Source organism: Streptomyces toyocaensis (assembly GCF_000725125.1).
Taxonomy (GTDB): domain Bacteria; phylum Actinomycetota; class Actinomycetes; order Streptomycetales; family Streptomycetaceae; genus Streptomyces; species Streptomyces toyocaensis.
The window spans coordinates 115,344-209,743 of the sequence record NZ_JFCB01000009.1; the positions used below are offsets into that span (position 1 = coordinate 115,344).

Here is a 94,400-nt window from a genome sequence, read left to right on the forward strand (position 1 = left end):
TCCGTGTCTCGTGTGTCACTGCCCTGTGACAGCCGACTCCGCGACCTGTGCTGATGCTCCATGGGAACGATTATGGCGATTCCGTGCATTGGACGGATGAGCGGGCCCCTTCCTACCTTCTAGGCATGACTCCCGCCAGTACCGGGGCGTCCACCAGCGTGGGCGCCGTCGCAACCGTTCCCTCCGCCCAGCCGCCCGCCGACGGGTCCCGGATGTCTCCGGGCGGTCCCGGTTACCGCCGGATGAGTCTCGCCCTGTTCCTCGCGGGTGTCGCGACGTTCGCGCTGCTGTACTCCACCCAGGCCCTGCTGCCGCTGATCTCCGGTGACTTCGCGGTGGGCGCGAGCGACGCGAGCTGGACGGTGTCGGCGGCGACCGGTGGCCTCGCGCTGTTCGTGCTGCCGATGAGCGCGCTGTCGGAGCGCTACGGACGGCGCACGGTCATGACGGTCTCCCTGGCCGTCGCCGTGACGCTGGGGCTGCTGGTGCCGTTCGCCCCGTCGCTGGGCGTGCTGGTGGCACTGCGGGCACTGCAGGGCGCGGCGCTGGCCGGGCTGCCGGCCTCGGCGACGGCCTATCTCGCGGAGGAGGTCACGCCCAAGGCGCTGGTGACGGCGATCGGGCTGTTCGTGGCCGGGAACAGCGTCGGCGGGATGAGCGGCCGGGTGATCACCGGGTGGGTGGCGCAGGAGTGGGGCTGGCGGGTCGCCGTCGGGGCGATCGGGGTCATCGCGGTCGCGTGCGCGGTGGCCTTCCGGCTGCTGCTGCCGGCGCCGAAGCACTTCCGGCCGGGCTCGCTGCGGCCGCGCGTGCTGGCCGGTGCGGTCCGCGGCCATCTGGCGAACCCGTTGCTGCGGCGGCTGTTCGCGATCGGCGCGCTGTTCATGACGGTGTTCGGCGGTGTGTACACGGTCATCGGGTACCGGCTGACCGACGCGCCGTTCTCGCTGCCGCAGGGCATCGCCGGCTCGGTCTTCCTGGTGTATCTGGTGGGCACGGTCTCGGCTTCGGCGGCCGGGCGGCTGGTGGGCCGGCTGGGGCGCCGGGGAGCGCTGTACGCCGGCGGGGGGACCACGGCGGCGGGCCTGCTGCTGTCGCTGGCGGAGTCGCTGCCGCTGGTGCTGCTGGGGCTGGTGCTGATCACCGCGGGGTTCTTCGCGGGGCACGCGGTGGCGTCGTCGGCGGTGGGGAAGACCGCGGAGGTGGGGCGTGCGCAGGCGGCCGCGCTCTACCAGTCCGCCTACTACGTCGGCTCCAGCGCGGGGAGCACGGTGGGTGCGCTGGCCTTCCACGCCGGTGGGTGGGCCGGCACGGTGGGGGTCGGGCTGGTGGCCGTGGCCGGGGTCGCGGCGATCACCCTGGCCGGTACGCGCGCGGCGGCCCGGGCGGCCGTGGTCCGGCCGGCCTGATTCTCCCCGCCCGCGCCGCCCCGCCCCCGGGGGTGCTGCCCCCGGACCACCGCTCCTCGAACGCCGGAGGGGCCGACACACCAGCCCGGCCCTGGGGTACCCCCTCTGGGGGATTGGGGGACGAGGCCCGTCCAGGGTCAAAAAAGGGGGGCCTGGGCCACTGCGCCGTCGCGCCGACCTGGGCGTCCGCCCGCTCGAAGGGCCGTTGTCAGTGGGCTGCGGTAGCTTCCGGAGTGGTGGGTGCGATGGTGCGCCACGAAGACGCCACATGGGGTGGGTGGACGATGACGAACGGCACGGCGACGACGACCGACCTGGACGCCAGGCTGGAGGAGTACCGGGTCGAACTGACCGGGTACTGCTACCGGATGCTCGGCTCGTCCTTCGAGGCGGAGGACGCGGTGCAGGACACCATGATCCGCGCCTGGCGCAGCTACGACAGATTCGAAGGCCGCTCCAGCCTGCGTTCCTGGCTGTACCGCATCGCGACCAACGTGTGCCTGGACATGCTCACGGCGGGCAACAAGCGGGCCAGGCCGATGGACCTGACGGAGTCCACCCCGCTGGCGCGGGCCGCGCTGTCCCCCCGCCCGGACAGCACCTGGCTGGAGCCGATGCCCGACTCCCGGGTGCTGCCCACGCCCGCCGACCCGGCCGAGGCCGCGGTCGCCAAGGAGTCGGTGCGGCTCGCCTTCATGGCCGCGCTCCAGCAGCTGCCGGCCAAGCAGCGCGCGGTGCTGATCCTGCGCGAGGTGCTGGCCTGGAAGGCGAGCGAGGTCGCCGAGCTGCTGGGCACGTCGGTCGCGTCGGTCAACAGCGCACTCCAGCGGGCCCGGGCGACGCTCGCCGAGCGGCAGCAGTCCGGTGCCGAGGCGTCGGTGTCCGACCCGCTGGACGAGGAGCAGCAGAAACTGCTCGAGCGCTACGTGGCCGCGTTCGAGGGGTACGACATGTCGGCGCTGACCGCGCTGCTGCACGAGGACGCCATCATGACGATGCCGCCGTTCGACCTGTGGCTGACCGGTGCCGACGACATCACGGGGTTCATGACGACGCTGGGCGCCGCCTGCGCGAACTCCCGGCTGGTACCGGTGGAGGTCAACGGGCTGCCGGGGTTCGCGCAGTACAAGCCCGACCCGGAGGCCGGCGGTCACACGCCGTGGGCGGTGCAGGTGCTGGAGATCTCAGACGGCCGGATCACCGGGTTCCACTGCTTCCTGGACACCAAGCGGTGGTTCCCGCTGTTCGGGCTGCCCCTCCATCTCGAAGCGGAGACCGACGAGGTCGAGCAGGGCGCATAGCGCCGCGGAGGGGTCGCGCAGCCGTATCCGGCCCCCGGCCCGGCGGGCCGTGAGCTGGAGCCGCGCGAGCAAATTCACGGCCGCGAGACCGGGTGGCCCCAGTCCCGCGACGTCGCAGACGACCAGCCCGCCCGCCCCACCGCCTCCGCCGTCCAGGAGTGCCCGCAGCGCGTCGCACGGCCCGCTCACCTCGTCCCGGGTGAGAGGGCCGCTGATCACGAGTACGGGCGGTGTCATGGCGTCCACAACCGGTAGACCGGCCGGGGTCGGGTAACTCATCGCGCGGGGCGCCGCGAGGATCACATTGACCCGGGCGCGACCCGCCCCGGAGGGTGGCCGCATGTGCCACAGATCCTCGCCGCGCCCGGTGTCCGGTACCCCCCACCGCCGCGAGGAGCCGTCGTGCGGGGGGTGCTGAGCGGGTTCCTGGTGATCGCCGTCGTCATCGGCGTCGGCTACGTCATCGGCCGCCGGGGGCACCTCGGCGCCCAGGGCCGCGACGTCCTGACGAAGCTGGCGTTCCACGTGGCGTCGCCGGCCCTGCTGTTCACCACCCTGGCCGGGGCCGACCTGTCGGTGGTCTTCTCGGACCGGCTGCTGGTCACCGCGCTGAGCACGGCGGCGGTGGCGGGCGTCTTCGTCTCGGTGGGTGCCGTACGCGGCTGGGGGGTCGGCCGCACCACCATCGGCGCCCTGTGCTCCAGCTACGTCAACTCCGGCAACCTCGGCATTCCGATCGCCGTGTACGTGCTCGGCGACGCCTCCCTCGTGGCGCCGGTACTGCTGTTCCAGCTGGTCGGGATCACGCCGGTCGCGCTGACCGTCCTGGACCTGTCGACGGCGGGCGGGAAGCAGCCGTTGTGGCGGCGGCTGCTGACACCGCTGCGGAACCCGATCGCGCTGGGGTCGCTGGCGGGGGTGGCGGTGTCGGCGGCAGGGGTGGAGATACCGGGACCGGTCCTGGACCCGGTGGTCCTGATCGGCAACATGGCGGTCCCGGCCGTGCTGCTGGCGTTCGGCATCTCGCTGCGCGGCAGCACGCTGCCGCTGCGGGGCGGGGACCGGGGCGCCGTCCTCCTCGCCGTGGCGCTGAAGGCGGTGGGTCAGCCGCTGGCCGCCTGGGTACTGGCGGTGGGCGTCTTCGGGCTGCGCGGCGCGCACCTGCTGGACGTGGTGGTGACCTCGGCCCTCCCGGCCGCGCAGAACCTGTTCACCTACGCGAGCAGCTACCGCGTGGGCGAGACCCTGGCCAGGGAGGCGATCCTGGTGTCCACGGTGCTGTCGGTGCCGGTTCTGGTGGTGGTGGCGGCGCTGCTGGGGTGACTCAGGAGCGGGGAGCTTGAGCGGCTCACCGGACGTCGCCGTGGCCGAGGGACGGTGGACGTCGCCCTTCGGTTCACCGCAGAGCGTCGCGGTCGGACCGTCGGAAGCGGACGAGGTCGTCCCAGCGTCACCGAGTACAGCATGCCGAACGGGACCGGTGGGGGTCCACCGGTCCCGTTCACCCGATCAAGGGAAACCACTGGTCAGGCGATACGTTCCCGCACGACCGGGGTGGCCGTGAAGTCCGTGCCCTGCGGGACGACGTCGTACGAGCCCTCCACCGACCGGAGCGCGTACTCGAAGCGTTCCGGGGTGTCCGTGTGCAGGGTGAGGAGGGGCTGGCCCTCGGTCACCCGGTCGCCGGGCTTGGCGTGGAGTTCGACGCCCGCACCCGCCTGCACCGGGTCCTCCTTGCGGGCGCGGCCCGCGCCGAGGCGCCAGGCGGCGACGCCGATGCCGTAGGCGTCCAGGCGGGTCAGCACGCCCGAGGCCGGAGCGTGCACCACGTGCTGCTCGCGGGCCACCGGCAGCTCCGCGTCCGGGTCACCGCCCTGGGCCGCGATCATGCGGCGCCAGACGTCCATCGCGGAGCCGTCGGCGAGGGCCTTCGCCGGGTCGGCGTCCTTCAGGCCGGCCGCGTCGAGCATCTCGCGGGCGAGGGCGAGGGTCAGCTCGACGACGTCCGCCGGGCCGCCGCCCGCCAGGACCTCGACGGACTCGCGGACCTCGAGCGCGTTGCCCGCGGTCAGGCCGAGCGGGGTGGACATGTCGGTCAGGAGGGCGACCGTCCGCACTCCGGAGTCGGTGCCCAGACCGACCATGGTGCGGGCCAGTTCGCGGGCGTCGTCGAGGGTCTTCATGAAGGCGCCCGTGCCGACCTTCACGTCCAGGACCAGGGACCCGGTGCCCTCCGCGATCTTCTTCGACATGATCGAGGAGGCGATCAGCGGGATCGCCTCGACCGTGCCGGTCACGTCGCGGAGCGCGTAGAGCTTCTTGTCGGCGGGGGCCAGCCCGTCACCGGCCGCGCAGATCACCGCGCCGGTGTTGTCCAGCACGGACAGCATCTCCTCGTTGGAGAGCAGGGCGCGCCAGCCGGGGATGGACTCCAGCTTGTCGAGCGTGCCGCCGGTGTGGCCGAGGCCGCGGCCGGAGAGCTGCGGGACGGCCGCGCCGCAGGCCGCGACGAGGGGGGCCAGCGGGAGGGTGATCTTGTCGCCGACGCCTCCGGTGGAGTGCTTGTCGGCGGTGGGGCGGGACAGGGACGAGAAGTCCATGCGTTCGCCGGATGCGATCATCGCGGCCGTCCAGCGGGCGATCTCGCTCCGGTTCATGCCGTTGAGCAGGATCGCCATGGCGAGGGCCGACATCTGCTCGTCGGCCACCTCCCCGCGGGTGTACGCGTCGATCACCCAGTCGATCTGCTCGTCGCTGAGTTCGCCGCGGTCCCGCTTGGTGCGGATGACGGAGATGGCGTCCATGGCCATGGCCGGGGTTCCTTCCGGGGTGCGAAGGGCGCGGCCCCTCCGGTCGACGGTGGCGGCGGTGCCGTCGGTCGTCCGGAGGGGCCGCACGGGAGTTACTTGGTGAGGTGCTGCGGGCCGAAGGCCTGGGGCAGCATCTCCGACAGCGGCAGGATTCCCGCCGGGGTCTCCAGCAGCAGTCCGGACCCGCCGAACTCGTACAGCAGCTGGCGGCAACGGCCGCACGGGACGAGGATCTCGCCCCGGCCGTCCACACAGGTGAAGTGGGTGAGCCGGCCACCGCCGGTGCGGTGCAGCTCCGAGACCATGCCGCACTCGGCGCACAGGCCGAGACCGTACGACGCGTTCTCGACGTTGCAGCCGGAGACCGTGCGCCCGTCGTCGACCAGGGCCGCGACGCCCACCGGGTACCCCGAGTAGGGGACGTAGGCGTGGGTCATGGCCTCCCGGGCGACGGCGCGCAGCGCCTCCCAGTCGACGTCGGCCGTGGTCACTTGCCCTGCCCCTTCCGGTAGGGCATGCCGTTGGCCCTGGGCATGCGCAGCCGCTGGGCGGAGAGGGCGAGGACGACGAGGGTGATGACGTACGGCGTGGCGGCGACGACCTGGTTGGGGACCTCGTTGGTGCCGGCGTACCAGGCGAAGACGAGGGCGCCGACGACCAGGGTGATCACCGCGTGGACGTACTTCTTGCGGATGACGAGGTAGATCGCGCCGATGAGCAGCAGCAGGGCGCCGAGCAGCAGCAGGGCGTGCACGTTGGCGGAGCCGCCGCGCAGGTTGAGGCTGTCGGTGTAGCCGAAGAGGCCGGCGCCGATGGCGAGACCGCCCGGCATCCAGTTGCCGAAGATCATCGCGGCGAGGCCGATGAAGCCGCGTCCGCTGACCTGCCCCTCCAGGTAGAACGGGTTGGCCACGATGGAGAGGAACACACCGCCGAGGCCGGCCAGGGCGCCGGAGATGATCACCGCGAGGTACTTGTACTTGTAGACGTTGACGCCGAGGGACTCGGCGGCGATCGGGTTCTCACCGCAGGAGCGCAGCCGCAGGCCGAACGGGGTGCGCCACAGGATCCACCAGGTGGCGGGGACGAGCGCGACGGCGATCAGGGTCAGCCAGGAGACGTTGGTGACCAGTCCGCCCAGCAGGCCCGCGATGTCGGAGACGAAGAACCAGCCCTTGTCGTTGAGTTCCCTCAGGGCGTCGGACAGTCCGGGCACGGTGAAGTGACCGAGGGACTCGACCGGCGGGGACTGCTTGGCGGAGCCGCCCTGGTGGCCCACGAAGGCCAGCGGGGCGAGGTAGCGGGTGGCGCCGAGGGCGAGGATGTTGATCGCCACACCGGAGACGATGTGGTTGACGTTGAAGGTGACGGTGACGATCGCGTGCAGCAGGCCGCCGATCGCGCCGCCGATGAGGCCGACCAGGACGCCGGTCCACGGACCCCACTGGAATCCGGCCCAGGCGCCGAACCAGGTGCCCAGGATCATCATGCCTTCGAGGCCGATGTTGACGACGCCCGCGCGCTCGGCCCACAGGCCGCCGAGGCCGGCGAGGCCGATCGGGACGGCGAGCTGGAGTGCGGTCGACATCTGGCTGACGTTGGTGATGCCGTCGGCACCCGTGATCAGGCGCACGATCGAGGTCAGGGCCAGGGCTCCGGCGATGACCAGGAGCAGGACGGGCCAGGACAGACGGCGGCCGGCCTTCGGTGCGTGCTCCAGCGACGGCTGGTTGACGTCGGTCGCTGTGGTCGGTGCGGTCATCGGCCGGCCACCTCCTTCGTGGTGTTGTTGTCGGCGTCCGGGCCTCCGAGAACGTGGCCCGCGGCGAGCTCGGCGCCGACCCGGCGCTGCTGGCGGCGCAGACCCCATTCGCGGACGGCCTCGTAGGAGACCACGACGGAGAGGACGATCAGGCCCTGCATGATGACCGCGATCTCCTTGTCGTAGCCGTGGAAGTCCAGCTCGGGCGAGGCCTTGTCGAGCCAGGCCCACAGGAGGGCGGCGAAGGCGATGCCGACCGGGCTGTTGCGGCCGAGCAGGGCGATGCCGATGCCGAGGAAGCCGATGCCGGTGGGGAAGCTGAGGTTGTAGGTGTGGGCGTCGCCGAGCAGGATCGGCAGGCCCGCGAGACCGGCGACGGCGCCGGAGAGCAGCATGGCGGTGAGCACCATGCGCTTGGGGTCGACGCCGCTGGCCGCTGCGGCGGACTCCGAGGCGCCGGAGGCGCGCAGGTCGAAGCCGAAGCGGGTGCGGTTCAGGACGATCCAGTAGCCGATGCCGAGGAGGACGGCGAGGATCACCAGGCCGTAGATCTCGCCGGCCGCGCCCATGTCGATGCCGGGGATCCAGCCGGACTCGTACATCTCGCCGGTGGTGTTGTTGTTGCCGACCTTCACGCCGAAGACCGTGGGCAGCCACATGTAGCCGATGACGGACGTCGCGATCGCGTTGAGCATGATCGTCGCGACGACCTCGCTGACGCCCCGGGTGACCTTGAGGACGCCGGCGACGCCGGCCCAGAAGGCGCCGGTGAACACGGCGGTGAGGAGCAGCAGCGGGATCTGCAGGACGGCCGGCAGGTTCATGTGGGCGCCGACGATGGCGGCCATCATGGCGCCGAGCTGGTACTGGCCGTCGACGCCGATGTTGAACAGGTTCATCCGGAAGCCGATGGCCACCGCGAGGGCCGCGATGTAGTACATCGAGGCCTGGTTGATGATCAGCACCTGGATGTCGGAGAAACCGGCCTGCTCGAACATCAGGGCGAACGGCTCGACCGGGTTCTTGCCGGAGGCGAGCAGCACGACGGCGCTCAGCACGAAGGCCACGGCGAGCGCGATGACCGGTCCGGCCACCGCGAGGAGCACACGCTCCTTGTCGAACTTCTTCATCAGCGGGCCTCGTCTTCCTCGGACTCGGGGGACTGGGACCCGTCGGCCGAGGTCTCGGGGTTGTCTTCCTGTTCGAGGTGTCCCGAGGCGGCGCCGGTCATGGCGGTGCCCAGGGCCTCGGGGGTGATGGTGGCCGGGTCGGCGTCCGCGACCAGCTTGCCGTCGTAGATCACCCGGAGGGTGTCGGACAGGCCGATCAGCTCGTCCAGGTCGGCGGAGATCAGCAGCACGGCCAGGCCCTCGCGGCGGGCCTCGCGGATGTGGTCCCAGATGGCGGCCTGGGCGCCGACGTCCACACCGCGGGTGGGGTGGGCGGCGATCAGGAAGCGCGGCTTGTGGGTCATCTCGCGCCCGACGATCAGCTTCTGCTGGTTGCCGCCGGAGAGGGAGGCCGCGGTGACGTCGATGCCGGGGGTGCGGACGTCGTACTCCTCGACGATCCGGCGGGTGTCCTCCTGGGCGGCCTTCGGGTCCAGCCAGACGCCCTTGGCGTTGGGCCGTTCGGTGACGTGGCCCAGGATGCGGTTCTCCCAGAGGGGGGCCTCCAGGAGCAGGCCGTGGCGGTGCCGGTCCTCGGGGATGTAGCCGATGCCCTGCTCGCGGCGCCTGCGGGTGGGCCAGGCGGTGATCTCCCGGTCCGCCAGCCGGATGACACCGGAATCGGCGGACTTCAGTCCGATGAGGGCGTCGACCAGTTCGGTCTGGCCGTTGCCCTCGACGCCCGCGATGCCGAGGACCTCGCCCTCGTGGATGGTGAAGGTGATGTCGTCGAGCAGGACCTTGCCGCCGGCGGCCGTCAGCCGCAGCTTGTCGACGGTGATGACGGGACGGTCGGTGACCGTGGACTCGGCGGTCTCGGGGGTGGGCAGTTCGCTGCCAACCATCATCTCGGCGAGCTGGCGCGCGGTGGTTTCGGCGGGGACGGCGGTGCCGACGGTCGTACCGCGGCGGATGACGGTGATGTCGTCGGCCACGGAGAGGACCTCGCCCAGCTTGTGGGAGATGAAGATGACCGACAGGCCCTCGGCCTTCAGCTCGCGCAGGTTGTCGAAGAGCGCGTCGACCTCCTGCGGCACGAGGACCGCGGTGGGCTCGTCGAGGATCAGCGTGGTGGCGCCGCGGTAGAGGACCTTGAGGATCTCCACGCGCTGGCGTGCGGCGACGCCGAGTTCCTCGACCAGGACGTCGGGGCGGACGCCGAGGCCGTAGCGCTCGGAGAGCTCCTTGATCCTTCGGCGGGCCTTGGCGCCGATGCCGTGGAGCTTCTCGCTGCCGAGGACGACGTTCTCGAGGACGGTGAGGTTGTCGGCGAGCATGAAGTGCTGGTGCACCATGCCGATGCCGAGCGCGATGGCGTCGGCGGGCGACGAGAAGCTCACCGTCTCGCCGCCGACCGCGATGGTGCCCTCGTCCGGCTTCTGCATGCCGTAGAGGATCTTCATCAGGGTCGACTTGCCGGCGCCGTTCTCACCGACGAGGGCGTGGACGGTGCCCTTGCGGACGGTGAGGTGGATGTCGTGGTTGGCGACGACGCCGGGGAAGCGCTTGGTGATCCCGGCGAGTTCGACGGCGGTCACCGAACTGTTGACCGCCGCTCCGGCCGGAGGGCTGCTGGACGCGTTGATGACGCACTCTCCTGGGGACGGGGGCCGTCTACGCGCGTAGCGCCCCTACGGCATACAAAGGGGTGGCGCCCTTGACCGACGGGGTACGGAGAGCCCGGCTCTCCGTACCCCGTCCAGCGGCCGCGACCCCGCGGTGCCTCGGGAGGTGCCTCATGGATCCCGCCGGGGCCGCGCGCACAACGCCCCGCCTCCCCGAGCCGGCCTGAACCATGAGGCACCCCTCAGAGGGTTGTTCAGCTGGACTTGACCTTGATCTCGCCGCTGATGATCTTCTCCTTGGCCGTCTTGATGGCTTCCTGGAGCTCGGCGTCGTCCGCGAACTTCGGGTTGGAGTTCGACAGGCTCACCTCACCCGTCTTCAGATCGCCCTTGACGATACCGGTCGCGGGCTTGCCGTCCTCCACCGACTTCGCCAGGTTGTACACCGCCTTGGCGACGTCCTTCATCGCCGAGGTGAGGATCGAGTCCTTGTACTTGGCGAGCGCTTCCTGCTGGTACTGGTCGGAGTCGACGCCGATCGCCCACACCTTGTTGGCGGCGGCGGCCTCGATGACGCCCTGGCCGGACAGGCCGGCGGCCGCGTACACGACGTCGGCCTTCTTCTCGATCTGGCCCTCGGCGGCGGACTTGCCCTTGTCCGGGCTGGAGAAGCCGCCCTCCTCCGCGGTCTGCGTCAGGAACTGCGAGATGACCTTGACCTTCGGGTCGGTGTCCTTGACGCCCTGCTCGAAGCCCGCGCGGAACTTGTGGATCAGCGGGATGTCCACGCCGCCCACGAAGCCGACGACATCGGTCTTGGTGCTCTCGGCGGCGGCGACACCGGCCAGGTAGGAGGCCTGCTCCTCGGAGAAGACCAGGTCGGCCACGTTGCCGGCCTCGACCGTGGCGTCGTCGACGATGCCGAAGGTGGTGTCCGGGAACTTCTCCGCGGCGCCCTTCACGGCGGAGGCGTACGCGTAGCCGACACCGACGACCGGGTTGTAGCCCTGCTTCGCCAGCGAGACCAGGCGCTGCTCCTTGTCGGCGTCCGTCTCGCCGTCGGTGGGCTCGACGTCGGCGGTCTCGTAGCCGAACTCCTTCTTCGCCTGCTCCAGGCCCGCGTACGCGGCGTCGTTGAAGGACTGGTCGCCCTTGCCGCCGACGTCGTAGGCGATGGCCAGACCCTTGTCGCCCTTCGAGTCGGAGGAGTCGGAGGAGGTCGAGGTGCCGCCGCAGGCGGAGAGGGCGAGGGCCAGGGAGGCGGTCGCTGCGCCTGCGACCGTGATCCGGGAAATCCGGCGCATGTGTGGTGCTCCTAGTCGTACAAAGCGCCGGGACGGTACAGCTACGGCGCTGGCTTCGCCGCAGATTAACGCGCGTAGACCTGCCTGAAAACCCCTTCTGTCCACCTTGTTATCCGGCCGTGCCCAACACGCTTCCGAGCCGTGGTCAGGGCCTTGCCGATCGCGAACGGAGGGTGGCGGTGGGTGAGCGGAGGCCGGAACGCCGAAGCGGGCGGGCGCCGGAGGGCGCCCGCCCGCTTCGTACGGATGCTCCGTACCGCGACTACTCCGTCTCGACCGTGATGGAGCCGTCGATGATGCCTTCCTTGGCCTTGGCCACGGCGTCCGTCAGGCCCGGGACCTCGGCCATCTTCGGGTTGCTCTCCGAGAGGCCGACGCCGTTGACCTTGAGGTCGAAGACCTGGGTGCCGGTCAGCGGCTTCTCGTCCTCCACCGACTTGGCCAGGGCGTACACCGCGCCACCGACGTCCTTCAGGGCGGAGGTGAGGATGTAGTCCTTGTACGCGGCGAGGGCTTCCTGCTGGTACTGGTCGGAGTCGACGCCGATCGCCCAGACCTTGGCCTTCGCGGCGGCCTCGATGACGCCCTGACCGGACAGGCCGGCCGCCTGGTAGACGACGTCGGCCTTCTTCTCGATCTGGCCCTCGGCGGCGGCCTTGCCCTTGTCCGGGCTGGAGAAGCCGCCCTCCTCCGCGGTCTGCGTCAGGTACTGCGAGACCACCTTCACCTTGGCGTCGGTGTCCCGCACGCCCTGCTTGTAGCCGGCCTCGAACTTGTTGATCAGCGGGATGTCCACGCCGCCCACGAAGCCGACGACATCGGTCTTGGTGGCCTTGGCGGCGGCGACACCGGCGAGGTAGGAGGCCTGCTCCTCGGCGAAGACGAGGGAGGCGACGTTCTCGCCCTCGACCACGGAGTCGACGATGCCGAAGGTGGTCTTCGGGTACTTGGCGGCCACGGCCTTCATGGCGGGGCCGTAGGCGAAGCCGACACCGATGACCGGGTTGTAGCCCTGGCGGGCCAGCGAGGCCAGGCGCTGCTCCTTGTCCGCGTCGGTCTCGCCCTCGGTGGGCTCGACGTCGGCGGTCTTGTAGCCGAACTCGTCCTTGGCCTTGGTCAGGCCGGCGAAGGCGGCGTCGTTGAAGGACTGGTCGCCCTTGCCGCCGATGTCGTAGGCGATGGCCAGGCCGAGGTCTTCCTTGGAGCCGCCGCTGTCGCCGTTGTCACTGCTGGTGCCGCCGCAGGCGGTGGCGGCGAGTGCGAGCGAGGCGACCCCCACCGCTACGCGGGTCAGTTTGGATATCCGACGCATCTCAAGCTCCCCATTCTCCAAAGCCCCGCAGCGGGTGCTCGGTTCGGCGCACATTAACGCGCGTAGACACTCCTGGGAACGGGGTTCCGCGGGGCCGTTATCCATTCGTGCCGATGGCCGGTTACGTCCTGGTGAACCAGAGGGTCGCGGGGGACCGGAACGGGCGGTCGGCATGACGCGCGTGCCTGCACGCGCCCCACGCTGCCCCGCCCCCACCCGGCACGCAAGCGGAGCGGGGGCAGGAGGAGGTCTCAGCGGAGCGCGTCCAGGAGGGCGGCGGCGGTGAAGAGCTCCACGCCCACGGTGATCGCGTGCTCGTCCACGTCGAAGTCGCCCTGGTGCAGGTCGCGCACGGTGCGCTCGCCGGGCGGGCGGACGCCGAGGCGGGCCATGGCGCCGGGGACCCGCTCGAGGTACCAGGAGAAGTCCTCGCCGCCGAGGCTCTGCTGGGTGTCCTCGACGGACTCCACTCCGCGCCGGGCGATCATGGCGTCGCGCAGCAGTTCGGTGGCCCCCGCCTCGTTGACCACCGGCGGGACGCCGCGCACGTAGTTGATCTCCGACTTGGCGCGGTGCAGGTTGGCCACCTCGTCGATGGCCGCGACCACGATGTCGGGGGCCTGCCGCCAGGCCTCCAGGTCCAGGCAGCGCACGGTTCCGGACAGCTCGGCGTGCTGCGGGATGACGTTGGGCGCGTGGCCCGATTCGACCCTGCCCCAGGTGACGGCGAGTCCGCTGCGGCTGTCGATCCGCCGGCCGACCAGGGCGGGCACGTCCGTGACGACGCGGGCGGCGGCGGTGACCAGGTCGGTGGTCAGGTGCGGCCGGGCGGTGTGGCCGCCGGGGCCGTCGAGGGCGATCTCCAGCCGGTCGCAGGCGGAGGTGATGGGGCCCTGGCGCAGCCCGATCCGGCCGGCGTCGACGCGGGGGTCGCAGTGCACGGCGATGATCCGGCCGATGCCGTCGAGCGCACCGTCCGCGATGGCGTCGGCGGCGCCGCCGGGCAGCACCTCCTCGGCGGGCTGGAAGATCAGCCGGACGGGGCGGGGCAGCAGGCCCTGGCGGTGCAGTTCGGCGAGGACGAGGCCGGTGCCCAGCACCACGGTGGTGTGCACGTCGTGACCGCAGGCGTGGGCGCGGTCGGGCACGGTGGAGCGGTAGGGGCACTCGGTCTTCATGTCGGGGATGGGCAGGCCGTCGATGTCGGCGCGCATGGCCAGCATCGCCGAGTCGGTGCCCGCCTCGCCGTCGGTCCCGATGTCACAGATCACGCCGGTCCCGCTGGAGAGGACGCGCGGCCGGAGGCCGGCCCGCTCCAGACGTTCCTTGATCGCGGCGGTGGTGCGGAACTCCTGGTTGCCGAGCTCCGGGTGCATGTGCAGGTCGCGCCGGAAGGCGACCAGCTCGGCACGCAGGGCCTCGGGCAACGCTCCGGGGAGCACCGCTCCGCCGGGGAGGTCGACCTCGGACTCCAGTGACATCAGTGGTTTCACCCTTTGAAGAGTAGGGCGCCGACGCCCGTTACTGACCCCCGATCAAGAAAAATCAGCCCGTCAGGCGAAGAAAAGTCGGTTGCCCTACGCATAGCTGTCAATCCGGATGGGTAAACTCGCCGCCCTTTCGCGGGAGGAAGGCCCCCTGACCTGCCGGACCATGACATGCGTCACTGCCGTGTCATGGCTCCGGCACCCATCCGCCTCCTTCACGGATACCACGCTCGGCCCAGCCCACGCGGACCGGTTCATCTGGCGGACAGCCGGGGGCGGCGCAGGGCCGGACGGGGGCGGCCGGCTCAGCACCCGAGGCCGCAGGGCCGGGCCGGCGCCGCCACCGCCGGGAGCCGGTGGACGCCCCGTGCCGAGTCCGTCACCCCCGACAGGAAGCCCCGCGCGCGGGGCGAGGCCGTGTCGGTCAGCCAGGCGGGGTCTATGTCGCAGACCGTGACGCGGACGCCCGTGCCGGTCAGGGCGAGGGGGAGGGTGTGGACGACCGTGGACGGAAAGCTGAGCACGGTGCGGCCGATGGGGCCGCGGCGGGCGATCAGTTCCAGGGGCAGTTCGGGGCGCACGATCTCCAGGCCCGTCTCGACCGCCAGCCGGTGGAGCTTCTCCGTGCTCTCGCGGCGGTGCGCGAAGTAGCGCCGGGTTCCGTGGGTCCTCGCCAGGGAGCGGACGGCTTCCAGGTAGGCGTCGCCGTCCACGACGCCGGTCTCCACCAGCGACGTGCCCACCAGGTCGGCTCCCCGGGTGACGCGGGGCGGGCCGAAGCGGTCCCGGGTCCAGGCGAAGGTGTGGGCGCTGACGGTCACTCCGGGCGGCGTGTCCTCCATGGGCATCGAGGTGAAGACCTCCACCGTGCGTCTCCCGCCCGGGGTGAGCCGGCGCTGGGCGGCGGTGGACACGGGGGCGAGGAGCAGGTCGCGGGGGCCGGGACGGCCGCCCTTGCGGTGCCAGCGCACCAGCCGCTCACCGCGGGCGAGCTGCCCGACGAACTCCATGGTCGCCGTGCCGTCGTCGACCACGACGACCTCCCGCGCCCGGGTGATCGTCAGCAGCAGCTGGACGTAGCGCGAGAAGGGGTCGCCGAGGACGACACGAGCGGCCCGGCGGAGCGGCCCTGACAGTCCGCCGACCGTCCGCAGCGGGGCCCCCGCTCCCCCGCGTGCCTCCTCCCAGCGGACCTCGTGCCCCTCCTCGCGGGCCAGCTCCGCCATCCGGCGCAGCTGGCCGCGGGTCATCGGGTCCACCGGGGACAGCACCACCAGGGAGAGCCCCCCGCCGGGCGCGTGCGCGTGCGCCCACTCCAGCACGTTGAGCAGCTGTACCGGGCTCTCGACGAAGGCGAGAGTGTGGGGGCCGGACCGGCCGGCGCGGGGGCTCATCGACGTACGACCGTTCCCGTCGTCGTGGTGGGGATGGGGTGGGGTGGACCGGGTCGGGTCCGGGTCAGACGGACAGCGGTTCGCCCGCGGCGGTGGCGATCTCCGCCTCGGCGACCACGCCGGTGACGCGGCGCAGCTTCTTCATCGGGCCCAGCTCGGACTCGTAGACCTTCTTCACGCCGTCGCCGAGGGACGCCTCGATGGTGCGGATGTCGCGCACCAGGCGGGTCAAGCCCTGCGGCTCCACGGAGGCGGCCTGGTCGGAGCCCCACATGGCGCGGTCGAGCGTGATGTGGCGCTCGACGAACGCGGCACCGAGGGCGACGGCGGCGAGGGTGGTCTGCAGGCCCGTCTCGTGGCCGGAGTAGCCGATCGGGACGTTCGGGTACTCCTGCTGGAGGGTGTTGATCACACGGAGGTTGAGCTCCTCGGCCTTCGCCGGGTAGGTCGAGGTGGCGTGGCAGAGCAGGATGTTGTCGCTGCCCAGGACCTCGACCGCGTGGCGGATCTGCTTCGGGGTGGACATGCCCGTGGAGAGGATGATCGTGCGGCCGGTGGCGCGCAGGGCGCGCAGCAGCTCGTCGTCGGTGAGGGAGGCGGAGGCCACCTTGTGGGCGGGCACGTCGAACTTCTCCAGGAAGGCGACGGCCTCGGTGTCCCACGGGGAGGCGAACCAGTCGATGCCCTTCTTCCTGCAGTACGCGTCGATCTGCCGGTACTCGTCCTCGCCGAACTCCACGCGGTGGCGGTAGTCGATGTACGTCATGCGGCCCCAGGGGGTGTCGCGCTCGATGTCCCACTGGTCGCGCGGGGTGCAGATCTCCGGCGTGCGCTTCTGGAACTTCACGGCGTCGCAGCCGGCCTCGGCGGCGGCGTCGATCAGCTTGAAGGCGTTCTCGATGTCGCCGTTGTGGTTGATGCCGATCTCGCCGGTGACGTAGACGGGGCGGCCGGGGCCGGCCTCGCGGGTACCGAGGGTGCGGATGCGGGAGTTGGTGCTCATGACCGGGGTTTCCTTACCTGGGGAGGGAATCGAGGGAGGGGCCGAGGATCCAGCCGGCGATCTCCCGGATCGCGCCGTCACCGCCACGCAGGGTGGTGACGGCGCGTGCGGCGCCGCGTACGGCGTCGTGGGCGCTCGCGACCGCCACGGGCCAGCCGACGAGGGCGAAGCACGGGAGGTCGTTGACGTCGTTGCCGACGTAGAGCACGCGCTCCGGCGCGATGCCCTGCTCCTCGCACCACTGCTTCAGTGCGAGGTCCTTGCGGTCGACGCCGTGCAGCACGGGGATGCGGAGCTTGCGTGCGCGGGCGGCGACGACCGGGTTCTGCTCGGTGGACAGGACGAGCAGCCGCAGACCGCTCCTGCGCAGGGCGGCGATGCCGAGACCGTCGCCGCGGTGCACGGCGACGAACTCCTGTCCGGTGGAGTCGATCAGCACCCGGTCGTCGGTCTGGGTGCCGTCGAAGTCGAGGACGACCGCGTCGACGTCGTGCGCGGTCGGGAGGGCTCCGGGGAGGGCCGCGTCGAAGAGCGGCGCGAGGGCCCGGGCCCGGTCGAGGTCGTGCGGGTCGTCGATCTCCAGCACGCGGGCCGGGTCGGTGCGCACCAGTTCGGTGCGGCCGAAGAAGCGGTGCCGCTGCTCGCGGAAGCCCGCGGCGTCCATGGCGTAGGCGGCGCCGGTCTCCAGGAAGTCCTGGGGGCGGTCCTGGCGGCGGGGGCGGAAGGACTTGTCGTGGTTGACGCCGTGGCCGCCCCCGGTCCCCCCGTCGTCGTCGGCGCGCCAGACGAAGCCGTGGAACGGGGCGACGGTGACGGCCGTGTCGGCGTCCCCGTGGGCCACCGCGGCGGCCACGGCGTCGACGTCCTCGCGGACCAGGAAGGGACTGGTGCACTGGACGAGCAGCACCACGTCCACCGGGGCGCCGTGCAGGGCCTCGTGGGCGTCCAGGGCGTGCAGGACGGCGGCCTCGGAGGTGGCGGTGTCACCGGCGATGGTGGCGGGCCGCAGGACGACCTCGGCGCCGGCCTGCCGCGCGGCGGCCGCGATGGCCTGGTCGTCGGTGGAGACGACCACGTCCGTGACGTTGCGCGCGGCCCGGCACTCGCGCACGGCGCGCACCACCAGGGGGACGCCGCCGACGGGGGCGAGGTTCTTGGCGGGCACGCCCTTGGAGCCGCCGCGCGCGGGGATCACGGCGAGCACCCGGCGTACCACCGGCGGGTTGGACATGGGATCAGCTCCTCGAGCGGTGTTCGGGGCGGCGGTCCGGGCGGTCACAGGTCGCCCATCCGGCGGATCACCGGGGCCACGCGCTGCACGCCGTGCCGGTAGGCCCCGCGCGCCGCCCGGCGCACGATCTGCCGGACCGGTCCGGGCTCCTTGTCGGCGGCGGGTGCGCCGGGCAACGGCGCGCCGTCCGGGCCGAGGTGGTGGCGGGCGAGGATGCCGGGCAGGTAGCCGGGCGCGGTGACCGGCGTGTAGTACGGGGTCAGGGGCGGGAGTCCGCCGGGGCGGCCGAGCAGGCCGGTGATGCGTGCCCGCGCGGTGTCGAAGGCCGTCTCGTACGCCCCGTCCGTGGCGACGCCCTGCCGTGCCACCCACCGGGCGTCGGGCTCCGGCCGGTGCCCCGCGTCGAGCTGGTCCCAGGAGGCGAGGCAGCCGGAGCCGACGAAGTGGTGGTTGCCGAGCGCCTCCCGGATGCCGAGGTCGGTGAGGACCGCGGTGGGGATGCGGCGGTGCAGCGACTCCAGGGCGGCCGTGGAGCTGACCGTGACGAGCAGGTCGGTCCGGTCCAGGACCTCGCCCATGTGCCCGTAGACCAGCCGGAGGTTGGCGGGGAGGTCGAGCCGCTGGGACAGCTTCTGGTAGGGCAGTTCCTCGATGTGCGTGGTGTGTTCACCGGGCTTGGAGCGCAGCTTCAGCAGCACCTCGCGCTCCGGGTGGAGGCGGGCGTGCCGTACCAGCCGCTCCAGCAGGTAGGCGCGGTCCCCGCGGTTGTCCGGCACGGAGGGCTGGGCGGCGAACACGACCGTGCAGGGCCTGCGCCCTTGCTTCGCGGACGGCTCGTGTCCGCCGGTGTGGGCGGCGCCGCCGAGGAACGGCAGCGCGACCTCGGTCACCGAGCCGGCGTCGGCGCCCACTCCCTCGTACACGGCGCGAAAACGGTCCGCGTCGTGGCGGGAGTTGGCGAGCACGAGGTCGGCGCCGTGGCGCAGCAGCAGGCCGTCGGTGAGCTTCTCGTAGACGACACCGACGTATCCGGTGACGACGACGGGCCGCCCGGGCCGGTCCTCCCAGGCCCGCTTCAGCCCGTGCAGCATCGCCTGGACGCCCCCGCCGACCAGGGCGAGCACGAGGACGTCGTACGGCTCCTCCCGCATCGCGCGCAGGAACTCGGCCGCGGTGACCTCCCGGAGGGAGTCCGCGCGGACCCCCACCTCGCCGAGCTGGCGGGGCGTGGGCGTGGCGCGGCCCCGCAGGAGATATCCGTCCATGCGGAACTCCCGCGGCGTGACGCGGTTCGCGGTGAGGGCGCCCCATTTCCACCGGGTGTCGGAATCCGCGAGGACCGCCACCCTGAGGGGCTTCATTGCACTTGCTGGCACGCCCAAGACGCTAGGAAGCGAATTCTAGGTATGGCCCAACCGTGCATCAACGAAGAGTTAACAACATCCCACCGCGAGCCGAACCGGCCCGCGGAAACGCGGTACGTAGGTGCGATACACCGTACTGACACACGGAGTTCACCCCTCGTACGGTCATCGGAAAGTTGCCGAACCGGGCGACCCTCCTAGAGTTTCGCGAGTGCCGAAGCTTTCGCTGATCGTCCCGTTCCACAATGTCCGGCAATACGCACCGGACACCCTCAGGAGTTTGCGCGCGAACGCCCGGAAGGACTTCGAATTCATTCTGGTCGACGACCATTCCCAGGACGGGACCCGAGCGATTCTCGAGCGCGCGGCCGAGGACCTCTCACGGGTCGCCCAGGTCCGCCTCATCCGCCACGACCGCAACGGCGGGGTCGCCACCGCGCGCAACACCGGGCTGGACGCGGCGGGCGGCGAGTACCTGGCCTTCCTGGACGCCGGCGACTGGCTGGCGCCGCGTCATCTGTCCGGCCTGGTGGCGGCCGCCGAGGAACTGGGCTGCGACTTCGTCCGCACGGACATGGTGCAGGTCACCGACCGCGCCCGCACCGTGCGCCGGGTGCCGGTGGGCCTGCGCGGCGAGGTGCTGGACCCGCGGGACGCGATCCTGCCCGCCGACCGGACGACCTCGGTGGACTACGTGTACGTCTGGGCCGGCATCCATCACCGGCGGCTGCTGGAGCGGGGCCTGCTGCACTTCACCGAGGGGCTGCACACGGCGGAGGACCGGCCGTGGGCCTGGAGGCTGCACCGGGAGGCGGAGTCGTTCGCCGTGGTCGACCTGCTGGGCGTGTTCTACCGGCGCGGGGTGGCCACCTCCCTGACCCGGACCGGCGATGCCCGCCAGCTCGACTTCATCCGCGCCTTCGACCAGGTCGTCGAGGAGACGTCGGCGGACCGGGACGCGAGCCGGCTGCTGCCCAAGGCGGTGCGGACGTACTGCGCGGTCATCGCCCACCACCTGGCCGAGGAGGACAAGTTCGAGCCCGCCGTGGCCAGGCGGCTGCGGTCGATGAGCGCGGCCGCGCTCCGGCGGATGCCGCAGGACGTGCTCGACGGCGTACTGGACACCATGGACCCGCACCGCTCCGCCCGGCTGCGGCGGCTTCGGCGCCGGCCCGGCACGAGGAAGGGAACCGCCTGATGTCCCGCACCACCCAGATCTTCTGCGCGTCGACGCCGTACGGCGTGGCCACGCTGGCGGCCGCGGCCGGGTCCGGCTGCCTCCCGCGGGCGGAGCGGCGGGTGCTGCTGTACTGCGACGCCTCCGCCGTCCCGGAGGCCGCGCCGGCGCCCGGGGAGATACCGGGCTTCGCGCCGCTGCGCTCCCACTTCGACGAGGTGCTGTCCTGGAACGAGGCGGTCCGGCCGTTCCACCCGGCGGCCTGGACGCCCCGCGCCGGTGACGTCCCGCTCCTGGAGCGGCATCTGCGGCTGCTGTGGGGGCTCGGCGACGACCGCGTGGAGCTGGTGCTGGAGTCCGCGGACGTTCCTCCGGCCCTGGCGGTGGCCCAGGTGTTCACCGGGGCCCCGGTGCACGTCCACGCCGGGGGGACGGCGGGTTACGGTCCCACGCGGGGCAAGCTCGACCCGCTGATCGGCACCCGGGTGCGGCAGGTGCTCCACCTGGACCTGGTGCCGGGTCTGACGCCGATGCTGCTGGCCGAGTTCGGCGTGCCGGCGCGGGCGGTGCCGACGGACGCCTTCCTGAAGGTGGTCGGGGACATGTCCGCGGCCGTCGACGGGTTGCCCCCGGTGCCGGACGGCGCGGCGCTGCTGGTCGGCCAGTGCCTGTCCGCGCTCGGCATCCCCTCGCCCGCGGAGGAGGACGACCTGCACGTGCGGATGCTGCGGGGCGCGGCCGGACGCGGGCACCGCGCGGCGGTGTTCGCGCCGCACCCCGCCTCCGCGGCCCGGCACGTCCGCGCACTGCGGGCCGAGGCGGAGCGGCTCGGGGTGGACCTCACCGTGCTCGACGTTCCCGTGCTCGCCGAGGTGCTGTTCGAGAGGTTCCGTCCTGCGCTGGTCGTCGGCTGCTCCTCGACCGCGCTGTTCACGGCGTCCGCGTTCTACGGTCTGCCGGTCGCCCGCGTGGGTACCGGGTGGCTCCTCGATCGGCTGACGCCGTACCAGAACGGCCACCGGGTCGCGGCCGTCCTCGCGGACGCGCTGCTGCCGGGTCCGGAGCCCGGGAGCGCGGAGGCGCTCGCGGCCGGTGAGCCGGCCGACCTGGTCACCGCGCTCGGCTTCACCATGCGGCCGCGGCTCCGCCCGTCCCTGCGCCCGGTCGCGGAACGGTACCTCGCACGGCACGCGGGCCACCCGCGCACCCGGCGCTGGTTCCGGCGCAAGCGGCTCACCTCGCTCGGGCTGCCCGGCGGCATCCCTGAGCCGCTGGCGTTCCTGCCGCGCAACGCCACCGCGCGCCGGGTGGTGCGGCGGGCGCGGGCGCTGAAGAAGGCCGTGCGGGGGTAGCCGTGCGGTCCCGTCGGAAGGCACCGCCGGCCCCCGGCGCGCTCCGGAGTCACCCGCCCCGGCCCGGCGCCGAGGTCCGTCGGAGGCCCGCCCGAGGGAGCCTCCGACGCCGGTACGGCAGGAAGGCGCGGGGCCGTCTGCCGGGGCACCGGTCGACGGAGACCGGTCCCGGACCGCTCCCGCCGGCCCGGGACGCGCGGTGCGTCCGTCCGGGCGGCGCGGAACGCCGGACACCACCCACGCACCGTGGCCCCACGCACGGCAGCCCCGGCAACCGGGGCGCCGGCCGTCAAGGCCCGGTCCCGGCCCGCTCCCGCCGGCCCGGGACGCGCCGCGGGTCCGGCCGGGCGGCGCGGCGCGTCCCGGGTCGGCCCGGTCCGCCGGGGCGCACCCGGGCGGACCGTTCACCGCGGCCGGCCTGCGGGCACAGGGCCGCGCGAACGCCCGGCGCGCGGCCGACTGTTCGAGGGGGACTGTTCACCCGTCGTCCATGCGGATGCCACCGGCCGAACGCCGCGCTGGGGCACATTCGGCCTCCGACAGGAGGACGGTGGAAGGTATGACGTACCCCCTGGCGCACCTGTTCACGGCTCGGCAGAAGGAGACCGCCAGGCGGGAGCCGTACGCCCGGGGTCTGCGCCTGTGCGGTGGGCATCTCGCGGCACGGAACGACCGGTCCGCTCCCCTCGGCGCCCGCCCCACCCGCGCGATCGGTGTCCTCGCCGCCGCCCTCGACGCCCCGTCGGCCGACGGGTGACGACGGGCTGGAGCTCGCCCTGGGCGGACCACCCGGTGCGACCTCGGCGAACTCGGGGAGACCTTCGGCCGGACCTGACGCACCGCACCCCCCGCCGCATCGAGCCCCGAAAGAGAGAACCACGTGCCGAAACTGTCCGTCGTCGTCCCGATGCACAACGTGGAGGCGTTCGCGGAGAGCACCCTGCGCAGTCTCGCCGCCAACGCGCACCCGGACTTCGAGTTCCTGCTCGTCGACGACTGCTCCACGGACGCCACACCCTGGGTGATCGACCGCTGGGCGGAGAAGCTCCCGGGCGCGCGGGTGATCCGGCACGAGACGAACAGGGGCATAGCCCAGGCCCGCAACACCGGAATCGACGCGGCCGGCGGCGAGTTCCTCACGTTCCTCGACGGCGACGACTGGTACGGCCCCCGCCACCTCGCCGGGATGGTGCGGGCGATGGAGGAGCTGGGCTGCGACTTCGCCCGCACCGACCACGTCCGGGTCACCGGCACCGAGCGGGTGATCAAGCGGCCCCCGGCCAGGTTGCGCAACGCGGTGATGGATCCGCGCGACGGGATCACACCCGTCGACACGGAGACGATGGTCGACTACCCGTTCGTCTGGGCGGGCATCTACCGCCGGCACCTCTTCGCCGACGGAGGGATGCGTTTCGTCACCGAACTGCGCACCGCCGAGGACCGGCTGTGGATCTGGCGGCTGCACCTGAAGGCCCGGACGTACGCGTCCCTGGGACTGCACGGGGTGTTCTACCGGCGCGGCGTGGCGACCTCCCTCACCCAGATCAAGGACTCCCGCCAGCTGGACTTCATCCCGGCGTACGACCTGCTGCTGCGGGACCTGCGCGACGACCCGGAGACCGACCGCTTCCTCCTCAAGGCCGTACGCACCTACTGCGCCATGATCGCCTTCCACGTCGGCAAGGCGGACGAGTACGAGCCCGCGGCGGCCCAGCGGCTGCGCCGCGAGGCGCGGGACGCGCTGCACCGGATGCCCCAGCAGGCGCTGGAGGAGACCCTCGCCACCATCGACAGCACCCGGAGCAGGCTGCTCAGCCGCCTGCGTGACGGGCGGAAGGCTGCCTGACCCATGCACCGCACGACTCAGATCTTCCAGGTCTCGACCCTCTACGGAGCGGCCACCCTGGCCGCGGCGCTGGACGCGGGACTGTTCGGCCCGCGCGACGAGGCCCGGCGCGTCCTGCTGGTCTCCAACAACGCCGCCGTACCGGAGACCGCGCTGCGCCTGGACGAGATGCACGGCTACGACCCGCTGGCGGGCCGCTTCGACACGGTGGTGAGCTGGAACGAGGCGATCAGCCCGTACCACCCGAGCACCTGGGGTCCGCGCGGCAACGACACGGTGCTGTGGCAACGCGCGTTCCGGCTGCTGTGGGGCATCGACGACCACGCGACGGTGGAACTCGCCGTCGAGTCGATCCAGGTCAACCCCGCCCGCGCCCTGGCGGCGATCTTCTCCGAGTCCGCCGTCGACGTGTACGCCGACGGTCTGATGAGCTACGGCCCGACCCGGGAGAAGCTGCCGCTGACCGTCGCGCGCCGCATCCGGCGGCTGCTCCACCTCGATCTGATCCCGGGCCTGCGGCCGCTGCTGCTGTCCGAGTACGGGGTCGAACCGGTCATCGTGCCGGACGGGGCGTTCCGGGGCGTGCTGGACGGGATCTCCCGGGACGCGGCGGACGACACGCGGCTCGCGCCCGTGCTCGACGAGGCGCCGACGGCGGTGCTCCTCGGCCAGTACCTGGCGGCGATCAACATCCTGAGCGCGCGGGAGGAGGAGGACCTCCACGTCCGCATGCTCACCGGGGCCGTGCGCGCCGGGCACCGGTCCGTGGTGTTCAAGCCCCATCCGACCGCCCCCGCCGGCTACTCGGCGGCGCTGAGCAAGGCCGCGGCGGACGCGGGCGTGCGGCTCACCGTGCTGGACGCGCCGCTGCTGGCCGAGACGCTGTACCACCACTGCCGTCCCGAGCTCGTCGTGGGCTGCTTCTCGACGGCCATGGTCACCGCGTCCGCCTACTACGGCGTGCCGGTCGCCCGGGTCGGGACCGAGCTGGTGATGGGCCGCCTCCAGCCCTACCCGAACAGCAACCGGGTGCCACTGGCCGTGATCGACCACCTGGTGCCGGACCTGGAGCGGGGGGACACCCCGGCCGTCGTGGGCCCGGCCCCGGACACCCTGTCCCCGCTGGTCCGGTCGATCGGCTTCTGCATGCAGCCCAAGACGTACGCGAGCCTGCGGGAGCCGACGGCGGACTGGCTCCGCGCCCACCTGGCGGACACACCCGGCCACTACTTCCCCGAGCTGCGCCTGGCCGAGCTGTCCCTGCCCGGCAGCACCCCCCGCACCCGCGCCAGGATCCGGGCCGCCCGCGCGAAGCGCGTGGTGGGCAGAGCGGTGCGCCGGGGCACCCGCAAGGGGTGACGCGCGTGCCGCCAACCGAGACGCACCGGCCACGGAGGTGCCATCCACTCGTCAACTCCCGTACACCGCGCCGCCTCAGAGTGACGCGGTGCTCAACGACATCGCCGTACGCCTGCCCCAGCAGAAGGGCGGTGCCGGCTCCCTCCCGGGAGAGACCACCGCCGCCCCGCGGGAACACCGCTTCGACATCGACCTGATGCGGCTGATCTGCTCGGCCACCATCATGGTGGGCCACGTGGGTGCCCAGTTCATCCACTCCACCGGCAACGACCCGGCAGGCGGCTCCGGGACCTACTGGGCGGGACACGTCGCCGAGGCGGTCAACCCCTTCGCCGTCCCCCTGTACTTCGCCATCGCGGGCTGGGCGGTCCTCGTCGGCGCGCCGCCGCGCGACAGCGCGCGCATGTGGCAGCGGATCGTCCGCAACACCGTCCCGCTGTTCGTGTGGACGGCCATCTACCTGCTCTGGGCCTGGCTGCGCGACCGCAACGACCGCCCCATGACGGAGCTGGCGACGAACTCCCTGTTCGGCTCCGTCCAGCCCGCCTACCACCTGTGGTTCATGTACACCTACATCCCGGTCATCGCGCTGCTGGCCTTCGCGATGCTGATCAAGGCGGGGAAGCGGCCCTGGGGGCTGGGCGCGGCACTGCTGGGCATCGCGGTCCTGCCCAGTGTGCTCACCACGGTCACCGAGGTGACGGGCCGCGGCATGCCCGCGTCGGCCTGGGGGTTCAACACCTACGCCCTGGTGTACGCGGTGGGCGGCGCCCTGCTGCTCGCTCTGCCGGCCGGAGCCGTGCGGTGGCGGTGGCCCCTGTTCGTGCTGCTGCCGCTCACGATGGCCGGGGCGCTCTGGTACAACACGCGGGTCCACTACGTGATGCCCAACGCGCACCTGTTCGTCGCCGCCATGAGCGTCTGCGTCCTGCTCCTGATCAGCCGGATCCGGGTGCCGGAGACGTGGCGGCCCCCGCTGAAGAGGCTGGCCGGCGCCGCACTGGGCGCGTACATGGTGCACGTGCTGTTCATCGAGGAGATCGCCGCTCCCCTGGTGTCGCCGGATCTGAGCGGGCCGGCGGCGGGACTGCTCCTGACCGGCCTGCTGGTCGCGGTCATGGTGCTGTCGTTCGCCGCCAGCCTGCTGTGGGGGAAGCTGAACCTGCGCCGCCTGCTCGGCTGACCGGGCGCCCCCGTACGCTCAGGCGCTCGCCAGGGACAGCTTCGCCGCGAAGCCCAGGAACAGGGCACCGGCCGCCGAGGTGGCACCGGCCGCCAGCCGCCGCCTGCGGCGGAAGGCGTCGGCCAGCCGGGTGCCGCCGAAGATCAGCAGCGACAGGTAAAGGAAGCTGGCCGTCTGGAGCAGCGCGCCCAGGACGACGAAGGAGAGCGCGGGGTAGGCGTAGCCGGGGTCGACGAACTGCACGAAGAAGGAGATCAGGAAGAGGATCGCCTTCGGGTTGAGCAGCGACGCCACCAGGGCGCGGCGGTAGGGACGTTCCTCCGCGGGCGCGACCGCGGGCACCTCGGCCGGTGCCGGCCCGCCCGGCGTCTTCCACATGTGCCACGCCGAGCGCAGCATGCCATACGCCATCCACGCCAGGTATCCGGCGCCGGCGTACTTGACCACCAGGAACAGCAGCGGCGTGGTACTGAGCACCGAGGCCGCGCCGAGCGCCGTCAGCGTCATCAGGACGGCGTCCCCGGTGAAGACGCCGGCCACCGCCGCATAACCGGTACGGACGCCCTTGCGGGCGGCGACGGAGAGGACGTAGAGCGAGTTGGGCCCCGGCAGCAGGACGATGAGGACGAGCCCCGCCAAGTAGGTGGGAAGGTCGATGACGCCGAACATGGGGGGAGTGTCGCACAAGGGTGCGACACTCCCGCCAGGGGTGTCCCAGTCTGCGAGAAGGCGCCTCAGAACGCGTCGGTCGGCACGTACGTGCCCCAGATCTCCCGCAGCGCGTTGCAGACCTCGCCGACCGTCGCCCGGGCCTTCAGGGCATCCTTCATCGGGTACAGGACGTTGTCCTCGCCCTCCGCCGCCTTCTTCAGGGCGGCGAGGGCGGAGTCGACCGCCTGCTGGTCGCGCTCCGCGCGGAGTTTCGCCAGGCGGTCGGCCTGCTGGGCCTCGATGGCGGGGTCGACGCGCAGGGGCTCGTAGGGCTCCTCCTCGTCGAGCTGGAAGCGGTTGACGCCGACCACGACGCGCTCGCCGGAGTCGGTCTCCTGGGCGATGCGGTAGGCGGAGCGCTCGATCTCGTTCTTCTGGAAGCCGTGCTCGATGGCGTTGACCGCGCCGCCGAGGTCCTCGACCTTCTGCATCAGCTCGACGGCCGCCGCCTCGACGTCGTCGGTCATCTTCTCGATGACGTAGGAACCCGCGAACGGGTCGACGGTCGCCGTCACGTCCGTCTCGTAGGCGAGGACCTGCTGGGTGCGCAGGGCGAGGCGGGCGGACTTGTCGGTCGGGAGGGCGATCGCCTCGTCGAAGGAGTTGGTGTGCAGCGACTGGGTGCCGCCGAGCACCGCCCCCAGGCCCTGGACGGCGACGCGCACCAGGTTGACCTCAGGCTGCTGGGCCGTCAGCTGGACCCCGGCCGTCTGCGTGTGGAAGCGCAGCATCAGCGACTTGGGGTTCTTCGCGCCGAACTCCTCCCTCATCACCCGGGCCCAGATCCTGCGGGCCGCGCGGAACTTGGCGACCTCCTCCAGGATCGTCGTGCGGGCCACGAAGAAGAAGGACAGGCGCGGGGCGAAGTCGTCCACGTCCATGCCGGCCGCGACCGCGGTGCGGACGTACTCGATGCCGTCGGCGAGGGTGAACGCGATCTCCTGCGCGGGGGAGGCCCCGGCCTCGGCCATGTGGTAGCCGGAGATCGAGATCGTGTTCCACTTCGGGATCTCGGCCCTGCAGTACTTGAAGATGTCGGCGATCAGCCGGAGGGAGGGCTTCGGCGGGAAGATGTACGTGCCCCGCGCGATGTACTCCTTCAGCACGTCGTTCTGGATCGTGCCGGTGAGCTTGTCGGCGCTGACGCCCTGCTCCTCGGCGACGAGTTGGTACAGGAGCAGCAGGAGGGCGGCGGGGGCGTTGATCGTCATCGACGTGGAGACCTTGTCCAGCGGGATCCCGCCGAACAGCACCCGCATGTCGTCGATCGAGTCGATGGCGACGCCCACCTTGCCGACCTCGCCGGAGGCGATCGGGGCGTCGGAGTCGTGGCCCATCTGGGTGGGCAGGTCGAAGGCGACCGACAGGCCCATCGTGCCGTTGGCGATCAGCTGCTGGTAGCGGGCGTTGGACTCGGTCGCCGTGCCGAAACCGGCGTACTGGCGCATGGTCCAGGGCCGGCCCGTGTACATCGTCGGGTACACGCCCCGGGTGAAGGGGTACGTCCCCGGCTCGCCCAGCTTCTCGGCCGGGTCCCAGCCCTCGAGAGCGTCCGGTCCGTAGACCGGTTCGATGGGCAGTCCACTCTCGGTGGATCGGGCACTGCCCGACTCGCGCGCCATGGTGTGATGCCTCCCGCTGAGCGGCGTTGCTCGCCCAATACCCGTCGGTTGTCGTGGTGCCGGTACAGGCCGACCTGCGACGGACTGTAGCGGTGCGCGTGCGGCCCGGTGCAGGGGGGCACGCTGGGACCTTCCTCACAGCCGTGATGGGGCCTCGCTCACAGCGTCCGCCCCGGTGGTCGTCCTGCCGGTCACTCACCACCATGCCTCTTTGTTCGGCGGCGGTCATCTCCGGGGAAAATCTCTGGTGAAATCCGGGCGCGGACCGCTGAGACGACGGGGGGCTTGGGTGCGTAGTACGGGCATGAGGAGGAAGGGGACCGGCACTCTCGCGGCGTTCACCGCCCTCGCGGCGTGTGCCGTCGGCTGCACCGTGCAGCCCTCCGACGGGGAGGGGCGGTCACCGGTGCGGATCGAGGTGCCTGGCCGGACGCCGTCCCCGCCGGCGTCCCGGGCTCCGGACGGGGGTCCGTCCCCTTCCGGAGCCCCGTCGGCAGGGCGGGCGCCGCGCGTGCTGTGGTCCCCCGGCGACTCCGGGCCGGACGTGCGCGAACTGCAGGCCCGGCTGCGGCAGGTCGCCTGGATCTTCCATGGGCCCACGGGGACGTACGACGAGCTGACGGTGAAGGCGGTCCGGGGCTTCCAGGGCAAGCGCGGACTGCCGGGGACCGGGGTGACCGACACCGTCACCTGGCAGCGGCTGCTCGCCATGACGCGCGAGCCGGGCAGGTGGGAGCTGTACCTGATGGGCGGCCAGCCGGCCGACGCGCCCGACCCGCGCTGCCGTTCCGGCCGGGTGCTGTGCATCAGCAAGTCGACCCGCACGCTGCGCTGGATGATCGACGGCCGCACGGTGTCGACGATGCCGGTGCGCTTCGGCTCCGAGTACACACCGACCCGTGAGGGTGTCTTCCGCATCTACTGGAAGTCCCGGCACCACGTGTCCACGCTCTACGACTCCCCCATGCCGTACGCCATGTTCTTCAGCGGCGGCCAGGCCGTGCACTTCTCGGCCGACTTCGCCGCGCGGGGGTACGCCGGCGCCTCGCACGGCTGCGTCAACGTACGGGACGAGGAGGGGATCGCCCGGCTGTACGGGCAGGTGCGGGGCGGCGACAAGGTCGTCGTGCACTGGTGAGATGGGGCGCGGGCGGGACCGGGGGAACGTGTCCCGCCCGCGCCAGGTGCACGAGCCGTGGGTACGGGGGGAACCCCGGCTCCGTGCGACGGCCGATGACCAGTCGGCTCACTCAGTACTGCGTCACGGCGGCCAGAAGTGTCACACCCGTTGGCGAAGGAATTCCGGCGGCCGACAAAAAAGCAGGTCAGGGCTGGTTTCCGGGCGCTTTGCCGTGGTCCTGCTGCCCGCTCGCGCCCTTGCCGGCGCCGTTGCCCTTGTCCGCGCCCCGGCCGGTGCCGTCGCCCTTGCCGTTGCCCTTGCCGCCGTTCTCTTCCTTGCCGGTGCCCTCGCCGGTGCCGTTCCCGGCCCCGGAACCGGGGTCGTCCGCGCCCTTGGTCCGTCCCGTGCCCTCGGTACCCGGCGCGCCGTTCGCCTTCTCCGTGTTCTCGGTGTTCTCCGTCGTGTTCTCCGTGTCCTCCGTGGACAGCGCCTGCGCGCAGTACCCGCCGACTCGGGAGGGGCCGCCCGCCGCGTCCTCGAGGAGGCGCTTGCGCTCGCCGTTCAGCTGCTTGCCGTCGCGCCAGGCGCGACAGGCCGACGCGATCAGCTTCCCGCCACGTCCCGGACGGGCCGTGGGGTCGACGGCGTCCGGGCGGCGCTTACCCGGCGCGTCGGTGTCCCCGCCCCGGGTATCCGCCCCGTCCTGGCCCCGCCCCTCGGCGCTCTCCGAGTGCGCTCCCTTGGGCGTGGCTCCGCCGTCCTCCGGCGGGGACGACGGCACCGGGCGCCCGGGGTGGGTGGCGGCGGCGGAGGCCGCGGGGCCGGACCGGGTCTCGTCGGACGGCACGGGCAGGACTCCGGCACCGGCCAGGACCGCGGCGCCACCGACCAGGCCGGCGGCCAGCGCGGCCGCCAGTCCGAGGCGCAGGGGCCGCCGCCTTCGGGGCCCGTCCGCGGTTCCGGAACGATCGTCGCGGGAGGCGCCGATACGGACCGGACCGAGGTCGGGGGCCTTCGCGCCGGCCTGGTGAGCGGTGTCCCGGTCCGCGCCGGTCCGCGCCCGGCGTTCCTCCCGCCACGCGCGGAAGGCGGCCAGTGCGGCAGCCTCACCGGGGAGTTCACCGTCGGCCGGGGGAGGGGGGCCGGAGAGCGCGCGCAGGGTTCCGGTGAGCCGTTCGGCCTGGTCACGGACGGCGGGGTCGGCAGCTTCGGGTGGCTCTCCGTTCAGCAAGCGCTCCGCGGTCGCGCGGTCCAGCCACCTGTCCTGCTCGTCGGCCATCACATGTCCTTCTGCGTCCGCGTTCGCATCTGCGTCACACTCGCGGACGTCACCGTACGACGGCGTGGTTCTCTCTGGGACGGAAGGGCGTCCAGCACCCCGGCCGATTCCGGATCGTCACCGAGCAGCTCCGCCAGCCGCTTCAGCCCCCGGTGGGCGGCCGTCCGCACGGCGCCGGGACGCTTGCCCAGCGTCTCGGCGGCGGACTTGGCGTCGAGGCCCACCACCACGCGCAGGACGACGGCCTCGGCCTGGTCCTGCGGCAGCCGGGATATCAGGGAGAACGCGCCGTCGGTGGCGAGCGCCTCGATCGCCTCGCCCGCGGTGTCGGACTCGGCGGCCCGGCCGGTGAGCTCGGTCTCGTCGCCCCCGATCGCGGGGCGGCGCCCGCGCATGCGTATGTGGTCCAGTGCGCGATTGCGGGCTATGCGCGCGGCCCACCCGCGGAACCGGTCCGCGTCGCCGGTGAACCGCTCCAGGTCACGGGCGATCTGCAGCCACGCCTCGGACGTCACGTCCTCGGCGTCGGGCTCCCCGACCAGTGTCCTGACGTATCCCAGCAGCCGCGGGTGCACAGCGCGGTACACCGTGCGGAACGCGGTCTCGTCCCCGTCCTGTGCCGCACGCACCGCGGCGGTCATCTCCGCGTCGTCCCCCAGCACCGCGCACCCTCTTTGCGCCTCAACCGGCGCCGCTCTCGCGGACCGGGTTCTCGCCGTCGTGGTCACTCAATCGATGGTTGCGGTCTCCGGCCGCGGCGGTCGTGGTCATGTGTCCGCGTCGCAGCCTGGCGCGAAAGGCACGTTACGGCGTGAATCCCCGCCCCGTCCATGTCCGTCCACAATGCAACTGACCCGTGACACGGGAGGGTGTGACAGATCACGCCCCCCTGGCGCTGTAGAGAGTACGGGTCGCCGCGCGGCCCGTGCCGCGCGACGGCCGGGGCCTCTCCTGTGGGGGGTGGCGGCCTCGGCCGTTGCCTCGGCGGCAGCGACACGGGCGGGTGCTCGTCCGTTCATCCCCTCAACAGCCCCGCGGTGCGCGCGTCACGGGTTCTGGGCGCCCTGATCTGCGGGCTTGCCCGCGCCCGAACCGCCGACGCCACCGGAGCCGGCGTCCGGGTTCTCCCCGTTGTCCGCGTTGTCCGCGCCCGCCGCGTCGTCCGCGGGGCCGGCTCCGCTGCCCGCGTTGCCGTCCGCGGCGTCACCCGGGGTGCCCGGGGCGCCCTCACCCGTGTTGCCCGGGGCGCCGTTCCCGGCCCTGTCCGTCCCGTCGGTGTTCCCGTTCCCAGGCGTCCCGGTGCTGCTGGGCCGCGCCGTGTCCGGTTCGAGCCGGTCGGCACAGTAGGCGTCGACGCGCGCCGCGCCGCCCGCGGCCTCCGTGAGCCGCTTCCAGGCCGTCGCGTCCAGCGCCTCGCCGCGCCCCCCGACCTGCTCGTAGGCACGGCAGTGGGCCTCGGTGTCCCGGGCCGTGCCCGGGTGGTCCGGGTCCGGCCGGCCGGAGCCGGCGCCGGGGCCGGCGGACTTCGGGGTGGCCGGGGCGGTGACGTCGGACGGCACGCGGGTGCTCCTGCCGTCCTCGGCCGGTCCGTCCGTCGAGGAGCCCGTCACGCCGATCCCGGCGACCGCGACCCCGCTCAGGGTGAGGCCGGCGACCAGCGCGGAGAGCGTGGCCTTGAGCGAGTGGCTGCCGAACCGCCACCGGCGGGCCCGCCAGTCGTCCCGGCGCCGGGTGCGCGCGCCATGCGCCCCCGACTCCCGGGCGGCAACGAACGCGGCGACGGCCCGCTCCTCGGCCCCGGCGTCCACGCCGCCGCGGATCAGCGCGGCGGCCAGCAGCGCCTCCAGTTCGGCCGCGTCGACGGCACGCCGGCCGCCGAGGACGGGAGCCGGACGGCCCTGCGCGGCCGCCGTGCCCTCAGGGTGCGCACGCCGACGGCCGGCCCGCCCGCCGTCGCTCCGCCGTTCACCCATGTGCGATCCCGTCCCTGCTCGATCCACTCGACTCGCGCGGCACGCCGCGCCCGTGCGGCGTGCCCACGTGGGCGGCGCCGCCCGGACCGACGGATACGTTCCGCGTGTCCGGCCTGTTCAGCGCCCGGCCCCCGGGGGCCGTCGTGGGCCGCCGGGACCGGGCGGTCCGGACCGGGCGTCGCCACGCCGCCCGCCGTCCCGGCCCACGTTCATGTCGAATCACCCAGCGTCCGCGACGCCTTATCCGTCACACTTTCGACGCCGAGCTGTTTGGCCAGGCGTTTCAGACCCCGGTACGCGGCCGTCCGTACCGCGCCCGGCCGCTTGCCGAGGACACGGGCGGCGGCGGGGCCGTCGAGACCGACGACCACCCGCAGCAGCACGGCCTCGGCCTGGTCCCGCGGCAGCCCGCCGACCAGTTCGAGGGCGTACTCGGTGGACATGGACTCCATGGCCTGGTCGTAGGTGCTCTGCGGCCCGGGCAGGTCCAGTACGTCCTGTTCCAGCGTCGACGCACGGGGCCGTACGCGCTGCCGGCGCAGGTGGTCCAGTGCCCGGTGCCGCGCTATGGTCGCCGTCCAGCCCCGGAAGCCGGCCCCGTCGCCCTGGAACCTCCCCAGGTCGCGGGCTATCTCCAGCCACGCGTCCGACATCACGTCCTCGGCGTCGTCCCCGACCAGCCCGCGCACATACCCGAGCAGTCCGGGCTGCACGAGGCGGTAGGCCACCGTGAAGGCGGCCTCGTCCCCCTTCTGGGCCCGCGCGACGGCCGCGCCCAGCTCCCCGTCGTACGCCTGTGTGCGGCGGGATTCCCCTCCGTGGCCCAAGAACCGTCCTCGTCCGTACCGAGCGGGTAGCGCATCGCTATCGCTTGGCGTGAGCACGTCCGACGTCGCCCACACCCCCACGGTCATCAGCGTTCGGGGCGACGAAAGTGTCACAGCCCGTCGGACGGCGCGTGCGCCGCGTCCGGGCCGGCCGGCGCCGCCGACCTGCGGTCAGGGGACGGCGGGGCCGCCGAGATAGGAGCCGTCCCGCTCGTAGGGCCAGGCGTTGGCGACACAACCCTGCAACCCCTTGATCTGCTGCATCATCGCCGGGGCCGGGCGTCCCGGTCCGGGGCAGCCCTCGTGGCCGTGTCCGATGCGGTGGCCGACCTCGTGGTTGACGATCAGCGCGCGGTACTCGCCGATCGGGCCGTCGAACTGCGGCGAACCCAGCACCCACCGCTTGAGGTTGACCACCACGTCCTTGCCCACGCTGCAGTTCACCTCACCGCGGGTCAGCAGGCCGGCGGCGCCGCAGATACGGTCCGTCGTGCCGGGCGTGGCGATCTTCACAACGAAGTCGTAGGGAGCGGAGCCGACGAGCCGGAAGGCGTTCACACCGTCCCGGGTCCAGCCCCGGCGGTCGGCCAGGACCGCGGAGACCTCGGCGGCGGCCTCGCTCGCCGGGACGTCGATGCCGTCCTCGACCAGCACCATGTAACGCCGGACGTGACCGCCGGTGCCGACGACCGTTCCGTCGGCCCGGGCGGTGGTGAAGGTGCCGGGGCCGGTGGCGGGGATGCCGGCCGGCGCGGACGACGCCGGGGCGGAGGCGGACGGGGACGCGGAGGGCGCGGAGGGCGAGGGGGACGGCTCGGGGCTGTCCGAGGGGCGCGGCGCGGGGGCGGCGCCGGTCGCGCGGATGTTGCCCTCCAGCATGTCCCCGGTCACCGCGGCCGTGCCGTCGGTGGCGGCTCCCCGCTGGTCCTGGTAGTACGCGACGGCGGCTCCCGAGGCGACCATCACGGCCGCGAAGACCAGCCCGGCCGGTACGGTCCGTGTCCAGCGCCGCCCTCCGGCCCGTGACCGTCCCCGCGCGGAGCCGCGTCCGGGTCCGCTCCCGCGCCGGTCTCCACGCCCCCGCCGGTCTCCGCCTCCGCGCCCCTCCCCGCTCCCTCGTCGTTCCCCACGTCCGTCACGCTTCCCCACGACGGGAATCCCCCCATGTCACTGTGTTCGTCCGTCAGGCGGCGGTCCGCCCGGCCCGCCCGTGCAGCACCAGGTAGAAGGTCTGCAGGGACTCCTGACGGCCCGCCTCGAACCGGTTGTGCACCTTGCCGACCGGGTTCCAGACGCGGCCGTCCGGCATCCGCACCCCGACCGACTGGCCGAAGTACGCGCGCTGGTCCTCGTCGAAGTCCACCCACACGCCGCCCGCGCGGCGCACCAGCACCTCACCGACGTACGCGCCGAGCCCGAACAGCGTCCCACGCACCCGTTCACGGTCGGCCCCGCCCTTGCGCAGCCCGTCGACCAGGGCGTCCACGACGCGCAGGCTGGCGACGGAGTAGTCCAGCGGGAGCCGGCTGCGGGCGGTCGTCCGGGTGACGAAGTCCGCCGCGTACGGACGCATCTGTCGCGCGCCCGGCGCTCGCTCGTCCGCCCCTTCCATGGGACACCGCCCCTCCGCTCGGCTGCCGGGGCCCCGGGCGGGTCCCCGGCAGACCAAGCGGGCGCCGCGCCACGATCGTCACGGGTCACGGACGTGGCGATCCCCACACGGTCAACTCGCAGTCCCTGTACAACTTTTCGACCTCTCGTACGTCCGTGAAGGCCCGTCGGGGGGATGCACGGGTCCCGTGACCACGACTGTGACGTTTGGCCAGCACTTGGCGCTGTGTGAGTGCCACCTGTGGAACAGGTGGTGTCCATGTTCCTTGTCTAGGGGTGGGGTAGTTGAGTCCTCGCAGGACCCATGCGTACAAGCCGCTCAGCCTGAAACGGCGTGCGTGGCTGACCGTCGGAGCCGTCGTGCTCAGTGGCGCGGGCGTCGCGACGTACGCGGTGGCCGGACAGTCGTCCGCTCCGGCCGAGACCGCGGAGAAGCCGCGCGAGCCGAGCGTCCACACGCTGAAGCTTCAGGACCGGGGTGCGGGCCGCCGCGGTCTCGACCGGCGGACCACCGACCGCTTCAGCGCGGTGCTCGTGACCTGGGACAACCCCGAGGCGGAGGCCAAGGGCACCCCCGAGGTGCGCACCCGGGACCTGGAGACGGGCAAGTGGTCCGGCTGGCAGGAACTGGAGAACGAGGAGAACCAGGCCGACGGCGCGGAGGGCGAGCGGGCGGCCACCCGCGGCGGTACGGCCTCGGTGTGGACCGGTGACGCCGACGGTGTCGAGGTCCGGATCGTGAAGGACGACGGCACCCAGGCGGGCGGCCAGCCGGCCGGCATGGACGTCAAGCTGCTCGACCCGGGCACGGACCCCGAGGGCGCCCCGGCGGTGGCCGACATGGACCCGGTCGCGTTCGCGGCGGAGACCACGGCCCCGGTGACCCCGGCGCCGACCGAGACGCAGACCACCGAGCCGCCGTCGTCGCCCACGGTGACGGAGACGGCCACGGACACCGCGTCCCCGACGGCGAGCGGAACCCCGTCGGAGACCGCCACTGCCACCGCGTCGCCCTCCCCGACGCCCACGGTCCCCGAGCCCCGCCCCTCGACGGTCGTGAAGCCGCCCGTCATCACGCAGGCCGAGTGGGGCGCCTCCACCGACTACGACGGCACACCGAGCTACGGCACCGAGATCAAGGCCGCCGTCGTCCACCACACCGGCGTCGACAGCGACAACGCCGTGTCCTGCGCCGACTCGCGCGCCCGGATGCGCTCCATCCAGCAGGAGCACTTCGCACGCGGCTACTACGACATCGGCTACAACTTCGTCGTCGACCGCTGCGGCCAGATCTTCGAGGGCCGCAGCGGCGGCATGGACCTGCCGGTGGTCGGCGCCCACGACGTGGGCTTCAACACCGACACGCTCGGCATCTCGTACATCGGCAACTTCGAGAGCGCGCACCCGAGCCGGGCCGCGATGGACTCCATCGCGCGTGTCGTGGCCTGGAAGTTCGGGATGTACGGCATCGACCCGACCGGCACGGTCACGCTGACCTCCGGCACGGACGCCGGGGTGAGCGGCAACAAGATCGACAAGGGTGAGTCGGTCACCCTGCCGCGGGTCTTCGGCCACCGGGACACCAACTACACGGCCTGCCCGGGCCTCAACCTGTACCCGAAGCTGTCGCGGATCGCCGCGCTCGCGAAGACGCCGGGCATCTCGCACGCCCTGGCCACCTCGGACCACAACCGGGACGGCCTCGCCGACCTGGTCGCGGGCACCCCGAAGGCCCTCAGCGGCGCCGGCAGCGTCACCGTCGTCCCCGGCGGGGTCGACGGTCCGGTCTCCGGTGCCGCCAGCACCCTCTCGCAGAACAGCACCGGCGTGTCCGGCAACAACGAGAACGGTGACGCCTTCGGCACCTCCACGGCCTGGGGCGACGTCAACGGCGACGGTCACGCCGACCTCGCGATCGGCGCCCCCGGCGAGGACCACACCTACGCCGACCGCGGCTCGGTCGTGGTGATGTACGGCCCGGCGCTGAACACCGGTTTCGGGTACACCACCTCGGGCGTCACCGGCTCCGGCGCGAAGCTCGGCTCCGCGGTCGCCGTCGGCGACTTCAACGGCGACGGCAAGGCCGACGTGTTCGCGGCCGGTTCCGGCAACGGCGGCAACTGGAACGCCCGTCACACCGACGGCGCCACCAAGTACGGCACGCTCACCGGCTCCACGGGGTCCCTGTCCTACCTGGACGCCGCGAGCGGCGACTTCAACCGGGACGGCTACGGGGACGTCGCCCTCAACTACCGCGACACCGGCGGCATCGGCCGCGTCGTCCGCTTCGCGGGCTCCGCGTCCGGCCTGGCGAAGGTGGGCGTCATCTCGGTCAAGGGCGGGCGCTCCATCGCCGCGGGCGACTTCAACGGCAACGGCTACGACGACATCGTCATCGGCCAGCCGTACACCGCCGAGTCCGGCAGCGCGTCCGGCGGTCAGATCACCATGCTGCTGGGCACGTCCAGCGGGTTCACCACCACCGGCATGAGGACGATCCACCAGGACACCTCGGGCGTCCCCGGCGGCGGTGAGGCCGGCGACGCGCTGGGCATCTCCGTCTCGGCCGGCGACTTCAACGGCGACGGCTACGCGGACGTGCTGGCCGGCGCCCTCGGTGAGGACCTCACCCGCGACGGCGTCAACCGAAAGGACGCGGGCAGCGCGATCCTGTTCCGGGGCAGTTCCTCCGGCATCAGCGGGTCCGGTTCGCTGTTCGTCTCCCAGGACACCTCCGGCATCCCCGGTGCCACGGAGTCCGGTGACCGGTTCGGATCGGCGGTCTCCCTGACGGACCTGTCCGGCTACGGCCGCGCGGACCTGACGTTCGGCGCCGAGGGCGAGGACACGTGGGACGGAGCGGTCCTGTACCTCCCGAGCAACAGCTCCGGACTCGGCTACAACTCCACCGTCTTCTACGGCAGGAGTGCGTTCGGGCTGGCGACGGACGTGCGGCTGGGCCAGACGCTGACACCGTGACGCGCTGACGGCGACGGCCGGGGTCCCGCGCGACGCGCGCGGGACCCCGGCCGCTCCGTGTCCGTCCCGGCCGCGGCGGGCCACCGGCCGGGACGGGCACGGGAAGACGTCACACCGCGCGCGGCCGGGGCGCGCCGCGTCACCGGCGCGGTTCGCCGCCGGTCGCGTCCCGGCACAGCAGCCGCAGGGACCCGTCGTGGGTGTAGCAGCGCCGGGCCTCCTCGATCGGGTCCCACAGGCGCCCGTCGGGGGTGCGCACCCAGTGGTCGCCGCCGGAGGACCACCACTCCCCTCCGGCCTGGCGCACGATCACCTCACCGGCGTACGCGCCGAATCCGCGCAGCACCAGCTCCACGGCGGCGAACGGGGCCGCCTCCCGGCGTATGTCCTCGATCACCCGGTCGACGCTCCACAGACTGCGCGCCGAGTAGTCGAGGCGCAGCCGTGCCCCTTCGCGCATCGCCGCCACCGCGTCCGCCGCCCAGCGGGCCGGCTTCGTCGCGGCCGAGGGCCTGGTCTCCTGCTGTGTCGTCACAGTCGTCGCAGTCGTCACATCCTCAAGAGCGCTGCGGCGAAGCGTTTCGTCACCCGGATTCCGGGGGTTCCCGCAACAGGCGCAGGACCGCCCCACGACGGGCGCAGGACCGCCCCGGACGGTCACGGGACCCGCCGAACCCGGCGGCCGCGGGTGGGCAGGGCCGGGCCCGGGGCCGTCAGCCGTCCCTGCGGCTGCGGCGGGACACCGCGGCGCGCAGCACCCGCCGTCCCTCCGTCGCCACCTCCAGCGCCCCGCGCAGCCCCGCCGGGCCGTGGGCGGACAGGACTTCCAGCACGGTGATCTGACGGCGCAGTTCGGCGGCGAGCAGCGGCGAGAGTGCCTCCGCGGCGCCCTCCCGGCACGCGTCGGCCGGGCCGGTGTCCTCGGCGGCGCCGCCGTCCAGCAGCCGGTGGATCCGCAGCGCGGCGAGGGAGCAGGCGTCGGCCCAGTCGCGCAGCCCCGCGGCGGACGGCTCCGCGGGGGCGGTGGCGAGCATCCGGTGCGCGAGCACCACGGCCTCGTCCGCGCCGTCCGCCGCGGCGTCCAGCGTGCCGCGCGTCTGCTCCAGCCGTTCGCTCCAGGCGCCGGGGGCGGCGTCCGCCGCGAGGCTCGCCCACAGCGGGCGCAGCACCTCGTCGTCACCGCCCAGCAGCGGCACGCACCGGTCCAAACAAGCCAACCCGCTCACGGCCAGCCCACGCTCGTCGGCCTGTGCGATCAGTTCCACCAGGCTCATCCACGCCTCCCACTGGGGGTCGTCACAGGCCCCGGACGAGGCCCTTCGCGGGCCTCTTCCCCTACGGAGCCCGCATTTCCCCTTACTGCGTGCGACGGGCCGGGAGTGTCACTGGGGCACCACGCCGAGCCGGTCGAGAAGACGGAAGAAGAGGTTTTCGGCCATCGGACCGGGGGTGGACTGCAGCACCTCGGCCACCTCCTCGGCGGACACGGTGTGCCCCGCCTCCTCGGCCCAGAAGACGGCGCGCTCGGCGGCGTCGGCGGGCTCCAGGAAGTAGTCGTCCACGGTGAGCCCCTCCTGCTGCCCGTCGAGGTAGCCGGCCATGGCGTCCCGCGCCAGGCAGGTCGTCCACGCCCCGCTCTCCGGGGACGCCGCCTCCACCACCACGCAGTCGCTGTCCATGACGTATCCGAACAGCGCGGGCGCACCGGTCTCCCGGGCCAGGTCGTTCATGTTCCCGATGTCGCCCTCGCCGCCCGGGTACTCCCACACCTGCCATCCGTCCGGCGCGGAGGTGCGCAGGGTCATGCCCCCGGCCGCACCGGCCAGCGCGTCCAGTTCGGCGAGCGGCCGCTCCCCGCGGCCCACGACGAAGTACCCCCAGTAGCCCATGTGCCGGTGTTCCCCCCGTGTGTCGGTTCGGATCACCAGAACACCACCACAGTCGCACGGAGTTCGCAGGCTTATGCGGCAATCCGTCCGCGGACGGTGAGGAGCGGCGGTCAGCCCAGTTCGTCCGCCAGCTTCCGGAACTCCGCCCAGGACAGGCCGGGCTCGTCGGGGTCCCACAGCTTCTGCACGGTCGCCCGCAGCGGCATGCGGATGCCGGCCGCCACCTGCGCCTGGGTCTGGGACCGTGGCAGGTCGCCCCAGACGGCGAACGACCCGCCGAGGATCTGGTCGTCGTACCGCTCGGGCACGGCGGTGGTGCCGCGCAGCACCCGCGGCGTCCACTGCTCGTAGATCCGTTCCCCCGTCGGGTAGACGAAGGTCAGGGGCTCGCCGAGCACGTAGTAGAGGAACTCGTCGTTGTAGTTGACGACCTCGCGGCCCTCTTCGAGGTACTCGGCCGGCTGCCGGGCGCCGATCTCCTTGCCGGTCCAGTAGGCGACCTGGATGTCCTTCGCGGCCCGCACCGACCCGTCCCGGAAGAAGCCGTCGTTCCAGGCGCGGGGCGTGCGGCCGTGGGCGCGGACGGTGGCGGCCCGGTCGTTGAGCCACCCGGTGGCCAGGTCCTCCACGGTCGCGCCGGAGCCGTACTTCCCCCGCGCGGCGGCGGCCAGGTCCGGGAACGACGCCTCGGGGTCGTCCACCACCAGTGCCTGGTACTCGTCGCCGCCGAGGTGCCACGGGGCGCCGGGGAAGAGCCCGGCGTACTCCTTCAGCAGATCGTCGACGATCCGGGCGGACCGGGGGTCGGAGATGTCGACCGCGCCGCGCACGGCCCCGCCGCCCACGTCGCGGAGCTGGAGGTCCGGGTGGGCGGCGAGGACCGCGCCGAGGTGCCCGGGCGAGTCGATCTCGGGCACGACGGTGATGTGCCGGCTCGCCGCGAGGCCGACGATCCTCTTGACCTGCGCCTTGGTCAGGTGGTCCGCGGACACGATCTCCGGGTGCGAGTCGGACGCGATGCGGAAGCCCTGGTCGTCGGAGAAGTGCAGGCCGATCTCGTTGAACTTCAGGTCGCCGAGCTCGCGGATCCGGTCCTCGATCCAGTCGGCGTCGTAGTGCTTGCGCGCGATGTCCAGCATCAGTCCGCGCCGCTGTTTGGCGGGCTCGTCGCGCACCACGCCCTCGGGGGTGGCGCCGGTGCCCTTCACCGACTGCTTGAGCGTGCGGGTGCCGTAGAACACGCCCGCCTCCGCGGGGGCGGTGACGGTCACCCGTCCGCCCCGCACGGTCATCGTGTACGACTCGGGGTTCGCGCCGGCGCCGCGGTTCAGCTCCAGCCGGAGGTCCCCGTCCCGCTCGTCGTCCTTCCCGCCCGCGTACGTCAGCCCCAGCTCCCCCGCTATCAGCCGGCCCTCGTCGGCCAGCACCGGATCGGCCACGATTACCCGGTGGTCCCGCGCCGGGCGCCACCCCGGTCCGCGCTCCGGCGTGTGCGCGCGGACGGCGGGTATGGTGCGCGGCTCCTTCGACAGGGGGAAGAGGCGGCTGGGGCTCGGACGGGGACTCGCTCCGGGCGTCGTCCCGGCGGCCTCGTCCGCGCCGCCGGGGCTCTCCGCGGAGGACGCCGGCGTCGGCCCCGCGGACCCGCCGTCGCCGCCGGAGGCGGCCCACAGGCCGAGGCTCACGCCGGACGCGGCCACCAGCGCTCCCGCGGCGACGGCCGCGACCAGCACCCGTCGCTCCCTCACCGCCCCCGTCACCGAGCGCCGCCTGTGCTGCCTGTCCTGCCTGTGCCGCCTGTGCTGCCTGTGCTGACTCACCCCGCCAACGTACGACCCATTCGGGTGAGGGGCGTCGACGAGCCGTTCTCAAACTCTGCCGTACGGGTGAATCAGGGGTACCGATCGGACACCTCCCGGACTCACTCGATAACGTGACGTCACCACTCTCACAGCATCTTCCACCGACACACACGCGACGCCCACGAGGACCCACGCTGCCCGCGCACCGTCTCCCAGACCTCCCCGGCCGAGTCGCCATACCCGCGCAGTCCCGCGGCGCGCCCGGCACCACGTCCCCGCTCGCGTGGTTCAACACCGCCCCCGACCGGGACGCCGAGCGCGCCCTGCTGGCCTGTCTGCACAGCCCGCGCTGGGCCCTGCTCCTCGCCGGCCACCGCCCGTATCCCGACGTGGCGTCCCTCCTGGCGGCCTCGGACGAGGCGACCTACGACCTCTCCCCCGGAGAGGTCGCCGAGGCCCTGTCCGCCGAGGCCCTCCCCTCCCTCCCCGAGGACACCTACACGGCCGCCCACACGGCGCTGACCGCGGCCCACGCGGCGTACGAGGCCAGGTTCGGCCACGTGTTCGTCATCTGCCTGGACGGGGTTCCCGACGACGAGGTCCTGGACCGGGTCCTGGAGGACATCCGGTCACGATTGGCGAACGATCCCGAGGACGAGCGAGCGGTCGCCGCCGACCAGCTCCGGCTCCTCGCCAGGGAGCGGCTGACCGCCACCCTGGGGGCACGGGGAACCACGCGACCGGCCACCAACGGGTCCATACCCGGCGAAAACGACAAAACCCCACCCCCGTAGCCCGGCCCGCACTCCTTTGAGTGCAACTTTGATCACACCGGCAGGCCCCCCGTCAGCGCCGCAGACACACGTCGCTACCATGCTGGGGGCCGGTGGACCGTACCCGGCCGGGCCCGACCGACAAGGAAAGCCGGCGCGGCCCCAATCCCCGCTCCCGGAGGAAATTTCCGTGCCGGCTGGAACGCTGTACCGCGGCCGGGAAGGAATGTGGTCCTGGGTGGCTCACCGAGTCACCGGCGTCCTCATCTTCTTCTTCCTGTTCGTGCACGTGCTGGACACCGCTCTCGTGCGGGTGTCCCCCGAGGCCTACGACACCGTCGTGGCCACGTACAAGACGCCGATCGTCGCGCTGCTGGAGTACGGCCTCGTCGCCGCCATCCTCTTCCACGCGCTCAACGGCCTGCGTGTCATCGCCGTCGACTTCTGGGTCAAGGGCGCCCGCTACCAGAAGCAGATGCTCTGGACCGTCGTCGCCCTGTGGCTCGTGCTGATGATCGGGGCGATCTACCCCGTGCTCGGCCACGCCGCTCGTGAACTGTTCGGGAGCTGACACCCATGTCCACGACTGACACCACCGCCTCGGGCATCGGCCCCGTCGAGGGCGACTCGCTCTACTCCGTCGACAACCCGGCGCCGGTCATCGAGCCCCCGCGCAAGCGGACGAAGAAGACCCCGAAGTCCACCCGGGGCAACTTCGAGCTGGCCGCCTGGCTGTTCATGCGCCTGTCCGGCGTCGTCCTGGTCGTCCTGGTCATCGGCCACCTGCTGATCCAGCTCGTGCTCGACGGCGGCGTCTCCAAGATCGGCTTCGCCTTCGTGGCCGGCCGCTGGGCCTCGCCGTTCTGGCAGGTCTGGGACCTGGCGATGCTGTGGCTCGCCATGCTGCACGGCGGCAACGGCCTGCGCACGGTCATCAACGACTACGCCGAGCGGCCGAACACCCGGCTGTGGCTCAAGGGCCTGCTCTACACCGCCACGGTGTTCACCATCCTGCTGGGCACGCTGGTGATCTTCACCTTCGACCCGAACATCCGCTAGGCACGGGGCTGCGAGAATCATGAAGATCCACAAGTACGACACCGTCATCGTCGGCGCCGGTGGCGCCGGTATGCGGGCCGCCATCGAGGCGACCAAGCGCAGCCGCACCGCCGTGCTGACCAAGCTCTACCCCACCCGCTCCCACACGGGCGCCGCGCAGGGCGGCATGGCCGCCGCGCTGGCCAACGTGGAGGAGGACAACTGGGAGTGGCACACCTTCGACACGGTCAAGGGCGGTGACTACCTGGTCGACCAGGACGCGGCCGAGATCCTGGCGAAGGAGGCCATCGACTCCGTCCTCGACCTGGAGAAGATGGGCCTGCCGTTCAACCGGACCCCGAACGGCACCATCGACCAGCGCCGCTTCGGCGGTCACAGCCGCAACCACGGCGAGGCCCCGGTCCGCCGCTCCTGCTACGCGGCCGACCGCACCGGCCACATGATCCTCCAGACGCTGTACCAGAACTGCGTCAAGGAGGGCGTGGAGTTCTTCAACGAGTTCTACGTCCTGGACCAGCTGATCACCGAGGTCGACGGCGTCAAGAAGTCGGCCGGTGTGGTCGCCTACGAGCTGGCCACCGGCGAGATCCACGTCTTCCAGGCGAAGGCCGTGATCTACGCCTCCGGCGGCACCGGCAAGTTCTTCAAGGTGACGTCGAACGCGCACACGCTGACCGGTGACGGTCAGGCCGCCGTGTACCGGCGCGGGCTGCCGCTGGAGGACATGGAGTTCTTCCAGTTCCACCCGACCGGCATCTGGCGCATGGGCATCCTGCTGACGGAGGGCGCCCGCGGTGAGGGCGGCATCCTCCGCAACAAGGACGGCGAGCGCTTCATGGAGAAGTACGCGCCGGTCATGAAGGACCTCGCCTCGCGTGACGTCGTCTCGCGCTCCATCTACACGGAGATCCGCGAGGGCCGCGGCTGCGGTCCCGAGGGCGACCACGTCTTCCTGGACCTCACCCACCTCCCGCCGGAGCAGCTGGACGCCAAGCTGCCCGACATCACGGAGTTCGCGCGGACCTACCTCGGCATCGAGCCCTACACGGACCCGATCCCGATCCAGCCCACCGCCCACTACGCGATGGGCGGCATCCCGACCAACGTCCAGGGGGAGGTCCTGGCGGACAACACCACCGTGGTCCCCGGTCTGTACGCGGCCGGCGAGGTCGCGTGCGTGTCCGTGCACGGCGCCAACCGTCTGGGCACCAACTCGCTGCTCGACATCAACGTGTTCGGCAAGCGGGCGGGCATCGCCGCGGCGGAGTACTCGCAGACCGCCGACTTCGTGGAGCTGCCGGAGAACCCGGAGTCCCTCGTCGTCGAGCAGATCGAGCGGCTGCGCTCCTCCACCGGCAACGAGCGGGTGGCCGAGCTCCGCCGCGAGCTGCAGGAGACCATGGACGCCAACGTCATGGTGTTCCGCACCGAGCAGACGATCAAGACGGCGGTCGAGAAGATCGCCGAGCTGCGCGCGCGCTACAAGAACGTCGCCGTCCAGGACAAGGGCAAGCGGTTCAACACCGACCTCCTCGAGGCCGTCGAGCTGGGCAACCTGCTCGACCTGGCCGAGGTCATGGCCGTCTCCGCGCTGGCCCGCAAGGAGTCCCGCGGCGGTCACTACCGCGAGGACTACCCGAACCGCGACGACGTCAACTTCATGCGCCACACCATGGCGTACCGCGAGGTCGGCGCCGACGGCACCGAGACCGTCCGTCTGGACTACAAGCCGGTCGTCCAGACCCGCTACCAGCCGATGGAGCGTAAGTACTGATGGCTACCCCTGTTCTGGACAAGGCGGACGCGGCCGGTTCCCCCGAGCCCGGTTTCGCCGACTCCCCCTACATCACCGTCACCTTCCGGATCCGCCGGTTCAACCCGGAGGTCTCGGCCGACGCGACCTGGGAAGACTTCCAGCTGGAGATCGACCCCAAGGAGCGCGTCCTCGACGGTCTGCACAAGATCAAGTGGGAGCTGGACGGCACGCTGACCTTCCGCCGCTCCTGCGCCCACGGCATCTGCGGTTCGGACGCCATGCGGATCAACGGCAAGAACCGCCTGGCGTGCAAGACGCTGATCAAGGACATCAACCCCGAGAAGCCGATCACGATCGAGGCCATCAAGGGCCTCACGGTCCTCAAGGACCTGGTCGTGGACATGGAGCCGTTCTTCCAGGCGTACCGGGACGTGATGCCCTTCCTGATCACGAAGGACACCAACGAGCCGACGCGCGAGCGGCTGCAGTCCGCCGAGGACCGCGAGCGCTTCGACGACACGACCAAGTGCATCCTGTGTGCCGCGTGCACGTCCTCGTGCCCGGTGTTCTGGAACGACGGCCAGTACTTCGGCCCGGCCGCCATCGTCAACGCGCACCGCTTCATCTTCGACTCGCGTGACGAGGCCGGCGAGCAGCGCCTGGAGGTCCTCAACGACCGCGACGGCGTCTGGCGCTGCCGCACGACCTTCAACTGCACGGACGCCTGCCCGCGCGGCATCGAGGTCACGAAGGCGATCGCGGAAGTGAAGCGCGCGCTGATCACGCGCCGCTACTGACGTCACGTCGCCGCCACGTCCGGGAGGGCCCCGTTTCCGCTGGGAACGGGGCCCTCTGGCATATGCCACACGATGGGGTGAACGCAGCCGAGACGGACGTGAGGGCGTCTCCCGCCCTACGATGATGGTCTCGACACCAGCCCCTAGGAGGCACGCGATGTCCGCAGCATCCGTCGAGCGGCCCCACGACGAGCATCCGCTGATCGCGGAGGCGAACCGTCTCATGGACCGCAATCCGGGCTACCGCGTCGAGATCATCGGAGGCCAGCTCCTCGTGACCCCGCCACCGGACGGCCCGCACGCCCGTGCCCTGACCACACTGATGCTCCCCTTCATCACAGCCGGACTGCACGGCGGGGAGACCGAGGTACTCCAGGGCGTCGGCCTCTGGCTGCCCACCGACACCGAGGACTACGCCATTCCCGACCTGGTGGTCGCGGACTCCGACTTCGACGACCACCTCATCGAGAACAACTGCTACGACCCGGTCTGCTTCCGCCTCGTCCTGGAGGTCACCTCCAGCAACTGGAAGACCGACCTGAAGGCCAAGGTCGCCGCCTACGCCGAGGCGAAGATCCCCGTCTACGTCATCGTCGACCGCGAGCACCAGCGTCTCCACATCCTGACCGATCCGGTCGGGAACGAGTACGCCGGCCACCGCTTCCACTCCCCCGGCCAGCAGGTCACCCTCCCCGACTCCATCGGCGCCAAGGTCACCCTGGACGTGGCCGGGATCCTCCGCGCCGGGCAGCCCCGCACGGCCGGCTGAGTCGCGTACCGGCCCCCACGCCGAGCAGCGACGCCGGTACGTGCAGCGCGCCGTGGGGCGCCCGCCCCGGGCGTTAGGCTCCCTTCGTGCCCGCGAAGAACGACGGCCCCGACGACGGTGCCCCCCTCAGCAAGTCCGAGCAGACCCGCGCACTGATCCTCCAGACGGCCATGCGGCTGTTCCAGGAACGCGGCTACGACAAGACGACCATGCGGGCCATCGCCAAGGAGGCCGGGGTCTCCGTCGGCAACGCGTACTACTACTTCGAGGGCAAGGAACACCTGATCCAGGGTTTCTACGACCGGATCGCCGCCGAGCACCAGGTGGCGACCCGGGAGATCCTCGCCCGCGAGACCGATCTGGAGACCCGCCTCGCGGGCGTGCTGAAGGCGTGGCTGGACGTCGCCGCGCCGTACCACGAGTTCGCGGTGCAGTTCTTCAAGAACGCCGCCGACCCGGACAGCCCGCTCAGCCCCTTCTCCCCCGAGTCGGAGCACGCGCGCGTGGAGGCGATCAGCGTGCACCGGGCGGTGCTCGCCGGGACGAGGACCAAGGTCCCCGAGGAACTGCGCGACATCCTGCCGGAGCTGATGTGGCTGTCGCAGATGGGGCTGTGCCTGTACTGGATCTTCGACCGCACCGAGGGCCGCGAGCGCAGTTACCGGCTCGCCGAGCGCGGTGCCCGGCTCACCGCGCGGGGCATCGCCCTGGCCCGCTTCCGGGTGCTGCGGCCGCTCGTGCGTGAGGTGCACGAACTGTTCACGGACTTCCTGCCCGGGATGACGAAGGCGCTGCCCGACCCCGCGAGGAAGTCCGCGTCCACCCAGCGGGGGACACCCGTCGACGACGAGCGCCCCGGCACCGTCGACTGACGGCGTGTACCGGCGCGGTGACGCACCTGGCGGCCCTGTCCGGCCGGCAGGAGCAGCAGCGGCCGTGCCGGGGTGAAGCGGTCGGTGACGTGTCCGACGAGGCCGCCCGTGAGGCCGGTGTCGCCGGCCTGCGCCGTGCCGGCCGCTGTACGCGCGTCCGTCGCGGCGACACCGTGCGCGGCGGCCGGTGCGCCCACCCCCACGCCGGTGGCAGGCGCCCTCACGCCTCCCGCGAGGCCAGCTCGATCACTGTGACGTCGGACGGGGCCCCCACCCGGGTGGGCGGCCCCCAGGCACCGGCACCCCGGCTGACGTACAGCTGCGTGTCACCGTAGCGATCGAGCCCAGCCAGCGTCGGATTCGCGCCGCGGGCGATCAGATTGCCGGGCCACAGCTGCCCCCCATGCGTATGGCCCGACAACTGCAGGTCCACCCCATGGTCCACGGCCTGATGAATCTGCACGGGCTGATGTGCCATCAACACACACGCCCGCTCCCGGTCCCGGTCCCCCAGCGCCCGCGCGTAGTCCGGTCCCTGCCCCTCGTCCTCCCCGGCCAGGTCGTTGACCCCCGCCAGATCGAAGTGGGGCAGCTCCGTCCTCGCGTTCTCCAGCGGAGTCAGCCCGAGCCGCCGCACCTCGTCGACCCACTGCTCGGCCCCGGAGAAGTACTCGTGGTTGCCGGTGACGAAGAAGGAGCCATGACGCGCCCTCAGCCGCGCCAGCGGAGCCGCGGCCGGCCCCAGGTCCTTCACACTGCCGTCCACCAGGTCCCCGACGACCGCGATGAGGTCCGGCTGGGTCGAGTTGATCGTGTCCACGACCTTCTGCGCGAAGCCCCGCCCGAGCACCGGCCCCAGATGGATGTCGCTGACGACCGCGATCCGGAAACCGTGGGCCGCCCGGGGCAGCTTGGCCAGCGGCACGGTGACCCGCTTCACGCCCGGCCCGCGCAGCACCCCGTACGTACCGTGGCCGACGGTCCCCACGGCCGCCGCGGCGGCGGCCCCCGCGACCACACGGGAGACGAACAGACGCCGGGACGGCCCCGAGGACGAGGCGGTCGCACCGGCGCCGTCCGGGTCGGCGGGGCCACCGTCCCCGCCCGCACCGGCACCCGGCGAACCGGACCCCGCGGGCGCCGCCCCCTGCCCGGCCGGTATGGGCTTCGGCTCCGCCGGGGCGCTCGCCGCCTCCGCCGTCCTCGCCCGCCGCTCCAGGACCCGGCGCAGCACCGGCCGCACCAACTCACCCGCGAGCAGCCCCAGTAGCAGGTACAGGGACAGCCCCAGCCACAGGAACCCCGGCCAGGCGAGCACCTGCTGGAGCCAGAAGGGCGCCCCGCCGTTTCCGGCGAAGAAGGCGCCGAAGGCCAGCGCCCAGCCCCCGGCGATCAGCACCGCACCCGTGCGGCGCACCGCCCCCGGGCCCCGCGTGGTGTCCCGGAACAGGCGCCGCCACACGTACCAGTTCCCCGTGACCAGGACGGCCAGAACCAGCAGCGCGATGAGGACGAAGACGATGGCCACGGTGCGGAGTCCCTGCTTTCCGTTACGACGTCGTGCGTGACGCCCGGCTCAGTGCGCGCAGCCCGCGCAACCCGATGCCGCCGATGACCGTCCCCCATACGAAGGACGCGACGGCGAGCGTCAGATGAACGAAGAAGTAGGCCGTCGGATTCCCGTCGTCGAACGCGAGCCCGCTGCTGTCCTTGACCAGGTTCTTGACGAAAGTGATCCAGATGACCCAGCTCCACATCCCGAAGGCGAGCAGGAACCAGGAGACGGGACGGCTGAGTTTCACCGGAACAGACCTTTCATCGCAGCGCCGGGCTCCCGCGGCCGGCCGGGGGTCCGGGGCGTGTCCCCCGGTTGAGCACGGCATGCCTCCAGTATCACCGGCCACTGTCCGGTTCCTTGCCCGGGGTGGCGACCGGGGCGGGACATCCCCGGATGTGGCATGTACCTTTCCGACCGTGCCCGCACCCAAGAACACCGTCCGGCGCTCACTGCTGGTCGCGTCCGCCGTCCTGCTGTCCACCGCGCTGACCGCGCCCGTCGCACTGGCGGCACCCAAGCCGTCGACGACCCCGTCGGCCACTCCCCCGGCGCGGATGTCGACGGTGGGTGGCGCCCGGCTCGGGCAGCCGGGGACGCAGGTCAACCTGGCGAGCGGAGTCCCGGTGCTGCCGAAGGGGCTGTCGGCCCGGTCCTGGATCGTCGCCGACGCCGAGTCCGGCGAGGTGCTCGCCGCGCACAACGCGCACTGGCGGCTGGCCCCGGCGAGCACGCTGAAGATGCTGTTCGCCGACACGCTGCTGCCGAAGTGGCCCAGGACGACGGAGCACACGGTGGAGGTCTCCGACCTGGCCGGTGTCGGGGCCGGTTCCAGCATGGTCGGGATCAAGGAGGAGGAGACGTACACGGTCCACGACCTGTGGCTGGGCGTGTTCCTTCGCTCCGGCAACGACGCGGTGCACGTGCTGTCCGCCATGAACGGAGGCGTCGAGAACACCGTCGACGAGATGAACGAGCACGCCGAGGAGCTCCAGGCCCTCGACACGTATGTGGTCAGCCCGGACGGCTACGACGCCGAGAGGCAGGTGTCGTCCGCGTACGACCTGACGCTGATCGCCCGCTCGGGGCTGCAGAAGAAGGACTTCCGGGAGTACGCCTCGACGGTGCGGGCGAAGTTCCCGGGCGGGACGAAGAAGAACAAGAAGGGCAAGAAGGTCCGCGGGTCCTTCGAGATCCAGAACACCAACCGGCTGCTGAGCGGTGACTCCGACGTGCCCGTCTACCAGGGCATAGCGGGTGTGAAGAACGGCAACACCACCAACGCCGGGGCCACCTTCACCGGTGTCGCCGAGCAGGGCGGCAAGGTGCTGCTGGTCACCGTGATGAACCCGCAGAAGGACGAGTCGAACGAGGTCTACAAGGAGACCGCGCGGCTGTTCGACTGGGGTTTCAAGGCGGCAGGCAAGGTCGAACCGGTCGGCGAGCTGGTGCCGCCGAGGAGCGCCGTCCGGGCCGGTGCCCGGCCGGGCCCGTCCGCCTCCCCCGGGGAGGCGGGTGTCGCCGGGGCCGGGTCGAAGCCGGTGGCGAGCGCCCCGACGGGCGGCGGCACCGACGGCATGGGGGTCGCGCTGGGCATCGCGGGCGGGTTGCTGGTGCTGCTGGCGGGCGGCGGGTACCTGGTCAGCCGGCGCTGGCCGCTGCCGGACCTGGTGCGCCGCCGCTCGCGTCCGTGACCGCGGGCACCTCGTCCTGTTTGCTCCGCGTCGCCGTCCAGGCGGCGCAGAACAGGACCAGTTTGGACGTGAAGTTGATCCACAGCAGCAGGGCCACCGGGACGCCGAACGCGCCGTACATGCTCTTCGCGGCCACTCCCTGCATATAGCCGCTGAGCAGCAGCTTCAGCAGTTCGAAGCCGACCGCGCCGGTGAGCGCGGCGACGATCAGCCGGTGCCGGGTGGGTTCCACGCCGGGCAGCAGGGTGAGGACGTACAGCAGGAGCAGGAAGTCGGCGCCCACGGCGACGGCGAACGCCGCGACGTGCAGGACGATCCCGCCCCAGCCGCCCTTCTCCAGCCCGATGGCGTCGCTGATCCGGCCGACCAGCGCGGAGGCGACGGTGGAGGCGACGAGGGTGACCAGGAGCGCGCCGCCGAGCCCGAGGAGGATGCCCGCGTCCTTGCCCTTGCGCACGACGGGGTTCTCCTCCTCGTCGGGCAGTTCCCACACCGCGCGCAGGCAGTCGCGCATCGCTCCGGCCCAGCTGATGCCGGTGAGGAGCAGGACGGCACCGGCGATGAGCCCGACGGTGCCGGCGTTCTGCACCAGGTCCTCGACGTTCAGCTGGTCGGAGATGCCGGGCACCTGGTCGGTGATGCTGTCCTGGAGGGTGTTCTGCTGGTCCTGGCTGAGCGTGGCGGCGCCGATCGTCGCGGCCACGGTGAGCAGCGGGAACAGCGCGACGAAGCTCCGGAACGTCATCGCGGCGGCCAGCCGCGTCCAGTGCACGCGGTCCAGACGCTCGTACGACCGCCACGCGTGCGTGAGCATCAGACGCGCCACCCACGGCCCCACACCCGGGAGCTTTTTCAGCCAGTCCATGAGCCGACTCTGCCCGCGTTGCGGAAGACCAATGTCCTGGTGCCCCAGAACCGGACACCGGTGGCCAGCGCCATGCCGATCACCGCGCCGGACACGGTGTCCGCGCGTTGCGAGGTGAGGCCGAGCCCGTAGTGGCTGACGGCCAGGCAGAGCAGTTGCACGGCGGCGCCGGCGAGGTTGACCACGAAGAACATCGCGAAGGGGCGTGCCCCGCGCACGCGGGTGGTGCGGTAGGTGCCGTGGGCGTTGCCGGCGTAGGCGACCGCGCAGCCGGCGACGAAGGAGAGGGCCTTCGCGGTGAGCGGGCCGCAGCCGCCGGGGCCGCGCAGGTACGTGAAGAGGGCGAGGTCGACGGCGTAGGCGAGCAGACCGGCGGTGGCGAATCCGAGGAGTTCCCGCCGGTGCCGCAGCAGACGGTCTCTCACCAGTCGGCCACCGCCGCGGCGTACATCGCCACCCACACCGCCCCGATGAGGGCGAGCGCGCGGTCGCCCAGCACCACGTCCTCGGGTTCACCGGCGGTCCCGCGGTCGGCGAAGACGGCGTAGCGCAGGACGGCGAGGACGAAGGCGACCACCGACAGCTGCCGCCAGGGCAGCACGCTGGTGTGCGGCACCCCGCCCTCCTCAAGGGCCCACAGGCAGTAGCCGAGGACGGCGACACCGGCGGCGAGCTGCCAGACGAAGCGGAGGTAGCCGGTGGTGTACTCGGTGAGCAGCGCGCGCGTGGCGCCGGCCGTGCCGGCCATCTGCACGGCCTCGGAGTAGCGCTTGGCCGCGACCATGAACAGCGCTCCGAACCCGGTCGTGATCAGGAACCAGCGCGAGAGCGGGATGCCGAGGGCGAGCCCGCCGATCACCGCGCGCATCACGAAGCCGGTGGTGACGACGACGAGGTCGACGACGAGGACGTGCTTCAGGATGAGGCAGTACGCCAGTTGCATGCCGAGGTAGGCGGTCAGCAGCGCGGCGACCTCGGGCGGGCACAGCCGGGCCGCGAGGACCGGGGCGAGGACGCCGAGGGTGATCCCGGTGGCGTAGGCGACCGGGACGGGGACCTGGCCGGCGGCGACCGGGCGGCGGCACTTGGTGGGGTGGGCGCGGTCGGCCGCGGCGTCGCGCGCGTCGTTGACCAGGTAGACGGCGGCGGCGCAGGCGGTGAACAGGACGAAGACCAGGGCGAGCCGGGTCAGGGCGTGGGCGGAGAACAGGTCGCCTGCGGCGGCCGGGGCGGCGATCACCAGGACGTTCTTGACCCACTGCTTGGGCCGCGCGGTCATGAGCAGGCCCCTGAGGAGGCCGCCCCCGCCGGACGGTGCGGCCTGCCGTCGGTCGGGGCGCTCGCGCAGCAGGGTCACGCGGGGCCTCCCGTCATCCAGCGGGCGCCGAGCCGGGCCGTCAGCGCGCCGAGGGCGGCGCCCGCCGCCACGTCCGAGGGGTAGTGGACGCCGGCCAGCAGACGGGAGACGCACACGGCGGCGGCCAGCGGCGGCACCGCGCGGGCGCCCAGCGCGCCGAAGGCGAAGGCGGCGGCCGTCGCCGAGGTGGCGTGCGAGCTGGGGAAGGAGTGCCGGCCGACCGTGCCGACGAGGGGTTCGACGTGGGCGGGGCGGGGGCGGCGCACGATCCGCTTGACGCCCATGCTGACGACGTGGGCGCCCGCGGTGAGCACGGTGCCGCGCAGCCAGGCGCCGCGCCGGGGGCGGTCCGCGACGGCTCCGGCGAGACCCGCCGCGAGCCACATCGCCCCGTGCTCCCCCGCCCACGACAGGACCCGCGCGGTGGCGCCCACGCGCGGGTCCGCGCCGCACGCTCTGAGCGCGGCGACGATGCGGTGGTCGAGGGCGTGGAGACCGCGGGGGTGCGGGAGGTCGTGGTGGTCGTCCATGTGGACCCACTGTTCACCCCCGGCGGGCCGGAAATCCGCCGCTTTGGAGCGACATCCCATTAATCACCCGTTTCGGGGACGGGAGTGACGTTTCACATCTGATGATTCGCATAAGGGCGATACGGTCGCGGTCATGCCTGCCGACACCGTTTCCGTCACGGGGTGGGGCCGCACGGCGCCCACCGCCGCCCGGCTGATCCGCCCACGGACGTACGAGGAGGCCGCCCTGGCCGTCCGGGAGTGCGGCTCCCGCGGGGGCATCGCGCGGGGCCTGGGACGGGCGTACGGGGACGCGGCGCAGAACGCGGGCGGCGCGGTGCTCGACATGACGGGCCTGGACCGGGTCCACGCGATCGACGCCGGCGGCGGGACGGTGCTGTGCGACGCGGGGGTCTCCCTGCACCGGCTGATGGAGGTGCTGCTGCCGCTCGGCTGGTTCGTGCCGGTGACGCCCGGCACGCGGTACGTGACGGTCGGCGGGGCGATCGGCGCCGACATCCACGGCAAGAACCACCACGTGTCCGGCTCCTTCTCCCGTCATGTGCTGTCCTTCGAACTGCTCACGGCCGACGGGCGGCTCGTCACGGTGGTGCCGGGCACGCCGCTGTTCGAGGCGACCGCCGGCGGCATGGGCCTGACCGGGGTGGTCCTCACCGCGACGATCCGGCTCCAGCAGGTCGAGACCTCCCTGATGTCGGTCGACACCGAACGCGCGACCGACCTCGACGACCTGATGGCCCGCCTCACCGCCACCGACCACCGCTACCGGTACTCGGTCGCCTGGATCGATCTGCTGGCCCGTGGCCGCTCCACCGGCCGGGCGGTGCTCACGCGGGGCGACCACGCGCCCCTGGACGCGCTGCCCCGCGGCACCCGCGCGCGCAGGGAGCCCCTGTCCTTCCGCACCTCGCGTCTCCCGGCCGCCCCCGCCTTCGTCCCCGAGGGCCTGCTCAGCCGCACCACCGTGGGGCTGTTCAACGAGTTCTGGTACCGCAGGGCGCCCCGCGCCCGGACCGGGCAGCTCCAGCGGATCCCGGCCTTCTTCCACCCCCTGGACGGCGTGCCGCACTGGAACCGGGTCTACGGGCGGGGTGGCTTCGTGCAGTACCAGTTCGTCGTCGGGCACGGGAGGGAGGACGCGCTGCGCCGGATCGTGCGCCGGATCTCCGCACGGCGCTGCCCGTCCTTCCTGGCCGTCCTCAAACGCTTCGGCGAGGCCGACCCGGGCTGGCTGTCCTTCCCCGTGCCGGGCTGGACCCTGGCCCTGGACGTCCCGGCGTCGCTGCCCGGCCTCAGCGGCTTCCTCGACGAGCTCGACGAGGAGGTGGCCGGGGCGGGCGGGCGCGTCTACCTCGCCAAGGACTCCCGGCTGCGCCCGGAACTGCTCGCCGTCATGTACCCCCGCCTGGGCGACTTCCGCGCGCTGCGCGCCGAACTGGATCCGCGCGGGGTGTTCACCTCCGACCTGTCCCGCAGGCTCCACCTCTGAAACCGTCGACCCCGGCCCCCTGAGGAGCTGTCGTGAAGGACGCCTTCGGCCTCCCCCAGTCCCTGCTCGTCCTCGGCGGTACGTCCGAGATCGCGCTGGCCACCGCGCGGCGGCTGATCGCCCGCCGCACCCGCGCGGTGTGGCTGGCCGGCCGCCCCTCCCCGGGGCTGGACGAGGCCGCCGAGCAGCTGCGCGGTCTCGGCGCCGAGGTCCGCACCGTCGCCTTCGACGCGCTCGATCCCGCCGCCCACGAGGAGGCGCTCGGCAAGGTCTTCGCCGAGGGCGACGTCGACCTGGTGCTGCTCGCCTTCGGCACGCTGGGCGACCAGGCCCACGACGAGCGGGACCCGGAGGCCGCGGTACGGGTCGCGCAGACCAACTACACCGGCGCGGTCTCGGCGGGCCTGGTGTGCGCGGGCGCGCTCCAGGCGCAGGGGCACGGCTCGCTGGTGGTGCTGTCCTCGGTGGCGGGCGAGCGGGCCCGCCGCGCGAACTTCATCTACGGCTCCAGCAAGGCCGGCCTTGACGCCTTCGCCCAGGGGCTCGGCGACGCGCTGTACGGCACGGGCGTGCACGTCATGGTGGTACGCCCCGGCTTCGTCCGTACGCGGATGACGGCCGGGCTGCCCGAAGCGCCGCTGGCCACCACCCCCGAGGCGGTCGCGGCGGCCGTGGAGCTGGGGCTGCGGCGCCGCGCGGAGACGGTCTGGGTGCCGGGGGCGCTGCGGGTGGTGATGTCGGCGCTGCGGCACCTCCCGCGCGCGGTGTTCCGACGGCTGCCGGTCTGAGCGCCGGCGCCGGTGTCCGGAGGGTGTCTCAGTGGGCGGAGACGGATCCGCGGTCCACGCTGCCGGCCTGCGGGGGCACCACCACGGAACCGAAGGGGAACTCGCGCAGCTTGCGCCACACCCCGTCGGCGCCCTGCTCGTAGAGGGCGAAGCCCGTGCACGGCCACGCGGCCTCGTAGCCGGCGAGCTCCTCGAAGGCGCGGTCCATGGCCGCCTCCTCGATGCCGTGCGCCACGGTGACGTGCGGGTGGTACGGGAACTGCAGCTCGCGGGCGACCGGCCCGGAGGCGTCCCGGACCTGCCTCTGCAGCCAGGTGCACGCCTCACCGCCCTCGACGACCCGGACGTACACCACCGGCGACAGCGGACGGAAGGTGCCGGTGCCCGACAGCCGCATCGGGAACGGCCGGCCCGCCGTGGCGACCTCGCTCAGGTGCGCCTCGACGGCGGGCAGGTCGACGTCCTCGATCTCGGTCGGCGGCAGCAGGGTGACGTGGGTGGGGATGCCATGAGCCGCGGCGTCGCCGAAGCCCGCGCGCAGCTGCTGAAGCCGGCTGCCGTGAGGCTCCGGGACCGCGATCGACACACCGATCGTTACGGTCCCCACGTCGTCTCCTGTCGTAGTGGTGGTGAAGCGCGGTGGTGAAACTGCGGTGAGCACCCGGTGACCGCCGAAACGGTCACCCGGATATCGACTGTACGACCACGACCCGGATGCGGGCAGGCGCAACCGGAGTGATGTGCAGCGCTGTGCGGTGGTACGGATCCCGGCCGGGGGCCGGTTCAGCGCCGGTTCAGTGCTTGGCGGGCAGGAAACCGACCCGCTCGTACGCCTGCGCGAGGGTCTCCGCGGCGACGGCACGCGCCTTCTCCGCGCCCTTGGCCAGGATCGCGTCGAGCGTCTCGGGGTCGTCCAGGTACTGCTGGGTGCGCTCCTTGAACGGGGTGACGAAGTCGACCATGACCTCGGCGAGGTCCGTCTTCAGCGCACCGTAGCCCTTGCCGGCGTACTTCTCCTCCAGTTCGGGGATGTCCGCTCCGGTGAGGGTCGAATAGATCGTGAGGAGATTGCTCACACCGGGCTTCTCCACGACGTCGTACCGGATCACCGTGTCGGTGTCGGTGACGGCGCTCTTCACCTTCTTGGCCGTGGTCCTCGGCTCGTCCAGGAGGTTGATGAGGCCCTTCGGCGTGGACGCCGACTTGCTCATCTTGATCGACGGGTCCTGGAGGTCGTAGATCTTCGCCGTCTCCTTGAGGATGTACGGCTTCGGCTTGGTGAACGTCTCGCCGAACCGGCCGTTGAACCGCTCGGCGAGGTCCCGGGTGAGCTCGATGTGCTGGCGCTGGTCCTCGCCCACCGGCACCTCGTTGGCCTGGTAGAGCAGGATGTCCGCCACCTGGAGGATCGGGTACGTGAACAGGCCGACGGAGGCACGGTCGGCGCCCTGCCGGGCGGACTTGTCCTTGAACTGGGTCATGCGCGAGGCCTCGCCGAAGCCGGTGAGGCAGTTCATCACCCAGGCGAGCTGGGCGTGCTCGGGCACGTGGCTCTGGACGAAGAGCGTGCAGCGGTCCGGGTCCAGTCCGGCGGCCAGCAGCTGGGCGGCCGCGAGGCGGGTGTTGGCGCGCAGCTCCTTCGGGTCCTGCGGAAGCGTGATCGCGTGCAGGTCGACGACCATGTAGAACGCGTCGTGGGTCTCCTGCAGGTCCACCCACTGGCGGACGGCGCCGAGGTAGTTGCCGAGGTGGAACGAGCCCGCGGTGGGCTGGATTCCGGAGAGCACGCGAGGTCGGTCAGTCGCCATGCCCCCCATTCTCTCAGGTGTCCGGGGGCGGTCCGGAACCGACCGGAAACAGGTGGGAACCGATCCGAGCCCGGCGGTGTAACAGGTAATCGCCGAACGGCCTCCGGCACCGCGCCGAGGACCCGGCGATACCGGGGGCGGTCGCCGGAGCGGCGCCGGCCCTGGTGCTGCGCCCTCACGTGACGCGGCTGCCGGTGATGCGCCGGCGGGGGGACGACAGCGGTCCCAGGCAGGAACTGCTGGACGCCTGAAGACGCGCCCACGGCGGCCCGGTGCGTGACCGGACCGCCGTGGGGCGCTGCGAGCGGGCGGCCTCAGCCGAGGTCGACCTCGGGGTAGAGCGGGAAGCCGGCGACCAGGTCGGTGGCGCGCCGGGAGATCTCGTCGGCGACCTTCGCGTCGAGGACGTGGGAGGCCTTGGACGGGGCGCCGGACTTGGTGGTGCCGGGCTCCGTGGTGGTGAGGACGCGGTCGATGAGGCCGGCGACCTCGTCCATCTCGGCGGTGCCCAGGCCGCGCGTGGTCAGCGCGGGGGTGCCGATGCGGATGCCGGAGGTGTACCAGGCGCCGTTGGGGTCGGCGGGGATGGCGTTGCGGTTGGTGACGATGCCGGCCTCGAGCAGGGCGGCCTCCGCCTGGCGGCCGGTGAGGCCGTAGGAGGTGGTGACGTCGATCAGGTTGAGGTGGTTGTCGGTGCCGCCGGTGACCAGGGCGGCGCCTCGGCGCATCAGTCCCTCGGCGAGGGCGCGGGAGTTGTCGACGATGCGCTGCGCGTAGTCCTGGAAGGCGGGCCGGCGGGCCTCGGCGAGAGCGACGGCCTTGGCGGCCATGACGTGCGGGAGCGGGCCGCCGAGGACCATCGGGCAGCCCCGGTCGACCTGGTCCTTGAGGGAGTCGTCGCACAGCACCATGCCGCCGCGCGGGCCGCGCAGCGACTTGTGGGTGGTGGTGGTGACGATCTGGGCGTGCGGTACCGGGTCGAAGTCGCCGGTGAGGACCTTGCCCGCGACGAGACCGGCGAAGTGCGCCATGTCGACCATGAGCGTGGCGCCGACCTCGTCGGCGATCTCGCGCATGATCCGGAAGTTCACCAGACGGGGATAGGCGGAGTAGCCGGCGACGATGATCAGCGGCTTGAACTCGCGGGCGGAGGCGCGCAGGGCCTCGTAGTCGATCAGGCCGGTGGCCGGGTCGGTGCCGTAGGAGCGCTGGTCGAACATCTTGCCGGAGATGTTCGGGCGGAAGCCGTGGGTGAGGTGACCGCCGGCGTCCAGGGACATGCCGAGCATGCGCTGGTTGCCGAAGGCCTGGCGGAGTTCGGCCCAGTCGGCATCGGAGAGGTCGTTGACCTGGCGGGCGCCGGTCTTCTCCAGGAAGGGGACCTCGACGCGGTCGGCGAGGACGGCCCAGAAGGCTACGAGGTTGGCGTCGATGCCGGAGTGCGGCTGCACATAGGCGTGACGGGCGCCGAAGAGCTCCCTGGCGTGCTCGGCGGCGAGCGACTCGACGGTGTCCACGTTGCGGCAGCCGGCGTAGAAGCGGCGGCCGACGGTGCCCTCGGCGTACTTGTCGCTGAACCAGTTGCCCATCGCGAGGAGGGTGGCCGGGGAGGCGTAGTTCTCCGAGGCGATCAGCTTGAGCATCTCGCGCTGGTCGGCGACCTCCTGGCCGATGGCGTCGGCGACGCGCGGCTCGACGGCGCGGATCACGTCGAGGGCGGCGCGGAAGGCGGTGGAAGCGGTGGAGAGGGGCTCGGCAGACATGAGGGACCTCCGGACGTGGCGTTCAGCGTTCACGGTACGGCCCAGGCGCACGGCACAGTTTCCGGACCGCGGGGTCCGGGGCCGCTTCCCGATGGTTGCTCCCATCCCAGCGCGCCAGTCACGGCCCACGGCCAGGCTACCGGGTGGCACGCAGTGCCATGGGGAGGCGTCCATCATGCGGGCGACGGCGTCCGCCCGCGGGGCACCAGGACCTAGAGGATCACATGGGGCAGGAAGCGGGCGTACTCGTCCGTCACCAGGCCCGAGGACTCACGGATGCCGAGGCCCGCCGACTCGTTCTCCACCACCCAGGCGCCGAGGACGACGTGGTTGCCGTCGAAGTCCGGGAGGGGGGCGAGCTGCTGGTAGCAGCAGGGCTCGTCGCGCAGCACGGGGGCGGCACCCGCCTCGTGGAGGGTCACGCCGGCGCCTTCACGGCCCAGCAGCGGCTTGGCGACGTAGCCGGTGGTGCCGGCCAGTTCCCGGGGACCGTCGAGGTAGGCGGGCAGCAGGTGGGGGTGACCGGGGTGGAGCTCCCAGAGGATCGCCAGCAGCGCCTTGTTGCTGAGGAGCATCTTCCACGCGGGTTCGATCCACAGGGTGGAGCCGGTGCCTCCGCCGTTGTCGAGCGTGTCGAGGACGTGGCCGGCGAAGCGGTCGGTGGTCAGCCACTCCCAGGGGTACAGCTTGAAGATGCTGCGGATGAACCGGAGTCTGTTGTCCACGAAGCGGCGGGAGAGGCGGTCCCAGCCGATCTCCTCCACGGAGATCCAGTCGGTCTGCAGTCCGGCCTGCTCGGCGGTCTCCTTGAGGTAGGCGACGGTCATGAGGTCCTCGCCGAGCTCGTCGGCGGAGGAATGGGCGAAGTACAGGGGGCTGCCCGGCGGGAGGAGGGCGGCCTGCTTCTTCCAGGCGTCGACGAGGCGTTCGTGCAGGGAGTTCCACTGGTCGGCGCCGGGGAAGCGCTCCTCCATCCAGAACCACTGGGGCGAGGCGGCCTCGACCAGGGACGTCGGAGTGTCGGCGTTGTACTCCAGCAGCTTCGCGGGCCCCGTCCCGTCGTAGCGGAGGTCGAAGCGGCCGTAGACGGAGGGGAGTTCGTCGCGTCGGCGCCAGGCCTCGGCGACCGCGCGGGCGATCCGCGGGTCGGTGATGCCGAGGTCGGCGAACCGGTCGGCGGTGACGATGTGCTCGGCCGCCGCGAGGCACATGCGGTGCAGTTCCTCGACGACCTCCTCCAGCGCCTCGACCTCGTCCAGGCCGAAGACGTAGTAGGCGCTCTCGTCCCAGTAGGGGCGCAGGGAGTCGTCCGGGTAGCGGGTGAGGGGGTAGATGAGCCCCTGTTCCTCGACCGTCTCCTGCCAGCCGGGGCGGGGCTCGATGGTGCGCCGTTCCATGAGCCGCTCAGCCGCCGCCGCTGCCGGAGCCCGAGCAGCCGAAGCCGCCCCGGTCGACGGCCTCGCTGCGGCTGAAGGTCCCGTCGTCGGCGTAACCGGCGCGGACGTCCGCGTCGTAGTACCAGTCGGCGTCGACGCGGGAACCGGAGGAGGACGCGCAGTTCTTGTCGGCGACGAGCTTGTAGCCGTTGAGGTAGTCGTAGCTGTCCCGGTCCACGCACCGGCGGTCCGGATCCGACCCGCAGGAGGTCAGCGCCGCCGCGAGAACCCCCATCCCGCCCAGCACCACCGTGCTGGACCGCACCCGCCGTCGTGACTCCGCCATGACTCCCCCTCACACCGCCTGCGACTGCCCGCCGGGTCCTCGGTTCACTTCCCGGCTCGCGGCGGACAGCCTAGAGACCGGCCGCGCGCCACGCACAGGAGCCCCCCGCTCCTGGTCTCCGATCCCCCGCCGTTTCGCCCCCCTTTCAGGATGTCTGGGGCGCTTCCGCGGGGCGTGACGCGCGGTCCGGGGCGCCGGTCGTCGTCTCATCTCCGCCAGAACAGGTGGTGCGTCACGCCGCTCGGGCTCGGTACGACCTCGAGGTGGAAGCGGTCGAGCAGTTCGTCGGGCGACTTCCAGAGGCGGAGACCGGAGCCGAGCTCCACCGGCGAGACCGCCACGTGCATCGTGTCGACCAGGTCGGCGTCGAGGAACTGCCGGACGGTCGTGACCCCGCCGCCGAGCCGGACGTCCTTGCCGCCCGCCGCCTCCCGCGCCCGGTCCAGGACCGCGGCCGGGCTGCCCTCCACGAAGTGGAACGTGGTGTCGGAGAGCGTGATCGACGGGCGCGGGTGGTGGGTCATCACGAACACGGAGGTGCGGAACGGGGGCTCGTCACCCCACCAGCCGCGCCACTGGTGGTCCCGCCAGGGCCCCCGCTGGGGGCCGAACTTGTTGCGGCCCATGATCTCGGCACCGATGCCGCGTGCGAAGTCCCGGGTGAAGTAGTCGTCGAGGCCGCGGCTGCCCCCGGGGTCGGTGCGCATGGGCCAGCTCGCCGTGGCGCCGGCCCAGGCGAACAGCCGTTCGGGGTGGACGTGGCCGAACGGCCTCTCCAGGGTCTGGTGCTCACCGGCACCGATCCCGTCACTCGAGACGCAGAAGTTCATCACTCTCAGGAGCTGATCCATCTCTTCTCCCCTTCCTCGGGCGCTGGCGCGTCCCTCGTGTACGACGCGTTCCACACAAGGGCGTCGAACGGGACGTGGCCGGATCGACAGCGGCCCGGAGGTTTTCTCCGGTGTCCTGCGGCCGCCTCCTACGGCAGCGCCCTGCACAGGGCCTCGAGCGTGCCCGTCCAGGCGTGGTCCGGCGGGGTCGCGTAGCCGACCACCAGGGCGTCCCCCGGGGTCGTGTCGGCGGCGGGATGGCGGAAGCGGGAGAGGCCGAGGACGGCGAGGCCCTGCCAGGTGGCGGCCTGGACCACGGACCGCTCGGTGCCGGGCGGGAGTCGCAGAACGGCGTGCAGGCCGGCCGCGATGCCGGTCACGCGGACGTCGGGTGCCCGTTCGGCGAGGGCGCGGACCAGGGCGTCGCGGCGGCGGCGGTAGCGCAGCCGGGCGGAGCGGACGTGACGGTCGTAGGCGCCGGAGGTGAGGAACTCGGCGAGCGCGAGCTGTTCGACGACGCCGACCGAGCGGCCGCCGCCCCGGTCGACGACGTCCGGGACCAGCGAGGGGGGCACGACCATCCAGCCCAGGCGCAGGCCCGGGGCGAGGGACTTGCTGGCCGTGCCCAGGTGGACGACGTGGTCGGGGTCGAGGTCCTGGAGCGCGCCGACGGACTGGCGGTCGTAGCGGAACTCGCCGTCGTAGTCGTCCTCCAGGATCAGCCCGCCCGTGCGGCGGGCCCAGTCGACCACGGCGGCACGGCGCTCGGGGCGCAGGGCGCCGCCCAGGGGGAACTGGTGGGCGGGGCTGAGCAGCACCGCGTCCGCGTCGCCCGGGTCCTGGGCGCGGGTGCCGGAGGCGTCGTACGGAAGCGGCGTGGTCCGCAGCCCGGCACGGGTCGCCAGGTCCCAGTGGACGTCGAGGCCGTGGGACTCCACGGCGAGGGTCCGGGCGCCGCGGGCCCGCAGGATCTCGCAGAGGAGGTGCAGACCGTGGGAGAAGCCGGCGCACACGACGAGGCGTTCGGGGTCGGCGCGCACGCCCCGGACACGCGCCAGGTAGTCCGCGAGCGCGACGCGCAGTTCGGGGCGGCCACGGGGATCGCCGTAGCCGAAGGCGTCGTGCGGAGCGGTGGCGAGGGCGCGGCGGGTGGCCTTGAGCCATTCGGCGCGGGGGAAGGAGGCGAGGTCGGGCGTGCCGGGGACGAGGCTGTACGGGAGCCGGCCCGGGACCCGGCGGGGAGGGGAAGGGGCGGCCGGCGGGCCGGGTACCGCGCGCTCGGCGACGCGGGTGCCGGAGCCCTGCCGGGCGGTGAGCCAGCCTTCGGCGACCAGGTCGGCGTACGCGTCGGCGACGGTGTTGCGGGCGATGCCCAGGTCGCCGGCGAGGGAACGGGAGGAGGGCAGCCGGGTGCCCGGGGAGAGCCGGCCGGTGCGGACGGCCTCGCGCAGGGCGTCGGTCAGACCGCGGCGCAGGCCGGGGCCGGCCGGGTCGAGATGGAGGTCGATGCCCTGCAGGTCGCCGCGTGAAGTGGCCCAGCGTTCCGCCATGGAAGTGGACCATACCCCTGGGCTGCCTCGCTCCTAGGGTCGAGGCATGAGCGACATCGAGACGACCACGACGTACGCCGCCGAGCTGCCCGCCCGGCTGGACTGGGCCCGGCACGCCCCCGAGGTCTACAAGGCGATGGTCCGGCTGGACTCCGCCGCCAGGAAGGGTCTGGATCCCAAGCTCTACGAGCTGGTGAAGATCCGCGCCTCCCAGATCAACCACTGTGCCTTCTGCCTGGACATGCACACCAAGGACGCGCTCGCGGCGGGCGAGAGCGTCGAGCGGGTCGTGCAGCTCAGCGCCTGGGAGGAGTCACGGCACTTCTACACGGAGCAGGAGCTCGCGGCACTCGAACTGACGGAGGCCGTCACCGTGCTGACGGACGGCTTCGTCCCCGACGAGGTGTACGAGCGGGCCGCCAAGCGGTTCGAGGAGGCGGAGCTGTCCCAGCTGATCGCCGCGATCACGGTGATCAACGCCTGGAACCGGTTCGGCGTGACGTGCCGCGTGACACCGGGCCACTACCAGCCGGGACAATACTCCTGACGGTCTCCTCGAGACCGTCTCGACGCCGGAGCGGGGTCAGGGCAGCCACTTCTTCCAGACGGACTCGTGGCCGTCCGCCCACTTCTTCGCGGCCTCCCGCGGCGACAGCTTCTGGTCGGCGATCATCAGGGAGACCTCGTTCTGGTCCTCGGTCGTCCACCGGAACCTCGTGAGCAGCTCCGCCGCCTCACCGCCGTTCTTCGCGAAGTCCGCGTTGAGGAACTTCTGCAGCGGCGTGACCGGGTAGGCGCAGGCGACCTTCGCCGGGTCGGCGTCGCAGCCCTCCTTGTACGCGGGCAGCTTCACCTCGGTCATCGGCACCTGCTCGAACAGCCACTGGGGCGTGTACCAGTAGGTGAGGAAGGGCTTCTTCTCCTTGGCGAACTGCTTGATCTGGGTGATCTGCGCGGCCTCGGAGCCGGCGAACACCACCCGGTAGTCCAGCCCGAGGTTCTTCACCAGCGCCTTGTCGTTGGTGACGTAGGACGGTGAGCCGTCCATCAGCTGGCCCTTGCCGCCGCTCTCCGGGGTGCGGAACCGGTCGGCGTACTTGTTGAGGTTCTTCCAGTCGGTGACGTCCGGGTGCTGCTCGGCGAAGTACGTCGGCACGTACCAGCCGATGTGCCCGGTGACGCCGAGGTCGCCCCCCGATGCGATCGTCTTCTTGTCCTCGACGTACCGCTGCTCCTGCTCGGGGTGCCCCCAGTCCTCCAGGATCGCGTCGACCCTGCCCTGGCTGAGCGCGTCCCAGGCGGGCACCTCGTCGACCTGGACGGTGTCGACGCGGTAGCCGAGCTCGTGCTCCAGCAGGTACTGGGCGACGGCGACATTGGCCTGCGCCCCCACCCAGGACTGCACCGACAGGGTGACCGTCCTGGCGCCCCGGGCGTTGGCGAAGGGGGACGCCTGCTTGGTCATGTCGGCGGCACCGCAGCCGGTCAGCAGCAGGAGTGCCGACCCGGCGGCCACCGCGGGGATCGTACGGAATCGCATGTCACGCTCCCTTCTCGGCGCGGCGTTCGGTCGGCTGTGTCACCCGGTCCAGCATCAGGCCCAGGCAGACGATCGCGGCCCCGGCCACCAGGCCGGTCGCCAGGTCGCCCTGGGCGAGGCCGAAGACGACGTCGTAGCCGAGCGCGCCCCCGCCGACCAGTCCGCCGATGATGACGACGGCCAGGACCAGGACGACGCCCTGGTTGACGGCGAGCAGCAGGGCCCGGCGGGCCAGCGGGAGCTGGACCTGGCGCAGTTGCTGGCCGCTGGTCGCGCCGAGCGAGCGGGCCGACTCCAGGGCGGCCGGGTCGACCTGGCGCAGGCCCTGGGTGGTGATGCGGACGACGGCGGGCAGCGCGTAGACGATCGCGGCGGCGACGGCCGGGGCGCGGCCGACGCCGAACAGGGCGACGACGGGGATCAGGTACACGAACTGCGGCATCGTCTGGAAGACGTCCAGGACGGGGCGCAGCAGGCGCTCGACGCGGTCGCTGCGGGCGGCGGCGACGCCGGTCGCGAAGCCGATGACGAGGGTCACGGCGACGGCCGCGAGGACCTGCGACAGCGTGTCCAGCGACGGCTTCCACACGCCGAGCACGCCGGTCGCGGCCATGGCGAGTACGGCGGTGAGCGCGGTGCGCCACGTGCCGATCACCCAGGCCAGGGCGGCGACGATCAGGAGCACCGACCACCAGGGCAGCCACTGCAGGCCGTCCCGGAGCGGGTCGAGCACCCAGGTGGTGAAGTGTCCCGCCCAGTCGGCGGTGCCGCCGATGACGGGCACACCCGAGTACAGGTGGTCGGTCATCCAGTCGACGGCCCGGTTGACCGGCTCGGCGACTCCCACGACCCATCCGTCGGGCCACTCCAGGCGGTTCGCGAGACGTCCGGCGACGGCCACGGCCACGGCGGCGGCCAGGGCGTACGCCCACAGCGCGCGGGCGTTCGGCGCGGGCGCCTGCCCGAGCCGCGCGCCGGCCGCGCCGGTGACCCGGTCGAGCACGACGGCGAGCAGCACGATCGGGATGCCGGCGGCGAGGGCGGCGCCGACGTCGACCGAGGCCAGCGCCTGGTAGACGCGGTCGCCGAGCCCGCCGGCGCCGATGACGGAGGCGATGACGGCCATGGACAGCGCCATCATGATCGTCTGGTTGAGGCCGAGGAGCAGTTCCTTGCGGGCCAGCGGGATGCGGGCCGTCAGCAGGCGCTGGCGGGCGGTGGTCCCGAGCGACTCGACCGCCTCCAGCACCTCCTTGTCGGCGCCGCGCAGCCCGAGCGCGGTGAGACGGGCCATGGGCGGGGCGGCGTAGACGACCGTGGCCAGGACGGCTGCCGGGACCCCGATGCCGAAGACCAGCACGACGGGCAGCAGGTAGGCGAAGGCCGGCAGGACCTGCATGGTGTCGAGCACCGGGCGCAGGACGCGGTCCATGCGGTCGGACAGCCCGGCGGCGAGTCCGAGCAGCCCGCCGACGACGACGGAGGCGGCGACGGCCACCACCATCAGGGCGAGCGTCTGCATGGTCGGCACCCACATGCCCAGCAGTCCGCAGGCGAGGAACGCGGCGGCGGTGCCGAGGGCCAGGCGGACGCCCGCGGCGCGCCAGGCGATCAGGGCGGACACGGCCGCCACTCCCGCCCAGCCGACGGCGAGGAGGGCGAGGTAGACGGCGCGTACGGCGATGACCACGGCGTTGCTGACGTGGCCGAGGAAGTAGAGGAAGACGGGGTGGGAGTCGCGGTTGTCGATGATCCAGTCGCTGGCCCTGCCGAGGGGTTCGGAGACGTCGACGGTCAGGGCCCCGGGCCAGGTGCCGCTTGCCCAGCGGGCGGCGGCGAGGGGGACGAGGACGGCCGCGACCAGGGCGAGGACCGCGAGCTTGCGCACGGCCGGACGGGTGAGGACGCCCGGCGGGGACGCCTTTCGGGTGGTTGCCGTGAGCGTTGCCATCACACCGGCTCCTCGCTGGTGGGGGCCGGCTCGCGGCGTTGGGCGGGTGCCGCGGGGACCACTCCTGCCGCCCCGTCGGCGTGCGTGTCCCCAGCCGCGTCGGCGGTCCGGGTGGGCGCGGCTGTGCCGGCCACCACGTCCAGCAGCGCACCCGCGTCGACCACGCCCAGGCAGCGGCCTTCGTCCAGGACCCTGGCGGTGGTGCCGGCGCGGGACACCGCCTCGATGGCCTCCGAGACCGTGGCGTCGGGGCGTACGGCCGGGCCGGTGACGGTCTCCTCGGACGAGGCGGCGGGGCGCATGGCCGTGCGGACCGTCATGACCTGTTCGCGCGGGACGTCGCGGACGAACGCGCGGACGTAGTCGTCGGCCGGTGAGCCCACGATCTCCTCGGGCGTGCCCAGCTGGACCACGCGGCCGTCGCGCATCAGGGCGATCCGGTCGCCGAGCTTCAGGGCTTCCTGGAGGTCGTGGGTGATGAAGACCATCGTGCGTCCCTCCTCGCGGTGCAGCCGGACCACCTCCTCCTGCATGTCGCGCCGGATCAGCGGGTCCAGGGCGCTGAACGGCTCGTCGAAGAGCAGGACCTCGGGGTCGACGGCGAGTGCGCGGGCCAGTCCGACGCGCTGGCGCTGACCGCCGGAGAGCTGCGCGGGCCGGCGCTGCTCCATGCCCTCCAGACCGACCTTGGCGACGACCTCGGCGGCCCGCTCACGGCGTTCCGCCTTGCCCATGCCCTGGATCTCCAGGCCGTAGGCGACGTTGTCGAGGACGGTGCGGTGCGGCAGCAGGCCGAAGTGCTGGAAGACCATGGCGGCGCGGTGCCGGCGCAGTTCGCGCAGCCGTGCCCGGTCCATGGCGCGGACGTCCTCGCCGTCGATGGCGATGGTGCCGGCGGTCGGCTCGATGAGCCGGGTCAGACAGCGCACCAGCGTGGACTTGCCGGACCCGGACAGGCCCATGACGACGAAGACCTCACCCTTGCGGACGTCGAAGGTCACGTCGCGCACGGCGGCCGTGCAGCCGGTGCGGGAGCGCAGTTCGGCCGGGTCCAGGGCGGTGAGGTCCGGGTCGCCGGGGACGCGGTCGGCCTTGGGGCCGAAGACCTTCCACAGCCCGTCGACGGAGAAGACCGGGGTGTCCGAGGCGGGGGTGCCGGTGGTGTCGGTCATCACGCGGCACCGCCGATCAGGTCGACGGCCCGCTCGCCGACCATGAGGACGCCGATCATCGGGTTGACGGCGGTCATGGTCGGGAAGACGGAGGCGTCCGCGATCCGGATGCCCTCCAGGCCACGGATGCGCAGCTCGGGATCGACGACGGCCTGTTCGTCGCCGGCCGCGCCCATCCTGCAGGTGCCCGCCGGGTGGTAGACGGTGTGGGCGGCCTTGCGGGCGTACTCGCTGAGCTCCTCGTCGCCGGTGACGTCCGGGCCGGGGGCCACCTCGCGCTTGAGCCAGTGGGCGAGCGGCTCGGTCTTCGCGATCTCTCGGGCGATGCGGATGCCGTCGACGAGGGTACGGCCGTCGTAGTCGTCCTCGTCGGTGAAGTAGCGGAAGTCGAGGGCGGGTTTGACCTCCGGGTCGGCGCTGGTGAGGTAGAGCCGGCCGCGGCTCTTCGGCTTGGGGATGTTCGGGGTCATGGAGACGCCGAACTCGGGCCGCTGGTAGCCCAGTCGCTCCGGGTGGTCCGTGAACGGGATCTGGTAGAAGTGGAACATCAGGTCCGGGCCCGCGTGTTCGGGGTCGCGGCGCACGAACAGTCCGGCGTCGGAGTCCATCGCGGAGTTCTCCGGTATGGGTCCGTCCGTCTCCCAGACGATCACCGACTCGGGGTGGTCCAGCAGGTTCTCGCCGACGCCCGGCAGGTCGAGCGCCACGGGGATGCCGAGCGCCTCGAGGTCGGCCCTGGGACCGATGCCGGAGTGCAGCAGCAGCCGGGGCGAGTCGACGGCACCGGCGCACAGCACGACCTCGCTCCGGGCCCTGACCAGCAGCTCCTCGCCGTCCTTGGTGCGCACGCGGACGCCCTCGGCGCGGGTGCCGTTCAGCTCGAGCCGGTACGCCCAGGTCTCCAGCATGAGCGTGAGGTTGGGGCGCTCGTCCATCACCGGGTGGAGGTAGGCCACCGACGCCGACGACCGCTTGTTGTCCTCCGGGTGGTAGGCCAGGTCGAAGAAGCCGACGCCCTCGGAGAACGGCTGCTTGTTGAAGCCCTCGACGCGCGGGACCTCGAGGGCCGCCTGCGCCGCGTCGACGAAGTCCCGGGCGATGGCGTTCCGGTCCTTCTCGTCGACCGGGACGATGTTGTTCTTCAGGCGCGCGTAGTAGGCCTCCATCTGCACCGCGCCCCAGCCCTTGGCGCCGGCCGCCTCCCACTCGTCCCAGTCGGACGGCAGCGGCTTGAAGGCGATGAGCGTGTTGTGCGAGGAGCAGCCGCCGAGGACACGGGCGCGGCTGTGCCGGATGTGCGAATTGCCGCGCGGCTGCTCGGTGGTGGGGTAGTCGTAGTCCAGTTCGCCGCCGAGCAGGCCCATCCAGCGGCGCAGGGTCAGCACGTCGTCGCGGCCGACGTCGCTGGGGCCGCCCTCGATGACGGCGACGGTCACGTCCGGGTTCTCGGACAGCCGGGACGCGATGACGGATCCGGCCGTGCCGCCGCCTATGACGACGTAGTCGTACTCGGTTGCGCGTTCGGAGGTGTGAGGGGTCATCTGGGTGGTACTCCTGCGGGGACTCGGGAGAGGTGGGTCGTTCGCGGTGCGGTGACGGGGGCGGGGGTGCGGGGACACCGCCCGGCGGTCTGCGGCTCAGCCCGCGAACCAGCGCACCGGCTTGGGCGCCAGGTTCTGGTAGACGTGCTTGGTCTCGCGGTACTCGGCGAGACCGGCCGGGCCGAGCTCGCGGCCCACTCCGCTCCGGCCGAAGCCGCCCCACTCCGCCTGCGGGAGGTAGGGGTGGAAGTCGTTGATCCACACGGTGCCGTGGCGCAGCCGTCCGGCCACGCGCCGGGCGCGGCCCGCGTCGGCCGTCCACACCGCGCCGGCGAGCCCGTACTCGGTGTCGTTGGCGAGGGCGACGGCCTCCTCCTCGGTGCGGAACGTCTCTACGGTGAGGACCGGTCCGAAGACCTCCTCGCGCACGACGCGCATCTCGCGGTGACAGCGGTCGAGGACGGTCGGCTCGTAGAAGTAGCCGCCCTCGGGACGCTCGGCGGACGGCTCGGGCCGCTTGCCGCCGGAGCGCAGCACCGCGCCCTCCTTGAGCGCGGACTCGACGTACGCCTCGACCTTCGCGCGCTGCTGTGCGGAGACCAGCGGCCCGCACTCGACTCCGTCCTCGGTGCCCCGGCCGAGCCTGATCCGCTCGGCACGGCGGGCGAGTTCGGCGACGAACCGGTCCCGGACCGATTCCTCGACGATGAGCCGCGCGCCGGCGGAACAGACCTGGCCGCTGTGGATGAAGGCCGCGTTGAGGGCCTGGTCGACGGCGGTGTCGAAGCCCTCCTCGGTGGCACAGGCGTCGGCGAAGACGACGTTGGGGTTCTTGCCGCCGAGTTCGAGGGCCACCTTCTTCACGCCAGGCGCGGCGGCCTGGGCGACCTTCGTGCCGCTGACCAGGCCACCGGTGAAGGAGACCAGGTCGACGTCGGGGTGCTCGGCCAACCGGGCGCCGACGGTGTGGCCGGGGCCGGTGACGATGCCCGCGACCCCGGCGGGCAGTCCGGCCTCGATCAGCAGGTCGATGAGGGCGACGGTGGTGAGCGGAGTGATCTCACTGGGCTTGACCACGAAGGTGTTACCGGCCGCGAGGGCCGGGGCGATCTTCCAACTGGCCTGGAGCAAGGGGTAGTTCCAGGGTGTGATCAGGGCGCAGACGCCGACCGGCTCGTGCACGACGACGCTGTGGACGTCGGGCGAGCCCGCGTCGACGACCCGTCCGGGCGCCTCCCCGGCGACCAGGTCGGCGAAGTAGCGGAAGGCGTCGGCGACGCAGTCGATGTCGACGCGGCCCTCCTCGACGGTCTTGCCCGCGTCCCGGCTCTCCAGCAGACCGAGCTCCTCCCGGTCCCGCAGAAGCAGTCCGGCGACGCGGCGCAGCAGCGCGGCCCGTTCGGCGACGGATGTGTGCGGCCACGGGCCCTCGTCGAAGGCCCGGCGGGCGGCGGCCACCGCGAGGTCGGTGTCCTTCTCGTCGCCCTCCGCGACCAGGGCGAACGGCAGGGCGTCCGCGGGGTCGAGGATCTCGCGGGTGGCGCCGGAGACGGCGGCCCGCCACGTGCCCCCCGCATGGATGGTGTCGCGTGCCTGAAGTTCTGTGCTGTCCGCCATGATCGGTGATTGCCTTCCGTTCCTGTTTCATTCCGTGCATCACACACGTGTCATCCACGGGACCGGGTGCTCCTGCCCTTGCGCCCCTGATGCATGCCCAATCCCTGGTCCGAAGTGCGCCGAGTCACTGAATCCAAGGAGAAAGCGGGAGAAATCGCCCGACCTGTCGACAGGCGGCCACGCTCCGTGCAGGCCGCCGAAACGCGACGGGCCCCGCACCGGAGGAACCGGTGCGGGGCCCGTGAGCCTGTGCGCGGGGTCAGATGAGGCCGAGGCCGCGGACCGCCTCGCGCTCTTCCTCGAGCTCCTTGACGGAGGCGTCGATCCGGGCGCGGGAGAAGTCGTTGATCTCCAGGCCCTGGACGATCTCGTACGTGCCGTCCTTCACGGTGACCGGGAAGGAGGAGATGAGGCCCTCCGGGACGCTGTAGGAGCCGTCCGACGGGATACCCATGGAGACCCAGTCGCCCTCGTCGGTGCCGTTGACCCAGGTGTGGACGTGGTCGATGGCGGCGTTGGCGGCGGAGGCGGCCGACGAGGCGCCACGGGCCTCGATGATCGCGGCACCGCGCTTGGCGACGGTCGGGATGAAGTCCTCGGCCAGCCACTTCTCGTCGTTCACGACCTCGGCGGCGTTCTTGCCGGCGACGGTGGCGTGGAAGATGTCCGGGTACTGGGTGGCGGAGTGGTTGCCCCAGATCGTCAGCTTCTTGATCTCGGAGACGGGGACGCCGGTCTTCTTCGACAGCTGGGTCAGCGCGCGGTTGTGGTCCAGGCGCGTCATGGCGGTGAACCGCCCGGCGGGTACGTCCGGCGCGGCGGCCTGGGCGATCAGGGCGTTGGTGTTGGCCGGGTTGCCGACGACCAGGACGCGGATGTCGTCCGCGGCGTGGGCGTTGATGGCCTGACCCTGCGGCTTGAAGATGCCGCCGTTGGCCTCGAGGAGGTCACCGCGCTCCATGCCCTTGGTGCGCGGGCGGGCGCCCACGAGGAGGCCGACGTTGGCGCCGTCGAACGCCACGTTCGGGTCGTCCGTGATGTCGATGCCCTGCAGGAGCGGGAACGCGCAGTCGTCCAGCTCCATGGCCGTGCCCTCGGCGGCCTTCAGCGCCGGGGTGATCTCCAGCAGGCGCAGCTTGACCGGCACGTCCGCGCCGAGCAGCTGGCCGGAGGCGATGCGGAAGAGCAGGGCGTAACCGATCTGGCCGGCCGCGCCGGTGACGGTGACGTTCACGGGAGTGCGGGTCATGGCGTTCTCCGTATGACAGCTGGCGGTGGGGCGGTCCCTGCCCCGGGGTGCGGGATCCCGCACCGGCTCGTGACCGGCGTCCACCACGATGATCGATCACCGTTTCGCATGATCGATCTCTTGGCGTCAAGAGATCCAGCGGTCAGGCTATCGCGCATCCGGGACCGCCGATCGCCGGGCTCCCTGTGGCCCGCCCCACAGAGTGACCGTACGCGTACTCGGGTACACGGGAGGCGCGTCGGGGAGGGGCGGGAAAAGGGGCGGCCGCCTCGTCCGGGAGAGGTGGGGGCGGGGCGGCCGCCGTCGGGGGCCGACCGTGCCGGACTCCCGTGGGGGTACTTTTCGCGTGCCCGCCCTGCGCGCTCCCATTCACGTCCCCACGAAACCCCCACACACAAGGGTCCGAACGGCCCACGGGAGCGGCGTTCCCTCCGGAGCGGCGGGGCGCCGCCCTACTCGGCGCAGCCCTTCTCGCCGGACGCGGCCAGGGTCACGCAGGCCTTCACGTCCGCCGCGCTCTTGACCGGCACCATCATGGTGTAGGCGACCGTGTCGCCCGCCGCGGAAATGGTGTCGTTCTGCTTGGACGTTCCCGAGGTGATCTCGACCGTGTCGCCCTGGGTGGCCTGCGTGATGCGGCCCCAGGCGGCGCCGCAGATCTTGCTGTAGCGGACCTCCACCGTGGTGGTGCCGACGGTCGCGGTCTGCGCCGTGGTGACGAGGTCACCGCTGCACCCCATGACCTCCGCGTCCTTGCCGTCGCAGCTCGCGCCGTTGCACTCCACGCCCGGGGGGAGGTTCGCGTCGGTGGTGACGGTGGGCGACGGGGACTTCTGCGTCTCGTCCTTCTTGTCGCCCTCGGTCCCGGTGACGTAGAACGCGGCGGCGACCACCACCAGCGCCCCCACCGCGCCCGCGACGAACGTCGACGTCCGCCGCTTGCCGCCGGACCGGCCGGAGCCGCCCGAGCGGCCGTGGCCGGTGGTGCCCCGGGGCGGTGCGCCGTGCGCGCCGGACGTGTACCCGCCGGCGGCCGGTGCCGCGGCACCGGAACCGCGCCGGCCCGGCCCCATTGACCCGGGTCCGGAGACACCCCAGGAGTTCCCGCCGGACGAGCCGGTCCGCCCGTCGTCCTCCCGTACGCCACCGACGGCGTCGCGCACGTCCGAGGCGGTCGGCTGCGGCGGCACGCTCGGCGCGACACCGGCCGGCCCCGCGACACCGGGACGGACCGCGGCCCCGCTCTTACGGGACCTGCCGCCCGACGACGGCCCGGACAGCTCGCTGAGCGCGGCACGCGCCTGCGAGATCCGGATCGCCTCCATCGTCATGTCGTGACGCATCTCCGAGCGGCTCCAGGCGCGCTCGGCGAGCTCCCACATGGTGGTGAGGTGCGTCGGGTTGGTCCCGGTGACCTCGGCCAGGGCCACGATCGCGCCCTTGGGCGCGAGCAGCCGGCCGTTCAGGTAACGCTCCCAGGACGTCTTGCTGTAGCCCGTGCGGTCGGAGACCGACGCGACGCTCAGGCCGCTGCGGTCCACGACCCGCCTGAGCTGGCTCGTGAACTCCCTGATCTGCGGATCCAGTTCCTCGGGCAAGGCCTTCCAACGAGGCATCGCTTCCCCCTCTTCCCCCCGGTTCGTGCTGGTCTTCCCTCGCGCATGGTGCCCTCTGCCGAGTCCCCGTTCCGGCTACCCACAGGGATGCCACCGGGCAGGGTCCCAGTTCCCGGGGTGGGGGCGCACGGGAGCGTCAGGGCCGCAGGCGCGCAACGTCGCACGCCTGCCTGCTCGCGCTCCAGTCTCCCATCGGTCACCCCCTCGACCGAACAGAACCCGGAACATGTGGGCGGTATGTCGCGAAGTGTCCCGATTGTTCATACCGGTCCCGCCGTCCCCCACTTCGTCGCACATCCCCGAACTTGTCAATACATCGACAGAGTCCGACACGCATCTGTCGCGAACATGTCGCGGTCGCATCGCGAGCTCGTCCGGGGATTCCGGAGCACGTAGCGGAACGGTCACTTCCGTGCCACAGCGGCAGGACAGCCGTTGATCAAGCGCTTCCGCGTGCAGGAATGTGGTGCGCGGCGGCGGCCCGTCCTCTCACGGGGGTGAGGACGGGCCGCCGTCCGGGGCGCTTCCCCTCCGGCTCAACCGCTGATCGTGAAGTGCAGCAGGTCCGCCAGGAACGGGATCTTCAGCTTCGGCTCCGGCTGGACCATCAGCGCCAGCATCACGATGCCCAGGCCCAGCCCGGAGTACGTGGCGATGTCCGTGAAGCGGGAGCGCACCGCGAGCATGCCCACGTCCGGCACCAGCCAGCGCAGCAGGGCACCCGCCACCAGGGCCAGACCCACCAGGAACGTGCCGAGCCGGAACTGGTCCAGCGCGGTCACCAGCAGGCCCAGCCCGACCGTGAGCAGCACGGCGAGGATCGGCCACTGGCGGGCGGGCGCGGGGGCGTCACCCGGCGCCGCCCTGCCGCCGCCCTCGGGACGCGCGGTGTCCCGGGTGAACAGCGGGAACCGGCGCGTGACACGCCGCGGCCGGCCCTCGGCGTCGGGCGCGCTGACGGGATCGCGGACCGTGATGTCCTCGGGCCGCTCCCCCGCCTCGGGCGCGTCGGAGACGTTCCGCTCAGCCGACACTGCGCTCCGCCGCCTCGACCACGTTGACCAGGAGCTGGGCCCGGGTCATCGGGCCGACACCGCCGGGGTTGGGAGCCACCCAGCCGGCCACCTCGGCAACGCCCGGATGGACGTCACCCACGATCTTGCCCTCGGCGCTGCGCGAGACACCGACGTCGAGCACGGCCGCGCCCGGCTTGACGTCCTCGGGACGGATCAGGTGGGCGCTGCCCGCGGCGGCCACGACGATGTCCGCGCGACGGAGGTGGGCCGGCAGGTCGCGCGTGCCGGTGTGGCACTGGGTCACGGTGGCGTTCTCGCTGCGCCGGGTCAGCAGCAGCGGCATCGGGCGGCCGATGGTCACACCGCGTCCGACGACCACGACCTCGGCGCCCTTGATCTCCACGCCGTGGCGGCGCAGCAGGGTGATGATGCCGTTGGGGGTGCAGGGCAGGGGGGCCGGCTCGTTGAGCACGAGGCGGCCGAGGTTCATCGGGTGGAGGCCGTCGGCGTCCTTCTGCGGGTCCATCAGTTCGAGGATGCGGTTCTCGTCGATGCCCTTGGGCAGCGGCAGCTGGACGATGTAACCGGTGCAGGCGGGGTCCTCGTTCAGCTCCCGGACGACCGCCTCGATCTCCTCCTGCGTGGCCGTGCCCGGCAGTTCACGCTGGATGGAGGCGATGCCCACCTGGGCACAGTCACGGTGCTTGCCTGCGACGTACTTCTGGCTGCCGGGGTCGTCCCCCACGAGGATCGTGCCGAGGCCGGGCGTGACCCCCTTCTCCTTGAGCGCCGCAACGCGGGCGGTCAGATCGGACTTGATCTCGGCTGCGGTGGCCTTGCCATCGAGAATCTGGGCGGTCATGGCCCCATCCTCGCGGATGACCGGTCCCCTGTTCCAATCCGCCCGCATTCCGGTCCGCCGCCGGGGCCGCGGTCCGCGACCGGTCCTCTTCCACCCCAATCCGCCCAAGATCAGTGATGTTGCACTTGCACAACACATACGGCGTACGGCTGGACAAGGAAAGGAACGGTCAAGAACGATGAGGGACACAGTGCCGCGGGCAGAACCGGGGGGACGGACCGCATCTGTGAACCTTCCTCCGCGCCGGCCCTCGCGTCGTCCCCGCACCTGAAGTGCAACGGAGGAAGAACCGCCATGAGTTTCGGCGACCCGAACAACCCCTACGGGCAGCCGCCCCAGCAGCCCCCGGCCGGACCCGGCTACGGCTACCCCCAGCAGCCAGGTGTCCCGCAGCAGGGCTACGGCTACCCCGCGGCGCCGCCGGTGTCCCAGCCGTACGGCGGCGGTTACGCGCCCACGCGGATGCCCGGCCTCACGCGTGCGGCGCAGATCCTGCTCGCGGTCATCGCCGTGGCGCACGTCATCATCGCGGCGGCGTACGGCAAGGCGCTCGCCGACTGGGACGAGACGATGCTCGAGGCCGGCATCACCGGTGACGCCGAGGCCGAGCGCTACGCCGACCTGGGCAAGGGCGTCGTCGTCTTCTTCCTCGGCCTGGCCGCCGTGTTCGCGATCCTCGGCCTGGTGCTGCTGCTGCAGTACGCCAAGGGCGGCAACGGCGTCCGCGTCTGCTCGATCGTGTACGCCTCGTTCGCGATCGTCAGCGGCATCTTCTCGCTCGCCCTCTACGGCCTCGGCCTGGTCATCATGATCGTCTCGATCCTGGTGATCGTCTTCGCGGCGAAGCGGACCAGCGCGGAATGGTTCAGACGACCGCGGTACTGAACCACCGGCGCGGACCCGCTGGACGTCCGCGCCGTCTCACGCCCAGGGGCCGTGTCCCACCTCCGGTGGAGGGACACGGCCCCCGTGCGTGACGTCGGCCTTCGGCCTTCGGCCGTCAGTGGAAGAAGTGGCGCGTGCCCGTGAAGTACATCGTCACGCCCGCCTTCTTCGCGGCCTCGACGACCTGTTCGTCGCGGACCGAGCCGCCGGGCTGGACCACGGCCTTCACCCCGGCCGCGGTGAGGATCTCCAGGCCGTCGGGGAACGGGAAGAACGCGTCGGATGCGGCGTACGACCCCCGCGCGCGCTCGGCGCCGGCCCGCTCCACCGCCAGCTTCGCGGAGTCGACGCGGTTGACCTGGCCCATGCCGACGCCGACGGAGGCGCCGTCCTTGGCGAGCAGGATGGCGTTGGACTTCACCGCGCGGCAGGCCTTCCACGCGAAGGCGAGGTCCGCGAGTTCCGCCTCGGAGAGGGCCTGGCCGGTGGCCAGCGTCCAGGTGGCCGGGTCGTCGCCCTCGGCCTGGAGGCGGTCGGTGACCTGGAGGAGCGCGCCGCCGTCGATCGGCTTCACCTCGACCGGGGCGGACGGGGCCTCCGGAGCGCGCAGGACACGGATGTTCTTCTTCTTGGTGAGGGCGTCGAGGGCCCCCTCCTCGTAGTCCGGCGCGACGATCACCTCGGTGAAGATCTCCGCGACCTGCTCGGCCATCTCCCTGGTCACCGGACGGTTGACCGCGATCACACCGCCGAACGCCGACAGCGGGTCACAGGCGTGCGCCTTGCGGTGCGCCTCGGCGACGTCCGCGCCGACCGCGATGCCGCACGGGTTGGCGTGCTTGATGATCGCGACGGCCGGGGCGTCGTGGTCGTACGCGGCACGCAGGGCGGCGTCCGTGTCGGTGTAGTTGTTGTACGACATCTCCTTGCCGTGCAGCTGCTCGGCCTCGGCGAGGCCGCCCGTCCCCGACACGTACAGGGCGGCCGGCTGGTGCGGGTTCTCGCCGTAGCGGAGGGTGTTCTTGCGCTCCCAGGTGGCACCGAGGAAGTCCGGGAACTGCCCCGCGGCGGAGCCGCTGTCGGCCGCGGCGTCCACCGGCGCGTAGGACGAGGCGAACCAGGAGGCGACCGCCACGTCGTAGGCGGCCGTGTGCTGGAAGGCCTCCGCGGCGAGGCGCTTGCGGGTGGCCAGGTCGAAGCCGCCGTCGCGGACGGCCGCGAGGACGTCGGCGTACCGCGCCGGGCTGGTGACGACCGCGACGGACGGGTGGTTCTTGGCGGCGGCGCGCACCATGGAGGGGCCGCCGATGTCGATCTGCTCCACGCACTCGTCGGGCGTGGCGCCGGAGGCGACGGTCTCGCGGAACGGGTAGAGGTTGACCACGACGAGGTCGAACGGCTCCACACCCAGCTCGCCCAGCTGCCGCCGGTGGTCCTCCAGGCGCAGGTCGGCGAGGATGCCGGCGTGGACCTTCGGGTGCAGGGTCTTGACGCGGCCGTCCAGGCACTCGGGGAAGCCGGTGAGCTCCTCGACCTTGGTGACGGGGACGCCCGCGGCGGCGATCCTCGCGGCGGTGGACCCGGTGGAGACGAGCTCCACGCCGGCCTCGTGCAGGCCGCGCGCGAGGTCCTCGAGGCCGGTCTTGTCGTAGACACTGACGAGCGCCCGTCGGATGGCCCGCTTGTTGCTCTCGGCGGTCACTGGATAACTACCTTTCGTCCCTCAATGCGATAGCCGTTGCGGGCGAGCCGCCCCACGACCTCGACGAGCAGCCTTCGCTCGACTTCCTTGATGCGCTCGTGCAGAGCGCTCTCGTCGTCCTCGTCCCGGACCTCCACCACGCCCTGCGCGATGATCGGCCCGGTGTCGACGCCGTCGTCGACGAAGTGGACGGTGCAGCCGGTGACCTTGGCGCCGTACGCGAGCGCGTCCCGTACGCCGTGGGCCCCGGGGAAACTGGGCAGCAGGGCGGGGTGGGTGTTGACGAACCGCCCGCCGAAGCGCGCGAGGAACTCCTTCCCCACGATCTTCATGAACCCGGCGGACACCACGAGGTCGGGCTCGTGGGCGGCGACGGCCTCGGCGAGCGCCGCGTCCCACGCCTCGCGGGTCGGGTGGTCCTTGACCCTGCACACGAAGGTCGGCAGCCCGGCGCGCTCGGCACGGGCCAGCCCCTCGATGCCCTCGCGGTCGGCGCCGACGGCCACGATCTCGGCGCCGTACGCCTCGGCGCCGGTGGCGGCGATCTCGTCGAGGAGCGCCTGCAGATTGGTGCCGGATCCGGAGACCAGCACGACGAGACGCCTGGCGCGCTCGGCCACGGGCTTGGCGGCCACGGTGGGGCCCTTTCTCGGGAGCGTCTGTACGGTCGGCGGCACAGCGCTTGTACATTCCTACGAATGCTTCATGGCCCCGGATACGGGGAAGCCTACGAAGCGGCCGACCGTCAGCAACGATACCGGCACACCGGGCGGCCCCCGGGGGACGGGGGCGTGGCCGGAAGGTAGCGTCTGGGACGAGCCGGTCCCGGGAAGCCGGTCCGGGAACGCTGGGGGCGCGCGGGAACGCCGCCCGCGCACCGAGCGTTCACAGGATGACGGACCCGGGCCTGGGGAGCTGACGGGAACGCACCAGCTCACAGCTCAGTCGTAGTCGATACGTCGTGCGAGGCGGTTGCGCCGGACCACGCCGTGCTTCATTAAGGGGAAGACGCTCACTTGACGCCGTACCGCAGCCTGCGACTCCTCACGTTCCCCCAGCAGTCGGCCCAGGGAGGGGAGCGTGGCGCCGTGCTGCTGCGGGAGCGCCCCTCCACCCCGCCCGACGCGCCCCAGGACGGGGGCGGCGGCGAGGACCGGCGCCGCGGCTCCGAGGGCGCCGGGGGCACGCAGGGCTCCCAGGACGACAACCCGTTCGCACCGCCGCCGGAGGGGACTCCCGACCGGCCGTGGCAGCCGAGGCACCCCTCGGGTGGGGAGGGCGGCCGCTCTCCCTGGGGCCGGAACTGGAGCGACCGCCAGCCCGGCCGCTCCTCCGGCGGCTTCGGCGAGCGCCCGCGCGGCCCCGAGGGGCAGGGCGGCGGCCCTCAGAGCTCCGGGCCGCGCTGGGACCCCACGGACCCGGCCCAGCGCAGGGCGCGGTACGCCCTGCTGTCGGGCATGTGGGCCTTCTTCTTCGCCCTGTTCAGCTGGCCGTACGTGGCACTGCTGCTGGGTGCGCTCGCCCTGTACTGGGGCATCAGCGCTGTGCGCGCCAAGCCCCGGGCGCAGGACCCGGACTCCCCGGCGCCCGAGCAGAAGGGCCGCCCACAGACCACGGCCGCGGTGAGCGGACTGGTCACGGGGTCGCTGGCGCTCGCGCTGGTCGCCGCGTCCTTCGCGGCCCAGCTCGTGTACAGCGACTACTACACCTGCACCAGCGACGCCCTCACCCAGGAGGCGCGCCAGGGCTGCGGCGACCTGCTGCCGAAGGAGCTCCGCGGCCTGCTGGACGAGGGCTAGCACCCGGACCGGGCCGGTCCAGGGCCTGTCCGGCGGATCATCCCGAAGACGCGGGGCCGGGCACGCCTTCCCCCGGAAGGGGTGCCCCCGGCGTCGTCGTCGCCGGTTGCCCACTCCCCCGGTCGACGTCCCCTCCGCCTCGCAGAGGGGACGCACCAGATCCCGCTCATCAGGGATCCGCGGCACCGCCGGTCCTCCTCCGACGTGATGCCGGACGGTCATCTGCGCTCGTCAGCGGCGCGATCACGGGCGTGGTCCACATCGTCGCCGTCGCCGTCGGGGGGCGGGTACGGCTCGTCGGCGCCGGGCCGGGTGGGCATCCCGGGCGCCGTCGCCGCCGGCCCGGGGTCCGCGGACGGGGCCGGGTTGCGGTGCGGAGCCCCGTCGCGGGCGACGTCGAAGGCGTCGTGGTCGAGGAACAGGTACGGCTCGTCCGGGTCGTCGTCCGGGTTCCCGGGCGCCGGGCGCCGTCGCGGGCGTCCGGCGGCGGTTGCCCCCCGGTCGCCGCCCGCGCCGAAGCGGAAGGGGCGGAACCGCCGGCCGCCCGGACGGCCGGGGCTGCCGGGTGCCGGGATCCGTGCCGCCGGGGCGCCGGCGAGCGGGCGGGCACGCCAGGCCCGTACCGCCAGCGACGTCACGACCGCCGTCAGCCCGAGCCATACCAGGGTCGCGGCCCCCACCTGCCACCACACCGGGCCGAACCGGGCGAGCGCCGCCACTCCCAGCGGACCGCCCGCGAGCGCGGCGAGCACCGACAGCAGGACCGCGCACAGCACGGCCGCCAGCACGGCCGCGCCCGCGGTCCGGCCGGGCCTCCAGACGGGGGCCGGCGCCCGGCCGCTGATCGTGGCGCCCCGGCCCACGTACCACCCCGCCACCAGCCCGGCAGCCACCGGCACCACCCCGGCCGCCCAGTGCACCGGCGTTCCCGCTCCCGTGTCCGGTACCGCCGCGAGCAGCGGGAACGGCGGCAGCGGCGGGGCCGGCGCGGAGACGAGCGGAGTGACCGGACTGCCGTCGCCCAGCAGGAAGCCGGGGCCGAGGGCATAGGCCGCCGCCCACACCGCGGCGTTCGGCACCAGCGTGACGCAGAGCAGCAGCACGGCCACCCAGCCCGACCAGCCCTCGGTCAGCCGCAGGAACGCCGTCCGGGTCTGTCCGCCGTGCCACCCCAGTGACACCGCGAGGAGCAGCCCCCCGCCGCCCACCAGCACTGTCGCCCCGGCCGCCGCGGCCCGCGCCGCGACCCCGGGCCGGCCGTCCGGCCCGAGCACCAGATGGCGCAACCCCCTGGGCAGCACCCGGCCCAGCGCCCGCTCCAGAGGTCCGCTCGGACGGCCGTACGCCGACCACACGCCCGTCCCCGCGGCCAGCACGGCGACCAGCGGCACGCACACCCCCGTCCACCCCCACGCGGGCCGCAGCCCGCCGCCGGCGGCGTGCAGCGCGGTGGGCGCGCCGACGGCGAGGTAGCCGAGGACGACGCCCGCCAGCGCCGTCCGGCCGGGGACCAGCGGGGCCCGCCCGCCCGCGTCCGCGTCGGCCGCGTCGCGGCCCGCGCGGTGCAGCAGCCAGACCGGCAGCACGAGGAGGAGCAACGGGAGGACGCCCATGGGGGCGGGGGCGCCGGAGAGGGTGTCGGTGCGGACCAGTTCGGTGCCGTGCGCCAGCAGCCACAGCGCGGCCGCGATGCGCAGGGCGCCGCCGGGTCCGCTGTCGGGGTAGGGCGAGCTGATCCACAGCAGCACCACGAGCACGGTGAACGCCGCGAGCCCGAGTCCGGCCGCGAGGGCGCCGCCGAGGAGGCCGGAGGCCAGCCCGGGCGAGCGGTCGCGCATCCGGGTGAGCAGGGCGGCCGGCGTCGAACGGCGAGCGGTCATCTGGATCACACCGCCATGGTCCCAACGACACGCGCTTTCCCGGTGTAACGGGCGAAGCCCGGCTGTGTCGCTCAATATACGTTTATGTACTTTTTCGTACGAAGGGGCGCCCAGTGACGCGGAGCCCTGCCACCCCACTCCCTCCGCCCGGGGAACGCCGACGCCTGCGCGAGGCACGGTCGCTGACCCGGGCTCAGCTCGCCGAACGGGTCGGCGTACGGCCCGGGACCGTGCGTGCGTGGGAGTCCGGTCGCAGCAGGCCGCGCGGCCGGGAGCGGGAGGCGTACGCGAGGGTGCTCAACGGTCTGGCCAAGCCCGGAGGAGCGGCCGCCGGGGTGTCCGTACCCAGCCGTCAGCAGGAGGAGGACGCCGCGGTGGTGACGGTGTGTGTGAACGGGCCGGGCGGCGACCCCGGGGCGGTCGCGCCGGAGCCCTCCGCGTTCGCGCAGGCGCCCCCGCCGGCCCCGCAGGAGCGCTCCGGACTGACACCCGCTCAGGCCTTCGACGCCCTCTACTCGTTCTGCGCCCCGGCGCTCGTCCGGCAGGCGTACCTGCTCGGCGGACGCCGCGACCTCGCCCGCGAGTCCGTGGAGCGCGCCTTCCAGCTCGCCTGGGACCGCTGGCCCGAGGTGGCCCGCGACCCGGACCCGGCCGGCTGGGTGCGCGCGGCGGCGCACGAGTGGGCGCTGTCCCCGTGGCACCGGTTCCGCCGCCGCCACCGGCAGCCCGAACCACCGCCCCCGGACGAGGACGACCGCGCGCTCCTGGAGACGCTGCTGCGTCTGCCGCCGCCGTACCGGCGCACGCTCCTGCTGTACGACGGGGTCGGCCTCGACCTGCCGGAGACGGCCGCGGAGACGGAGGCCAGCACCCGGGCGGCGGCCGGGCGGCTGATGCACGCGCGGGAGACCGTCGCCGCCCGGCTGCCGGACCTGTCGGACCCGCGGGAGCTGCACCAGCGGCTTGCCGAGCTGGCGTCCACCGGACGGCTGCGGGCGGCCGAGCCGCCCGCGGTGCGCGGCGGCAGCGAGCGCCGGGCGCGTTTGTGGACCCGTGCGGCCATCGCCCTCACGGTCGCCCTGATCGGCACCACCGGCCTCACCCTGCACACGGCACCCACCCGCTACGAGCCGCCGGTCCCACCGGGCGAGACGGTGCGGGGCGTCCCGCCGCGGGTGGCGCCCGGCCCCCTGTCGGAGGACGAGCGGGAGCTGCGCGCCCGTCTGCGGGAGGAACTGCCGGGGGGACCGGAACGGCTGCTGCCGCAGGCGCGGTGACCCCGCGCGGCGACGACGGTGGGCCCGTCCCCCACCGCGGGGAACGGGCCCACCCGTGCCGTGCTCTGCGCGCCGGCTCAGCCGGCGAGGATCGCGCGCGCCAGCTTCGCCGTCTCGGTCGGCGTCTTGCCGACCTTGACGCCGGCGGCCTCGAGGGCCTCCTTCTTCGCGGCGGCCGTGCCGGAGGAACCGGAGACGATGGCGCCGGCGTGGCCCATGGTCTTGCCCTCGGGCGCGGTGAAGCCCGCGACGTAGCCGACGACCGGCTTCTTCACGTTCTCCTTGATGTAGGCCGCGGCCCGCTCCTCGGCGTCGCCGCCGATCTCGCCGATCATCACGATCAGGTCGGTGTCGGGGTCGGCCTCGAACGCGGCGAGCGCGTCGATGTGCGTGGTGCCGATGACCGGGTCGCCGCCGATGCCCACGGCGGACGAGAAGCCGATGTCACGCAGCTCGTACATCATCTGGTACGTCAGCGTGCCGGACTTCGAGACCAGGCCGATGCGGCCCGGCTTGGTGATGTCGCCCGGGATGATGCCGGCGTTCGACTGGCCGGGGCTGATCAGGCCCGGGCAGTTGGGGCCGATGATCCGGGTCTTGTTGCCCTTCTCCACGGCGTACGCGTAGAAGGCGGCGGAGTCGTGCACCGCGATGCCCTCGGTGATGACGACCGCGAGCGGGATCTCGGCGTCGATGGCCTCGACGACGGCGGCCTTGGCGAAGGCCGGCGGCACGAAGAGGACGGACACGTTGGCGCCCGTCTTCTCCATCGCCTCGGCGACCGTGCCGAAGACCGGGATCTCGTTGCCGTCGATGTCGACGGACGTGCCGGCCTTGCGGGGGTTCACGCCACCGACGATGTTCGTGCCGTCGGCCAGCATGAGCTTGGTGTGCTTCATGCCCGTGGCACCGGTCATGCCCTGGACGATGACCTTGGAGTCCTTGTTGAGGAAGATAGCCATGGCTGTCTGAGTCCCTCTTCCTTACTTCGCAGCCGCGAGCTCGGCGGCCTTGTCGGCCGCGCCGTCCATGGTGTCCACGCGCTGCACCAGCGGGTGGTTGGCGTCGGAGAGGATCTTGCGACCCAGTTCGGCGTTGTTGCCGTCGAGACGGACGACGAGGGGCTTGGTGACTTCCTCGCCCCGGTCCGCGAGCAGCTGCAGCGCCTGCACGATGCCGTTGGCGACCTCGTCGCAGGCGGTGATGCCGCCGAAGACGTTGACGAAGACGGACTTGACGTCCGGGTCGCCGAGGATGATCTCCAGGCCGTTCGCCATGACGGCGGCGGAGGCACCGCCACCGATGTCGAGGAAGTTGGCGGGCTTGACGCCGCCGTGCGCCTCACCGGCGTAGGCGACGACGTCCAGGGTGCTCATGACGAGACCCGCGCCGTTGCCGATGATGCCGACCTCGCCGTCGAGCTTGACGTAGTTGAGGTTCTTCTCCTTGGCGGCGGCCTCGAGCGGGTTGGCCGCGGCCTTGTCCTGGAGGGCCTCGTGGTCGGGGTGACGGAACTCGGCGTTCTCGTCCAGGGTCACCTTGCCGTCGAGGGCGATGACGTCACCGGAGGCGACCTTGGCCAGCGGGTTGACCTCGACGAGGAGCGCGTCCTCGGCGACGAAGGTCTTCCACAGGGTGACCAGGATGTCGGCGACCTTGTCGGCGACCTCGGCCGGGAAGTTCGCGGCCTCGACGATCTCGCGGGCCTTGGCGGGGGTCACACCCTCGTTGGCGTCGATCGGGGTCTTGGCGACGGCCTCCGGACGGGTGGCGGCCACCTCCTCGATCTCCATGCCGCCCTCGACGGACGCGATGGAGAGGAAGGTGCGGTTGGCACGGTCGAGGAGGAAGGAGACGTAGTACTCCTCCAGGATCTCCGGGGCCGTCTCGGCGATCATCACCTTGTGGACCGTGTGGCCCTTGATGTCCATGCCGAGGATGTCCGTCGCGCGGGCGACGGCCTCGTCCGGGGTCGCGGCGAGCTTGACGCCGCCGGCCTTGCCGCGGCCACCGACCTTCACCTGGGCCTTGACGACGGACTTGCCACCGAGACGCTCAGTGGCTGCGCGGGCCGCCTCAGGCGTGTCGATGACTTCACCGGCCAGCACCGGTACATCGTGCTTGGCGAAGAGGTCCCTCGCCTGGTACTCGAACAGGTCCACGCGCTTCCGTCCCTATCAGTGATCTCGCGGTTCGTTGGATGCGTGGGCGTGCCGCGAAGGGCAACGTGACGTCCGCTGTGTCACAAGGGAGGCGCACACGGTGTCCGAGCGCGCGGCATGTCCGTCTCGCAGGTTATCGCCGCATGGGTGACCTCTCTAAATCACGGGTCACACGTGAGCGGTGATACCTGTCACATGATGCCGTGTTCCTTGGCACGGCGTGCCTGGAGTGAGAGGCCTCACCGGGCTGGGGTTGACCCGGTGAGGCCCTTGCGCGCACCCCGGAGGGGCGGTGGACGCCCCGTGGTCCGGGGTTGCGGGGTGGACCGGCCCTCACCCCAATGAGGGCCGGCCGCCCCTCCGCGAGGGTGCGGCCGGACGAGCCGACGGCTTTCGGCTGCCCGGGGTGTGATGCCCCCGCGGAGTCCTTTGTTACCCGGGAGTCAGAAACGGGTGGGAGGCGGGTGCGCCCAACGGGACGTGGTGGAGGGCGGTCCGCACCGGATTCCGCCGGTGCGGGTGGGATGATCCGCCCCGGCCCGCCCGCTCAGGTCCCCGCGCGGATGTGTCCGCCGGGAGGCGGGGAGCCGCTCCAGGAGGGCACCGAAGCCCCCTCCTAGGCGGGTGAGACCGGGACGTCCCGGCACAGGTCCCGTGTCCCGGCCGTCTCGCCGGGCACGGTGGGGCCGGGCACGAGCCGGGGCGCGGGTCGGTGGAACGCGGGGACGGCGCAGGCGTCACCGTGCCGCGGTGTGCAGTGGTCCGCCGCCGGGCCGGTGCCCGTGGCGCCGTGCGGCCGGTCTCCGGCGGGTGCGTACGGGGCGAGGACCGGCCCGGCGGGTAGGTCCTCACGGGCGAGGGCACCTCGTCCGCGCTCGTCCCCGGGGCGGCCGTACTCGCCGCCGCCGACGCCGGTGAGCCGCGGGCCGTGGAGGGCGGGGGCCGCGCCGGGGGCCGGTGTGTCCGGGGTGCCGGAGGTGCGTGGGGTGTCGGAGGTGCCCGGGGTGTCAGGGGCCTCCGCGGCCGGTGGGGCTTCCGGGGCAGCGGGGGTGCGCACGGTGGGCGCGCCGGGCGCGTCGAGTGACAGGAAGGACGGCTGGTCCGGGCCGGGGATGGTCGGCTCCGGAAGGGTCGGTGCCGGGGCCTCGGGCACCACCGGGATGTCCGGCAGCGGCGCGGCCCGCTCCGGGGCGGGCAGGGCCCCGGACGCCTCGTCCAGCCCTTCGGTCACCGTGCCCACCAGCTCCCCGACCGGCCGCACGACCCGCTCCCCCACGGACCGGACCACGGCCTCGGTCAGCGGACGGACCGGGCCGGCCGCATCCGGGCGCGGCGCGGTGAGGGTGTCGGCGAGCGACCGGCGAGCGTTCGCTTCGGACGGGGTGTGGAGGCCGGTCGGCACCGGCGCCTCGGCGGAGCCCGCCCGCACCGGCGCGCCGTCCGCCGCCTGCGCCCGCTCCCCGCACAGCACACCGAGCACGAACACCGCGCCCACCAGCAGCACCAGCCGGACCGCACGCCGCGCGGCCGTCGCGCGCAGCACGCGCTGAGCGGTTCCGGGCACGACGGGGGACCAGGTCACGACGGGATTCCTCCCGGACGGCGGGGCGCGTGAGGACGCTGTACGCCTCCACATCGAAATCGAACAGCGTCGATCCTCGCACGCGACTCCTGAGGCTGCGCAAGCCCTCTCCTACCGATGGCCCGTCATGTCCGGATCCCCCGGCCGGAATCCGTCCCCGTCACCGCGCGTCGGGTACCGGCAGCGGCCGCTTCTCGATCGCCGCCGCCATCACCTCGGGGAACAGATCGGGCGTGCAGGCGAACGCCGGCGTGCCCAGGGCCGCGAGCGCCGCCGCATGCTCCCTGTCGTAGGCCGGCGCACCCTCGTCGGACAGCGCGAGCAGTGTCACGAACTGCACCCCCGACGCCTTCATCGCCGCCACCCGCCTGAGCATCTCGTCGCGTATCCCCCCTTCGTAGAGGTCGCTGATCAGCACCACCACCGTCTCCGCCGGGCGCGTGATCCGCGACTGGCAGTGGGCGAGCGCCCGGTTGATGTCCGTGCCGCCGCCGAGCCGGGTGCCGAAGAGCACGTCGACGGGGTCGTCGAGCCGGTCGGTGAGGTCGACGACCGCCGTGTCGAACACGACGAGCCGTGTGCTGATCGACCGCATGGACGCGAGCACCGCCCCGAACACCGACGCGTGGACGACGGACGCCGCCATCGACCCGGACTGGTCGATGCAGAGGACCACCTCCTTCTTCACCGACTGCGCGGCGTGCCCGTAGCCGATGAGCCGCTCGGGCACGACCGTCCGGTACTGGGGGAGATAGTGCTTGAGGTTGGCGGCGATCGTGCGGTTCCAGTCGATGTCGTGGTGGCGCGGCCGGCTGACGCGGGCGCTGCGGTCGAGTGCGCCGGTGAGGGTGGCCCGGGTGCGGGTGGCGAGCCGCTTCTCCAGGTCCTCGACGACCTTGCGCACGACGGCCCGCGCCGTCTGCTTCGTCGTTTCCGGCATCGCCTCGTTCAGCGACAGCAGGGTGCCGACGAGGTGGACGTCGGCCTCGACCGCCTCCAGCATCTCCGGTTCCATCAGGAGGGTGGCGAGGCCGAGCCGGTCGATGGCGTCGTGCTGCATGACCTGGACGACCGGGGAGGGGAAGTAGGTCCGGATGTCCCCGAGCCAGCGGGCCACCGACGGTGCCGACGCCCCGAGCCCCGCCGAACGGTCCCGTCCCGGTCGCGGTCCGTCCCTCTTGCCGTAGAGCGCGGCGAGCGCCCCGTCCATCGCGGCGTCCCGCCCGGACAGCGCGTGGCCCGTCCCGTCGGCCGCGTCACCGCCGAGCACGAGCCGCCATCGGCGCAGCCGCTCCCGCGCCGGGTCCGTCGTCCCGGTGGTCATGCGCGCCTCCCCGTGTGATCGCGTGTCCTTCATCCCGTGACCCCCGCCCCTGCGCCCGCTCCCTCGTCCTCTCCGTCCGGTCCCAGCAGCAGCCGCACGACCGGCAGCACGGCGTCGGCGCGCGCGGTGTCGAGACCGGGCGCGAAGCCGGGCTGACCGGGGGCCACCGCCGTGCTTCCCCGCGTCCCCGGCCCGCGCCGGGCCAGCTCGCCGAGGGTGCGCCGCACCCCCGGCTCGTAGGCCGAGAACGTCCGCCGCAGCAGCGGCAGCACGTCCGTGAACGCCTCCGCCGGTACGCCCGTCAGCCAGGCGTCGACCAGCCCGAACAGCCGCTCGTCGTGGACCAGGAGCAGCCCGCCGCCGGAGCCCTGGCCGACGAACCCCTCGATCCAGGCGGCCGCGTCCGCCGGGGACGTGCCCGGTGACAGCACGAGCCCCATGAGCCGCGCCGCCTCGTCCCGCGCCAGCTCCCCGTCGTCCAGCAGCAGCCGCACGGACCGGCCCCGCAGGACGCCGGGCACGGTGTCCCGGGCGGACAGCGTCCGCAGCACCGACTGCCAGCGGGCCCGCAGCCTCGCGTGGCCCGGTGCGGGGGCGTCGCCCAGGAGTCCCACCGCGCCGTGCACCGCGTCGATGTGGCCCCGCATCTCCTCGGCGGCATCGGCGTCGAGAGCGGTGCAGGCCGGGGGCACTCCGACGAAGACCCGCTCGGCGAGGCCGGCGGCGACCCCGGCCAGGGCACCGGTGTCCGTTCCGCGCACGTCGCCGTAGCGCAGCGAGCGGACCAGGGCGGGCAGTGCCTGGGCGAGGTGGCCGACGTCCGTGTCGAGGGCCGCGCGGTCGGCGAGGACGCGCATCACCGAGGGCAGCGCCTCGGACAGCCCGGCCAGCAGGCAGTGCTCGGCGAGCCCGGTGACCTCGGCGAGGCCCCGCGCGGCGACGGCGTCCGCCTCCGCCCTGGCGGTCGCGGCGGCGAGCACGGTCGTCCCCCACACCCCGGCCTCGGCGACCCGCACCGACAGCTCCGGCTCCCAGCGCAGCCGCCAGGTCTCCCGGAAGGTCCCCGTGCTACCGCGCGACACGGCCGGCTCGCCCCATCCGACGCCGAGCAGCCGCAGCCGGTGCAGCAGCCGGCTGCGCTCGGCGTCGGTCTCCCCGCGCAGGTCGAGGTCCAGCTCCCGCTCGGCCGCCTCCGGTCTGAGCCGCAGCCGGCGCTGGATCCGCGCGAGGTCGCGCTGCAACGGCACGGCGGGCGCCGTGGCCGGTACCTCCCCCAGCGCGTCGCCGACGACCAGCCGGTCGTGCACCAGCGTCAGCGGCACGTCGGAGCCCTCGCACATCACCGCCCGCACCGCGTCGGTCGTCTCGCCCAGCCCGGGAAGCGGACGTCCGCGCATCGCCGCGAGGGTCTCCGCCAGCCGCACGGCCTCGATCACGTGCGCGGACGACACGATCCTGTCCTCGGCCCGCAGCAGCCCCGCCACCTTGGTCAGCCACCGTTCCACCGGCCGGTCCCGGGCGCCGAACAGATGCCCGTACCAGCCCGGGGAGTCGATGCCCGCGCCGTAGCCGCTCGCCCGGGACAGCCTGCGGTTGGTCCAGGGCACCCAGGTCATGTCGGTCCTCACCCTGGGCAGCCCCTTCAGCAGGGCCCGGTCCGCGGCGACGGTGGCCCTCCGCCGCAGCGCCGGCACGTGCCAGGCCCCGCACACCACGGCCACGCCCTCCCCGAACTCCCGGCGCGCCGCGCGGATCCGCAGCCGCATGTGGGCCTCGCGCACCAGGTCCCGTTCATGCTCCCCGCTGCCGTGCTCCTCCCGCAGCGCGGTCATGGCTTCCTCGAGCGCCGTGAACGGCGCGACCGGGTCCCCCTTCCCGACACCCCGGTGCTCGACGACGTCCTCCCACCACCGCTCGGCGTCGTCGTACCCGGCGGCCTCGGCCAGCACCCTCAGCGGATCGACCCGCACATCGCCCGCCGGCCGGGCACCCTCACCCGGTGCCGCGCCGGACCGCTCGTCCGGCGCGCCCGGGGCCGCGGCACCCGGGCCGCGGTCGCCCTCCGCCGAGCCGGTCGCGGGATCGGTCCCGTCACCGCCTCCCCCGTCGCGCCCGTCCTCCCCCTGCCAGGCCAGCGTGTGCGTGGCCGGCAGGTCGATGAAGCGGGCCGGGACCCCGTGCTCCAGCGCCCAGCGGATGGCGACCCACTCGGGAGAGAACTCGGCCAGCGGCCAGAAGGCGGAGCGGCCGGGCTCGTCGACGGCGTGGGCGAGCAGCGCGACCGGCGGCCGCATGTCCTCCTCGCCGGCGAGCGGAATCAGCGCGTCCGCCTCCGGCGGCCCCTCGACCAGTACGACGTCCGGCCGGGCGTCCTCCAGCACGGCCCGCACCGCACGCGCCGACCCCGGCCCGTGGTGCCGCACCCCGAGCAGCAGCGGGCCCGGCGCCTCCTCCCCGTTCACCCCGCTCACGCACCGGCCTCCCGGCAGGCCCGGTAGAGGTCCTTCCAGCCGTCGCGCTCGCGGACGACGGTCTCCAGGTACTCCTGCCAGACGACACGGTCCGCGGCCGGGTCACGGACGACCGCGCCGAGCAGGCCCGCGGCGACGTCCCCGGCCCGCAGCACGCCGTCGCCGAAGTGGGCGGCCAGCGCCAGCCCGCCGGTGACGACGGAGATCGCCTCGGCGGTCGACAGCGTGCCGCTGGGCGACTTGAGCCTGGTCCGTCCGTCGGCCGTGACCCCGTCGCGCAGTTCACGGAACACGGTGACGACCCGTCGGATCTCGTCGATGCCGTCGGGCACGGCCGGCAGGTCGAGGGAGCGGCCGATCTGCTCGACCCGGCGCGCGACGATGCCGACCTCCGCCTCGGGGGTCTCCGGAAGTGGCAGCACCACGGTGTTGAACCTGCGGCGCAGGGCGCTGGACAGGTCGTTGACCCCGCGGTCGCGGTCGTTGGCCGTGGCGATCAGGTTGAAGCCGCGGACCGCCTGCACCTCCTGGCCCAGCTCCGGTATCGGCAACGTCTTCTCCGACAGGATCGTGATCAGCGAGTCCTGGACGTCGGCAGGGATGCGGGTCAGCTCCTCGACGCGCGCCGTCATGCCCTCCGCCATCGCCCGCATCACCGGGCTGGCCACGAGGGCGTCCCGGCTGGGACCGTGGGCGAGCAGCCGTGCGTAGTTCCAGCCGTAGCGGATGGCCTCTTCGGGTGTGCCGGCGGTGCCCTGCACCAGCAGCGTCGAGTCGCCGCTGACCGCAGCGGCCAGGTGCTCGGAGACCCAGGTCTTCGCTGTGCCCGGCACCCCGAGCAGCAGAAGGGCGCGGTCGGTGGCGAGGGTGGTCACCGCGACCTCCACGATCCGGCGGGGACCGACGTACTTGGGGGTGATCACCGTGCCGTCCGCCAGGGTGCCGCCGAGCAGGTAGGTCGCGACGGCCCACGGCGACAGCCGCCAGCGGGCGGGGCGCGGACGGTCGTCCAGCGCCGCCAGTGCGGCGAGTTCGGCGGCGAAGGCGTCCTCCGCGTGCGGCCGCAGCGCCTGCCCCGTGGCCGCCGTCGTGTTCGCGGACGCGGAGCCGCCGCGCATCGGGTCGACGGGCGTCGGTCCAGCGGACACAGTCATGGCTTCAGTCCCCCTCCAGCTCGGCCGGTTCGGATCTGCCACCAACCGTGCACCACTGCACTGACAATCGCCCTGACCTGCGCGGACAGGCACTCCGGGAGGATTGTCAGTGCCGGGTCCTAGGGTCGGTGGCATGACTCAGCAGGGGGTGCGCTGGACCACGGAGCAGGTGCTGGCACTGGCGCCTGACGCCGCGTCACGCACAGCGGGGAGCGAACTGGCCGCGGCCGGGCCGTGGTCGGCGGCCGGCAGTTCCGGCGAGGGGGCGGTGTGGGGGCTGTGCGGGGGCGGCGGGAGCACGCCGTACCGGACGGTCGTCGACGTCGCGGACGCCGGCGCGCCCGCCTACTCGTGCAGTTGTCCGAGCCGTTCGTTCCCCTGCGAGCACGCACTCGGTCTGCTGCTGCTCTGGGCGGGCGGGGAGGAGACGGTGCCGCGGGCGGAGGCACCGGAGTGGGCCGAGCGGTGGATCGCGGGCCGGCACAGGCGCGAGCAAGCGGCGAACGAGCGGGCCGGGGGCGCGGCGGGTTCCCCGCCGGCGCCGGCGGATCCGGAGGCTGCGCGGCGCCGGGCGGAGCGCCGGGCGGAGCGGGTCACCGCGGGCGCGGTGGAGCTGGAGCAGCGGCTCGCGGATCTGCTCCGCGGCGGCCTGGCGTCGGCGGCGCAGTCCGGGTACGGCCTGTGGGAGGAGACCGCGGCCCGCATGGTGGACGCCCAGGCGCAGGGGCTGGCCACCCGGGTGCGGGAGCTGGGGGCGCTCCCGGACACCGGGCCGGGGCGGCCGGTGCGGGTGCTGGAGGAGTGCGCGCTGCTCCACCTCCTGGCCCGGGGCTGGCTGCGCCGGGAGCGGCTGCCGCGGCCACTCGCCGCGACGGTCCGTTCCCGGATCGGCCTGCCCGCGCGGGCGGACGGCCCGCCGGTGCGGGACCGCTGGCTGGTCCTCGCCCAGTACGACACGGCGGACAGCCGCCTGATCACCCGCCGCATCTGGCTGTACGGCACCGGCTCGGGGCGTACGGCGCTGCTGCTGTCCTACGGTGCGGCGGGCCGGGCCCCGGAGCTCGCGCTGCCGGTCGGGCTGGCCCTGGACGCGGAGGTGTCCGCGTACCCGGGGGCGGCACAGGTGCGGGTGGCCCTGGGGGACCGGTTCGCGCCGCCCGCGCCGACGGAGGCGCGCCCGCCGGGCACGACGACGGGCCGGGCGGTCGCCCGCTACGGCGAGGCGCTGCGCGACGACCCCTGGCTGGACGCGGTGCCGGTGACGCTGGGGCGGGTGACACCGGCCCCGGACGGTGACGGCTGGCAGCTGGCCGACGCCGACGAGGACGCGGCCCTGCCGCTCACCCCGGCCGCGTGCGCCCGCCCCGGTCTGTGGCGCCTGGTCGCCCTGTCGGGCGGCGCCCCGGTCAGGGTCTTCGGTGAGTGCGGCCACCAGGGATTCACCCCTTTGGCGGCATGGCCGCAGGGGCCGGGGGAGGCGGTGGCGCTGTGCTGAGCACCGCCATCCCCGCGGCCCCGGCCGGACCCGGGAATCTTTCGGGCCTCACCGGACACCCGGTGCACCCGAGTCTTCGGCCGTTGCGGGACGCCCGCCGGAAAGGAAGCTCATGAGCAGGACGCCCGTCGCCGTGGCCGCGCCCCTCCCCGACTGGGAGGACCTGGTGACCACGGCCCTGCTGGGCACGGACCGGCGCACACCGGCGGGTGTCGCGCCCGGTCCGCGGGCGCCGTCGGCCCTGCTGGACGCGGCGGCCGTGGCGACGGTACGGCGACGGGCCGGGC

General features: G+C 72.8%; 84 protein-coding genes and 1 riboswitch (1 of these 85 only partly in view). Of the genes, 27 read left to right on the forward strand and 57 right to left on the reverse strand.

Annotated features, from left to right (window positions below; translation table 11 throughout):
- On the reverse strand, positions 1-62 hold the start of the coding sequence (locus BU52_RS12820; protein ID WP_037932799.1) for a LysR family transcriptional regulator. Its footprint begins 901 nt before the window's first position; the window shows 62 of its 963 coding nt (coding positions 1-62); its start codon is at positions 60-62; its stop codon lies off the left edge, out of view.
- Positions 63-125: 63 nt separating this feature from the next.
- On the opposite strand from BU52_RS12820, the gene BU52_RS12825 reads away from it, so the two are divergent.
- Positions 126-1,409, forward strand: coding sequence for an MFS transporter (locus BU52_RS12825; RefSeq protein ID WP_037932802.1), 1,284 nt, complete (start codon positions 126-128; stop codon positions 1,407-1,409).
- Between the two features lie 284 nt (positions 1,410-1,693).
- The gene (locus tag BU52_RS12830) at positions 1,694-2,710 is read left to right on the forward strand and encodes a sigma-70 family RNA polymerase sigma factor (protein WP_037932804.1); all 1,017 of its coding nucleotides are present in this window, start codon (positions 1,694-1,696) and stop codon (positions 2,708-2,710) included.
- Here the strand turns inward: BU52_RS12830 and BU52_RS33485 are convergent.
- Positions 2,594-2,989 (reverse strand): STAS domain-containing protein, encoded by a 396-nt coding sequence (locus BU52_RS33485; protein ID WP_157847868.1) that lies wholly within the window; start codon positions 2,987-2,989, stop codon positions 2,594-2,596. The two genes, BU52_RS12830 and BU52_RS33485, sit on opposite strands and share 117 nt — an antisense overlap.
- 123 nt (positions 2,990-3,112) lie before the next feature.
- On the opposite strand from BU52_RS33485, the gene BU52_RS12835 reads away from it, so the two are divergent.
- Complete coding sequence (locus BU52_RS12835; RefSeq protein ID WP_037932807.1) at positions 3,113-4,033, forward strand: AEC family transporter; 921 nt, start codon at positions 3,113-3,115, stop codon at positions 4,031-4,033.
- 203 nt (positions 4,034-4,236) lie between these two features.
- Here BU52_RS12835 and BU52_RS12840 read toward each other — a convergent pair whose 3' ends face one another.
- The 12 genes from BU52_RS12840 to BU52_RS12895 form a co-directional block, all read right to left on the reverse strand.
- Positions 4,237-5,514 (reverse strand): thymidine phosphorylase, encoded by a 1,278-nt coding sequence (locus tag BU52_RS12840; RefSeq protein WP_200881187.1) that lies wholly within the window; start codon positions 5,512-5,514, stop codon positions 4,237-4,239.
- 98 nt (positions 5,515-5,612) lie between these two features.
- Positions 5,613-6,011, reverse strand: coding sequence for a cytidine deaminase (locus BU52_RS12845; protein ID WP_037932813.1), 399 nt, complete (start codon positions 6,009-6,011; stop codon positions 5,613-5,615).
- Positions 6,008-7,282, reverse strand: coding sequence for an ABC transporter permease (locus BU52_RS12850; protein WP_037932816.1), 1,275 nt, complete (start codon positions 7,280-7,282; stop codon positions 6,008-6,010). Before BU52_RS12850 ends, BU52_RS12845 begins: the two co-directional genes overlap by 4 nt.
- Complete coding sequence (locus BU52_RS12855; protein ID WP_037932819.1) at positions 7,279-8,412, reverse strand: ABC transporter permease; 1,134 nt, start codon at positions 8,410-8,412, stop codon at positions 7,279-7,281. Before BU52_RS12855 ends, BU52_RS12850 begins: the two co-directional genes overlap by 4 nt.
- Positions 8,412-9,989 carry an ABC transporter ATP-binding protein gene (locus BU52_RS12860; RefSeq protein ID WP_037932821.1) on the reverse strand — a complete coding sequence of 526 codons (1,578 nt, stop codon included), beginning with the start codon at positions 9,987-9,989 and terminating at the stop codon, positions 8,412-8,414. The genes BU52_RS12855 and BU52_RS12860 overlap by 1 nt, the downstream gene beginning before the upstream one ends.
- A gap of 281 nt (positions 9,990-10,270) precedes the next feature.
- Positions 10,271-11,320, reverse strand: a complete 1,050-nt coding sequence (locus BU52_RS12865; RefSeq protein WP_037932824.1) for a BMP family lipoprotein — start codon at positions 11,318-11,320, stop codon at positions 10,271-10,273.
- Between the two features lie 262 nt (positions 11,321-11,582).
- Positions 11,583-12,632 (reverse strand): BMP family lipoprotein, encoded by a 1,050-nt coding sequence (locus BU52_RS12870; RefSeq protein ID WP_037932826.1) that lies wholly within the window; start codon positions 12,630-12,632, stop codon positions 11,583-11,585.
- Positions 12,633-12,883: 251 nt separating this feature from the next.
- Positions 12,884-14,113 carry an amidohydrolase gene (locus tag BU52_RS12875; RefSeq protein WP_037932827.1) on the reverse strand — a complete coding sequence of 410 codons (1,230 nt, stop codon included), beginning with the start codon at positions 14,111-14,113 and terminating at the stop codon, positions 12,884-12,886.
- Positions 14,114-14,424: 311 nt separating this feature from the next.
- Positions 14,425-15,513 (reverse strand): hypothetical protein, encoded by a 1,089-nt coding sequence (locus tag BU52_RS12880; protein WP_037932829.1) that lies wholly within the window; start codon positions 15,511-15,513, stop codon positions 14,425-14,427.
- Between the two features lie 64 nt (positions 15,514-15,577).
- Positions 15,578-16,516, reverse strand: coding sequence for an N-acetylneuraminate synthase family protein (locus BU52_RS12885; RefSeq protein ID WP_037932832.1), 939 nt, complete (start codon positions 16,514-16,516; stop codon positions 15,578-15,580).
- Between the two features lie 13 nt (positions 16,517-16,529).
- A complete protein-coding gene (locus BU52_RS12890; RefSeq protein ID WP_037932833.1) occupies positions 16,530-17,747 on the reverse strand; it encodes an N-acylneuraminate cytidylyltransferase in 1,218 nt (405 codons plus the stop codon).
- Positions 17,748-17,791: 44 nt separating this feature from the next.
- Complete coding sequence (locus BU52_RS12895; protein ID WP_037933022.1) at positions 17,792-19,123, reverse strand: DUF6716 putative glycosyltransferase; 1,332 nt, start codon at positions 19,121-19,123, stop codon at positions 17,792-17,794.
- A 199-nt stretch (positions 19,124-19,322) separates the two neighbouring features.
- On the opposite strand from BU52_RS12895, the gene BU52_RS12900 reads away from it, so the two are divergent.
- From BU52_RS12900 to BU52_RS12925, 6 genes are all read left to right on the forward strand, one after another.
- A complete protein-coding gene (locus tag BU52_RS12900; RefSeq protein ID WP_037932835.1) occupies positions 19,323-20,309 on the forward strand; it encodes a glycosyltransferase family 2 protein in 987 nt (328 codons plus the stop codon).
- The gene (locus BU52_RS12905; protein WP_037932837.1) at positions 20,309-21,640 is read left to right on the forward strand and encodes a polysialyltransferase family glycosyltransferase; all 1,332 of its coding nucleotides are present in this window, start codon (positions 20,309-20,311) and stop codon (positions 21,638-21,640) included. Before BU52_RS12900 ends, BU52_RS12905 begins: the two co-directional genes overlap by 1 nt.
- A gap of 559 nt (positions 21,641-22,199) precedes the next feature.
- A complete protein-coding gene (locus BU52_RS12910) occupies positions 22,200-22,397 on the forward strand; it encodes a hypothetical protein (protein ID WP_037932839.1) in 198 nt (65 codons plus the stop codon).
- A gap of 123 nt (positions 22,398-22,520) precedes the next feature.
- Entirely contained in the window at positions 22,521-23,486 is a 966-nt protein-coding gene (locus BU52_RS12915) for a glycosyltransferase family 2 protein (RefSeq protein WP_037932842.1), read from the forward strand.
- 3 nt (positions 23,487-23,489) lie between these two features.
- Positions 23,490-24,845 (forward strand): polysialyltransferase family glycosyltransferase, encoded by a 1,356-nt coding sequence (locus BU52_RS12920; protein ID WP_037932844.1) that lies wholly within the window; start codon positions 23,490-23,492, stop codon positions 24,843-24,845.
- Between the two features lie 88 nt (positions 24,846-24,933).
- A complete protein-coding gene (locus tag BU52_RS12925; RefSeq protein ID WP_037932846.1) occupies positions 24,934-26,028 on the forward strand; it encodes an acyltransferase in 1,095 nt (364 codons plus the stop codon).
- An 18-nt stretch (positions 26,029-26,046) separates the two neighbouring features.
- Here the strand turns inward: BU52_RS12925 and leuE are convergent, their stop codons facing one another.
- Both leuE and BU52_RS12935 read right to left on the reverse strand, forming a co-directional pair.
- A complete protein-coding gene (leuE, locus tag BU52_RS12930) occupies positions 26,047-26,697 on the reverse strand; it encodes a leucine efflux protein LeuE (RefSeq protein WP_037932848.1) in 651 nt (216 codons plus the stop codon).
- Between the two features lie 65 nt (positions 26,698-26,762).
- The gene (locus tag BU52_RS12935; protein ID WP_037932850.1) at positions 26,763-28,361 is read right to left on the reverse strand and encodes an acyl-CoA mutase large subunit family protein; all 1,599 of its coding nucleotides are present in this window, start codon (positions 28,359-28,361) and stop codon (positions 26,763-26,765) included.
- Between the two features lie 304 nt (positions 28,362-28,665).
- Between BU52_RS12935 and BU52_RS12940 the strand changes: the two genes are divergently transcribed.
- Entirely contained in the window at positions 28,666-29,499 is an 834-nt protein-coding gene (locus BU52_RS12940; RefSeq protein ID WP_051858154.1) for a L,D-transpeptidase family protein, read from the forward strand.
- A 187-nt stretch (positions 29,500-29,686) separates the two neighbouring features.
- On the opposite strand, the gene BU52_RS12945 is transcribed toward BU52_RS12940, so the two are convergent.
- The 6 genes from BU52_RS12945 to BU52_RS12970 form a co-directional block, all read right to left on the reverse strand.
- Positions 29,687-30,760 (reverse strand): hypothetical protein, encoded by a 1,074-nt coding sequence (locus tag BU52_RS12945; RefSeq protein WP_037932851.1) that lies wholly within the window; start codon positions 30,758-30,760, stop codon positions 29,687-29,689.
- A complete protein-coding gene (locus BU52_RS12950; RefSeq protein WP_037932853.1) occupies positions 30,760-31,422 on the reverse strand; it encodes an RNA polymerase sigma factor in 663 nt (220 codons plus the stop codon). The genes BU52_RS12945 and BU52_RS12950 overlap by 1 nt, the downstream gene beginning before the upstream one ends.
- A 384-nt stretch (positions 31,423-31,806) precedes the next feature.
- Positions 31,807-32,733: a hypothetical protein gene (locus BU52_RS34720; RefSeq protein WP_037932855.1), complete on the reverse strand. Its 927-nt coding sequence runs from the start codon at positions 32,731-32,733 to the stop codon at positions 31,807-31,809.
- A 209-nt stretch (positions 32,734-32,942) separates the two neighbouring features.
- Positions 32,943-33,560: an RNA polymerase sigma factor gene (locus BU52_RS12960; protein ID WP_037932857.1), complete on the reverse strand. Its 618-nt coding sequence runs from the start codon at positions 33,558-33,560 to the stop codon at positions 32,943-32,945.
- A 171-nt stretch (positions 33,561-33,731) separates the two neighbouring features.
- Positions 33,732-34,523, reverse strand: coding sequence for a DUF3152 domain-containing protein (locus BU52_RS12965; RefSeq protein WP_037932859.1), 792 nt, complete (start codon positions 34,521-34,523; stop codon positions 33,732-33,734).
- Between the two features lie 220 nt (positions 34,524-34,743).
- On the reverse strand, positions 34,744-35,172 hold the full coding sequence (locus BU52_RS12970) for a hypothetical protein (protein WP_037932861.1): 429 nt from the start codon (positions 35,170-35,172) through the stop codon (positions 34,744-34,746).
- Positions 35,173-35,456: 284 nt separating this feature from the next.
- On the opposite strand from BU52_RS12970, the gene BU52_RS12975 reads away from it, so the two are divergent.
- Positions 35,457-38,150, forward strand: coding sequence for an N-acetylmuramoyl-L-alanine amidase (locus tag BU52_RS12975; RefSeq protein ID WP_037932864.1), 2,694 nt, complete (start codon positions 35,457-35,459; stop codon positions 38,148-38,150).
- A gap of 139 nt (positions 38,151-38,289) precedes the next feature.
- Here BU52_RS12975 and BU52_RS12980 read toward each other — a convergent pair whose 3' ends face one another.
- The 4 genes from BU52_RS12980 to BU52_RS12995 form a co-directional block, all read right to left on the reverse strand.
- Positions 38,290-38,685: a hypothetical protein gene (locus tag BU52_RS12980; protein WP_200881185.1), complete on the reverse strand. Its 396-nt coding sequence runs from the start codon at positions 38,683-38,685 to the stop codon at positions 38,290-38,292.
- A gap of 178 nt (positions 38,686-38,863) precedes the next feature.
- On the reverse strand, positions 38,864-39,424 hold the full coding sequence (locus BU52_RS12985; protein WP_037932868.1) for a hypothetical protein: 561 nt from the start codon (positions 39,422-39,424) through the stop codon (positions 38,864-38,866).
- Positions 39,425-39,532: 108 nt separating this feature from the next.
- Positions 39,533-40,039, reverse strand: coding sequence for a hypothetical protein (locus tag BU52_RS12990; RefSeq protein ID WP_037932870.1), 507 nt, complete (start codon positions 40,037-40,039; stop codon positions 39,533-39,535).
- Between the two features lie 110 nt (positions 40,040-40,149).
- On the reverse strand, positions 40,150-41,769 hold the full coding sequence (locus BU52_RS12995; protein WP_037933027.1) for a beta-N-acetylhexosaminidase: 1,620 nt from the start codon (positions 41,767-41,769) through the stop codon (positions 40,150-40,152).
- Positions 41,770-41,972: 203 nt separating this feature from the next.
- Here BU52_RS12995 and BU52_RS13000 point away from each other — a divergent pair, with 203 nt between their 5' ends.
- The 7 genes from BU52_RS13000 to BU52_RS13030 all read left to right on the forward strand — a co-directional run bounded on the left by BU52_RS13000 (position 41,973) and on the right by BU52_RS13030 (position 47,867).
- Positions 41,973-42,635 (forward strand): 2-oxo-4-hydroxy-4-carboxy-5-ureidoimidazoline decarboxylase, encoded by a 663-nt coding sequence (locus BU52_RS13000; protein WP_078903213.1) that lies wholly within the window; start codon positions 41,973-41,975, stop codon positions 42,633-42,635.
- A 169-nt stretch (positions 42,636-42,804) separates the two neighbouring features.
- Positions 42,805-43,185, forward strand: a complete 381-nt coding sequence (gene sdhC, locus BU52_RS13005) for a succinate dehydrogenase, cytochrome b556 subunit (RefSeq protein WP_078903214.1) — start codon at positions 42,805-42,807, stop codon at positions 43,183-43,185.
- A gap of 5 nt (positions 43,186-43,190) precedes the next feature.
- A complete protein-coding gene (locus BU52_RS13010; protein WP_037932875.1) occupies positions 43,191-43,673 on the forward strand; it encodes a succinate dehydrogenase hydrophobic membrane anchor subunit in 483 nt (160 codons plus the stop codon).
- 19 nt (positions 43,674-43,692) lie between these two features.
- Positions 43,693-45,447 (forward strand): succinate dehydrogenase flavoprotein subunit, encoded by a 1,755-nt coding sequence (sdhA, locus tag BU52_RS13015; RefSeq protein ID WP_037932878.1) that lies wholly within the window; start codon positions 43,693-43,695, stop codon positions 45,445-45,447.
- Positions 45,447-46,226 (forward strand): succinate dehydrogenase iron-sulfur subunit, encoded by a 780-nt coding sequence (locus BU52_RS13020; RefSeq protein WP_037932882.1) that lies wholly within the window; start codon positions 45,447-45,449, stop codon positions 46,224-46,226. Before sdhA ends, BU52_RS13020 begins: the two co-directional genes overlap by 1 nt.
- Before the next feature lie 157 nt (positions 46,227-46,383).
- Positions 46,384-46,995, forward strand: a complete 612-nt coding sequence (locus BU52_RS13025) for a Uma2 family endonuclease (RefSeq protein ID WP_037932883.1) — start codon at positions 46,384-46,386, stop codon at positions 46,993-46,995.
- A gap of 86 nt (positions 46,996-47,081) precedes the next feature.
- Positions 47,082-47,867: a TetR/AcrR family transcriptional regulator gene (locus BU52_RS13030; RefSeq protein WP_037932885.1), complete on the forward strand. Its 786-nt coding sequence runs from the start codon at positions 47,082-47,084 to the stop codon at positions 47,865-47,867.
- 220 nt (positions 47,868-48,087) lie between these two features.
- Here BU52_RS13030 and BU52_RS13035 read toward each other — a convergent pair whose 3' ends face one another.
- Together BU52_RS13035 and BU52_RS13040 are read right to left on the reverse strand one after the other, a co-directional pair.
- Complete coding sequence (locus tag BU52_RS13035; RefSeq protein WP_037932888.1) at positions 48,088-49,395, reverse strand: metallophosphoesterase; 1,308 nt, start codon at positions 49,393-49,395, stop codon at positions 48,088-48,090.
- Between the two features lie 22 nt (positions 49,396-49,417).
- Entirely contained in the window at positions 49,418-49,669 is a 252-nt protein-coding gene (locus tag BU52_RS13040) for an SCO4848 family membrane protein (protein ID WP_037932891.1), read from the reverse strand.
- 172 nt (positions 49,670-49,841) lie between these two features.
- On the opposite strand from BU52_RS13040, the gene BU52_RS13045 reads away from it, so the two are divergent.
- On the forward strand, positions 49,842-51,116 hold the full coding sequence (locus BU52_RS13045) for a D-alanyl-D-alanine carboxypeptidase family protein (protein WP_037932893.1): 1,275 nt from the start codon (positions 49,842-49,844) through the stop codon (positions 51,114-51,116).
- On the opposite strand, the gene BU52_RS13050 is transcribed toward BU52_RS13045, so the two are convergent.
- Genes BU52_RS13050 through BU52_RS13065 form a run of 4 tightly spaced genes read right to left on the reverse strand, consistent with a single transcriptional unit; the run spans position 51,064 to position 53,868 of the window.
- The gene (locus BU52_RS13050; RefSeq protein WP_037932896.1) at positions 51,064-51,981 is read right to left on the reverse strand and encodes a YihY/virulence factor BrkB family protein; all 918 of its coding nucleotides are present in this window, start codon (positions 51,979-51,981) and stop codon (positions 51,064-51,066) included. The two genes, BU52_RS13045 and BU52_RS13050, sit on opposite strands and share 53 nt — an antisense overlap.
- Positions 51,969-52,406 carry a GtrA family protein gene (locus BU52_RS13055; protein WP_037932899.1) on the reverse strand — a complete coding sequence of 146 codons (438 nt, stop codon included), beginning with the start codon at positions 52,404-52,406 and terminating at the stop codon, positions 51,969-51,971. The genes BU52_RS13050 and BU52_RS13055 overlap by 13 nt, the downstream gene beginning before the upstream one ends.
- Positions 52,403-53,338 carry a decaprenyl-phosphate phosphoribosyltransferase gene (locus tag BU52_RS13060; protein ID WP_037932902.1) on the reverse strand — a complete coding sequence of 312 codons (936 nt, stop codon included), beginning with the start codon at positions 53,336-53,338 and terminating at the stop codon, positions 52,403-52,405. The genes BU52_RS13055 and BU52_RS13060 overlap by 4 nt, the downstream gene beginning before the upstream one ends.
- The gene (locus BU52_RS13065) at positions 53,335-53,868 is read right to left on the reverse strand and encodes a phosphatase PAP2 family protein (protein WP_037932904.1); all 534 of its coding nucleotides are present in this window, start codon (positions 53,866-53,868) and stop codon (positions 53,335-53,337) included. The genes BU52_RS13060 and BU52_RS13065 overlap by 4 nt, the downstream gene beginning before the upstream one ends.
- Positions 53,869-54,001: 133 nt before the next feature.
- On the opposite strand from BU52_RS13065, the gene BU52_RS13070 reads away from it, so the two are divergent.
- Both BU52_RS13070 and BU52_RS13075 read left to right on the forward strand, forming a co-directional pair.
- Positions 54,002-55,357, forward strand: a complete 1,356-nt coding sequence (locus tag BU52_RS13070; RefSeq protein ID WP_037932908.1) for an FAD-binding oxidoreductase — start codon at positions 54,002-54,004, stop codon at positions 55,355-55,357.
- A 32-nt stretch (positions 55,358-55,389) separates the two neighbouring features.
- A complete protein-coding gene (locus BU52_RS13075) occupies positions 55,390-56,145 on the forward strand; it encodes a decaprenylphospho-beta-D-erythro-pentofuranosid-2-ulose 2-reductase (RefSeq protein ID WP_037932910.1) in 756 nt (251 codons plus the stop codon).
- Positions 56,146-56,173: 28 nt separating this feature from the next.
- On the opposite strand, the gene BU52_RS13080 is transcribed toward BU52_RS13075, so the two are convergent.
- The 7 genes from BU52_RS13080 to pdxR form a co-directional block, all read right to left on the reverse strand.
- Positions 56,174-56,752, reverse strand: a complete 579-nt coding sequence (locus tag BU52_RS13080; protein ID WP_037932912.1) for a 2'-5' RNA ligase family protein — start codon at positions 56,750-56,752, stop codon at positions 56,174-56,176.
- Between the two features lie 187 nt (positions 56,753-56,939).
- On the reverse strand, positions 56,940-57,953 hold the full coding sequence (gene trpS, locus BU52_RS13085; protein WP_037933037.1) for a tryptophan--tRNA ligase: 1,014 nt from the start codon (positions 57,951-57,953) through the stop codon (positions 56,940-56,942).
- Between the two features lie 314 nt (positions 57,954-58,267).
- Positions 58,268-59,716: a glycine hydroxymethyltransferase gene (locus tag BU52_RS13090; protein WP_037932913.1), complete on the reverse strand. Its 1,449-nt coding sequence runs from the start codon at positions 59,714-59,716 to the stop codon at positions 58,268-58,270.
- Between the two features lie 32 nt (positions 59,717-59,748).
- A riboswitch (ZMP/ZTP riboswitch) is annotated at positions 59,749-59,848 on the reverse strand.
- A gap of 80 nt (positions 59,849-59,928) precedes the next feature.
- The gene (locus BU52_RS13095) at positions 59,929-61,113 is read right to left on the reverse strand and encodes a glutathionylspermidine synthase family protein (RefSeq protein WP_037932915.1); all 1,185 of its coding nucleotides are present in this window, start codon (positions 61,111-61,113) and stop codon (positions 59,929-59,931) included.
- A 7-nt stretch (positions 61,114-61,120) separates the two neighbouring features.
- Positions 61,121-61,438, reverse strand: a complete 318-nt coding sequence (locus BU52_RS13100; protein WP_037932917.1) for a hypothetical protein — start codon at positions 61,436-61,438, stop codon at positions 61,121-61,123.
- A 206-nt stretch (positions 61,439-61,644) separates the two neighbouring features.
- On the reverse strand, positions 61,645-62,289 hold the full coding sequence (locus BU52_RS13105; RefSeq protein WP_037932920.1) for a dihydrofolate reductase family protein: 645 nt from the start codon (positions 62,287-62,289) through the stop codon (positions 61,645-61,647).
- Between the two features lie 128 nt (positions 62,290-62,417).
- Positions 62,418-63,818, reverse strand: coding sequence for a MocR-like pyridoxine biosynthesis transcription factor PdxR (gene pdxR / locus BU52_RS13110; protein ID WP_037932923.1), 1,401 nt, complete (start codon positions 63,816-63,818; stop codon positions 62,418-62,420).
- Positions 63,819-63,864: 46 nt separating this feature from the next.
- Here pdxR and BU52_RS13115 point away from each other — a divergent pair, with 46 nt between their 5' ends.
- Complete coding sequence (locus BU52_RS13115; RefSeq protein ID WP_037932926.1) at positions 63,865-64,365, forward strand: carboxymuconolactone decarboxylase family protein; 501 nt, start codon at positions 63,865-63,867, stop codon at positions 64,363-64,365.
- Between the two features lie 36 nt (positions 64,366-64,401).
- Here BU52_RS13115 and BU52_RS13120 read toward each other — a convergent pair whose 3' ends face one another.
- From BU52_RS13120 to BU52_RS13160, 9 genes are all read right to left on the reverse strand, one after another.
- Positions 64,402-65,358: an ABC transporter substrate-binding protein gene (locus tag BU52_RS13120; RefSeq protein ID WP_037932929.1), complete on the reverse strand. Its 957-nt coding sequence runs from the start codon at positions 65,356-65,358 to the stop codon at positions 64,402-64,404.
- 1 nt (position 65,359) lies between these two features.
- Positions 65,360-67,309, reverse strand: coding sequence for an ABC transporter permease (locus BU52_RS13125; protein ID WP_037932931.1), 1,950 nt, complete (start codon positions 67,307-67,309; stop codon positions 65,360-65,362).
- Positions 67,309-68,481, reverse strand: coding sequence for a quaternary amine ABC transporter ATP-binding protein (locus BU52_RS13130; RefSeq protein WP_037932934.1), 1,173 nt, complete (start codon positions 68,479-68,481; stop codon positions 67,309-67,311). The genes BU52_RS13125 and BU52_RS13130 overlap by 1 nt, the downstream gene beginning before the upstream one ends.
- On the reverse strand, positions 68,481-70,022 hold the full coding sequence (locus BU52_RS13135; RefSeq protein ID WP_037932936.1) for a GMC family oxidoreductase: 1,542 nt from the start codon (positions 70,020-70,022) through the stop codon (positions 68,481-68,483). Before BU52_RS13135 ends, BU52_RS13130 begins: the two co-directional genes overlap by 1 nt.
- 96 nt (positions 70,023-70,118) lie before the next feature.
- Entirely contained in the window at positions 70,119-71,639 is a 1,521-nt protein-coding gene (locus tag BU52_RS13140) for an aldehyde dehydrogenase family protein (RefSeq protein WP_037932939.1), read from the reverse strand.
- 259 nt (positions 71,640-71,898) lie between these two features.
- Positions 71,899-72,888: a malate dehydrogenase gene (locus tag BU52_RS13145; protein ID WP_037932942.1), complete on the reverse strand. Its 990-nt coding sequence runs from the start codon at positions 72,886-72,888 to the stop codon at positions 71,899-71,901.
- A 452-nt stretch (positions 72,889-73,340) separates the two neighbouring features.
- Complete coding sequence (locus tag BU52_RS13150; protein ID WP_078903215.1) at positions 73,341-74,504, reverse strand: helix-turn-helix domain-containing protein; 1,164 nt, start codon at positions 74,502-74,504, stop codon at positions 73,341-73,343.
- Between the two features lie 536 nt (positions 74,505-75,040).
- A complete protein-coding gene (locus BU52_RS13155; protein WP_037932948.1) occupies positions 75,041-75,538 on the reverse strand; it encodes a DUF3017 domain-containing protein in 498 nt (165 codons plus the stop codon).
- The gene (locus BU52_RS13160) at positions 75,528-76,382 is read right to left on the reverse strand and encodes a bifunctional methylenetetrahydrofolate dehydrogenase/methenyltetrahydrofolate cyclohydrolase (protein ID WP_037932951.1); all 855 of its coding nucleotides are present in this window, start codon (positions 76,380-76,382) and stop codon (positions 75,528-75,530) included. Before BU52_RS13160 ends, BU52_RS13155 begins: the two co-directional genes overlap by 11 nt.
- Positions 76,383-76,676: 294 nt before the next feature.
- On the opposite strand from BU52_RS13160, the gene BU52_RS13165 reads away from it, so the two are divergent.
- Complete coding sequence (locus BU52_RS13165) at positions 76,677-77,267, forward strand: hypothetical protein (protein WP_037932955.1); 591 nt, start codon at positions 76,677-76,679, stop codon at positions 77,265-77,267.
- Between the two features lie 115 nt (positions 77,268-77,382).
- Here the strand turns inward: BU52_RS13165 and purH are convergent, their stop codons facing one another.
- Complete coding sequence (gene purH / locus BU52_RS13170) at positions 77,383-78,969, reverse strand: bifunctional phosphoribosylaminoimidazolecarboxamide formyltransferase/IMP cyclohydrolase (protein ID WP_037932958.1); 1,587 nt, start codon at positions 78,967-78,969, stop codon at positions 77,383-77,385.
- Entirely contained in the window at positions 78,966-79,604 is a 639-nt protein-coding gene (purN, locus tag BU52_RS13175; protein WP_037933039.1) for a phosphoribosylglycinamide formyltransferase, read from the reverse strand. Before purN ends, purH begins: the two co-directional genes overlap by 4 nt.
- 381 nt (positions 79,605-79,985) lie before the next feature.
- Between purN and BU52_RS13180 the strand changes: the two genes are divergently transcribed.
- Complete coding sequence (locus BU52_RS13180) at positions 79,986-80,768, forward strand: hypothetical protein (RefSeq protein ID WP_037932961.1); 783 nt, start codon at positions 79,986-79,988, stop codon at positions 80,766-80,768.
- A 218-nt stretch (positions 80,769-80,986) separates the two neighbouring features.
- On the opposite strand, the gene BU52_RS13185 is transcribed toward BU52_RS13180, so the two are convergent.
- Positions 80,987-82,648: a cell division protein PerM gene (locus BU52_RS13185; protein ID WP_235216325.1), complete on the reverse strand. Its 1,662-nt coding sequence runs from the start codon at positions 82,646-82,648 to the stop codon at positions 80,987-80,989.
- 113 nt (positions 82,649-82,761) lie between these two features.
- Between BU52_RS13185 and BU52_RS13190 the strand changes: the two genes are divergently transcribed.
- Complete coding sequence (locus BU52_RS13190) at positions 82,762-83,925, forward strand: helix-turn-helix domain-containing protein (protein WP_037932964.1); 1,164 nt, start codon at positions 82,762-82,764, stop codon at positions 83,923-83,925.
- Between the two features lie 77 nt (positions 83,926-84,002).
- On the opposite strand, the gene sucD is transcribed toward BU52_RS13190, so the two are convergent.
- From sucD to BU52_RS13220, 6 genes are all read right to left on the reverse strand, one after another.
- Positions 84,003-84,887, reverse strand: a complete 885-nt coding sequence (sucD, locus tag BU52_RS13195; RefSeq protein ID WP_037932967.1) for a succinate--CoA ligase subunit alpha — start codon at positions 84,885-84,887, stop codon at positions 84,003-84,005.
- A 21-nt stretch (positions 84,888-84,908) separates the two neighbouring features.
- On the reverse strand, positions 84,909-86,087 hold the full coding sequence (gene sucC, locus BU52_RS13200; protein ID WP_037932970.1) for an ADP-forming succinate--CoA ligase subunit beta: 1,179 nt from the start codon (positions 86,085-86,087) through the stop codon (positions 84,909-84,911).
- Between the two features lie 616 nt (positions 86,088-86,703).
- A complete protein-coding gene (locus tag BU52_RS13205) occupies positions 86,704-87,669 on the reverse strand; it encodes a hypothetical protein (protein WP_037932973.1) in 966 nt (321 codons plus the stop codon).
- A gap of 160 nt (positions 87,670-87,829) precedes the next feature.
- Complete coding sequence (locus BU52_RS13210; RefSeq protein WP_037932976.1) at positions 87,830-88,993, reverse strand: vWA domain-containing protein; 1,164 nt, start codon at positions 88,991-88,993, stop codon at positions 87,830-87,832.
- A gap of 29 nt (positions 88,994-89,022) precedes the next feature.
- Entirely contained in the window at positions 89,023-91,455 is a 2,433-nt protein-coding gene (locus BU52_RS13215; protein ID WP_037933046.1) for a DUF5682 family protein, read from the reverse strand.
- A 5-nt stretch (positions 91,456-91,460) separates the two neighbouring features.
- On the reverse strand, positions 91,461-92,618 hold the full coding sequence (locus BU52_RS13220; RefSeq protein WP_037932978.1) for an ATP-binding protein: 1,158 nt from the start codon (positions 92,616-92,618) through the stop codon (positions 91,461-91,463).
- A gap of 133 nt (positions 92,619-92,751) precedes the next feature.
- Here BU52_RS13220 and BU52_RS13225 point away from each other — a divergent pair, with 133 nt between their 5' ends.
- Together BU52_RS13225 and BU52_RS37275 are read left to right on the forward strand one after the other, a co-directional pair.
- The gene (locus BU52_RS13225; protein ID WP_037932981.1) at positions 92,752-94,113 is read left to right on the forward strand and encodes an SWIM zinc finger family protein; all 1,362 of its coding nucleotides are present in this window, start codon (positions 92,752-92,754) and stop codon (positions 94,111-94,113) included.
- A 112-nt stretch (positions 94,114-94,225) separates the two neighbouring features.
- On the forward strand, positions 94,226-94,400 hold a 175-nt coding region (locus tag BU52_RS37275), incomplete at its 3' end, for a DUF5691 domain-containing protein (RefSeq protein ID WP_456154825.1).

What these genes read in the sequence shown, in the direction of transcription:
- BU52_RS12850 (WP_037932816.1), bottom strand. Translation starts at nt 7,282, where the DNA reads ATGACCGCACCGACCACAGCGACCGACGTCAACCAGCCGTCGCTGGAG.
- BU52_RS33485 (WP_157847868.1), bottom strand. Translation starts at nt 2,989, where the DNA reads ATGAGTTACCCGACCCCGGCCGGTCTACCGGTTGTGGACGCCATGACA.
- BU52_RS13160 (WP_037932951.1), bottom strand. Translation starts at nt 76,382, where the DNA reads ATGACCGCCCAGATTCTCGATGGCAAGGCCACCGCAGCCGAGATCAAG.
- BU52_RS12880 (WP_037932829.1), bottom strand. Translation starts at nt 15,513, where the DNA reads ATGAGCCCCCGCGCCGGCCGGTCCGGCCCCCACACTCTCGCCTTCGTC.
- BU52_RS12985 (WP_037932868.1), bottom strand. Translation starts at nt 39,424, where the DNA reads ATGAGCCTGGTGGAACTGATCGCACAGGCCGACGAGCGTGGGCTGGCC.
- BU52_RS34720 (WP_037932855.1), bottom strand. Translation starts at nt 32,733, where the DNA reads ATGGGTGAACGGCGGAGCGACGGCGGGCGGGCCGGCCGTCGGCGTGCG.
- BU52_RS13145 (WP_037932942.1), bottom strand. Translation starts at nt 72,888, where the DNA reads ATGACCCGCACTCCCGTGAACGTCACCGTCACCGGCGCGGCCGGCCAG.
- BU52_RS13050 (WP_037932896.1), bottom strand. Translation starts at nt 51,981, where the DNA reads ATGGACTGGCTGAAAAAGCTCCCGGGTGTGGGGCCGTGGGTGGCGCGT.
- pdxR (WP_037932923.1), bottom strand. Translation starts at nt 63,818, where the DNA reads ATGGCGGAACGCTGGGCCACTTCACGCGGCGACCTGCAGGGCATCGAC.
- BU52_RS13010 (WP_037932875.1), top strand. Translation starts at nt 43,191, where the DNA reads ATGTCCACGACTGACACCACCGCCTCGGGCATCGGCCCCGTCGAGGGC.
- BU52_RS13020 (WP_037932882.1), top strand. Translation starts at nt 45,447, where the DNA reads ATGGCTACCCCTGTTCTGGACAAGGCGGACGCGGCCGGTTCCCCCGAG.
- BU52_RS13095 (WP_037932915.1), bottom strand. Translation starts at nt 61,113, where the DNA reads ATGGAACGGCGCACCATCGAGCCCCGCCCCGGCTGGCAGGAGACGGTC.
- BU52_RS13120 (WP_037932929.1), bottom strand. Translation starts at nt 65,358, where the DNA reads ATGCGATTCCGTACGATCCCCGCGGTGGCCGCCGGGTCGGCACTCCTG.
- BU52_RS12970 (WP_037932861.1), bottom strand. Translation starts at nt 35,172, where the DNA reads ATGGAAGGGGCGGACGAGCGAGCGCCGGGCGCGCGACAGATGCGTCCG.
- BU52_RS13165 (WP_037932955.1), top strand. Translation starts at nt 76,677, where the DNA reads ATGAGTTTCGGCGACCCGAACAACCCCTACGGGCAGCCGCCCCAGCAG.
- trpS (WP_037933037.1), bottom strand. Translation starts at nt 57,953, where the DNA reads ATGGCGACTGACCGACCTCGCGTGCTCTCCGGAATCCAGCCCACCGCG.
- BU52_RS12840 (WP_200881187.1), bottom strand. Translation starts at nt 5,514, where the DNA reads ATGGACGCCATCTCCGTCATCCGCACCAAGCGGGACCGCGGCGAACTC.
- BU52_RS12855 (WP_037932819.1), bottom strand. Translation starts at nt 8,412, where the DNA reads ATGAAGAAGTTCGACAAGGAGCGTGTGCTCCTCGCGGTGGCCGGACCG.
- BU52_RS13070 (WP_037932908.1), top strand. Translation starts at nt 54,002, where the DNA reads ATGCCTGCCGACACCGTTTCCGTCACGGGGTGGGGCCGCACGGCGCCC.
- BU52_RS12825 (WP_037932802.1), top strand. Translation starts at nt 126, where the DNA reads ATGACTCCCGCCAGTACCGGGGCGTCCACCAGCGTGGGCGCCGTCGCA.
- BU52_RS13210 (WP_037932976.1), bottom strand. Translation starts at nt 88,993, where the DNA reads ATGACCACCGGGACGACGGACCCGGCGCGGGAGCGGCTGCGCCGATGG.
- BU52_RS13065 (WP_037932904.1), bottom strand. Translation starts at nt 53,868, where the DNA reads ATGGACGACCACCACGACCTCCCGCACCCCCGCGGTCTCCACGCCCTC.
- BU52_RS13105 (WP_037932920.1), bottom strand. Translation starts at nt 62,289, where the DNA reads ATGGATCAGCTCCTGAGAGTGATGAACTTCTGCGTCTCGAGTGACGGG.
- BU52_RS13100 (WP_037932917.1), bottom strand. Translation starts at nt 61,438, where the DNA reads ATGGCGGAGTCACGACGGCGGGTGCGGTCCAGCACGGTGGTGCTGGGC.
- BU52_RS13185 (WP_235216325.1), bottom strand. Translation starts at nt 82,648, where the DNA reads ATGACCGCTCGCCGTTCGACGCCGGCCGCCCTGCTCACCCGGATGCGC.
- BU52_RS12920 (WP_037932844.1), top strand. Translation starts at nt 23,490, where the DNA reads ATGCACCGCACGACTCAGATCTTCCAGGTCTCGACCCTCTACGGAGCG.
- BU52_RS13150 (WP_078903215.1), bottom strand. Translation starts at nt 74,504, where the DNA reads ATGCCTCGTTGGAAGGCCTTGCCCGAGGAACTGGATCCGCAGATCAGG.
- BU52_RS13025 (WP_037932883.1), top strand. Translation starts at nt 46,384, where the DNA reads ATGTCCGCAGCATCCGTCGAGCGGCCCCACGACGAGCATCCGCTGATC.
- sucD (WP_037932967.1), bottom strand. Translation starts at nt 84,887, where the DNA reads ATGGCTATCTTCCTCAACAAGGACTCCAAGGTCATCGTCCAGGGCATG.
- BU52_RS12965 (WP_037932859.1), bottom strand. Translation starts at nt 34,523, where the DNA reads ATGGTCGCCTCGGGAGCCGCCGTCGCGTACTACCAGGACCAGCGGGGA.
- BU52_RS13140 (WP_037932939.1), bottom strand. Translation starts at nt 71,639, where the DNA reads ATGGCGGACAGCACAGAACTTCAGGCACGCGACACCATCCATGCGGGG.
- BU52_RS13125 (WP_037932931.1), bottom strand. Translation starts at nt 67,309, where the DNA reads ATGGCAACGCTCACGGCAACCACCCGAAAGGCGTCCCCGCCGGGCGTC.
- BU52_RS12945 (WP_037932851.1), bottom strand. Translation starts at nt 30,760, where the DNA reads ATGGCCGACGAGCAGGACAGGTGGCTGGACCGCGCGACCGCGGAGCGC.
- BU52_RS13090 (WP_037932913.1), bottom strand. Translation starts at nt 59,716, where the DNA reads ATGTCTGCCGAGCCCCTCTCCACCGCTTCCACCGCCTTCCGCGCCGCC.
- BU52_RS13135 (WP_037932936.1), bottom strand. Translation starts at nt 70,022, where the DNA reads ATGACCCCTCACACCTCCGAACGCGCAACCGAGTACGACTACGTCGTC.
- BU52_RS13220 (WP_037932978.1), bottom strand. Translation starts at nt 92,618, where the DNA reads ATGACTGTGTCCGCTGGACCGACGCCCGTCGACCCGATGCGCGGCGGC.
- BU52_RS13225 (WP_037932981.1), top strand. Translation starts at nt 92,752, where the DNA reads ATGACTCAGCAGGGGGTGCGCTGGACCACGGAGCAGGTGCTGGCACTG.
- BU52_RS12935 (WP_037932850.1), bottom strand. Translation starts at nt 28,361, where the DNA reads ATGGCGCGCGAGTCGGGCAGTGCCCGATCCACCGAGAGTGGACTGCCC.
- BU52_RS12890 (WP_037932833.1), bottom strand. Translation starts at nt 17,747, where the DNA reads ATGTCCAACCCGCCGGTGGTACGCCGGGTGCTCGCCGTGATCCCCGCG.
- BU52_RS12870 (WP_037932826.1), bottom strand. Translation starts at nt 12,632, where the DNA reads ATGCGTCGGATATCCAAACTGACCCGCGTAGCGGTGGGGGTCGCCTCG.
- sdhA (WP_037932878.1), top strand. Translation starts at nt 43,693, where the DNA reads ATGAAGATCCACAAGTACGACACCGTCATCGTCGGCGCCGGTGGCGCC.
- BU52_RS12875 (WP_037932827.1), bottom strand. Translation starts at nt 14,113, where the DNA reads ATGTCACTGGAGTCCGAGGTCGACCTCCCCGGCGGAGCGGTGCTCCCC.
- BU52_RS12940 (WP_051858154.1), top strand. Translation starts at nt 28,666, where the DNA reads ATGAGGAGGAAGGGGACCGGCACTCTCGCGGCGTTCACCGCCCTCGCG.
- BU52_RS12865 (WP_037932824.1), bottom strand. Translation starts at nt 11,320, where the DNA reads ATGCGCCGGATTTCCCGGATCACGGTCGCAGGCGCAGCGACCGCCTCC.
- BU52_RS12830 (WP_037932804.1), top strand. Translation starts at nt 1,694, where the DNA reads ATGACGAACGGCACGGCGACGACGACCGACCTGGACGCCAGGCTGGAG.
- leuE (WP_037932848.1), bottom strand. Translation starts at nt 26,697, where the DNA reads ATGTTCGGCGTCATCGACCTTCCCACCTACTTGGCGGGGCTCGTCCTC.
- BU52_RS12885 (WP_037932832.1), bottom strand. Translation starts at nt 16,516, where the DNA reads ATGAGCACCAACTCCCGCATCCGCACCCTCGGTACCCGCGAGGCCGGC.
- BU52_RS13115 (WP_037932926.1), top strand. Translation starts at nt 63,865, where the DNA reads ATGAGCGACATCGAGACGACCACGACGTACGCCGCCGAGCTGCCCGCC.
- BU52_RS12910 (WP_037932839.1), top strand. Translation starts at nt 22,200, where the DNA reads ATGACGTACCCCCTGGCGCACCTGTTCACGGCTCGGCAGAAGGAGACC.
- BU52_RS13130 (WP_037932934.1), bottom strand. Translation starts at nt 68,481, where the DNA reads ATGACCGACACCACCGGCACCCCCGCCTCGGACACCCCGGTCTTCTCC.
- BU52_RS12990 (WP_037932870.1), bottom strand. Translation starts at nt 40,039, where the DNA reads ATGGGCTACTGGGGGTACTTCGTCGTGGGCCGCGGGGAGCGGCCGCTC.
- BU52_RS12905 (WP_037932837.1), top strand. Translation starts at nt 20,309, where the DNA reads ATGTCCCGCACCACCCAGATCTTCTGCGCGTCGACGCCGTACGGCGTG.